Below are 110419 nucleotides of genomic sequence, written 5' to 3'. Positions count from 1 at the left end.
ATCGGGCGTATTAATGTCAGAACTGGCCATCGACGGATGATGATGGAACCCAAGATTAGCCAGTTTGCCCTGCTCCGGGTTACTGTATGCATCAACAACAGGGATTTGATAACGCACACCGTTAGCCATTTCCAGTGTGTACTCTCTGGTCACCACTTGATGGTCAATTGGGAGTTGGCCGCTCTTGTCCAGTACGCCTGATTTAACCAGCGATCCATCTGCAAAAAGGGAATATGGCATGCCAGCCCAGCTTATTTCAGGGGCATTAGGTGCCTGTGGAATATGTAAACGCAGCGATTGTTTTACATTTTCTTGCAGCGCCGGATATTCTGGATGGCTGGCATCCATATTGGCTGGTTCACTGTAAGCAAAGTCGGCGGCTTTAATATTGCAATCACCGTTGGTACCTAATTCAATCTTGTACGGGTCAAGGGTAATGTAGGATCCCCCTGCATTCAGAACGATTTTCTTCTTAGCAACAATATGAATTTCATCTTCTGTGCTGGTTATTTCCAGCCCCTGCCGTGCCAGTAATTGGAGTTGATCATTTTGCGCCTGAATAGTTACGGGGCCTTGGTTAGCGATAAGCTTAATACCTAATTTTCGGACAAACAGACTCATCCCCTGGCCAACCCCCACAAACAATCGTTTTACAATGCCAATATCAGTATCAGCACCAGCGCTGAACGTGAGATTTTGCCGCGCTGCCAGTTGCAAATGCTTACCGCTTGTTAAAGCAATCCCCTCTGGAGCACTCAACACCGCAACGGCCTCTTTCAATTCTTTAATTTGTTCGCGCATGAAAGAAAGCTGCGCCTCTATTTGTGCTGGTTCCGCTTTCGCGGACTGTGCATCTTTAGAGAGGGAGTCCATCTGTTCAGCAGACTGTTTAAGCCTCTCCATTGCCGCCTGCATTTCCAGTATTGGCCCTAGTGCCTTAGGCTGTTTATCTGCAGAGATAAACAATCCGGCCCCACCCCGCACCGCTATGTGCTTGTCCGTGCGAAGTTCAGCACCCTCTCCTCTTAGTTTTCCTGACGCATCTACGTTATGACCAAGATTGAGCTGCGTCTTGCCTCCATACTCAGTGCTGAGCTTGATATGCTCCTCACCACGCTTGTCCTCCATGCGCAGCTTGTTTAGCCCAGCCGTACGGATAATATTTCGGGTGCTGTTTTTCTCGGTGACGTGATCCACATGCCGTGAATCATGCAGCGCATGAGCAATATACGGCTGGTCCGGGTCTCCCTCACGAAACGCTATTGCCACCTCCGTCCCCTGTATCAGCGGGAAGTGGAAGCCGTACATATCTCCACCATAAGGTTTCGCGAGGCGAACGGGCATACTTTCCAGGCCGCGCTCTCTATCTTCCTCGTCCGCATCAAACACCACACGGTATAACCCGGATGCATCCTGCCAGGCATAGATGTCGTTGTCTTTCGCACTGGTCACGCGGGCCGTCATGGTGCCGCTGACTTTAGGACGAGCAAGCAGTGCGGGGCGCCAGCAAAGCGTCTCACTGTAAGGCACAGCATTCAGCGTGGCCTGGAAGGCCGAACGTCGGCTCGCACTGACATTGATTTGGGTGATTAAAACGGGACTCTGCAACTGTGCAGGCAGAGTGGGTATGCCTGTTTCGGTAACCGATAAAACGTGCCCGGGGCTGATAAATGCATCGTTGCAAATACCGGATATCAGCGTCTGCCGGGCGAGAAAACGTTCATGATCGAGACGGGCATAAAAGTTTGCGGTCTCGGTCTCTGGAGCAAACTTATCGCCGCTGTAGGGATGGCGGGGACGATAGTGATAAACCTCCCCGTATGAGATATTTTCACCATCACCCCGCGTCATATCGGCCTTTACTGACCGCAGCACGCGCTGTGCCTCACGGTGGTTGTAATCCTTTGCTATCACACCCGCTTCAACCACGCTATGGGTCAGATTCAGGTTCCAGACAGATTCCTGAGCGTTGTCTTCCAGGCCCGAGGGGCTGTTCAGCGGCAGCGACTTCTGATCGAAATAAGCGCTCTGCGCGTCACCAAAACGGATGACCTCAGTCTGCGTGTCAGGCTGAAGTGTGAAGTAATAGTAGATGCCGATTTCGGACAGCAGACGCTGAATAAACTTCAGGTCACTTTCCTGATACTGGTTAATCTGGTCTCTTCTGGGATAGTTATGCTTCAGGCTGAACTCATATTCCCACCCCTGAAAACCATGCTCATCCAATATCTGTCCAACGACTTCCGGCACAGATTTATTCACGAAGAAGCGATGTGAGCGGTATTGCTTATCCAGAAGCGCAAAGCGGGGTTCAATAATAATGAGATAACTGACCTGGTCGGCGGAACCCGTGAGACGGCGGAAGTCGGTGATAAAACCGTGAACAACCTTCTGCGATTCGGGTTCAAGCAGTGAGCCAGTTCCCATGGTCAGCGTTACCGACTTGCGCAGCATCTGCTCCGGCGAGATGTCTTTATCCGGGCTGGTGAAAAGCACGTCATAGTGATAATTCGCGCTCAGCGCTTCCGTACCGTTCAGACTTTCAACATCAATAACAGAATTACAGGCAGGAATTTGAAGAGAGTAGCGATTCAGGGTAGATGATAAAACCGATGATGCGCTAAGTAACATTTCACTTGGGGTCATTGTCATTCGCTCCGTGATGACGGATGGTTCAATCCCTTTCAGGAATGCGGGTTAGATAAGAATTCAGTTTATTGAGTTGAAACAGTCAGACATTTAATGAAACAAAAAGCTAATATCCCCGACCTATGTAATAGGTGATTTCGTTTCGCTGCAGAGGAACACTGATAATGCCCGTGTTGTAAGCTTTAAAAGCCACGGAAAAGTTCCTGATCGGTTTACGTTTGGTCTGAGTCGTCAGACCAAACTGAGCAACATAAACAATTTCTGAACTGTTGATAATGTCCTCAGTCAGGCAGAGAAGCAGACTGTTATCGGTTCTATATTCTGCTATTTCTGGCTGCTTAACAGAGTTCCGATTTCCTCTTTCAAAGAGGTGAAAATATGAAGATGAATAATTATCAGGTTTTAATACAGTGAAGCATATGCGTCCATCAACTTTGCTGACCAATGTTTTCTGAGAAGGTGTGAATTTATCGCCAATACATCCTGACAATACAAACACCATGAGTAAAGAACAGTTTTTTAATATCAAGGGCACACCTGAAAATAATTACCTTGTTCTTTATGCATTATATAAATTTGATAGGAGGGAGTATTTAAAATCAATCAAATTCTTCTGCCAAGATGATGCACAACCTCATCCTGTTGCAATGGAATATTCACAAAATTTCCATCTTTAAACTCCATCGTCGTGGAGAAAATCCTTAGATTCTGTCGATTCCCACTCTGTTTTACAACAAACCTGACAATAAACTTCCCCTTAGTTAAATCCATGGAAGTAAAATCGTTTAAGCATACATACTCATTATCGACTACCTCCACAGCATTCCTTCCCACAAACTCTCTATTTTCGCTTTGCCCCCGTTTAAAAATTGTTACGTTTCCCACTGTAACATCATCGGCGCGCTTGACTTTAAAACATACTTTATTTCTTTTACCTTCAACTTCAGCTACTTCAGAAAACGTAACCTTGTCTCCAACACAACCCGTTATGATAAAAGCAACAACTACAGGCAACCAATTTATTCTTGGGATAAAATCATCCTTCAACATAGAAAAACTCAGAGAACACATCTATACCTTTCATCGAGAAGAGGCTGGGTAAGTTCGTTTGCTAACGATATTTAAAATTCCGTTTTCCCGTCAACATAATCTCACTCAGAGATAAAGCCTGGGAAATAATATACGCTTTTTAATGGAAAATTATAGACCCGATTATTCTTCAACCTTATGGACGCTACTTTTCTAAAGGATGGAAGCGTTTCCAGCTTGGACAATAGACCATAATGAATAATATATTCTTTTTTTTCTGATGCAGGTAACCAAGATAATGGCATGCAACGTTTATTACTTACTGCTATTAGCTCGCTTCCATTAATTGTTTCCCTAAACCCTGAATCATCTTTGTTCATCACTGAAACCACACTGAAATAATACGCTTTATTTTGGGGGATATTTATACATAGCATATCATTAATAACGATCATGTCGGCATCGCGTTCAAATCCGACAGGATCTTCTCCCAAAGTACACCCGACTATAGCGAAGCAAGTGAATATGACGATGAAATATAATTTCATAGATTTCACCATGGAAAACCTCTTAATTTTTTCATATAAGCTAAACAGGCTTCACGCACACTCAACGCTCTAACAGATTTGACATGGTCATACAACCTTAACTCATTCCATCGGCCAAATCCCCACTCAGTAAGAATATAGTTATCAGCAATTATTTGAGCCTGTTGCTCCATCGAGTATTCACTCAATAGTCGGCCGTCAAGATCATAAGCATAAGTAGCTATAAAACTGAGCATACCGCGACAGATAACGCACATAGCCTGATTACTCATAAGACGAAGAAACGCCCTCTGTATGAAATTAGTGCGAGTCAATCCGTTGATAAACTGAACCGCTAATATCCCCGCCCCATGTAATAACTGATTTCGTTTTGCAGCAGCGGAACACTGACAAATCCCGTTTTTTCAGCTTTGAAAGCCACAGAGAATTTCCGAATCGGTTTACGTTTGGTCTGTGTCGTCAGACCAAACTGCGCAACATAAACAATTTCTGAATCGCTTGCTGTATCCTCAGCCAAGCAAAGAAGCAGGCTGTTATCGGTTTTGTATTCTGCTATTTCTGGGTACTTAACAGAGTTCCGATTTCCTCTTTCAAAGAGGTCAAAATATGAAAGTGTATAATCATCAGGTTTTAATACAGTGAAGCAGATGTGGTCAGCATCTATGCTGAGAGGAGCATTATCTGAAAGCGTGAACCTGTCTCCTAGACATCCTGCCAGGAGAAATACGATTACTAACAAAGCCAACCTGCAACTAATTATTCTCTGAGGTATATTCACCAAGGGAATCCTCTCAACGCATGTTTATATTTCTGCGAAATAAGAGACTCATCCAGGTTGCCGTCCAGCGTGACATAACTACGACGCCGGTACTCCATAAATGTATTATACCCCTCACTCGCCAGTAGAAAACTATCTGCAATAATTTGTGCCTGTTGCTCCATCGGATACTCACTCAGTAGTCGCCCATCCAGTTCATAGCGATAGCTCGCCAGCCAGCTTATGAGCCCCCTGCATATCACGCACATTCCCTTTTGGCGCTGCCATACATGGCTGAGCTCGTGAATAAAAGTATATCTATCGGCAAGGTCACTCTGAGCCGGGTCAGCAAAATCGTTCCGGTAAAGTGGCGGACGGTAATATATTTCGCCCTTTGGCGTCATGGCAACAGCTTCATTTTGCAAACCAAACGGGAGATAGCTGTCTTTGTGGATCCAGACCTTGTGATAATCAATTTTGTCCCTGAACACCTTCCTGGCAAGCATGATTTCCCCTGAACTCATCAACCGCAGGCTACCTTCTTTGGCTGCCGCGTCTCTTTCAGTTTTGTTCATGAATGAAATTCTCAAAAGTCATCAGGACACCATCCTCTTCATCCCAGTCCAGACTGAGACTATTAGGCAACTTCCCGCTGGCCTGATACTGCAAAAGCTGCTGGCTCAACACCGGTAGAATCTGCTGGTTGAGCAGGCTGTCGACGTTGCGTGCGCCGGTGTCCGGCAGCAGGCATGCAGAGGTCAGAGCATCGTACAGCGCGTCCGAAATCTCCGTGCGCAGGCCGTAGTGGCGCTGTAGCCGCTGGCTGACCTGGCCGAACTTCATTTCGACGATGGTGCGCATCGCCTCAGCAGCCAGTGGGCGGTAAATCACCGTCTGGAAGCGCGCCAGCAGCGCGGGCTGGAAATGGTCGCGGATAACCGGGCGCAGCAGTTCCTGCAGGTCAGCTTCACTGGCGTCCGGTTGTTCATCCAGCTTCTGCATCAGCGCGTCGCTGCCGAGGTTAGAAGTCATCAGGATAACGGTGTTGCGGAAGTCAATTTCCCGCCCCTCGCCGTCGCGCATAAAGCCCAGATCGAACACCTGATAGAACAGGTTAATCACGTCGCGGTGCGCCTTCTCCACCTCGTCAAGCAGCACCACGCTGTACGGGCGTTTGCGCACCGCTTCGGTCAGCACGCCGCCCTGCCCGTAGCCCACGTAGCCCGGCGGTGAGCCTTTGAGCTGGCTAACCGTGTGCGCCTCCTGATACTCGGAGAGGTTGATGGTAATCAGCGACTTTTCGCCGCCGTACAGGACGTCGGCCAGCGCCAGCGCGGTTTCAGTTTTGCCGGTGCCGCTGGTGCCGATCAGCAGGAACACACCTTGTGGCCCGTTCTCGGCGGTAAGGCCGGTTTTCGACGCGCGCAGGCGCTGTGCAATGGCGTTCAGCGCCACCGGCTGGCCGACCACGCGCGCTCCGAGCGCCTTCTCCAGTGTCAGCAGCTCCGTCTGCTCGTCCTTCATCAATGAGGAGATCGGCACTCCGGTCCAGTCGGCAATCACCCCCGCCACCGTGCGTGCGTCCACGTCCAGCGTCATCAGCGGCTCGCCCTGCTGCAGCGTGTGCAGGGCGGACTGAAGTTCAGCGCGGCGCGCCTGCTGAGTGGCATCCTGCCGGCTGGCCAGCAGCGTCTGCGTCAGCTCGCGCTCGGCCACCCAGCTCAGCTCCAGCTGTTCGAGACGTTCGTCAGCGCGGGCCAGCTCTCGCAGAATGTCATGCATGCGCGTTTCCTGAACGCTGCCGCCTAGCGCTTCATCATCCAGGATAGCGCGCTTCTCAATATTCAGCGCATCCGTACGGGCACGCAACTGCGTGATGGCTTCCGGCACCGCGTCCTGGCTCATCCGCACACGGGCGCTCGCGGTATCGAGCAGGTCCACCGCCTTATCCGGCAGTTGGCGGCCGGTCAGGTAGCGGCGGGACAGCGTGACGGCGGCACGCACTGCGGAATCGGTGATATGAACGCCATGGTGTTGAGCGTAACGCGACTTCAGGCCACGCAGCATCAGGCAGGCGGTCTCGTCGTCCGGCTCATCGACTTTCACCATCTGGAAGCGGCGCTCCAATGCGGCGTCCTTTTCGAAGTACTGCTTGTACTCGCTCCAGGTCGTAGCGGCGATGGTGCGCAGTTCGCCGCGTGCCAGCGCGGGCTTTAGCAGGTTAGCCGCATCCGCGCCGCCCGCCTGATTGCCTGCGCCTATAATCGTGTGGGCTTCATCGATGAACAGCAGCACCGGCTGCTCAGCCTGCTGCACCTCCTTAATGATGTTCTTCAGGCGCTGCTCAAACTCGCCCTTCACGCCCGCGCCCGCCTGCAGCATGCCGAGGTCAAGGGTGCGCACGCTGACCGTACTTAGGCTGACTGGCACGTTGCCTTCCGCAATGCGCAGCGCCAGCCCCTCGACCAGTGCAGTTTTGCCCACGCCCGGCTCGCCCACCATAATCGGGTTGTTCTTGCGGCGGCGCGAGAGGATGTCCACCATCTGGCGGATTTCATTATCGCGCCCGTACACCGGGTCAATTTTCCCGTCTCGCGCGTCGGCAGTGACGTCGCGGGTGAAACGAGACAGCGCTTCAGAGCCGGCAGCAGGCGTAGCGCCCACCAGCGCAGATGGCTCGCCCTCCTCTGCGCTCAGGCTCCGCAGAGGTTCGTCCGCCTGTAGCGCATCGGGCCGCTCGTCAGACTGCGCGTCCAGCAGCGGACGCAACGCCGTCATCTGGCGCTGGCTCAGGGTGAGGAGGGGCCAGAGTGCGTCACAGCGAGTCAGCGAGTGGTTGCCAACAATGGCTGTCAGCAGGTGCACGCTACGAATGCGATACTCACCATCCACTGAGGCAGCCAGCCAGGCTTCTTTCAGCAGGTGGTGCAGACGGGACGAAAGCTCCGGGCGGCTACGCACCAGGCGAGGCTGACCGTCCAGGAAGCCCAGCAGCCCCTGCCAGACGCCGTCCATGTCCCATTCATAGCGACGCGCCATCACCGTGATGTCGCCCTCTCCCTGCTCCAGCAGCTTCAGCAACCAGTGCTCGGGGAAAATTTCCACGTGTGCGCGGGTCTGGCACAGCGAGGCGGCAGCCTCCAGCGCGCGGGCGCAGAAGGGGTTAAGGCGGCGCAGCAGCGCTGCAGACTGGTGTTCCATAGGTGTTCTCTCCATTTCAGGCACGCTACCGCCCCTGGCCGTTAACCGAGGCCCATAAGGTCTGAGGTATCTGTACATCAGTGTGTTTTTCAGGGCTGCACCCGCACGCAGGCGCACACCTGAAAAGCGGACGGCGAACCGTCCGCACGGGCTTACGCGGTGGCGCGTTCGTTCCAGGAATCGGAATGAATGATGTTGCCGTCCTTGTAGGTCCAGGTGATTTTTTCGTAGCGCAGCTCAATCATCTCCAGATGGTTGTGCTTCTCTTTGGAAGGATCCTTGATGTCGTGCATGACAGGATTCACCTTCACCACCTTCACGTTCTCAAGCTTGGTGTTGAAGTACTCGACTTCCTGGCCTGCGTCGCTGATGCGATACCATTTGAACTCCGCCGACTTCAGGGTCTGACCGGTGGTCACCGCCTTGTAGAGGTATGGGCTGGACGAGTCGATTTCTTTGGTGAACAGGAACGGCGTGTGGATGCGGGTGCCGGTCAGCTTGCCGGTGTTGTTGTCGGTCGGGATGTACAGGTTATGTTCCTGCGCCACCACCTCGATGCTGCCATCACGGTCCTGCACATCTACTGAACCCTTGATGTCCGCGCCGCCGTCGTCCTTCAGCCACAGATAAACCGGAATTGCCATGTTGTTACTCCTTTTCAGACTGAGAATGGCCATCATCCTGTGATGACCGGGTTTGTACGTCCGGCACGCGGCAGGCGTCCGCCTGCGGCACCAGACTGATTTCGACCCGGCGGTTGAGCGCACGCCCTTCCGCCGAATCGTTTGTTGCAAGCGGGCGGCTCTGGCCGTAGCCCTGCACCGCGAAGCAGCTCTCCGGCACATCGCCGGTATCACGCATCCAGTCACGCACCGCTCCGGCGCGCTTCAGCGAGAGCATCTGATTGCTCTGCGGATTGCCGGTGCTGTCGGTATGGCCGGCGACTACAATCAGCCAGCCGGGCCGGGCTTTGATATCCACCAGCGAGCTGACCAGCAGCTTTGTCGAGTCAGGCTTCAGCGCAGACTTTCCAGAGTCAAACAGCGACAGACTGTCGAGCCGCACCGTCTGTGGGCCCTGCATCACCTGCTGAATGACCGGTGCAGGCGCGGGCGGCGGTGCCCAGCGGTGAATGGCCGAGTTGACCGGCGCAATGAGCCGCATCCCCTGATAAAGCCCCACGCCATACCGCAGTGGCTCACCGCTGCGCTGCCAGGCATCCAGCTGCATGCGGTCACGGATAAGCTCTTCGCGTGCAAGCGTTTTAGCCGCAACAGCGCCCTGCGGCAGGCTGCGCCACAGGACAAGGTGATCGGCTACGCTGCGCACGAAGCGCTGGTTATGAATAAAGGAAGCAAGCATGGCCAGCGCCAGAAACAGGCCGAAAGCCAGGCCCGCCAGGCGCGCCGTGCGCAGCCAGCGGCTGATACCCTGCTGCAGTGGGATACCGGACAGCAGCCCATCCGGCATCGGCAGTGCAAGCTGGGATGTGCTGTTTTCAGGCAACAGCGTGGTCAGTTGAGTGGCATGCTGCTGCCACAAGTTGCCCGGTAGCGACGGCACCGGCGTCAGACAGACGCCGATCTGGCAGGGGATCGCTGTGTGCGAACCCGCGAACTGCCCCACATACCACTGCATCAGACTTTGCAGTCTGAGCGCGTGATGAAAATGAAGGGGATCCCGGCTGACCCACTCCGCCAGCGAAAGGCGGGCGTCATTTTCAGGATGAAACTGAAACTGCGGATGGTCTGGCGTAAGGCTGAACCAGTGCGTGCGCTCATCCACAGACGAACCCCATATCACCGTCCACAGTGGCGGCAACCCTTTGAGCACGCGTCGGCACTGTAAAAAGGCCCGCAGCCACCCACTCTGCTGTTGCGTCAATACGTCAGCGGAGGTGTGCTGCCCGGGGATGATCGCCAGCATCACTGAAAGCTGAGGTAACAATGCCGGATACTGCTGTGCCAGCCGTTCTGCCAGCGCGGGCAGTTCAGCTGGTTGGCGCACGTTCAGGTACCACCCTGCCGGGTCTCGCGATGGGTCAGATCACTAAACAGCGGCGATGTATCCCCCGTCACCAGAATCACCGGCCCACGATAGGTTTCAGGCGGCATGTTGGCTTCATTCACCGTTCGGTCATCAGCGACATTGCGCTGCAGACGCCATAGAATAAAACCGGCCACTAAAAGCACCAGCACACAGAGCGCCACCGTGTTCAGCGGCTTCAGTCCCCAAAAACCCACCAGCAGCAGGATCGCGAGCACGGCTGCCAGCAGCGTCAGGCCCTGACGTGAATCGGGTCGGACCATTACTGTGCACCTGCTATGCGCGACACCATCTCTGCCAGAGTTGACTCCAGTAAGAACCAGAGCCCGCCGAGCAGCACCACTGCCGCCACCCAGCTCAGCCAGTAAAAGCGGCGTCCGGTGCGCAAACCTGCTGGGCGTACCACCAGCGGCGCATCTTCCGGCAGCGCAAAAGGCGGCACGCGGGCAGCCAGCGCATTCACAACGTCTTCACGACGTTCATCATCCTGCGCGCGGTAATGTCCGACGAACCCCAGCTGCAGGGTGCGGTAGAAGCAGGTCAGCACGGTGACGTCTGGTGCAGGTTCGTTCAATACGGTGCGGATGCGATCCCAAGCGCTTCACCGCCGTTCAGTGAGCCAAAGAAGCGCACCTGCAGCGGGTCACGGGTCCAGCGCAGCCAGCCATCGTCCTGAGTTTCTCTGTTCAGCACGGCCTCATCCAGCAGCACGCTGAAGGCATACAGCATGTGGTCACGGCTGGCGTCGCTGAATCCGGCCTCTGTCAGCGCCTCGCGGGCTGACTTCACCCAGCCCGCCGCCCGGCGGTAAAGCGCGTCACCGTTTTCAATTTGCTGTCCGCAGCGCAGCTGGCTCACCATCAGCCAGCCCTGAAAAAACAGTCGCTCTGTCAGTGTGTTGGGATTATTCATGAGCGCAGCACCGCGTAGAGTTCCAGTTTCAGCTCACCGAGAGATTCCGGCGTGTAGAAGGTGCAGCCACCGGAGGCCAGCATTGCCCGGGCCGCATCCGTTGAGAGATCCAGCGCGAAGTATTGATTTTCCAGGCGTAACGGGATGGCCGCAGGGACATGTGGCAGCGGGCGGATTGCCATGCCGCTCAGCGCGATATTCACCACCTCAGAAACATCGTCGTGGCTGCCTGCCTTGCACAGCAGCGGGAAGCGCGCCTGAAGTTCGTGATTCGGCAGAGAGGAGCGCACGGAAAGGTAGAAATCCGCCCCTTCGCGCAGGCGCGCATCGTGAAGTTTGCCCTTCCACAGCACGCCTTGTTTTTCCAGGTCGATGGCAATCACGCGGGAAGGCAGGCTCGCCTCCAGCAGCGTATCTAGCAACGTGAAAAGCGGCGGGAAAACTTGCTCTGGCATGTTGTGTCGGTAGGCCGGGATATCGTCCGGCGCGTTCTCCAGGGAAAACGTCAGCAGACTGCCCGCAAGGCGCACCAGCTCTCGATAAAGCAGTTCAGGATGGCGCGACGGTGACTGGTACAGCTCGGTCAGCACCGGCTCAGCGCTGTTAAGCGCATTGAGCAGCCAGAACAGGGAAACGTCTGACACGGCAAAATCCGCCATGCGTTCGTTACTCTCGCGGCGCAGCTGCATCAGACGCTGACGGCGCGCCTGCAGGCGATGAAGCAGATCACCCAGCGCCGCGACCAGCACCGGGCTCGCAGCCAGTGACAGCATAGGTGGAATAAACGTGCCGTCGCGCATCCACTGCCCCTGCGCGTTGCGAACCAGACGGGCAACCGGGCAGGTCAGATACGCCGCGTTTTCCTGATGCGCCAACCGCAGGCGCAGTGCAAAGCGCTGAACCGCAATCTCTGTCAGCTCGTGACCTGCCAGCTCCTGCACGCGCTCACGGGTGGCGACCCAGCGGCGCGGACGCTCGCTGTCCGCACCGTTTTCCAGATTACCGCCGTTGGCGTTAATAAGCGGCAGCGCCAGGACCACCTCTACGCTGTCCCGGTCCGTCACATCATTTAACTCACAGACAGGTGGCAGTGTGTCAGCCAGACGGGTATCAACCAGTGAGCCATCCGCAAAGCGGACAGCCATGCGCGTCGCATTCAGCTTTGACAGCGCCAGCGCGCCATCATCGAACTCTGCGCAAAGCACACCCCAGGGGTGTGCCAGCGTCATGCCAGCAACGGTACCTGTCAGGTGCGCGTCCCACATTGCCTGCTGCTGAAACTGTTGCGGCGTCAGAAACGCGCCGTCTTCCCATAACGGACGGTAAATTTTCATTCCGGATAGCCGCCTTACGCTTTCGCTTTTGGCATCTGCGATACCAGCGACAGATTCACGTCCATGCCTTCCACCTGGAAATGCGGTACTGCGAACAGCTTCACGCGGAAGAAGCCTGGGTTGTCTTCGATATCTTCCACCAGCACTTTTGCATCGCGCAGCGGATGGGAAGCCTGCAACTCATCGCCCGGATCGGTCATCTCCGTCACCAAACCACGTACCCAGGTGTTTAATTCCAGCTCCAGCAGACGGCGATCTTTGGTGGTGCCAATATTTTCACGCTGAATCAGCTTCAGATAATGCGCGATGCGTGACAGCAGGAAGATGTAAGGCAGGCGCGCGTTAATGCGGCTGTTAGCGGTGGCATCGGCGGTGTCATACAGCGCCGGTTTCTGCGTAGAGTTTGCCGAGAAGAAGCAGGCATAATCACGGTTTTTGTAGTAGGAAAGCGGAATGAAGCCCAGGTTAGCGAACTCAAATTCGCGCGTTTCAGGGATCATCACTTCTGAGGGAATTTTCACCTGATTACCGGTGCCGAGATCATACAGATGAATAGGCAAATCCTGCACCGCACCACCCGCCTGAGGGCCACGGATCTGCACACACCAGCCGTTATTGATAAAGCTTTTCACCATGTTGGCGGCGAAGGCGAACGTGGCATTGGTCCAGAGATACTTATCGTGATCCGGGCCTCTCACTTCTTCGACATAGTTGAAGCTGCGAACGGGCACGGTGTCCGGTCCATACGGCAGACGTCCCAGTACGCGCGGCATGGTCAGGCCGATGTAGCGTGAATCATCGGTGTCGCGGAAGGATTTCCACTTAATGTATTCCGCACGATCGAAGTAGTTGCCGATGTCTTTGATGGCCGCCACTTCTTCCATGGTTTCTTTGAGGAAGAATGCCGGCCCTGCCGAACCGATAAACGGCATATGGGCCGATGCAGCAACTTTCGAGATATTACGCAGCAGCGCCATATCCTGCGCAGAGGCATCGAATTCATAGGCGGAGATCACCGCGCCAATCGGTTCGCCGCCCGGCGTGTCGTATTCGGCTACGTAGGTCTGCAGGTACAGACCACTTTGAATGATTTCCGGCGCATCTTCGAAGTCCTGACGCAGGTCTTCCTTCGACACATCAAGGAGTTCCAGTTTAACGTTCTGACGGAAGTCGGTCTTATCCACCAGCGATTTCAATCCACGCCAGACCGATTCCACCTTCTGGAACTCGTCATGATGCATCACCGCATCCAGCTGACGGCTGATTTGATAATCCAGCTCAGCGATATGGTGATCGAGCAATGTTTTATCCAGCTTTTCGACTTTCTCTCCACTGATTTTCAAGCGGTTAAGAAACACCTGCATCGCCGCCGTTACGCGCTCATCGGCAGTCGCGTCTGACATCGCCTGATTGTCTTGCCAGACATTCAGATCGCTCAGTGAGGTGACGGGATGGAGATTAATTTTATCGAACAGCGAGGCATAGACGCCTTCCGCAGCGGCGTTTTCAAGTACGGTGGTTTCACCGGCAGACAGGGTTTCATTCTGAACTGACATCAGCATTCTCTCTTATTTAATCCGTTAAAAGGGTTCAGCCGTTATCGCTGGCGAGCGCAGAAAGTTCCGAGCGCAATTCGTCGCTCAGGGCCGGATCTTTCAGGATGATTTCCAGCTCTTTGCGGAAGGTGACGTTGTCGAGCAGATTGGATTTGAGATCACGCAACAGATTGCGCATCGCGAGCATCGCTTTGAGCTGCGGGATCTGGCGAGCGACCTGTTCCGGTTCGAAATCTTTGATGTTGTTGAAGGTGAGATTGATAGCCTGTTCACTGCCATCAGCAGCTAACGTATCCGCCACAGTCAGGCGTACGGAAGGGGAAAAATCGGCGAGCACGCTGTCAAAGTTGTTTTTATTGACGTTGACCTTTTCACGCTCGCAGAGCACGCGGTCTTCCTGGCCATTGCTGAAATCACCGGTGACCAGCAGCTTGAGCGGCAGCTCCATTTTGCGTGCGGCACCCCCGGTGTGAACATCAAGTTTGATGTTAACGCGCGCCTTGGGTATTTCATTTTGATAAGAATTACTCATTATTCACTCCTGTAAGATAAGCGCGGAAAGCACGCTTTAAGCACACTTTCCTTGTGTGATTCGGCGCGAATATAGCGTAGGAGCGTTTGATATAGCAACAGCTCAAATCGATCTTTGTGATCTGATTTATATAGGAAATTTCTTATATTTGACTTTAAGTCATTGAAGTTATTCTGTGATTACAGCCAGGAGTACTCCTAAAATGATTTTATTTTTGCGAGGCAGTGCGGGTTTTTATATTAGGATTAATCGTAAGAAACATCTTAATATCTAATAAATTACACGATGAAACTTTCCATCTGAAAATGTCGTTAAGGGGGGAATTTAGTCATAAAAAAACCCGCTGGATGCGGGTTTGAAGGGAGTCAGCTATTTCGCTGCAGGTGGCTGGTTACAAAGGTTCGACAGCGTTCTGATAGTGGATCGCCGAAGACCTGCTGTGGTGGGCCAGATTCTTCAATTTTTCCCTGATGCAGGAATACTGCTTTGTTCGACACGTCACGCGCGAAACCCATTTCGTGCGTGACGATAATCATGGTTCGCCCCTCTTCTGCCAGACTGCGGATGACACGTAACACTTCACCCACCAGTTCCGGATCGAGTGCGGAAGTGGGTTCGTCAAACAGGATGGCTTTTGGCTGCTGCGCCAGCGCACGCGCGATGGCCACACGCTGTTGCTGACCGCCCGAAAGCTGCGATGGCCAGGCATTGCGCTTTTCATACAACCCAACTTTATGCAGCAAGGCTTCGGCTTCTTCGAGCACTTCCTGGTGGCTGCGCTTCTGCACATGCACTGGCGCTTCAATAATGTTCTGCAACACCGTTTTATGCGGCCAGAGGTTGAAACTCTGGAACACAAAGCCCAATTGCATGCGCATCAATTTGATGCGGCGCTGTTGCTCACGGCTGAGTCTCTCGTGAGGGTTATCAATGGTCACGACTTCATCACCCACAGCAATTTCACCACCCTGCGGTACTTCCAGAAACGGAATGCAGCGCAGTAATGTACTTTTGCCCGAGCCGCTGGCACCAATCAGCGAAATCACATCGCCGTCCTGCGCCGTCAGGCTGATATCATGCAGCACTTCATGCCCGCTATAACTTTTTCTGAGATGGCTCAGGGCGATAGTGGGTTTGCTCATTGACGTGCTCCAACGTGATAAGGGGACAAACGACGCTCCAGCAGCGCCACGGCTTTACTTACCACCACTGTCAGCAGCAGGTAAATAATTGCTGCGCTGATAAACACTTCCAGCGCACGGAACGTCTCCGACACGATGGAATCAGCGATACCGGTCATTTCCATCAAACTGATAGTGCTGACCAGAGAAGTCGATTTGATCATTGAAATGATCTCATTACTGTAAGCGGGCAATGCCTGACGCACCGCCAACGGCAACGTAATCCGACGTAGCGTCGTGAAGCGCGACATGCCGCTGACTTTGGCCGCTTCCAGCGATTGAACGCTCACTGCGTTAAGGCCACCACGGAGAATCTCCGAGGTGTAAGCCGCGTCGTTCAGCACCAGTGCAATTAACCCGCACCAGTAGGGATCACGCAGCAGAGGCCACAGCACACTCTCGCGCACCGCCGGTAAACTCCCCAGTCCGTAATAGATCATAAAAATCTGAATTAACAACGGCGTGCCGCGAAACAGCCAGACGTAAAAGCGGGCAAAAACGCTACCAAAACGATTCTGACGCAGCAGATTGAGTATCAGAGCCAGTACACCACCACCCAACAGTGATAATACGGCCAGATTGAGTGTCAGCGGCAAGCCGCGCAGCAACGCGGCAAGCGTATGCTGTAAGAACGTGAAATCCATCGTGGCTCCTTACAACCGCGCGCGTTGTTGCCCGCGCATGGCCACTTTTTCCACATAGCGGAAAACAAAATCGGAACAGGTGGTGATGATCAAATAGATCACCGCACCGGCGCTGTAGAAGAAAAACGGCATTTGCGTGGAGTTTGAGGCAGTGGAAATCTGGTTCATGGTTTCCACCAGGCCGGTAACCGACACCAGTGCCGATTCCTTGATCACCGATTGCCACTGATTGCCCATACCCGGCAGTGCGGTGCGCAACGCCTGCGGCACAATCATGCGACGAAACAGCATCAACCGTCCCATACCGGTTACCGTTGCCGCTTCCAGCGTGCCTTTCGGGATGGCATAAAACGCGCCACGGAACACGCCGCTTTGATACGCACCGGAGATCAGACCGATGGCAATAGCGCCAGCGACGAAGCCGTTGACATCAAACGGCCCCTGCAATCCCAATGCTTCTCCCACAAAGGAAACCACCTGGCGACCACCGAAATAAAACAGGTAGATCACCAGCAGTTCAGGTACGCCGCGAAACAGCGTGATGTAACCGTTCGCGAGGCGCTGTTGCCAGCGCGCGCCGCCAATCTGCATCCAACACAGCACACTGCCGAGCACTGCGCCCAGCAGCCATGCACACAATGAAACGGTGACGGTCACCGTGGCGGCGTCAAGCAACACACCGCCCCAGCCTTCATCACCAAAACCTAACAGTTGCCAGTCAATAGTCATAAGCGCTTAGCATTACTCCGCGGGCGCGACGTTTTCGCCGAACCATTTCTCTGACAGCTGCTTCAGCGTGCCATCTTTGATCATCGAAATTAGCGCGGTATCCAGCGCAGCTTTCAATTCTGGGTTGTTCTTCTGAATGGCAATGGCAGAACCCTGTCCTAACACACCACCCGAGAAGCCATAACCCGTGCTGTTGACGGTATCAGTGTGTTTTTTCACATAGGCATTCAAGTTGGTACGTGACGCCATCACCGCATCAACGCGACCGTTAAGCAGATCGGCGAAGGTTTCTGGACCCGCCTGATAAGTACGGATAGTGGCGACATCAGCCAGGTATTTATTAAGGAAATCAGCCTGAATGGTGGCGACTTGCACAGCGATGGTTTTACCTTTGAATTTCGCTTTCAGCGCATCAATCGCTTTGGTCATGCCTGCCTCATCGCCCGCCAGTACCACTTCACCGTTGCCTGGCAAGGTATCAACCGCGCTGCCTTTCAAGGTGACGAAACCCGATACGCTCACGGTGTATTGATGGGTGAAATCCACTACCTCTTCACGCTTAGGCGTGACGGTCACCGCATCGATCACCGCATCATATTTGCCATCGACCAGGCCAGGAATCATGCCAGACCATTTCTGCGCCACGATTTCATATTTAAAGCCCGCGCGTTTCGCCAGTTCAGCCACCATATCCGGCTCATAGCCAACAATCTTGCCGCTCGGCGTGGACTGGTTAAATGGAGGATAAGCCGCTTCGGTAGCGAATTTCAGTGTGCCAAAATCTTTTGCCTGCACCAGTGCAGAAGCAGCCAGCAGCAACATGCCAGCGGAAGCGGTAAACAGCCCTTTACGCATCATCATAAAACCTCAGATTTCATTATTTTAGGAGAGTAAATCGATGGCCAATCGGGCTAATGCCTGAGTGCCTGCATGAATACTGCGCTCGTCGGGTTGGTAATCCGAATTATGCAGATGGTCGTCACGGCCCGGCGCGCCGGATCCAATGTGGATCTGGCAGCCCGGTGCGCGTTCAGTAAACAGTGAGAAATCTTCCGCACCAAAGCTGGCGCTGGATTTAGCCACAATCGGTTTACCAAACTGGTGTGAGAGAATGGGTTCCAGCGCATCAATCAGCGCATCATCATTCATCAGCGGGGGCACGCCACGTTGATAATTCACTTCAATGCGGGTGTTTAGCGATAAGGCCACGCCGGCACAGATACGTTTAAATGCATTTTCGATATGCGCGCGGGCTTCAGGCGATTTAGCACGCACGGTACCCTGAATTAAACAGCTGTCGGAAATAATGTTGTGTGTTGAACCGCCGTGAATATGGCCAATGGTCAGCACAGCAGAATTAGCGGGATCAAGTTCGCGTGAGATGATGGTCTGCAACTGGCTGATGAGATTCACGGCCGCAATAATAGGATCGGTGCCCATATGAGGGCGCGCGGCATGGGTCGATTTACCGTGCACGACCACGTCAAATTCGTCGCTGGATGCAGTGCTCGCCCCGCGTGTCAGGGCAATTTCCCCTGCTGCCAGTTCCGGTTTGTTATGCAACGTAATCGCCAGATCCACCCCCTCCGCGACACCATCAGCGATCATCGCTTCGGCACCGCTTTCAGGCGTCTCTTCTGCCGGCTGGAAAATCAGCCGTGCGGTGCCCCGCAACTGGGTGCGATAGTGCAACAGAATCGCCGAAACACCCAGCAACGTTGCCGTATGGATGTCATGTCCACAAGCGTGCATTTTACCCGGATAAATACTGCTAAACGGCAGTCCTGTCTGTTCATGAATCGGCAGAGCGTCCATATCGGCGCGCAGCAAAACCGTTTTTCCCGGATGATCGCCCACAATATCGACCACCACACCGGTTCTGCCCACACCTGTTTTTGGCTCAAGGCCGAGGCGCAGCAACTCCTGCTCGACAATATTGGCGGTGCGAAGGGTATCGAAACCAAGTTCGGGATGCGCATGAATATCACGGCGGATGGCAATCAGGTGCGCTTCCAAGTTTTCACTTCTAGCGCTGATGTCCCTGGCTAAAACATCTTTAAGGTCGGTCATGATGGCAATGATCTTTTCAGGCGAGCGCCTGGCCTTTATGGCATTTTTATGAAGATTGACCTCGTATTTATTCACAGCCTTTAGCGGATTGCAACGCGCAATGCGCAGGGTTACTTGCTGAAATATCGTGATATTTTGCTAATCCACTGCGTTTGCAGGATAAATGCCCATGATTGCATCTTCAGTCAGTTATAACATTCATGATCTTCCCAGGATCATCAGTTTTACTGATTTTGGCATTGAACAAAAACCGTCCCTTTTTTCATTGATTTATGGCTGTTTTTACTTGTTTCAGCAACCACGCCCGCACTGCTGCGACAGCTGGATGTTCGCGCGGGCGTCGTGGTGACACCAGATACCAGCCCGCATCAACAGTCATTGATTGTGGAAAAGCGGGCACCAGACGACCGCTGGCAAGATCGTTTTGTACAAAATGCGGGCTGGTGAGGGCGATGCCCTGCCCGTTGTTCGCCGCCTCTAACGCCAGCGCGGTCTGGTTAAAACGCGAATGATGCTGATGATGTAGCGTGCTATGCGGGAAGACCAAAGCGAGAAAGGCAGGCCAAAGATGGTGCCCGTCATGCAGCATGACATAGCGCTGGCAGTGACTTTGATCCTGTGGATCGCCCAACTCAGCCAATAAATCCGGACTGACCACTGCCATGACACTTTGGCTGAACAGCAGCGTGGCATCCAGCCCAGCGCCAAACGGCGGGCGACCATAGCGCACCGCCACATCAACGCCTTCATGATGAAACTGCACCAGTCTTTCCGATGCCAGAACGCGAAGATCAATATCCGGCCATGCGGCGGTGAATGCGGGTAAGCGCGGCAACATCCAGCGGCTGGCAAAAGTCGGCGTGACGCTTAAGGTCAAACGATCCGGCTCGGGTCGCAAGGCACGTGTGGCCTCATCAATCAACTCAAACGCCTGGCGAACACTCACCGCATAGCCTGCACCCGCTCCGGTTAGCGCTAACGTCCGCGGCAGCCGTTCGAACAATTTCAGCCCGAGGCTACTTTCCAGTCCACGAATTTGCTGAGCCACCGCGCCCTGAGTCACGCCCAGCTCTTCAGCGGCGAGGCGAAAATTGAGATGACGCGTTACTGCTTCAAATACCTTCAGCGCATTGAGTGGCGGCAGCGTGGGAAATCCCTGACTCATCCTGTAGTTTTCCTATCGTCAATTGCGAATCAGACTGACTCTCTGCAGCTGAATTTAAACCCTATACTGCATTAAATCGACTTCGGAGATAAAAAGGATCTGGATTATGACAGTAGAAAAAGTAGCAGTGATTGTGGCAGGCGGCAGTGGTATGGGTGCCGCAGCAGCGGAAAAACTGGCAGCGGATGGCTATCACGTTGCGATCCTTTCCTCTTCTGGCAAAGGGGAAGCCTTAGCTGAGCGTTTAGGCGGATTGGGTATCACCGGATCAAACCAGTCAGTGGATGACTTACAAAAACTGGTTGAATCCACGATGGAACGCTGGGGTCGTGTTGATGTGCTGGTCAACAGTGCCGGTCATGGGCCGCGCGCGCCGATTCTGGAACTGAGTGATAATGACTGGCAGGTCGGTATGGAAACTTATTTCCTGAATGTGGTGCGTGCCGCGCGACTGGTCACCCCGATTATGCAAAAACAGGGCGGTGGCAGCATTATCAACATCTCATCCGCCTGGACTTTCGAGCCAACGGACATGTTCCCGACTTCAGCAGTGTTCCGCGCCGGTCTTGCCTCATTCACCAAAATTTTCGCCGACACCTACGCAGCGGATAATATTCGCATCAATAATGTGTTACCGGGCTGGATCGACAGCTTGCCTAAAAACGATGCTCGCCAGGATAGCGTACCGCTCAAGCGCTACGGCACCGCAGAAGAAGTCGCCGCCACCATCGCGTTTCTCGCCTCACCCGGCGCGGCTTACATCACCGCTCAGAATATTCGTGTTGATGGGGGAGTCACCCACAGCGTGTAAAATCGTAGTCCCCAGCCGCGTGAAATCCTATTCTGCGCGGCTGCAGGCCCCTCTCCCGCTTTTTTCCCTCGCATAAACAAGACTGGTCTCGTCGATCGCTGTTTAAGAAATAGTCAGAATGTTCCTATCCGCTGCCAGACCTTTCTGAACGCAGCCACTCAATATCCGATTAAACATTCTGACCCGAGGTTTCTATGCAAACGATTTTAGGTGCACGCATCAATGCGCTTTTCAATCCTGAACGCCACCAGATTTGGCAGTGGATGCTGGCAGGCTGTGCGTTATTTTGGATTGTGGCGGTGATTGCCGTGATGGCATTCGTTAAGTGAATGTGCCTGTAGTTGCCCGGTTAATTGCCCAGGCGACAGCGTGGCATGCGATGAAGCGCCATCGACAGATTGATCTGCAGCCAGAAGCGATTGTGAAAGCGCTCAGTTGGGCCATCAACCAGCCTGGCGAAATCGACGCTAACGAAATAACCGTGCGCCCTACTGCCAGTGGGCATGGAGGGAAAATATCTCTGGCGATTTCAGGCTGAAATTCTCAAAAAACGCTGCGGCGTTTCACCCATTAACCGACGAAACATGGAGATAAAAGCACTCGGGCTTTGGTAGCCGAGTTGGTTAGCAGTGCGCAATACCGTCTGACCTTGCGCCAATTGCACCAATGCTTCGGATAAGCGTAGCTGCTGGCGCCATTGCGTAAAGGTGATGCCAGTTTGCTCGCGGAACAAGCGCGCCAGCGTGCGCGAACTGGCACCCACCCGATGCCCCCACTCTTCCAGCGTATCGCCACTGGCAGGCGTTGCCAGTAACTGCTGGCAAATGTTCAACAGACGACGATCGCTCGGCAATGGCAGATTACACACCAATCCATCCGGCGCACGGCGGATCTCATCCAACAAAAGTGGCGAGATCAGCTCCATGCGCCCCATTTCTGGCTCTGGCTGCAACTCGATCTCAACCATTTTTTGCATTAACACCTGCAATAACGGCGAAATCACCATGCTGCGAGCCTGCGGCCAAAACGCGCGTGCCAATTTGGGATCGAGGTACAGGCTTGAGCTACGAATGTCGCTCAGCGCCGTCAGAGCATGGGGCAATGTCCCCGGCAGCCATAGCGCACGCCCGGGCGTCAAAGTCCAGGAGGCACTTTGCGTTTGCACCCGCATCACCCCTTGCAAGCAAAGCACCAGTTGCGCCACTTCATGCGCGTGCCAACGCTCCTCACGACCAGCCTGATAATGCATTTCGCGCGTGGCGAGTAATGGCAGTGCTGGCGTCATTTCCGCCGCAAGTGGTTTCTGCAACACCCTTTCACCCAATCCCGTTAAATTGCCGATTGATGTCTGCTCTGCGCTATTTGCGATTAAGAAGGTGCAAACCCGCCAGCAGGACGCTATCAAATAAGATAGTAATGATTATCATTTGTATCACTATTTGAGTCCATTGGAACATATCGGGGAAAATAAATGCCAGGTCATCGCACCTTTCAGCGCAAGCCACTGAGCGCATTGCTGCTGATGTTAATCAGCAGCGCGCCTGGCTGGGCGGCTGAGAATAATAATTCGAATAATACGCTTACCGTGACGGCGAGCAGCGTCGACAACAACGGCACTGATGCCGATAGCTGGAATCAGGTGGCGACGAAAGCAGATGCGGTGACGAAGAGCACGCGACCGATTATCGAAACACCGCAAAGTATCTCGGTGATCACCGAAGCGCAAATGGCTTCACAGGCAGCATTGAATGTGCCACAAGCACTGCGTTACAACGCGGGAATTGGTGCCGAAGGCGGCGGTGCGGATTACCGTTTTGACGACATCTATATCCGTGGTTTTGCCGCTGATGAATACCTGGATGGCCTGCGCCTGCCAACGGTAACTTACTGGTCGCGTCCGAATTACGACACATTCCTGCTGGATCGCGTTGAAGTGGTCAAAGGTCCAAGTTCAGTGACATTCGGCCAGGCGAGCCCAGGTGGCGTGATTAACCTGATAAGCAAGCGGCCGACCGCCGAACCGATCCACCAGATTTTTGTCACGACCGGCAGCCATAATCTGTTCGAAACCGGACTCGATCTCTCAGGCGCACTGGATAACGACGAACACTGGCTGGGACGCATCACCGGCACCTGGTCGCGTAATGACACGCAAGTCGATTACACCAAATACAAGCATTACGATATCGCACCCGCGCTGACCTGGCAGCCTAACGACGATACGCGCCTGACGTTGCTCGGCCAGTTCCGCAAAGATCCCTACACCGGTTTTTACAACCAGCTGCCGCTGGAAGGCAGCCTGATCAAGCTGGCGCAGGGTAACTACTCTGACAAATTCTACGGCGGCCAGCCCGGCTTTGATTACTATCGTCGTGAGCAGGCCAGTATTGGCTATGACTTTATGCACAAATTCGATGACGTCTGGAGCGTGCATCAAAACCTGCGCTACCTGCACACCAGCAGCGATTATCAGATGGTCTATCCGACCGCGACCATCACCGATGGATCGGCCACCGTAAGCCGCGACAGTATGCGGGTGATCGAGTCGTTCAATGCCTTTGATGTGGATACCAATCTGCAAGGCAATCTGGATACTGGCGCCATCAATCACGCGCTGACGCTCGGTGTCGATTTTGTGCATGACGATTTGCGACAGAACAGCGGTTATGGCAGCGCTTCCGATATCAGCTACCTCAATCCGGATTACAGTACGCCGGTGGAATCGCCGTCGATCGATTATCACAGCCGCTCGTTCATGACTCAGCAGGGCATTTACCTGCAAGACAGCATGAAGTGGAATAACTGGGTACTAAATCTGGGCGGTCGTTATGACAAAGCGCAAACCCGCAGCCAGAACTGGGTCAGCGGCACGCGCACTGAGCTGAATGATTACGCCACCACCGGCCGTGCAGGATTGCTGTATCACTTTGATAACGGCATTGCGCCTTACATCAGCTACGGCACGTCATTCCAGCCACAGGCGGGCACCTCCTTTGGCGGCGATCCGTTTAAGCCGACCAAAGGCAAACAGTCGGAGCTGGGGATTAAGTATCAGCCAACCGGCTTCAATGCGCTGTTCAGTGCGGCCCTCTACGATCTGCGCCAAACCAACGTGCTGACCGCCGATCCGGACCACGCGAACTACTCGGTGCAAACCGGCGAGATTCGTTCGCAAGGATTAGAGCTGGAAGCGAAAGCGAATATCACCTCACGCTGGCTGGTCAACGCCTCCTATGCATTGACCAATCCAAAAGTGCTGTCAGCCAATGATGATACGCAAGGTAAGCAGCCGGTGGCGATTGCCCGCCAGACTGCCGCGCTCTGGACCGAATACGCGCTTCCGGGCGTATTGGATGGCCTGACGATTGGCGGCGGCGGTCGGTACGTGGGTACCAGCTATGCCACTAGCGACAACAGCCTGAAAGTACCGGCTGCGATGATCTACGACGCGATGATGCGCTATCGCTGGAAGGATTGGCAGCTTGGTCTGAATCTGCAAAACCTGACCGATAAACAGTACATCAGCAACTGTAACGATCTGGGCTGTCACTTTGCTTACGCCGACAATTGATCGCCACGGTAAGTTATCAGTGGTAATCCGTCGTCGAACACTGATCAAGGGCGCGCTGGCAGGCGCGGCCCTTTTTTCGTTTCCGCTGCGGGCTAAAACGACGCCGCGCTGGGTGATCCTCGATTGGGGAATCACCGAAATGGCTCTGCTGTTGGGCATCACGCCGGTGGGCGTTGCCGCGCCCGATTGGTATCGCCGCCTGTTTAGCCAGCCTCCGCTCCCCGAACAGGTCGCCGACGTGGGTTTGCTGTTCCAACCCAATTACGAAACCCTGTTTGAACTGCGACCAGACGCGTTACTGGTCACGCCCGCGCACCGTATGGCCGAAGCACAACTCTCCCGTATTGCCCCGTTATCCTATTTTTCGACAAGTGGCCCCTATCCGTGGCAGCAGGCACAGCAGAATCTGTATGCGCTGGCACAGTTGGCTGACATCCGCCCACGTGCTGACGAAGTGATAACAGGTTTACTGCAACGCCTGGAGCGCGCACGACAGCAAGCCATTCGCTTTAAAGACAAACCAATCTATTTGCTGCATCCACTGGATACCCTGAATGTGCTGGCCTTGGGCGCGGGCAGTCTGTTTTTTGACGTGCTGGGATTGCTTGACCTGCCCCACCACACGCCGTTTGCGGTGGGCGCGCAAGGTTATGCCACGCTGGAACTGGAGCAGCTCACGCAGTTGCCGCCCGGTTGGCTGGTGCTGCTTCCTTCCTGGCCGGAGATTGACCTCAACCCGGTGCTGCAGTCTCCGTTGTGGCATACGCTGACGCGGCCGGATGGACATCGGCTGCTGGTGTTACCAGATGGACTTTCGACGGAAGGGGGCGTGCTCACCGCCGTGCGTTTCGCCGAAGCGCTGGTAAACGCATTTAATGAGGCAAATCCATGAGCCGCCATCCTGCCTCTTTGACACTTTTGCTTTTCACGTTAGCGCTGATGCTTTGCCTTGAGCAGCTGACGCAGCAACTGTCGTGGCGCGATGCCTGGCAAGCACTGCACAGCACCGCAATGCCCTCGCTGGCGCAACAAGTCTTCACACTGATGTGGTTGCCGCGTCAGGGCATGGCGATATTATGCGGCCTGGCATTGGGCTTTACCGGAGTGGTGATGCAACAGGCGTTGCGCAATCCGTTAGCTGAGCCGATGACGCTGGGCATTGCTTCCGGCGCAACCTTAGCCCTTTCCCTCACTACCTTAATGGTACCGGCATGGCTGCTGGTGGGTCGTGAATGGATTGCGCTAAGCGGCGCGATCGTCGCTTTTGTGCTGGTGTTTCTGCTCAGTTTACGTCAGGGATTGACTCCGCTGGCGTTAACGCTGGCAGGTATGCTGGTGAATCTGTATTGCGGCGCGGCCAATCTGCTGCTGTCGATCATCTATGATCGCTCGCTGTCCGCCGTGTTTATCTGGGGTGGCGGCTCGCTGGCACAAGAGAACGCGGATGCATTATGGTGGCTATTGCCGCGCTTGCTGATCGCTGCGTTTCCCGTGCTGCTGATTTTGCGCCCTTTGCGCCTGCTAGCATTGGATGAACGCGTTACCCGCTCAATCGGCTTACCCGCCGGGTGGGTGCGTGGCATTGCGATATTTTCTGCGTTATTGATCAGCAGCCTGGTGATCAGTGTGGTGGGCGTCATCGGTTTTATCGCGCTCGCTGCGCCACATCTGGCGGCCCTAGCTGGTGCAAAAAGCCTGCGCCAGAAGCTTCTCTGGTCACCGCTGCTGGCCGCCGGTTTGCTGTGGCTGACCGATCAGTGGGTCAGTCGTCTCAATGGCATACAAGGTTGTTGATCCTACGGGCATGATGACTGCATTGGCAGGCGCGCCGCTACTACTGTGGTTTTGCCGCGCCTGCGCCATCTCTTCCAGCCTGATGTTAACGAGCCTCAGCCTTCACCTTTTCCAACGCGACGTTTTACACGTCTGCCGGTGCTTGCTCTGTTTATTGTGATGCTGGTCGTTGCGCTCGCCTTTGCTCATGGTGTTACTGGCTGGCGCTGGAATTCCTTCACTGAGATCCAGGTGATGTTGCCATTTCGCCTGCCACGTCTGCTGGCCGCTATTGCCGCCGGTGTGTTGCTGGCGGCTGCGGGCGTTATTTTGCAACGCATCAGCCGCAATCCGATGGCCAGCCCGGAATTGCTCGGCATCGGTGCCGGCGCCTCACTCGGCATTACCGTGCAACTGTTAATCTGGCCGATGGCAGGTATGTCGGTGATGATCGCCAGTAGTGCGGCAGGTGCGCTGATCACACTGGGGATAACGTTGTGGCAGGCGCGCCACTATGCCCTCAATCCACAACGCATGCTGCTGAGCGGGCTAGCCATTACCGCACTGTTCCAGTCCGTTGCCGCGATTGTCATCAGTAATAACGGTATGCCCGCGGCCATGCTGCGCCAGCTGATGACCGGATCCACCTATTACGTCAGCACGCCTATCGCCGTGGTGGCTTTCACACTGGCGCTGCTACTGCTGGCGCTCACTCCTCTGCTGCGGCGAGCGATGTTGCTATTGCCACTGCAGGGAATTCCCTCCTCGCTTGGCCTGAACGTCACTCAATCCCGGTTATTGCTGATGCTGCTGGCCGCGGGGATGACCGGCGTTGCCACCTTAATTGTTGGGCCACTGTCGTTTATCGGCTTACTTGGCCCGCAATTGGCCCGCCAACTGGGAGCACGCAAGCCTATGGAACAGATGCTGTTCGCTGCCGTGATCGCGGCCATTTTGATGATGCTGGCTGACTGGGCCGGCAGTAATTTGCTCTATCCACGGCAGATCCTGCGGGTCTGATGGCAACGCTGATGGGTGGCCCTTGGCTGGCGCTGCTGCTGTATCGGCCGTTGAATAGCTCAAACTCATAGGAGATGAGGTGCCAATTTATCTGATGTTACTGCGCACCACTGGTGCACTGTTTTTGTCGCGCTGACTTGCAGCGTGATCGGAGGCTTGAGCAACGCGGCGCTGCTGGCATTGATCAATCAGGGATTGAGCGCCACGGATGCGCAGCGCTGGCATCTGGCGTGGCAGTTTGCTCTGCTGGCGCTGTTGATGCTCGGCACGCGCACCTTGAGTCAGACCTTGTTTATGGCCATGGGTCAGCGCAGCAAAGCCGAGTTGCGCCGCAGGCTGGTTCAGCAGGTGGCAGATGCCGGTTATGCCGACCTCGAACAGCATGGCATGCCGCGAGCCCTCAGCATTTTGACGCAGGACCTCGACCAGGTGGTGGTGTTCTTTATTGCCTTGCCGGGGTTTGTCATGTCTCTGGCGGTGATCATCGGCTGCATGGTCTATCTCGGTTATCTGTCACTGACCGTGATGGTGATTGCGCTTGTCACGGTGCTGATAGGTTCACTCGGTTATAGCGGGGTGCATCGCCGCGCTTTAAAGTTGATGCGTCAGTCGCGCCAGCGTGAAGAGGCGTTAACCGGTGAGGTGGGCGCGCTGTTCAGCGGTGCGAAAGAATTGCGCTTGCACGCACCACGTAAGCACGCTTTTCTGCATAACAAACTTTTCAGCACCATCGAACAGGTGCGCGTAGAGCGTACGCGCGGTTATGTACTGTATGCACTGGCCAACATTTGGGCCAGCGTGTTCTTTTTTACTTTTATCGGCGTGGTAATGTTTTTACTCGCCAACATGCTGGATCTGCACGGTACGGTGATGTCAGGTTTCGCGATGGTCTTTCTTTATATGATCGTGCCGATTGAGACAGCGCTCGCCGCCCTGCCCGGCTTGACACTAACGCAGGTTGCGCTCAAACGCATTCAAGCCATGCAGCAACAGCTGCCACCCGAGCGCACAGCATTTGACACGCCGCCGCTCAGTTTTCATCAGCTGGAACTGTGCAACGTCACCTATCAGCATGAGGCTTTTCAACTCGGACCTGTTTCATTGCAGTTCCGACCCGGTGAACTGGTGTATCTGACGGGCGGAAACGGCAGCGGCAAAACCACGCTGGCGCGATTGCTAACCGGCTTATATCAGGCGGATAGCGGCCAACTGCTGCTTGACGGTGAAGAGATCAACGAGACAAACCGCGCCCGTTATCGCCAGCTGTTCTCAGCTGTATTTAATGACTTTCATTTGTTTGAGGATTTGCAGGGTATCGACAGCACACGCTGGAATGACGAGGCAAACGCCCTGCTGGATGCTTTGCAATTAACCCGTAAAGTGACACTGGTGGAGGGCGCATTCTCAACGCTTGCACTCTCCACCGGACAGCGCAAGCGACTCGCGTTGCTGGTGGCGTGGCTCGAAGACCGACCGTTTTATCTGTTTGATGAATGGGCGGCCGATCAGGATCCCGCGTTTCGCGAGGTGTTTTACCACCAATTGCTCCCCGCACTGAAAGCGCGAGGCAAAACCGTTCTGGTGATCACCCATGACGACCGCTATTTCCACCTCGCCGATCGCTGCTTAAAGCTGGAGCTGGGGCAGTTAGTTAGCGCTTAAGCCTGGCAGCGGCAGCTTCTGTGGCCGCGCGGCGGCGAGCAATAAAGTCATGCATCTGATGTTGCGCCTGTGCCAATCGTTCCGGCGAGGCGCTGCGTGGTGAACCTGAATGAAACGGCGGCGCGGGATCGTACTCCATCTGCAGCTGAATGTTTTCTGCTACGTCACGGCCAAACAGTTCTTCTGCCACGGTGAGCGCGAAATCGATACCCGACGTGACACCCGCGCCGGTTATCCGATTACGATCGCGCACCACTCGTTCAGCCACCGGCGTTGCGCCCAACAGGCTGAGCTGATCCAGCGATCCCCAATGCGAAGTGGCACGATATCCCTGCAACAATCCAGCGGCCCCCAGCACCAGTGAACCGGTACAGACCGATGTCACCCATTGGGCTTGTTCGGCTTTTTGCCGCACAAAATTCAGTGTTTCTTCATCCTCCATCAGCGCGATTTGTCCCGGGCCACCGGGAATGCAAATCAGGTCGAGGGGTGGGCACTCGGAAAAAGTTGTGGTCGGTACGATGGCTAAACCGCGGTCGGACATCACCGGTTGCCGGTCTTTCCAGATGAGATAATTGTTCACGCCGGGCATGCGGGCAAACACTTCCCACGGGCCGGTGAGATCAAGTTGAGTGAGATGAGGAAACAGCAGCAGACCAATGTTGAACGGCGAAGAGACGGCCATGATAGGCTCCGATTAGGGGTCAGAACGGTATCATGGCCAATTTTCGGGATGCCACGCAACAAGCCTTTACAGCCAGCCCGCCTTTTTCAGCCGGGACCACATCAACCCACAGATCATCAGCGTGACGGCCAGCACAATCGGATAGCCAAAGTGGGTTTTCAATTCAGGCATATCAGAGAAGTTCATGCCATACATACTGAAAACGATGGTAGGCACAATCAGCACCGCACCCCAACCGGCGAGTTTTTTATTCACTTCGCTCTGCTGTACCGACACCAGCGCCAGATTAACCTGCATCGCGCTGGTCAACATCTCGCGCATGTCTTCGGCATCGATCATCACGTGATGGGCGTGATCCTGCACGTCTCGCAGATAGGCACGCAGGTTTTTTGGAATGATGTCCTCATGAAAACGCGCCAGCTGGGCGCAGATTTCAGTGACCGGCATGGCGGCATTGCGCAGCGCCAACAGCTCACGTCGCAGATGATAAACATTCTCCAGCGTTTGGCTGTCAAAGCGCGTGGTAAACATACCGTCTTCCAAATCGCCAATGCGTTCGCTGAGTGACTCGGTGATTTTACTATAGGTATCGACTATAAAATCGAGGATGCAGTAAAACGCATAACCCGGCCCCTGGCATAACATGGTGTGGTTTTTTTCTGCCTTGGCGCGAATGCCCGCATAGCCCTCTGATGAACCGTGACGAACGGTGATCAGGAAATTTTTTCCGAGGAAAAAGTGAGTTTCACCAAAGCTGATGCGCTGTAGATCGTCCAGATGCGCGGTCTTCACCACGATAAATACGGATTCACCATACTGCTCAATTTTTGGACGCTGATGTGCCACCAGCGCGTCCTCAATGGCCAACTCATGCAGACCGAATTCCTCTTGAAGCGTTTGCATAAAAGCGGGTTCAGGTTGATTCAATCCTAACCAGATAAAGGCCTTATCTTCTTTCAGTACTTCACTGATGTCAGCGACATCGACATGCTCTTCACGTTTGCCGTGGCGATAGGCCACACAATTAATCACCATTTTGGCGCTGTCCATGTTGTTTTCACTCTTCTAATCATAGCGCCAGCATCATTTCGATGCAGGGGAGATCGGCCTTGGCTAGGGCGGAGGGATACAAAGCCTCGCGCACGGTGCTAAAACCGTGGCGCAGATAAAAACCACTGGCGTTGGGTGTGGCCGCCAATGTCAGTTGTTTAAAACCACGTTGGCGCGCATCAGCAACGATCGCCGTCATAATGGCGCTGGCGTAGCCTTTGCCGTTGCAGGTTGGCAGGGTGAAAATGGCCTCGACACTGGCGTTTTTTAGATCAAGGAAACCCGTGGCCGCTGCGCCGTATTCAGGATCGTCGATGACAAAGAACGGATTGCCCTTAATCGCTTCAAAGTAACCCGACGGCAAAGCATCGGGCGTCCATGCGGTAATCACGTCAGGGGGATAAACCGACTGGCAACCGTGGCGAATCGCGAGATTGCGAATACGCCACAAGTCGGCAGCTTCATGGGGCGAGCTAAACGCGGTGTCATAGATTCTTCTCTGTGCGATAAGTCCAATGCCACACAGTAGCAAAACCTATTCGCCGCGTTTGTTAATTTTGGCTCAGGGTACGCCGAAAAAACGTAACAATGCGGTCATCGCTGCCGCACCGATAATCACCAGAATCAACGGCGCACGGCGCCACGCAAGGAACACCGCGAACAGCACGCCGACAATACGCGCCACGCCTGCAAAATGGCTGCCTTCAAACAGTGCGGTGGTGACTGCAACTGCTAACAGCAATACCGTGGCCGCATCCGAGAGCATGTTGCGCACCGATTCCGACATCTGAATGCGGCTTCCGAGGCGGTAACCGGCAAAGCGCATCGCATATGTGCCGACGGCGAGAACAGCGATGCCGGCGATCACGAGGTTAGTCTGCATTTTTACGCTCCCGCCAGCTCAACAAGCCCAGCAATGAGAACAAGACCGGTATGCCCGCAGGCACAAACGGCGTGGCGATCACTGATAACACGGTGCCAAGTGTGGCAGGAATGCGCGTGCGTCGTTGGCGCAGTGCAGGGAAAATAAGCGCAATCAGGATCGCGGGAAATACGGCATCCAGACCGATCGCGGAGACATCCGGAATAAAACGGCCGATAAACGCTCCGCACACCACGCTAAGTGGCCAGACGGTAAAAATGCCCAATCCACAAACCCAATAAGCAGCGCACCGCTGGGCGTGTTGCTTTTGGGAAATGCCAAATACCACGCTTTCGTCATTCATAATGTGGCAACCCAACAGGCTGCGACCACCCTGCCCGACCAGGTCTTTTACCGCGATGCCAAAGGGTAAGTGACGGGCATTCACCAGCAAACCGGCGGCCGCAGCGGTCAGCGGACTACCACCCCCGCCACAATCCCGATAAACAGAAATTCCGAGGCGCCTGCCAGTACCAGCGTCGACAGCGCGATTGGCACCCATAGCGGGAAGCCATCCGACGCCGCCAGCGAGCCGTACGACAGCCCGACGATACCATCAGCCAGACAGACCAATAAAATCGCTTTTAACACACTGCGATTAAGCGGTATTGCACCCAGACGCATCACAATTTTCTCTCATATCGAACAGGAAAGCCGTTATAATGAACGCACCTGATTTGTTTTACAAGACGAACAAATCGTTCGATATAAAGAACGGGAGTAACTGTGACGCCACCGATTGCTATTATCTCTGCTGGCTTAGTCCGCGAACGTCAGCGTGCCGGACTTTCGCTGACAGAAGTCGCCCGCCGCGCCGGTATCGCTAAATCCACGCTATCTCAGCTGGAAGCAGGCAACGGCAATCCCAGCCTTGAGACGTTATGGTCACTGTGCGTGGCGCTGAATATTCCCTTTGCACGTCTGATGGAGCCGGAAGTGAAGCGACTGCAGGTGATCCGTCGTGGCGAAGGCATGATGGTGTCGGCTGAACTGGCCGATTATCAGGCTGCACTGCTGGCAAGTTGCCCGCCCGGCGGTCGGCGCGATTTGTATCTGATAACCAGCCAACCGGGCGCACCGCGCGCTTCACATCCGCATCCGCCGGGGTCGGTTGAGCACATTATCATTGCGCGTGGACGCGCATTGGTCGGCCCAACTGATGCGCCGGTTGAACTGCATCCCGGTGACTACATTTGCTATCCCGCTGACGAACCGCACATCTTCCAGGCATTGGAAGCCGACACCATGGCCGTGCAGTTATCGGAGCAGAACTCGTCATAACAATTTCCTATATTCAAACCCGATGATCGGCGCGCCTGCCAGTGGCATGCTGTGTTTTTCGTTCGTCGATCATCAGGAACATATGGATATTATTCCCGCCCGTCCGCATCACGCAGCGGCCATTCAGAAAATCTATGCCTGGCATGTGCTTCACGGCACTGCCACCTTCGAAACCGAACCGCCAAGCGAAAGTGAAATGCTGAATCGCATCAAGGATGTGCAGCAGCGCGGAGGATTCTGGCTGGTGGCGCAAGAGGATGAACAGGTGTTGGGGTATTGCTATCTGGCGCCGTATCGTCCGCGCTATGCCTATCGTTTTACTCTGGAAGATTCAATTTATCTCGATAATGCGCAAACCGGCCGAGGCGTGGGTCGCGCACTGCTACAGAAAGCGATCGCTCTGGCTGAAGCGGCGGGGTTTCGTCAGATTATTGCCATCGTGGGTGATAGCGCCAATCAGGGCTCGCTGGGATTACACCGGGCACTCGGCTTTGAGCACACCGGCGTCATGAAGTCGGTAGGGTTTAAACATGGCCGCTGGCTCGATACCGTGGTGATGCAACGCTCACTGGGTGTCGGAGATAGCCAGCCGCCAGAACGTTAAACCTCCTGCATCGCGATGACCCGATGCGTGCCCTTTTCCAGCAGGTCGCGGTCATGACTCACCAGCAACACCGCGCACTGCTGCTCATGCGCCATCTCGGTAATGAGATGCAGAGTTTGTTGCTGCACCAGAGGGTCAAGTCGTGATGTAGGTTCATCGGCGAACAAAAACACCGGTTCAAGCAGCATCACGCGCAATAGGGAAAAACGCTGTAATTCACCGCCGGAAAGAGAGTCTGGACGGCGCGTCAGCAAGCTGGCATCCAGCGCCAGTTTCTCCATCAGTGCATCGCGTCGTTGCCGTACGATGTCATGACGTCGCAGCACGTCGTCAAGGCTTTGTGCCAGCGTGCGCGTTGGCGGGAACAGCGCCGAAGGGTCCTGATAAATCTTCTGATATTTCAGAGCGCTGGCCGCTGTGTGCCGGGTAATCCTGCCTTGCTGCGGTGTTAACAATCCCAGCAGCACATCACCAAAACTACTTTTCCCACTTCCGCTGGCGCCGTGTAACCCGACGATTTCTCCTGCATGCAAAATGAAGTTTTCCGGTACGCCCAGTTGTTTACCTCCGCGCTCCAGCTTTATCCCCGTTGCACTGATCGCTGGCTTGCTGTGTATCACTGTGGTCTGCCGCGCGGGCCAGGCAGCAGGATCGGCCGCCAAAAGTGATTGCGTGTAAGGCTGTTGGGAAGCGTTCAGCACGTACGCGGCACTGCCCTGCTCAATCATTTTGCCTTTGTGCATCACGATGATATCGCCAGCCAATTGACGGGCTAACGCGATGTCATGGGTGATGGTCAGCAATGCGCCACCCTCCGCCACCTCACGACGCAACAGCGTCGCCACTTCATCGCGCCGCGCCACATCCAGCCCTTTGGTAGGCTCATCGGCAATTAATATCGCCGCTCCACCCGCTCGCGCTGCGGCAAATGCAGCACGTTGCGCCATGCCGCCAGAGAGCTGCCAGGGAAATTTATCGACGGATGCCTGCAGCCCGAGTTGCACTAAATCCTCCTGAGCGGCAGCCTCGCTGCGTGTCGGCGTGTGTCCGCGCACATAGCAATACCCTTCCGCGACCTGGGATTGAATTTTCATGGTGGGATCGAGCGCCAGCCACGGCTCCTGCGGGAGCGAGGCCAGGGTATGTCCCCACAAGCCGCGCAGCGCAGCAAGGTCCTGCGGCAGTTGATAGCGTTGACCGTTGATCGTCAGGATGCCGCTTGCATACAGCGTATCCGGTAATATCCCCATAATGGCTTGCGCCAGCAGGCTTTTTCCCGATCCGGTTTCACCTAACAGAGTCAGCGGCTTACCGGGCTGCAAATCGAAATCAACCGGTTCCACTAGCGTATGGTTTTCCGTGCTTACCGTGATGCCAATGGCCTGAATTCCTTTCATACGCGATCCTTTTTCATCAACAGGTTGAGGCTAATCAGCAATAAAAACAGCGCAGCAACTGGCTGTAGCAGTAACCATGGAGCTTCCCAGGCGAATGGCAGCAGTTCAGTCATCATCAGACCCAATTCAGGTGTTGGCGGCCGAACGCCCACGCTGATAAACCCCAATGCTGACACCGCCATAATGGCGCTACTGAATGAAAACAGTGCAACGGTAAGCAACACCGGCGCGAGTGCAGGCCATAAATGTCGGCGAAAACGATAGTACGCCGAGAAGCCGAGCAGTTTTGATGCCTGCATACCCGGCGACTGCACCAGCGGACGCAGCGTAGCGCGTGTCACGCGGAAAAATTCCACCCACAGCACCAGCGAAATGCCGAGCCACAGCATCTGCGGAGAATCCGGCGCTATGGCTGCCAGCAGCAGAACCAGCAGCAATCCCGGTAACGCAAGGCACATATCGCCCAGCATGCCCAGCAGCCGATCCAGCGCACCGCCGTAGATCGCGCTGACTACGCCAGCCAGCACACCGGCACAAATCGCGCTGATGACACAAAGCGCAGCCAGCCCAAGTGACAGTCGCAGTGCGGCGCTCAGGCGCGGCAACATATCGCGGCCAAGGTGATCAAACCCCAACAGATGAGCCGGACTGGGGGCTTGCAGCATGTTGAGTAAGGCTTGCTGCAAAGGATCGCCGTGATGGAACAGCGGTAGCACAAAGGCATAGCTCAGTAATACCGCCAGCAGCAGTAGACCGATCTGGCGTGACGTGATGTTCATGCGCGCGTCCCTCGTGGATCAAGCAAATGACAGCCGGCATCCACCAGCATATTCAGCAGCACGAATAGCAGGCCGAGCGTCATCGCGCTGGCCTGGATCACCGGCACATCGCGCGCAAAGATCGCATGCACCAGCGCATGTCCGATACCCGGCCACGCGAACAGCGTTTCCACTACCACCACGCCTTCCACCAGCCAGACAAATTGCATGCCGAACCAGGTCAGCACCGGCGTTCCTAAATTGCGCAGACCATGACGGCGCAGCAAGGTGGCAGGTGTCAGACCCTTTTGCGCACCCCATTGGTAGTAACCGGCATTGATCACCTGACAGGTGGCTTCACGCACCACACGGACACCCACCGCCGTCAGAGACAGCGCTAAGGTCAACGCGGGCAGCAGGAAGTGGCGCAGTTCGCCGTGCCCGGCACTGGGCAGCCAATCAAGTTGCAGCGCAAATACCACAATCAGGATCATGCCGAGGGCAAAATGCGGTATCGATTTGAGCAGCGACGTCAGCCAAAACAGCAGTCGGTCCAGTTTGCCATCGGCATGGCAGCCTGCCCAGAGGCCGATTGGCAGCGTGAGCATCAACGCCAGCAGCAACGATCCTCCCGCTAACGCCAACGTCTGGCTGAGCTGCCAGCGCAATTCGTCCATTACCGGTTCGCCAGAAACCAGCGATCGACCAAAATTGAATTGCAGCAGATCGGTTAGCCAGTGCAGCAGCGCACCGCTTTGATCGAGCACACCGCCTAACTCCTGCTGAACCCGCGCCACAGCCTCAGCATCAACGCGATCATAACCGTAGCGACCACTGGCAATGCGCCACGCCATATCGCCGGGCAGTGCCTGCACCAGAAACCAGGTAAGCAACCCAACCGCCAGCACCACAAGCAGTGCCTGCATCAGTCGCCAGCAAAGTTGTTGAATCATTTTTGCTCCCACTTCATTTGACGCAGACCAAAGTGGCGCTCAAACGGATCAAGTGTCACTTGCTTTAACTGGCTATTGATCGCCGCAGATTGTTGATACCAGGCGATTGGGATCACCGGCAGATCCTGTTGCAGTGCGGTGGTAATTAATATCCGCGCCTGCGACCGCGCTGCGGCATCAGTGGATTGCGTTAAGGTGTGCAGTGCGGCACTGAATCCCGCTGGATGCCAGTTCATCGCGCCCCAGTCACCGCCTTTCTCGGCATAATCCTGCAGTAACGTGCCGGTTGGATCAGGTGTGAGTGCGAAGTTTCGCGAGAACAGCGCCATCTGCAGGCGGTTACTGTGGTGCTGCGCCGGGATCTCACTGGCGCTGGTGGAGTTGATCTTCACTTCAATGCCAATTTGTCGCAGCTGCTGCTGGATGATCATCGCCATCAACGGCAACTCAGGACGATCGGGGAAGGTCAGCAGCGTCAGGCTAAAGCGCTGGCCTTTGCGTACCAACACACCGTCTGCGCCCGCTTGCCATCCAGCGTCTTTCAAATGCTGCGCAGCGAGTGCTGGCTGATACTGCAGCGGCGGCAATGCTTCGTTGTGCCATTCACCCATATTCGGCGGGAACAGCTGGCTGGCGGCGCCAGAATAACGCAGCACCGCCATCGCCAGCGTGTTACGGTCAATCGCCAGACTGATCGCCTCGCGCACCGGCTGCTCGGTCAGTAAAGGATCGCCGAGATTAAGTTTCAGCATTACCGTGCGTGGCACGGGAATGGCGGGTAATTGCAACGTGGGTTTGCGCGCCAAACGCTGACGGCTGGCCGCATCAAGGTTGAACACATAATCAGCATCGCCGCTTTCAGCCAGCAACGCGCGGGTTTCTGCGCGACCGGAAGAGAGATAGCTGGCCGCGGCGATCTGCGGTTTTCACCCCAATATTCATCAAAGCGACGTACCGCCAGTGACTGCGGTGGCTGGAAAGCCGTCAGCATAAACGGGCCAGTGCCAATAATGCGTGTGATATTGCCTTGTGCGTCCCAGCTGGCCAGCGCCAAAATCTGTGAACGACTTTCTGCCAGCACCGAGAGCAGTGGCGTAAAAGGCTCATGCAGTGTGATAGTGACAACCAGCCCTTCTCCGCTGATCGCGTCTATCGGTGTTTTATCCAGTAAACCCGCTTTGCTTCGCGCCGTATTTAATGACTTCACCACGGCTGCGGCATCCAATAATGTTCCATCATGGAAGCGAACGTTGTTGCGTAGCGTTAATTGCCAGCGCAATCCGTCTTCAGATACTTGCCAGCTTTGTGCCAGCGCGGGGATTGGCTCTCCGCGCTCATTCACTTCCACCAGCGTTTCCACCACATCCATACGTAACAGAATATCGCCTGAGAGCGCGGGATCGGCCCCTTTGATTTCGAAGGGTGCGGCGATGCGCACTGTATTTTCGTGATGTTGTGCTGCTGTTGAGGCGTAAGAAGCCAGGCCGAGCGCCGTGGCGATCAGCAATTTTTTCATTGATTTCATTATGGTTTCCGAAAAATACCGCTACAAAATTCCCAAAGAAATTACGTTATAACATAACAATTCACATTTAAACACAGATTGCCTGCGTGGATAAATGCTTTGGTGCTGGCTTATAACCAATTGACACTGCGCGGCTCGGCCCGAGTGGTTTATGCTGGGGGAAGAAATTCACCCATAAGGAGAGGCCGTTATGCCAGAAATCGTTGTGTATGCTGCGGAAGGGCGTTCGCTTGAGCAGAAGAAAAAGTTATTGAAAGCCGTTACGGCTGCGGTGGCGGATTCGTTTGAAATTGATGCTAATTCGGTGACGGTTTCAATTGTTGAAACGCCAAAGCATCTGAAGTCTAAAGGCGGCGTGCCTTTTGATGAGCGCTGAGTAATCTGATGTGATCAACTTGGGCGGCCTGCTGGTCGCCTTATCTAAAGTGACAACGGCGATTATCCCTTCCCAACCCATTAAATAAGTGAGCACCTACTTACTCTATCAGGCTTATATGCTGGTGGTTTAACGTCATTTAAATACTGTTTTGTAACCTGATGTAGTTTGCAATGTTCACTGTAATCAGTAGAAGCAGGCTGCCAAAGTAACAATAAGGGCGCGTGCCAGGCGCCCTGAAAAACTTAGCGGCGATTCTTCCAAACCGTCTGGATATTGCAGAATTCATGCACACCAAAACTGGAGAGTTCACGGCCGTAACCGCTTTTCTTCACCCCACCGATTGCTACGCGAGGATCTGAGGCACCATTGCCGTTAATGAACACCGCACCCGTTTCCAGTTGCTCAGCCAGTTCATTTGCTACGGATTCATTGCCCGTCCAAACGGTGGCACTCAAACCGAACTCACTGTCATTAGCCAGCGCTAATGCATGTTTGGCATCACGTGCAACGGTAATGGCTGCGACAGGGCCGAAGATCTCTTGAGTGAACGCTGTCATCTCTGGCGTGACATCAGCGAGGATCGTCGGCGCGTAGTAGTTGCCCACGCCGTCGATCTTGTGGCCACCCAGCACCAGACGAGCGCCTTGTTTCAGGGTTTCCTGCACCTGGTTATCCAGTTCATCTCGCAGATCGTATCGCGCCATTGGACCGATGTAGGTTTCTTCACTCAATGGATCGCCCATTTTCAACGCCTGCACAGCCGCGCTGAAACGCGCCTCAAACGCTTCTGCGACGCTCTCTTCGATAATGAACCGTTTGGCTGCCATACACACCTGCCCGGTGTTCTGGTAGCGTCCTGCGACGGCTGAGGCCACTGCAGCATCCAGGTCAGCATCTGCCAGCACGATGAAAGGATCTGCGCCACCCAACTCCAGTACAGTTTTTTCAGGACTGCACCCGCTTGTGCTGCGATTGCCCCACCCGCTCGAACACTGCCTGTCACAGCGACAGCCGCGATACGAGGATCCTTGATCGCTGTTGAAACGCCGTCGTTATCGACGTTGATCACCGTGAAACCGCCTTTGGGAAGATCGGTAGCGTCAAACAACTCTCTCATCAAGTGAGCAGAGCCCATAACGCTAGGTGCGTGCTTCAACACATAAGTGTTTCCTGCCAGCAGCATGCTAACCGCACCACGCAGTACCTGCCAGTAAGGGAAGTTCCATGGCATGACGGCAAGGATCGCCCCGATCGGGCGGAAGGATTGCCATGCCTGCTGATTTTCCACCAGCGTTGGTTTGTCCGCGAGCATTGCAGGGCCGTGTTCAGCATACCAGTCGCAGAGATTGGCACATTTCAGGACTTCCGCCCGTGCCTGTGCGATAGGCTTGCCCATCTCCAGCGTGGCCATTCTCACCAGCTGATCCTGACGTTGGCGGATCTGTTCCGCTAACTGACGTAAAACCAGGATGCGCTTATCCATGCCTGTGGCACGCCATTGTGCAAAGGCTTCAGCACTCTGCTGAAGTGCGGTTTCGAGTTCTGCGTGAGTCTGCAATGGATAGGTTGCGATGATTTCACCGCTGGTGGGATTGCGTGAGATAACGTTGTCAGTCATGAGATGCCTTCGTCATAAGTGAATAGAGTCATGTTGCAACCTACCTTACGCTGGGCTCTGGTTGATGAAAAATGAATAATAGTGAGGAAGTTGTTCTCTTCTGAAGAAAATTTGAGGTGTATTCCGATGGCAGCTTACGATTAGACGCGGTTGGCGCAGTGATTTGGTGGAGCAGCGTATTTATACAGTTTCCGCTGCCGGGCACTGATTCTTCATAGGCTTATTCAGTTATACAGTGAATAGATCTCTATAAAAGATCATAGAGAGATCTTAAAGAGATCCTAAGAGATCCCCGATCGCCGCAAGCCGCACCACACAAGGCCTGAGAAGGTGATCACGTTCACTATAATCAGAAAAACACCCACTATAGTCAGTACATTATTCACTATAGACAGTAGAATGTTCACTATAAACAGTGTTAGTGTTCACTGTAATCAGAAATCGATCCTTTTCATCCACAGAATGAAGATCTCAGGCTATGGCAGATAAAGAGAGTGAAAACAAGGCGTTACTAGAACCTTTTCTGTCGGTGACGAAAAACAGTGGTGAAGTTATTCAGCTCCACCCCAATAAAAATAACACCGTACAACCGGTCGCTTTAATGCGCCTGGGTCTGTTCGTTCCGACATTGAAATCAACGGCACGCGGAAAATCGGGTGCAATGGCTTCAACGGATGCCACGAAAGAGCTTAAGAACCTTTCGTTGGTAAAATCGGAAGGCTATGAAAAGATCACCATTACCGGCGCAAGGCTGGATATGGACAATGATTTTAAAACCTGGGCTGGCATTATCCAGTCCTTCTCGCGTTATCCCTCAAAGGGCGACACCGTGACGCTGCCGTTTATCGATTTCGTGAAAATGTGCGGGATCCCTTCGGCAAACTCGTCAGCGGCCTTACGTAAGCGTTTAGATGCCTCTTTACGACGCATCGCGACTAACACGTTGTCCTTTGAAGGTAATGGCAAAGCGTATCATACCCACCTGGTGCAATCCGCGTATTACGATCGTGAAAAGGATCTGGTCCGTATTCAGGCCGATCCTAAGTTGTTCGAGCTGTATAACTTTGACCATAAAGTTTTACTGCAGCTGAGAGCCATTTCACGACTCAAGCGTAAGGAATCGGCGCAGGCGCTTTATACCTATCTTGAAAGCTTGCCCACCAACCCCGCGCCTATCTCGCTCGCTCGTTTGCGCATGCGTTTAAACCTGGGTTCGAAAACCACGACGCAGAACCACGTGGTCAGACGCGCGATGGAGCAGTTGAAAGAGATTGGTTACCTCGACTATTCAGAAGTGAAGCGTGGACGTTCTGTGTTCTTCATCATCCACAGCAGAACGCCGAAACTCGATGGCATCAGCAATCTTGAGAGCATCGATTCGCTGGATGACATTGAATTCGAGGACTGATTTTCCCGTTCACTGTAATCAGTATCGCCCCCATGGCAGTGTCACTTTATCGCTAAAAGTGACACTTGCCTCATCTGCCTCATTCACTGTAATCAGTTACCCGCCACGCATTCACTGTAATCAGCAACGTTCACTGTAAACAGTATTCAGACATTCAATACTTCCATATCCATTGGCTTTGCTCATAAATCTAACGAATTTCCGGGGACTTTAAAGATAGTAAGTACTCACCAGGTGGGTATTGAGTGCACCTTATTGCCTGTTCGAGCCCCAAATGCTGATTACAGTGAACATTAGCCATTGAGGTAACATCTACTGATTACAGTGAATACGGAAAGAAAGCTCGTTACTGATTACAGTGAACGTAAATATCTAACGCTATGAATTAATTAGAAAACATCCTGATCTGGTCATTTCATTCACTGTAATCAGTGCATTAACTGTACAGGTAACCAGTAAAAGTGACAGGGTTGGTCACCTTCACTGATTACAGTGAATGAATGCCCTGATTTTCGACCGCATTCGACGTCATGACGGTGCATCGACTGCCGGGATTAGCTGCCCGTTTTAACGCGTCACGCTGTCACTGATTATAGTGAACGTGTAGTTGCCCTCCCCTCTTCCGATACCTTTTCCAACTCGATCATGTCTGGCTCTTAGGATCGGTTCACTGATTACAGTGAACGTTGTCATTTGTCATGGCGAGCAACGGTCACTGATTACAGTGAATGTTTGGCAGAGTGAAGCCCGTTCTTCGGCCTGCTATAAGCCTCGACGTGAATCTTAGGGAACGTGATGACTCAAACCATCCCGGCACAAATCTGCTGATTACAGTGAATGATTCGTCGCGATGACATGCCCATTGGTTGGCTACGTTTCTGTTAATCACCACGCCTGAATGTCATCAATCTTCGTCAGTCTGCTGATTACAGTGAATGTTCCAGGGTGTCCAGCGATACCCGATTTACTGATTACAGTGAATGTTATCGCCTCACCGTTTCGGCCTAATCTAAACGTGAAAAAGTGAATTGCGATGAGATTTACTGAATACAGTGAACGTTGCCAGCCACTACTGATTTGGCTTACTGATTACAGTGAACGTTAACCGTGATACAAACCAGCTGCTGATTACAGTGAACGCTTCGGCAAGATGCTACGAGTGAAGTACTGATTACAGTGAATGTTTGAGTGGTTTTAGATCGCTCGAAGAACATTTGCTGATTACAGTGAATGTTAGAGGCAAGCTTCACTTCTCATCGTCTCAGTAGCAATCACCCAGGCGGGAATCAGGCATTCTGATTTCCTCCGGGTGTGGCCCATTCACGCATTGAGATAGCCCAGTGTAGGTCAACGCGCTTTACTGATTACAGTGAATGTTGTGCGCATTGTTACTGACTATAGTGAACCCTCTACTGATTACAGTGAACGTTTACTGCTTATAGTGAATGTTTTGCCGAATACAGTGAACGCATAAAAGGATTTCAGCCGTAATCCCCCTACCCTGATCTTGCTGCGTCATCAAGATTAATGCTGATTACAGTGAATCTTACAACCAAACTGGCAATGAGGCTTTGCTCACACTTTCGACGTTTAACCGACGCTGATTAAATCGTGATCACTGATTACAGTGAATGTTTGGACTAAGCCCCTATTACTCAAGGTGTTTTCACAACACTAAATGTTCCTCATCAGAAGAGATATATTTGCCACGTGTGCAGGATTTCGGTATAAAGTCATAAATCCTACATGTGTGGAGCAAGTATGGCTAACGATGAGAAGCAAGTTCTGAAAGTCGCACAACGTTCAGAAAAAATGCTGATGAGCCTGACCGATCAAATTCAGGCACAGAAAGAAGAGTTGAAAGAAAACACTTTCTATCAGGTTTACGCTAAAGCGGCGTTAGCCAAACTGCCAAAATTAACGCGTGCGAGCGTTGATTACGCTGTCAATGAGATGGAAGAGAACGGCTATCCCTTCGATAAACGTGCAGCGGGCAGCTCAACCAAATACGCGATGTCGATTCAAAACATCATTGATATCTATCATCATCGCGGCGTGCCGAAATATCGCGATCGTCATAAAGATGCCTTTACGCTGTTTGTCGGAAATCTTAAAGGCGGCGTTTCGAAAACCGTTTCTACAGTTTCGCTTGCCCACGCGCTTCGTGCACATCCTCACCTGCTGTTTGAAGACCTGCGCATTCTGGTTATTGATCTCGATCCGCAATCCTCCGCGACCATGTTCCTCAATCATCAACGTTCAGTGGGATTAGTCGAAGCCACCGCCGCGCAGGCGATGCTGCAAAATGTGGGTCGCGAAGAGTTAATTAATGAGTTTATCGTGCCATCCATCATTCCCGGTGTGGATGTCTTACCTGCTTCGATTGATGACGCCTTTATCGCTTCACGTTGGGAAGAGCTGTGTGCTGAGCATTTACCCACTCAGAACGTGCATGCCGTGTTGTATGACAACGTCGTCGCCAAATTGAAGAAAGACTATGACTTCATCTTTATCGACAGCGGCCCGCATCTGGATGCCTTCCTGAAGAATGCCATCGCGGCTTCCGATTTATTGATGACGCCAGTTCCCCCTGCGCAAGTTGATTTCCATTCAACGCTAAAGTACCTGACGCGTTTGCCGGAGCTGATTGGCATTATCGAAGAATCAGGCGCATCCTGCCGCTTGCAGGGAAATATTGGCTTTATGTCCAAGCTATCCAACAAAGCCGACCACAAGCTGTGTCACAGCCTCGCAAAAGAGATCTTTGGTGGTGACATGCTCGATGCCGCTTTACCGCGTCTGGATGGCTTTGAGCGCTGTGGAGAGTCGTTTGATACGGTGATCTCTGCTAACCCATCGACTTACGTGGGCAGCACCGAAGCGCTGAAAAATGCGCGTTCTGCCGCGGAAGACTTCGCGAAAGCCGTATTTGACCGTATCGAATTTATTCGCCTGAACTGAGGTTACTATGAGCGCAAAAAGAATCACGATTGGCCGAACCTTCAGCCAGACACCTTTGCAAACTGAGGATGCTTCAGAAGGTCATTCTCAAACGTTTATCCTGGCGACCGGCAAGCGTGCCTTGTTCACGCTGGAGCACATCACGGCGAAGGACATCGAAGAAAGAACCTATGTGGTGATGGAGACAAACGGCCGTGATCAATCAGGGCTAACGCCAGAATCACTGCGCGACATCATTCGCACCATCAAATTACAGCAATTCTTCCCTGCTATTGGCGTTCAGCGCGGCGATCGCATTGAGATTCTTGACGGTTCTCGCCGTCGCGCAGCTGCCCTGCACTGTAAAACGGGTCTGGACGTGCTGGTGACTGACGTGGCTATCTCTGCCGAAGAAGCGCGTCGTCTTGCTCAGGATATCCAGACTGCACGCGAACATAATCTTCGCGAAGTTGGAATGCGTTTGCTGTCGTTGAAAGAAGGCGGATTGTCACAAAAGGACATCGCGCAGAGCGAAGGTCTTTCTCAGGCTAAAGTTACGCGCGCTTTACAGGCTGCGAGTGTGCCACTGGAGTTAGTGACGCTGTTCCCCAACCACTCTGAATTAACCTATCCAGATTATAAAACGCTATTGCAAGCCTATGAGAAGTTGCAGGAGATTGGGCAGTCGGTAGAAGCATTGATCGATACAATCGGCATGGATGTGGATACCGTTTGTGCTCGCGATGGACTGGCGGAGGATGAAGTCAAGAATGGCATTCTGCGTTTAGTTCGCAATGGTAGCCAGACACTGATTCAATCGCCTGTAAAAGATAAATCTGTTGCGACTCCGTTATGGGCGTTTGCTGATAAAGATCGTTATGCGCGTAAGAAAACGCGTGGCCGTATGTTCAGCTATGAATTCAATCGTCAGTCGAAAGAGTTGCAGGATGAGTTGGATCGCGTGATAAACGAGACGCTCAACAAGTATCTCAATCAGTAAGTGAAATGCCGCCTCCGGGCGGTTTTTTTTGGTTTAACTTCAGCCTTTCGCCAGAGCGATTTCATCGCTAACTGTATGAAATATAACTTCTCAGCGTTGAAATTTCAGGCTGAAATCGCCACTGATTTCACCCCTCCATGATTCAAGATTACATGACTGAACAGGTTTTATACGGTAAGAGTGGAGGCAATTTAACCAGCTGAGTGAGAAATCGACTCACCCATGTAACCGCGAGGAAATGAAGCATGGATAGAAAGAAATTTCATCGCCTCGCCAGCTGGATTTCATGCTTAAAGTTATGATTCGTATGGGGTTTTAAAATGAATTTCAGGCTGAAATCGCCGTGAAATCATGATGATTCCTCTCTGGCTAAATAGCACTAACTCAATTTAGCCAGATGATATTCAACGATTTATCCACAGAAAAGGTGGATAACTTTCACCATGGGTTTATGCCGATAACGATAAGGGCGTCGAGGATTGCCAAACGGCCTCTCGCACTCGAACTGGTTTGTTTATTAGGCCTAACGCATAGAAACGATCGGCGATAGTTTGCTGCTCTTTAATTACCTCAAACACCATGGCACGTGTTTTATGGCTGCGTCGACTTAACGCGCGCTCCACTGCCGACAACTCCAACCCCAACTCCTGAGCGAGCAAATTAGCGGCTTCATGCAGATGGCTATCAATGAATATCCCGGTTTGCTGCAATCTTTCTACCAGCTGCTGGACAACATCATCGTGCTGCTCAACATAAGCACGCCGCGCCAGATAGAACTGGTGATTGCGCACACGTCCTTCGCCGTTAGCAACCACACGCAAGTCAGGATTGGATTCTGCTGCACTAAGCAAAGGGTCCCACATCATCCACGCATCGACAGCAAGATAATCACTGGCGGTGAGCGGATATTTAGGCGGTGCATACACCACCTTAAGCTCGTCGAGAGCAATACCTGCCTCTTCCAGCAATTGCAGCAGTAGCCAGTGAACGTTAGAGCCTTTGTTGACCGAAACCCGCTTGCCACGAAGATCGGCAACGCTGTGAATATCGCTGTCTCGCGGCACAACGATGCCCACGCTGCTGGGTGCTGGAGGTTCCCACGCGATGTAGGTGACAGCATTACCGCTGGCTTGAGCGAAAATTGGCGGGACTTCACCGGTGGTGCCGAAATCGATCTCGTTATTTTGCAATGCGTAGAGCAGTTGAGGCCCGGCTGGAAACTCACTCCACAGCACGCTGACGCCCTGCTGTGCAAAGCATTGTTCAAGGCTTTGACGCGCTTTAAGTACGCCGAGATTACCAAACTTTTGATAGCCAATACGCAGTTCACGCTCCTGACTGTGCGTCGAACCCGATCCCACCACAGCATGGCTGGCAGTTTTGCGCCGGCCTTTGATCATACCTTGATGAGCAAGATGAGTACGTAATGTATGGCGGCTGATACCCAGCAGCGTAGCGGCTTGTGTTTGATTCTGCTCAGTGAGTTCGAGCGCATTAGTAATCAGACTGCTGATGACGCGGTCAAAAAGTTGATGGGGTTCGCTTGAGAGTTGCTGGCGCAGAAAGCTATCCAGCGTTGAGTCCACACTCGAACTAAACCCTTGTTCATTGTAAACAGCCAGCCGCAACTGGGCAGGCGTCAGCGTTTCTTCTCGGCTCAGGAGTACCGCATTGTGCAGGGTGTTTTCTAATTCACGAATATTGCCCGGCCAGCTGTACTCCAGCAATGCTTCCAGCGCATCAGGTGACAGGCGGCGTGCGGGTCTTCCTAAGCGCCGCGCATAAAGCGAAAGGAAATGTTGGGCCAGCAGCGGGATATCATCGCGGCGTTGGCGCAGCGGCGGCAGTGGTACTACGGCGATGTTAAGACGGTAGAACAGATCTTCCCTAAAACGTCGCTCGCGTATCGCCTGCGCTAAATCGACATGCGTAGCAGCAATGACGCGCACATCCACTTTGATCGGCTTGCGCGATCCCACTCGCGTAATCTCACGTTCCTGCAACACCCGCAGCAACTTGACCTGCAATGACAGGCTCAACTCACCAATCTCATCCAGCAACAGCGTGCCGCCCTGCGCGGATTCAAACCAGCCGGGATGGGCCTGTGTCGCGCCGGTGAATGCCCCTTTCTCATGACCAAAGAGTTCAGCTTCGGCAAGGCTTTCGGTCAGTGCACCGCAGTTCACTGCCAGAAAAGGTCCGTGGCGCCGTTGGCTATGATGATGCAAATATCGCGCAACCACCTCTTTGCCGGTCCCTGTTTCGCCAACAATTAATACCGTGGCATCGGTAGGCGCAAACTTATCGAGTAATGATTGAAATGCCAGTGAAGCGGGGTCGACTAAACGCGGCGAGTCAGTATGACTGCTGGTGGAGAGCATAGTTTGATATCCATGAAGAAGCATCATCACACGCTAAACATTGTTGTTCACTGTGAACAGCAGGAAAAAAGCATAAGCAGTTGCATATGCAGCAATAGCTGCGGAATGAAAGTTGCCAATGCAACAATGCCAAATTCCTCTTAAACGCTAAGCTGCTGAAATAACGCCGTAATCGCCAGATTCAAAGCTGGCACGCTTTTCGCTAATAGCCATATAACTAAATAAGCAGTCTGAAATGACCATTTTTTAATAAAGTTATATAGGAAAAGCATAATGGCCGATTCCGCAAACAATAATATCAATGTCTTCTGGTTCCTCCCGACGCACGGTGACGGTCGCTATCTCGGCACCACCGAAGGCGGTCGTCCGGTTGATTTAGCCTACTTACAGCAGGTGGCTTTAGCTGCCGACAATCTCGGTTTCTACGGCGTGCTGATTCCCACCGGAAAAAGCTGTGAAGATTCGTGGCTGGTTGCCTCTGCGCTGGCGCCCATCACCAAACGACTGCGTTACCTGGTTGCCGTGCGCCCTGGATTGCAGCCACCGACGCTCGCCGCGCGCATGGCGACAACCTTAGATCGTCTTTCTGACGGACGTTTACTGATCAACGTGGTGACTGGCGGTGACCCGGTTGAAAACAAAGGGGATGGCATCTTCCTCAATCACAGTGAACGCTACGAAGTGACCAAAGAGTTTCTCGATGTGTACAGCCGTTTAATGCGCGGAGAGAAGGTTGACTATGAAGGGCAACATATTCACGTTGAAGGCGCTGAAGTGTTGTTCCCTCCGGTGCAGGAAAATGGCCCACCGCTCTATTTCGGTGGATCGTCTGATGCAGCCATCGATGTCGCCGCTGAGCAAATCGATACTTATCTGACGTGGGGAGAACCGCCGGAGCAGGTTGCGGAAAAACTCGCGGTAGTGCGCGAACGCGCCGCTGCTCGTGGACGTAAACTGGAATACGGCATCCGCCTGCATGTCATCGTGCGTGAGACCGAACAGGAAGCGAAAGCTGCAGCGGAGAAACTTATCGGGCATCTGGATGAAGACACCATTGCGCAGGCGCAGAAGATCTTTGCACGGATGGACTCAGCAGGCCAGGCGCGCATGAGCGCGCTGCACAAAGGTTCACGCGATAATCTCTATATCGCGCCAAACTTATGGGCAGGCGTGGGTCTGGTGCGCGGCGGAGCAGGAACCGCCTTGGTGGGCAGCCCTGAGCAGGTTGCGGAGCGCATTCGGGAATATCAGGCATTGGGTGTGACCAACTTCATCCTGTCAGGATATCCGCACCTGGAAGAGGCGCATCGTGTGGCAGAATTACTGCTGCCGCTGTTACCGCTGGCAAACGGTCAGCAGCAGCGTGCGCGCACCATTAACACCGGGCCGTTTGGCGAAACCATTGGTGGCGATAAGCGTCCTACGAAACAGACGAGCGCCAGCTAATGCAGGAGAGGGCGATGGCACGATCACACATCATTATTGTGGGTGGCGGATTTAGTGGTACCGCGCTAGCGATTCATCTCGCGCGTCAATCGTCCTCGCCGTTACTGATTACAGTGGTCGAACCGCGTGAGAAGCTGGGCGGCGGCGTCGCGTATTCCACACAGGAGCCAGCGCATCGCATCAATGTTCCGGCATCACGCATGCAACTGAGCGGGGATGAACAGGGCGCCTTTGATCGCTGGTATCGTCAGCAGCCAGAATGTTCACTGGATTCAGTAGCCCATTGCGCGGATGGCTCTGTCTATCCACAGCGCGGTCTGTTTGGTCGCTATCTGGCTGAGCAGTTTGCCCTCGCTGCAGAACAGCATCCGCAAGTTCAGCTACGGCACGTTCAGGCTAGCGCCGCGGCCTGGGAAGGGCAACAGCTGTTACTCAGCAATGGCGAGATGTTGCAGGGCGATGTGCTGGCGTTAGCCATCAGTCACCCGCCACCGTCATTGCCGCGCGCGTTGCAGCCCTTCGCGCAGCATCCGGCGCTGATTGCCAATCCGTGGCAGCCCGGCGTGCTGGATGCGATTGAACCTGACGCTGCCGTGGCCATCATGGGAACGGGTCTGAGTATGGCGGATGTGGTCGCCTCTTTAGGCACCCGCCACCATCAAGGCCCATTAACCGCTTTCTCACGCCGTGGGCAGCTCTCACGTGCCAATCTCACGGGTGAGTGGCCTGAATGGACGTTAGCGCCTCAGAACGCCCCTGGGGTGCGTCTGTGGCTGCATCACATCCGCGATGAGGTTGCCCGTGCGGCACTGCAACAATTACCCTGGCAGCGCGTGCTGGATGACGTACGCGCACAGGGTCAAACCATCTGGCAATCGTTGCCGCTGCGCGAGCAGCAGCGCTTTGTGCGTCATCTGCGTTCGTGGTGGGATGTGCATCGTTATCGCATCGCGCCGCAGGTGTCTGCGGAAATCACCAGACGGCAGCAGCAGGGCAGTTTGCAGGTGCTGGCAGCCAGACTGCACGCCATTACCGCACAGGGCCATCAGCTAGTAATCATCCTGCGCACGCGCCAGGGAGAAACGGAAACCCGTCTGCTCGATCACCTGATTGTCACGACGGGGCCAGGACACGATGCCCTGACGCAAAGCCAGCCGCTATTGCGTTCGCTGAGTGAACAAGGCCTGATTCGTGGCGACTCGCTCGGTTTTGGTCTTGACGTGGACCTGGAATCCCACGCACTTGACTCGCAAGGCCAGCCCAACGCTCGCCTGTTAGTGGTCGGTCCCGCCGCGCGTGCGCGTTTCGGTGAGTTGATGGGTCTGCCACAGGTTGCCGATCACGCCGCTGCCGTTGCTCAGCAAATTCTCAAGGAACTGCATATCGCTCACGACGAGCGATGTCGCCCTTACGCTTCTTAATCTCTCAAACATCCTAAAAACACACTAACGAACGCCGGGTCGTCGCACGATCACGGCCTCGCTATGGAGATTGCTATGCCATCGCAACGTGAAATTCGCTTGAATGCCTTTGATATGAACTGTGTCGGACACCAGTCACCCGGTCTGTGGGCTCATCCACGTGACCGTTCCTGGCAATACAAAGACCTCGAATATTGGGTTGATCTGGCACGCCTGCTGGAACGCGGCAAGTTTGACGGCCTGTTTATTGCGGACGTGCTAGGGATTTACGATGTGCTGAACGGTAACGGCGATGCCGCGATTCGTCAGGCGACGCAGGTGCCGGTCAACGATCCGCTGGCGTTGATCACCCCGATGGCGCTGGTGACCGAGCATCTTGGCTTTGGTCTCACCGCATCGCTCTCGTTTGAACATCCTTATCCGTTTGCACGTCGTTTATCGACGCTCGATCACCTGACTAAAGGGCGCATTGGCTGGAACATCGTGACCTCTTACCTGGAAAGTGGCGCGCGCAATATTGGCCATCAGGCGCAGAGCGATCACGACAGCCGCTACGACTACGCCGATGAATATTTGCAGGTAGTGTATAAGCTACTGGAAGGCAGCTGGGAACAGGATGCCGTGTTGCGCGATCGTGAGCGACGCATCTTCAGCGACCCACGCAAAATCCATCCGATTAATCATCAGGGCACCTTCTTCAACGTTCCGGGTATTCACCTGTGCGAGCCGTCACCGCAACGAACGCCGGTGCTGTATCAGGCGGGCGCATCGAGCCGTGGTAAACAGTTTGCAGCCGAGCATGCGGAATGCGTGTTTGTTGCGGCACCGTCAAAAGTACTGCTAAAGAAAACCGTTGCGGATATTCGTCGCCGTGCAGAAGAGGCGGGACGCGATCCGCGCAGCATCCTGATTTTCAATCTGCAAACGGTCATCGTCGGCGAAACCGATGCCGCGGCGCAGGCGAAGTGGAAAGAGTATCAAAGCTACGTCAGCTACGAAGGGGCACTGGCGCTGGTCTCAGGCTGGACCGGTATCGACTTCGGTCAATATCAGCCGGATCAAGTGCTGAAGTATCTGCACACCAACGCGATTCAATCGGCAGTGGAAACCTTCTCTACCGCCGATCCCGATCGTCAATGGACGGTAAAAGCGCTGGCGGATTGGGTCGGTATTGGTGGTTTTGGTCCACTGATTGTGGGTAGTGCAGAAACCGTAGCCGACGAACTGCAAAGCTGGGTTGAGGATACCGATGTAGATGGCTTCAACCTCGCCTACGCATTGACGCATGAAACCTTTGAGGATGTGGTTGAACTGCTGATCCCTGAGCTGCAAAAGCGCGGCGTCTACAAGAAGGAGTATGCCAGCGGCACGCTGCGCGAGAAGTTATTTAACGCCGGACCACAGTTAACCGCACCGCATCCAGGCGTTGGCTATCGGGTGAAAAGTACGGTATTGCCGGAGGTCATATGATTGAAATTGACCAGCTAAGTAAGCACTACCGCACCGCTGACGGGCGCGTCACCGAGGTGCTGAAAGCCATCAACTTACAGGTCCCGCAGGCCAATATCACGGCAGTTGTCGGGCCAAGCGGCGCGGGAAAATCCACGCTGGCAAAATGTATGAGCCTGCTGGAACAGCCTAACGCAGGCAGTATTCGCGTGAACGGCAGCGATCTCTCGCGACTGAAGGGCGAAGCATTGCGTCGTGCACGTCGTTCGATTGGTACCGTGTTTCAATCCTCGGCATTGCTGCAACGTAAAAGTGCCTGGGAGAACATCGCGCTGCCTTTGCGCTATCTCGGCGTGGTAGAGCGGGACATTGCCGCGCGGGTAGGTGAATTGCTGGAGAGTGTCGGCCTGAGCCATAAAGCCAATGCATTTCCCGGCCAACTTTCGGGCGGCCAGCGCCAACGCATTGGCATTGCCCGTGCACTGGCGCTGCGCCCTTCAGTGCTGCTAGCCGATGAAGCCACATCTGGTCTCGATCCTGAAGCCACCTTAACGGTGCTGGATTTACTGAAAAAACTGCGTGACGACTACAAGCTGGCGATTGTGCTGATCACCCACGAGATGGATGCAGTACGACAGGCGGCGGATGCGGTGGCAGAAATTCGCGACGGGGAAATTGTGCAGTATGGGGTGGTGAAACAATTACTGGCGCAGCCGGATTCGGTGTTGGGTCAGCGCCTGTTTCCTCTGGCGTCACAGCCGGGCGTGGCGGAACTGATATTACAACTCAGTTATCGCACTGACGTTCCGGTAGCCAGTGACTGGATCTCACGCCTTAGCGTGCAGTATGGCCTGCACATCGATCTGCTTGGGGCACACGTTGAGCAGGTCAACGGCATTCAGGCCGGGCGTTTGCAGGTGGGAATTCATTTCCAGCACGAACGCGTGCCGCTGGCGCGATTACTGGCGCAGCTTGAACAGTTTGGTTTGGTCGCCAGCGTTTCCGGCAGTGTGCATCCGTTAAGGGAGGCGGTATGAGCGTCTCAGTCATCAGTCAGGATACGCCATGGCTGGAAATCCCAACGTTGATGCTACCCGCGCTGGGCGAAACGGCGTTGATGGTCGGCATCGTGATGCTGTTCGTGGTGACGTTTGGCGGCGTGGTGGGTGTCGTGCTGTTCAACACCTCAACGCGGGGATTGTTTCCGCATCGTGGCGTTAATCGGGTACTGAGCTGGATCGTGAACATGGGGCGTTCATTGCCGTTTCTGGTATTGATGGCCGCGATTATCCCGTTCACTTTCTGGCTCACTGGCACCACCATCGGTATTCCCGCTGCCGTGGTGCCAATGATTACAGCAGGCATTCCGTTTTTTGGTCGCTTAGTGGATAACGCGCTGCGTGAACTGCCAGGCGAAGTCACTGCGGTGGGTTTGGTGTGCGGCGGTTCGCGCTGGCAGATCATCCGCTCGGCACAGCTCAGTGAAGCGCTTCCGGCCATCGTGGCGGCCATTACCCTCAATCTGATTTCCATGATCGAGTACTCCGCCATCGCCGGAACCATCGGCGCTGGCGGCATCGGCTATTTAGCCGTGGTCTACGGCTATCAGCGTTTCGATAACCACATCATGATCGCCACCATTGTGGTGCTGATCGCGTTAATTCAAACCCTTCAATTTCTCGGTGACCGATTGGTCACGGTATTACGCCATCCTCAGGGGACATCGCTATGACAACACAAGAATTTGAACTTCGTAAAACCCGGCGCTGGCCGTGGCTGCTACTGATTGTAGTGGTCATTGTGCTGGCGGCGGCTGCCTGGTTCTGGCGTAGCCAACAGCCACAGGCCGTGGTTTTTGGCACCACATTACAGATTCACTTTGAACCGGCGATGGCGGGTGAGCAGAAGTTAATTGAGTATGTCGGCGAGCACATCGCACCAGATTATGGCCTGAAGCTGGAAGCCGTGGGCGTGCAGGATCCGGTACAGGCAGACCGCGCAGTCGCTGATGGACAGTATGCCGCCACGGTGTATCAGCACCAGTGGTGGCTCAAGCAGGTAGTGGATGCGAACGGTTTCAAACTGACCTCGGCGCTGCCGCTCTTCCAGTGGGCGTTTGGTGTTTATTCCGATCGCTATAAATCCATCGCCGATCTGCCGCAGGGCGCAACTATTGTGGTGCCGGACGACGGCGCTAATCAGGGGCAGGCTCTGTGGCTGCTGGCGCGACAGGGCTTGATCACCCTCGATCCTAATGTTGAACCGCGCACGGCCAAACTGAAGAATATCGTCGGCAATCCGCATGGCTTTGTATTCAAAGAACTCGATTTGTTGACCATGCCACGCGCGCTGAACTCGGTGGATGCGGCCATCGGCTACGTTTCGCAATTTGATGCCGGAAAAGTGACCCGCGATAAGGGCATTCTGTTCCCACCGGCGCCACGCACTTTTGCATCGCAATTGGTGATTGGCACGCCATATCTGGAGCAGGAAAACATCACCAAACTCAAGCAGGCATTCTCCGATCCTCGCGTGCAGCAGTGGTTAAAAACCACCGATGACCCGTTAGTGAAAGGGGTGTTAGTGCCGGTTTCTGCTGACTAATTTCCACGATTTAACCGGTCACCCGGACGCGCAAAACGCGTCTGGGTTTCTGCGTTTGCTTTTTATTTATGTTATTGTTTTATAAAAATTTAATATCACTAATTGTTGTTTTGGTCCTGAGCGATTAGCGCTTATAACATCCTCACCTGCACGATAAAAAACAATATGAGGCGTTATGAGTTCCGTTCCTTTAGAAAACACCTTACCGGTGTCTGAACCGGTACGTTCGGTCAGTGATGTGGCAAGGCTGATCAACACCCGCAGTGACAAAAACAATTATGCGCGCATGATTGTGTTCCTCGCGCTCGGCGGCGTCTTTCTTGATGCCTACGATCTCACCACGCTCTCCTACGGGATTGACGATGTGGTACGCGAGTTCCAGATTTCACCGTTCATCACCGGGCTGGTAACCTCCTCAATCATGGTGGGCACCATTGTGGGCAATTTGATTGGGGGCTGGCTCACCGACAAATATGGTCGCTACTCAGTGTTTATGGCGGACATGCTGTTCTTCGTGGTATCCGCTATCGCAGCAGGATTAGCGCCCAACGTTTGGGTGTTGATAGGCGCGCGCTTCCTGATGGGGATTGGCGTAGGCATCGACTTGCCGGTGGCAATGTCTTACCTGGCGGAGTTTTCGAAATTCGCCGGCAAAGGCAACAAAGCCGCGCGACTCGCTGCATGGTGCCCAATGTGGTACGCCGCATCTACGGTGTGCTTCCTGCTGATCTTCGGTCTCTACTTCCTATTGCCTAAAGATCACCTCGATTGGTTGTGGCGCGCATCGCTGCTGTTCGGTGCCGTTCCCGCATTGTTGATCATCGCGGTGCGCAGCAAGTTCATGAACGAATCGCCGTTATGGGCGGCTAATCAGGGCGATCTGAAATCCGCAGTGCGTATTTTGCGAGACTCTTACGGCATTCATGCGCATGAGGCGGAACCCGAAGCACCTCCCGCAGAAGCGGCACCGAAAGTGAGTTTCCGCGTGTTGTTCCAGAAACCCTGGCGTGAACGCACCATCGTGGCAGGCGTGATGAACATCTGTATCTCGTTTGAATACACCGCGATCGCTTTCTTCCTGCCCTCGATCCTCGCGCAGTTCCTCGGTGCCGGGGTGTTTGAAACTATCTCCGCGTCGTTGGGCCTGAATGCGCTGTTTGCCTTTACCGGTGGATTGTTGGGTATGCGTCTGGCGTGGAAATATCCGTCGCGTCACGTTGCCATCGCCGGCTTTGCTTTGCAGTTCTTTGCGTTGATTGCCCTGGCGATGATTGGTCATCCCGAAGCCATCGCAGGGATTGTGTTTGCGATACTGATGCTGGGCTTGTGGTTGTTTGCAGAAGGTTTCGGACCGGGCGCGCAGTTGATGGTCTATCCGGCACTGTCTTATCCAACCTCTATTCGCGCAACGGGCGTTGGTTTCAGCCGCGCGCTTTCCGGTGTGGGCAGTGCATTAGCGCTGTTTATTCTGCCGATTCTGCAGGCCGCGCTGGGCACCAATATGTTCTGGGTGGTGTCGCTTGCTGCCATTATCCCGATCTTCTTCCTGCTTGCGGTGCGCCATGAACCGACGCGCCACGACATCGACGATCTTTCTCATCAGGAGTGATTATGAGCCAACTTTCTACAGGCACCGATTATGCTGCGCTGGCCGCGCACTTCCGCCCGCTGTTTGACCGCATTGCGGAAGGCGCAGTGGAACGCGAACGTAGTCGCACGTTGCCCCATGAAGCGATAACCTGGTTAAAAGAAGCGGGCTTTGGCACCGTACGTATCCCAAAAGAGCAGGGCGGATGGGGTGCATCGCTGCCGCAGTTGTTCCAACTGCTGACAGAACTGGCGGAAGCTGATTCCAACCTGCCGCAGGCGCTGCGTGCGCACTTCGCATTTGTGGAAGACCGCCTCAACCAGCCAGACAGCGCAGAGCGTGCTCGCTGGTTCCGCCGCTTTATCGATGGCGAGCTGGTAGGCAGCGGCTGGACGGAAATTGGCACGGTGAAGCTCGGTGATGTGATCACTCGCGTCACGCCAGCCACAAATGGCTGGACGCTCAGCGGCGAGAAGTTTTACAGCACCGGCACTTTATACGCCGACTGGATCGATGTTTATGCCCGGCGCAACGACAATCAGGGCGATGTCATCGCTCTGGTAAGTACTCACCAACCTGGTGTGACGCGTGAGGACGACTGGGATGGGTTTGGACAGCGCTTAACCGGCAGCGGCACCACGCGGTTCGACAACGCGCACGTCGAGCAGGAACACGTTTTCGATTTTGCTACGCGTTTCCGTTATCAAACCGCGTTCTATCAACACGTGCTGTTAGCAACGCTGGCAGGTATTGGACGTGCGGTGGCGCGAGATGGCGCACGGGCGGTGGCCGCGCGCCATCGTATTTACAGCCACGGCAACGGCGATGCATCGCGTCAGGATGCACAAGTGCTACAGGTGATTGGCGAAATTACCAGCCTGGCGTTTGCGGTGGAAGCCACGGTGATCCGCGCAACACATTCACTGCAATCAGCGTATGAAGCGCACTTAAGCAGCGACGAAGCGCAACTTCTGGCAGTGAATGCGCTGGCAGAAGCTGAAGCGGGCCAGGCGCAGGTGATTGCCAGCGAACTGGTGCCGCGTGCCGCGACTGAGTTGTTTAACGCGCTTGGCGCATCGGATACGCGTATCAGCAAAGCGCTGGATCGCCACTGGCGCAATGCCCGTACCGTGTCGTCGCACAATCCAGTGATTTATAAAGCACGCGATATTGGTGGCTGGAAGGTCAGCGGCACGCCGCCGACCGGGATTTGGCAGATTGGGCGCGGGGAAGGTTAAACGAAACAATGATAAGGGCGCTCTCTGGAGCGCCCGATTGACATTACTTCTTATCCAGCGACCAGGTCGCACTGCGCACATCCACTTTCACCGGCAGCAGCCCGACGCGGGTAAAGGTATCCGCCAGCGCCTGCTGTTCATCAAACACCTTTGGCGTCATGCGCGTGGCACCATACGGCAGGCGTTTCAATGTCGTCTGCCAAATCGCTTTATCCAATCCAGTCGATTTCGACAAAATCGCGGCGGCCTCACCCTGATTGGCATTTGCCCACTCGCTCAACTTACTCAATTCATCCACGACTTGCTTAGCGGTGTCGGGATGACCCTCAGCGAAGGGACGGCTGGCAAGATAGAAGGTGTAATGCGGCACCAGGCCTTCTGCGTTGCGGATTTCACGCGCATCAGCATTGGCTTCGACTTCGGCAAGGAACGGATCCCAAATCACCCACGCATCAATCGCGCCTTTCTGGAAGGCAGCTCGCGCATCCGCTGGCGGCAGGTAAACGGGTTTCACATCTTTATAATTCAGGCCCGCATCTTCCAGCGCTTTCACCAGCAAGTAGTTCACGTCAGATCCCTTGTTCAGACCCACACGCTTGCCTTTCAGATCTGCCACACTCTTAATCGATGAATCTTTAGGTACCACGATCGCTTCAGTTTTGGGGTTAGCAGGGGAGTGACCGAGGTAAATCAAGTCCGCTTTGGCGGCCTGTGCGAAGGCGGGCGGTGCATCGCCGGTGGCGGCCAAATCAATGCTGCCCACGTTTAACCCTTCCAGCATCTGCGGGCCTGCGGGGAATTCGACCCATCGGATGTTGATCCCTTCCTTCTTGAAGGTTTCATCCAGCGTGCCGCGGTATTTCAACAGCGCGAAAATGTTGGCTTTCTGATAGCCAATGGTCACGGTTTCTGGATTGGCAGCGAAAGCGTGCGCAGAAAGCAGGCCAAAGCTCAGGGCTAACGCGCTGAGAGCAGGAATTTTTGTTTGCATGATGAGTCCTTAAGGGTTTTTTCTCACCATAGCAAAGCGCTTATATAACCAATAAATAACTAATTTCGATCGCTTATAACCTAATTTTTGTGATCGCGATCATTTACTGTAATCAGTGTGTCATTTCAATTTGCATAGATGCCCAGATAATTAGCACGGTAATAATTTGTATAACAAATCAAAATGTCATATCGATATGCTTCTGTCAGGATAGGCACTTACGTTGCCTGCTACGGGTTTCATTCGCTCTATGAAGTGGTTTTCACAAAGCGCAGTGTTGTTTTCTGCCAAAACTTGTCTTGCCGCCTTTCTGGCTTTTTATATCGCTCTGGAACTCAATCTCGATAAACCGGCCTGGTCACTGACTACAGTGTACGTTGCCTCACAGCTCTATTCGGGATCGACCGTGTCGAAATCAGTGTTTCGCTTCTTCGGCACCGTGTTGGGCGGGCTGTTTACACTGCTGATTTATCCCATCACGGTAGAATCACCGATGTTGTTCAGCCTGTGTATTTCGCTGTGGGTTGCCGTGTGCCTTTACCTGTCACTGCATGACCGCACGCCGAAAAGCTATGTGTTTATGCTGGCGGGCTACAGCGCGGCCATCATGGGTTTTCCAGACGTGACGTCACCGACGGCTATCACCTACACGGTAATCTCGCGTATCGAAGAGATCACCGTGGCAATCATTTGTAGCAGCCTGGTACACCGTTTGATCTTGCCGGTTTCGATGCGGAGCCTGCTGGAGCAAAGCGTCAGCCAGTGGTATCAAAACGCGCGCAAGCTGTGTAGCGAACTGGTCACGGCGATGCCTGCTGAAAAATCGATCGAGCGCGAAGATATTCTGGTCCAAATGGCTAACTATCCGCTTAGCGTGGAAACCCTGATTACGCACTGCGTCTATGAGGGTGATGCGGCGCGGCGCTTAGTGCGCCTGGTTAGCGTGCAGTATCAACATCTTTCCTACCTGATTCCGACGCTCACGGCGATTGAGTCACGCCTTAACCTGTTGGCGCAACAGGAGGTCCGTTTTCCAGAATACATTGCTGAGGCGTTCCAGCAGTTTTTGTTATGGCTGAATGGCGATGATCAGGTTCAGGTTCACGATGTCCTGACCGTCGCGCAAGCGCAGTTAAAACAGGCCTGGCAAGAAGGGCTCCTCAACAGTGAGGAGAGCATTTTGCTCATCGGTTTGCTGGAGCGCCTGCTCAATTTGTTCGCATTGCCAATGCCTACCACAGCGTCAGTGAACGCGTGAGTGAGTGGACACCTACTGTGAAGCCGGGGAAAACCGTGCGCGCTCACAAACACGTGGATAAAGGTTTGCTGCTGCTCTCGTGTTTCACTGCGTTCTTCGCGACGTTTGCCACTTGCCTGTTCTGGATAGGCAGCGGCTGGAAGGATGGCTCGACGGCCCCGATGATGGCGGCGGTGCTCTGCTCATTCTTTGCCGGACTCGACAGCCCGATTGCGCCGATGAAACTGTTCCTCAAAGGCGTGCTGATCTCGATGGTAATCAGCCTGCTCTACGTCACGGTGCTGATACCGCAGGCGGTCACATTCGAGGCGATGATTATTTGTCTTGCGCCTGGCTTATTCGCGCTAGGTTTGGTGATTGCAAATCCCGCCACCAACCTGATTGGCTTGATTGTCGCGACGCAAATTCCGGGTCTGATTGGCATGAGTCACCATTTCAAACCAGATCTTCTTCTTATAGTGAACGCCATGATCTCGACGCTGGTGGGGATTGTCATCGCTCTGGTGCTGACGTTGCTGATCCGCAACAAGCGTCCGTCCTGGACTGCGAAGCGTGCGGTGCGCAAAGGGATCCGCGATCTGCTGCAGTTTATCGCTGCGCTGCGCCTCAATACGGTAACGATGACGGCACGCCAACAGTTCGTGGCGCGCACGCTCGACAGAGTTAACATCATCCTGCCGCGTAAGCGCGTCGATCCTTCACCAGACCTGGTTTCCGGCGGCAATCTGATAGCCGAAGCGTGGCTGGGTGCCAACTGCTACGACTACTACACGCGGCATAAAGCGTTGCTCACCGCTAACGGCATTGAGAGTGCGGCGATGTTTCATGAACTAAGCGTGTTCCTCAAGCAAAGACTTAAATCTCTGCAAACTCAGCCGCATCCGGCGTTGCTCCTCGAGCTTAATCGCCTGTTACTGAGATTAGAGGCGCGCACGCAGCAGGAGCAGGCGCTGTTTGCGCCGATGTTCCATTTGTTCAACATCCGCTTATCGTTGTTTCCTTCAGCGCGTTGGCCGGAAATCCCGTACAGTGCTGAACAGGCTTGATAAAGGATAATCGCAGATGAAAATGATTGGCTTGATCGGTGGAATGAGTTGGGAATCGACGGCGCTGTACTACCGTATTATCAATCAACAGGTGAAGCAGCAGTTGGGCGGATTGCACTCCGCGCGCAGCCTGATGTACAGCGTGGATTTTCAGGAAATCGAGAAACTGCAGGTGGCCGGTGAGTGGCAGCAGGCGGGCGAGATTCTGGCACAAGCCGCACGCAGTCTGGAGCAGGGCGGGGCAGACTTTATTGTGCTGTGCACTAACACCATGCACAAAGTCGCGCATCAGATTACCGATGCCGTCGATATCCCCCTGCTGCATATTGCGGATGCCACCGCGCAACGCATCCAACAAGCGGGCGTGAAAAAAAGTGGGCCTGCTGGCTACGGCGTTCACTATGGAGCAGGAATTCTATAAAGGACGTCTGGCGCAATCCGGCATTGAGGTGTTGGTGCCGGATGCGTCAGGGCGAAAAACCGTGCACGATATCATTTATCAGGAACTGTGCCTCGGCGTTATTCGTGAGGCATCGCGGGCTCGCTATCGCGAAATCATTGCAGAGCTGGTGGCCCAGGGAGCAGAGGCGATTATTCTGGGATGTACCGAAATCACCCTGTTGGTGAATGCGGAAGATGCCAGCGTGCCGCTGTTTGATACCACGCTGATCCATGCAGAAGACGCGGTAAATTTGGCTTTGGCGATAAATTAACTAGCCTGCTAATTATAATTTATGTTATTATCTGTTCATTGAAGGCACAGCGTCTGACCCCACATGGTCGTACAGGGATGTGCCAGAACAGGCTGCCAGAATTGGCAGCCTTTTTTGTGGTCAGAATGCTGTTTCCAGTGAATCTGTGACGCAATAATCGTCATCCACCAGCGGCAAATAACGCCATTTATCGAAGGCGGTACAAGGATGAGAAATGCCGCATCCCACCCAATCACCCGGTTGCAGCGGTTCATCTTCAGGCAGTAGCAGGTACGCATGCTGATCGTTAACGTCGCTGATGCGCAGATGCGTTGCCGCGCGAGGCTCGCTGCCGTCTGCATTGCGGATCCACAACGGATTCGGTAGATCCTGATCGAACGGCACATCGCGTCGGCCAAAATCCACGAATGCCAGCCCCGGTTCAGGACGTGACAACACCCGGCCCCAAATCTCTAGCGCCGCATCAAAATGGTGGCAGGCGCCGGGCTGCGCGAACGGGGCGATGCGTGCATACAAGCCGCTGTCATGCGCCATGTAGGCACCGGAGCGAATCAACGGCGTCATCGGCAGCGGCAGGTTAGCGGCGGTGAAACATGCCGTCACCACGTCAAACCAGGCACCGCCGCCAGCGCTCAGGATAATGTGATCGTCGCTGAACAGCTGTTTCTCTGCCAGCAAAGCAGCGGTATCAATCATCATCTGGCAGTAATCCTTAACGCGCTGAATCCCAGCCTCGTCACGACCCGCGCCGAGCGCGCCCTCATAACCGGCCACGCCCACCAGCTTTAGTGCTGGGCTGGCATGGACGGCATGCGCAATATCCAGCGCTTGCGGCAATGAACGGCATCCGGTACGGCCGCCACTCACTGACATTTCCAGCAGCACGGAAATCTGCGTATCGCCGAGATGCTGTTCCAGCAATTTGACGCCTTGCAGTGAATCGACGTAGCACAGGAAACCGTGATCCGGGTGCTGCTGCTGCCATTGCCCAATCCAGCGAATGCCCGCCGGATCGACCAGTTCATTGGCCAGGAACACATTGCGGATACCAAACTGCCGTAGCGCGCGCACGTGTGCCGGGGTGGCAGCGCCCAGCCCCCACGCACCGCCATCAGTGATGGCGCGCCGCAGAACCGCCGGTGACATCGAGGTTTTACCGTGCGCCGCAAGCAGCACACCGTTCTCGCGGCAAAACGCAGCCAGCTGGCGCAGATTATTCTCCAGCGCCGACTGCTTCATGATCATCAGCGGCGAAAACACCTCGTCACTGCTGAACACGGCGGTGCCCTGAGCGAGGGGCGTATTCCCGGTACCCGCAACCGACTTGAAACGCGGTGCAGATTGCGGCGCATCCAGTAAACCGTCTGCCTGCAGTGGAAAGCGAATCGACATACTTACTCCTTAATGCTCTAGCACGCGCGCTAAAAATTGCTGAGTGCGCGGGTTCTGTGGATTGACGAAGATTTGCTCCGGTGAGCCCTGTTCTGCAATAACGCCCTGATCCATAAACACCACGCGGTCGGCGGTTTTACGCGCAAAGCCCATTTCGTGAGTCACCACCACCATGGTCATGCCTTCGCGAGCCAGACTGCGCATCACTTCCATCACTTCACCCACCAGTTCTGGATCGAGCGCAGAGGTGGCTTCATCGAAGAACATGATTTTCGGCTCCACCGCCAGTGCACGCGCAATGGCAACGCGCTGCTGCTGGCCGCCAGAGAGCTGAGCGGGATAGTAATGCGCACGTTCAGCGAGACCCACACGCGTCAGTGCTGCCATACCGCGTTTGTTAGCTTCCGCTTCAGACAGCTTTTGCGCCTTAATCAGCGCCAGCGTGACGTTGCCCAGCGCGGTTTTATGCGGGAACAGGTTGAACTGCTGGAACACCATGCCGACATGACCACAAATTTCACTGCTGCGTTTACGATCATGCAGCGGCACTTTGTTTACCCAGATTTCACCGCCATCGGCGGTTTCTAATCCGCTCATAATGCGCAGCACGGTACTTTTTCCCGAACCAGACGCACCAATCAACACCAGCACCTCGCCGGGTGACACTTCCAGACTGATCTCTTTCAGCACCTGCGTCGGGCCAAACGATTTTGAAATGCGGCTCAGCGTAATCGCGGATTGGCTCATAATATTTGGCTCCTGGTTTGATGATGTTGAACCCAACGAGAAAGCGGGAAGCAGATGGCGAAGTAGAGCAGGGCAACCAGACCGTAGATCACCACCGGTTGTCCGATACGATCGACAATCGCCTGGCCCTGATGCATCAGTTCAGACATGCCGATCATGCTGACGATCGAGGTGTCTTTGATTAAGGAAAGATACTGTCCAACCAACGGTGGCAACACGATGCCGCGGGTTTGCGGCAGCACCACGCTGATAAAGGTTTGACGCCTGGAGAGGCCGAGGATCCACGACACTTCCCACTGTCCTTTGGGCACCGCTTCAATTCCGGCGCGGAACACTTCGGCGATGTAGGCACCTTGATAGATGCTCAGGCCGAGGATCCCGGCTGCGAACAGGTTAATCTCATAACCGAAGTAAGCGACGCCGAAGTAAATGAACATCAAAGTGATCAACACTGGCGTGCCGCGAAACAGTTCGGTATACAGCACGGCAATCTGTTTCGCGACCGGCAACCGACTGGTACGCAGCACCGCTGCCAGCAAACCCAGCAACGTACTGCCAATGATGGCGGCGATGGACAGCAACAGCGTGATCCCCAATCCTTTTAGCAGGATGGGGAAAGAGCTGATGATTAATTCGCTCATAGCGCATTCTCCCGTTTCACTGGATTAGTCAGCCATTTTTTGCCCACCACCAGGCGGACTTTTTTACCGGGGTCACCAGCGGCGGGTGGAACATGCGCCGTCCTGCCACTGTGCCGAGCCAGGAAAACAGATTGCTCAGCACCAAATACACCAGCGCCACTACGCTAAAGGTCTGGATATAGAGCAGGGTGCGGGCGTTGATCACCGTGGCGGTGCCGGTTAACTCTGGCAGGGCAATCGCCGACAGCAACGAGGTGCCGAGCAGCAGCTGGATCAGGTTATTGATGATTGCAGGCCACACTGCGCGTGCTGCCTGCGGTAACACCACGCTGAGGAAGATCTGCCGACGCGGGATGCCAAGAATATACGCGGCTTCCAGCTGGCCCTTTGGCACCGATTGAATTCCAGCGCGAAAGGTTTCAGACAGGTAAGCGCCCACATTGACGCCCAATGCCAGCACGCCAGCGGTGAAGGCGCTCATGGTGATACCGAGCGAAGGCAAGCCAAAGAAAATGATGAAAATCTGCAGCAGCACCGGCGTATTGCGGATGAACTCAACATAGCAGTGACTGATCCAGCGCAGCGGCGCGACAGGCGAGGATTTTGCCAATGCCGATAACAACCCTAAAGTGACCGCCAGCACAAAGGCCAGCAGCGTCACCTGTAAGGTCAGCCATGCGGCCTCAAGAAACGTATCGGCGTAGCGCCACAGGGTGAGCCATTGATAGTTCATGGTTTGACTCCTTCAAACGGCGCGACATTGATTGCCGCGCCGTAGATCAATCAATATTGCGGATTCAGCGGATAGCGCGGCTTATCGCCAAACCATTTTTGATAAAGCTGAGCGTTTTCACCCGAGGCGTTAATTTCAAACAGGAACTCATTCAAATAATTGGTCCACACCTGGTCGCCCTGTTTCACGCCGAAAGCGTTATATTCCAGCGGCACCAACGCTTCGTTGGTCACGGTCAGGGTTGGGTCCAGCTTGGCCTGATAGGCGAGGAAGTTGTTATCCTCGATCATCGCATCGGCCTGGCCTTGCTTCACGGCGAGGATCGCCGCTTGCGATGAATCGTATTCCTGAATTTTCACGTCAATGCCGAGGTTGCGCACTTCATCACCGTTGGTGGAGCCTTTCACGGTGGCGATGGTTTTGCCTGCCATATCATGAGCAGACTGGATGCCGCTATTTTTACGCACCAGCATCGCTTCACTGGCCACCACATACGGGTTGGTGAAACCGATCTCTTTAGCGCGTTCCAGATTGCGGGTGAAGTTACAGAACACCACATCGACTTTGTTAGTTTGCAGGTTGGGAATACGGTTGGCGCTGGTGGTATTGACCATTTCCAGCTTCACGCCCATCTCTTTAGCCAGTGCTTTCGCCAGATCGACGTCATATCCATCCGGATTGCCGTCTTTGTCATAAAAACCAAAGGGTGCGAAGCTTAGGCAGTCACCGACACGCAATGTGCCGCGTTGCAACACGTTCTGCAGTGCGGATTGGGGAGCGGCGCCAGCCTCTTTTTTCTCTTCAGTTGGTGTACAGCCTGCAACAGCCAGTAATACCAGCGCAGCGGCGACCGCCCTGGCGCTGAATGTCAGCGATGTAGTATTCATTTTTATGCTCTCTTTAAAATTTACACGAGTCGGCACTGAGCCGATATTTCACAGCAAAATGAAAAGCATCAATTAATAACAGGCTGCCCTGGTGTTGGCGAAGAAAGCCATTTTCAGCCTGTTTTAACCGTAATCGTTATTTACGGTCGGCGCGGAAGCATTTGAAATCCACTTCCACTTTGCAGTCGACCACTAAATCTTGCACGCTACAAATACGTGCGGGTGGGTTACCACTGAATATCTCACTGAAAACTTTATTAAAGGAACTGAAATAACGTGCATCGGTTAACACTGCGGTGACGTGCACCACATCCTCCACGCGATAGCCTGCCTCACGCATAATGTCTAGACAGTTATCGAAGGCCAGCTGCGTCTGTTCGATGATGCCGCCTTCCACTACCTCACCGTCGCGCATTGGCGTCTGGCCGGAGATATACAGCCACCCATCGGCCTCTACTGCACGGGCGAAAGGCAACTTCTGCCCGCCGGTGCCGGTTCCGCCTTCAATGCCATAACGTTTAATCGCCATGCAAAATGCCTCATTTCAAGGGTTATCATACTGTCCGGTATACCAGACTTGAATCTGCAATACCGGATAGGGCAAGATTTGCACAGTGGATTTGCTTTTGCAATATGTGCATGGCTATTTAATTTTTTATGATGTCGTCGGGATCGCAAAATAAACGCCAGCGAATGATTGTGTTTAATGAGAGTGTGGCCATTGTCGATGTTTTAATATCTGGATAAATATTCTTTGCGCCAAAATGAGGCACCAAAATAGATCGTCGAAATATAACGGGTGTGAGTATTATTTATTTTTACGGGGATGGGTAATTGTCCGGTTGGGGTGTATGATGCTTTTCTTTTTTAGCGTATTCCATTCGTAACGATGCAACAGGGGAGTAGCGTATGCCGGATGAAAAACCTTCACGGGCACGCGGTGTTGACCGGGTTATTGATATTTTTCGTCAATTGCATACTGCCCGCCAGCCGATGGCGATGCGAGATTTGATCGATGCCACTGGCGCCCCGCGTTCCAGCGTGTATGAGCTGGTGAGCCTGTTAAGTGAAGCCGGGCTGGTGGAGTTAGATGCAGACGGTGCTGTGTTCTTTGGTCGTGAAATGCACTATTACGGTGCGGATTATATGGCACACAATGACCTGATACGCCGTGCTCATCAGCTGATGGTGGAGATCGTGGCGCGCCATGGCGAAACGGTGCAGCTCTGCATGCTGGAAGGCAACAAATACACGGTGGTGCTGTCCGAAAGCAACGCGCATCCGTTCAAAATCACCTCGGATATCGGTGTGCGGGTGCCGATTACCTGGACGGCTACCGGTCGCCTGCTGCTAAGCAACTGGTCGGACAGCGCAATCCTCGATCTGATCCCGGAAGAAGATTATCGACTTGCCAGCGGCCAGACTCTTGATAAGCAGGCGTTTCTGGATGAGATCCATCATGCTGGCAAGTTGGGCTATTGCATGACGGAAGGCCTCTCTGAAAGCTTCACCTGCTGCATGGCGGCTCCGATCCGCTCGCGCAGTGGTCAGGCTGTCGCCGCCATCTGTTTTATGGTGAGCCGTGATACGCCGCAGGAACGCCGGCAAATGCTTTTGCAGGAGCTGATTACGACTGGGCAGAAGCTGTCCGATTTCACCTGAATCCCATTTCCCTGCTGCGGCGTATTGCACGCTGCCAGCGGGGAACGGACAATCCTTCCGCCTTCCGCCTTCCGCCATTCAACCTTTATCACTCAGCATTAATTTCCGGTTACAGCCCATTGTCCTGACGTTTATTTTCGCCCCTTAAGGTTGTGTTAAGGTAATTGATAATAATAACTATTCTTTTTACCAAGGAGTTTTGGGATGAAAACGCGCCTGCTACTGGCAATGGGATTACTGGCTTCAACGGCGGCTTCGGCCACCACTTACCCGCTGACTGTCACCGACATGGATGGTCACACGCAAACCATTAATAAAGAACCGCAACACATCATCCTGCAGGATGGTCGCGATATTTTGACGCTGGCGCTGCTGGATCGTGATGACCCGTTCAAGCGCGTGGTGGCGTGGAATAACTTGCCGAAAAACAGGACACCCAAACCTGGGATCTGCTGAAAGGCAAATGGCCGGAAGCGACCAAGATTGTCGATATGGGCTTCAGCGATCAAGGGCAGGTTAACCTGGAAAGCGTGCTGGCACAGAAACCCGATTTGATGATTGCCCAGCTGCGCGCCAAACCTGCGCTTCAGCAATCCGGTGTGCTAAATACCTTAACTAATCTGCACATTCCAGTGGTGTTCGTGGATTACGAACTGCACCCGGCGCAGAACACCGCGCCTAGCGTGACGCTGCTGGGCAAAGTGTTGAACCGCGAAACGCAGGCTAAAGCCTACACCGATTTCTATCAGCAGAAGTTTGACCGCCTCACTCAAGGCGTCGCCGAGGTGAAAAACAAACCGACGGTCTTTATTGAGCCGATTGCCGGTAACAGCGATAACTGCTGCTTCACCCACAGCCACAATGGCTGGGGCGGATTAGTGGAAGCGGTAGGCGGGAAGAATATCGGTTCTGAGTTATTGCCGGGCAACGTGGGCTTTATCGCTCTGGAAAAAATTATTGCGATGAAACCGGATGTCTACATCATGACCGGTTCGAAACGTCCTAACACCAACGTGCTGCCATTTGGTTACGGCGTGCAGCCTAAAGAGGTGAACGCGACCTTCCAGACGCTGCTACAGCGTACCGGCCTGGCGCAGATTGAGCCGGTGAAAAAGGGTCGTGTCTATGGCGTTTATCATCATTTTTATAACCATCCGTACAACATCGTGGGGATGGAAATTTTGGCAAAAGACCTGTATCAACAACAGTTTGCCGACCTCACCCCGAATGCTGATTTCCGCACCATCGTGAAAACCTTCACCAAGCTGCCGGACCAGGCAATCGATCTGAGCTATCCCGACAATAAGTAACGCTGTCTAACGGGCCGCTATGGCCCGTTAATGCTTCCGCGCCCGGCAACATTTTTCTTCGACGCAATGACAATGGTGAGTGTTATGTTATAACATAACAACTATAACGTTGGCTGTGGCATGTCACCGCACCAACATTTGTCAGGTTGAAGGAGTTGCAATGTCATCACTATCCCCGAATTTTAAAAAGTTGCCGGTTACTGTCCTCTCCGGCTTTCTCGGCGCAGGCAAAACTACACTGCTTAACCATATTCTCAACAACCGCGAAGGTCGCCGTGTGGCGGTGATCGTCAACGATATGTCGGAAGTGAATATCGATGCCGCCCTGGTGCGTGAGGGCGGGGCGGAGTTGTCGCGCACCGATGAGAAGCTGGTGGAGATGAGCAACGGCTGCATCTGCTGCACGCTGCGTGAAGATCTGCTGCTGGAGGTGGATCGCCTCGCAAAAGATGGCCGTTTCGATAACCTGGTGATCGAATCCACGGGTATTTCCGAGCCGCTTCCGGTGGCGGAAACCTTCACCTTTGCCGATGAAGACGGTCAGAGCCTGTCGGAAGTCGCTGCCCTTGACACCATGGTCACGGTGGTGGACGGCTTTAATTTCCTGCGCGATTACGAATCCAACGAAAGCATTCAATCGCGTGGTGAATCATTGGGTGAAGAAGATCAACGCACGGTAGTTGATCTGCTGGTGGATCAAATTGAGTTCTGCGATGTGCTGATTCTGAACAAAACCGATCTGATTGATGAAGCGGAAAAAGCGCGCTTGCTGGCGATCCTGCATTCACTCAATCCACGTGCGCGTATCGTCACCTCTGAATTTGGCAAAGTTGCGCTGAATGAAGTATTGAACACCGGGCTATTCGATTTCGATGCAGCCTCGCAAGCGCCTGGCTGGTTACAGGAGCTTCGCGGATCGCACACACCCGAAACCGAAGAGTACGGCATTCGCAACTTCGTGTTCCGCGCGCGTCGCCCGTTTCATCCGACGCGCTTTGCCAGCGTCATCGAGGGTGATTTACAAGGTGTGGTACGGTCTAAAGGCTTCTTCTGGCTCGCCAGTCGTCCACGCTATGCCGGTTCCTGGTCACAGGCCGGTGGTGTGACGCGTCAGGGCTTAGCCGGTATGTGGTGGGCAAGTGCCCCGAAAGAACGCTGGCCGGAAGATCCGGAAACGCTGGAATACATCATGCAGAATTGGGTCGAAGGCACTGGCGATGCGCGTCAGGAAATCGTGTTTATTGGTATTGAGATGGATGAAGCCCGTCTGCGCAGCCAGTTGGAAAATGCGCTGCTGACTGATGAAGAGATGGCGCAGGGGCCGGAAAACTGGGCCGAATATCCGGACCCGTATGAACCCTGGTTTCACTGATGGCAGGCCATAAATCTTCTTGTGCGTTGATGCATAAAGATTAAACCCGGGCATACAAGTGAGACTTTTAACCCGGCACACAGGTAACACCTTAGACCGGCCACACAGGTAACAGTGATAAGTGCGCGCCCTGCGGTACTCATCCGGGTACTCGTAGGGTGGCCATTTATGCCGACAAAAAAAGCAGCGGCAGCAAGAGGCAACGATGCAAAAAATCCCCCTCACCATCCTCAATGGTTTTCTGGGTGCAGGCAAAACGACGCTATTAAAAAGCCTGCTGATTCAGGCTCACAAACAGCAACTCGCAGTCTGCGTCATCGTCAATGACATGAGCGAACTGGACGTTGACGGCGTACTTATCGCCAATACCGAGATCGTCAATGCCAGCAAACACAACTTCATCACGCTTTCCGCTGATAACATCAGCAGCCGAAGCGGCATTGAAAAACTTCATGCTGCGCTGACACCGCTGATCATTACGCATCGTCCCGATCTGATCCTCTTGGAAACGTCAGGTAGCAGCCATCCACTGCCGTTGATACGCTACTTCCGCGATCATCCTGACGTGCAACTCAACGGGTTTCTATCGTTAGTGGACAGCGTGATGCTGAACGACGATTACCAGCAAGGGGAAACCCTCATCACCCGTTTCCAGGCCAACCTACAGCGCGGCGAGCGGCGCATCGAGAATCTGCTGGCAGAACAAATCATGTTTTGCAGCCATCTGCTGCTCACCAAAAATGATCGGTTGCCGTCTTCCAGCATTACCCGCATTGCACAGGCCATTCATCCGCTCAATCCCTATGTGGCAGTGATGGCGGTATCGCGGGGAAACCTGTCTCTGAGTGAATTAATGGCGATGCCGTCCTACGATTTCGGGCGGATCGCGCAGTTAATCGAAGAATTAGCCGATGAGGTAGATGCCACTGATCCCGGTGCGTGGCACATGACTTCCGAAGTGATTCACGACGACCGTCCATTCCATCCGCAGCGATTGTGGGATACCTGCCACCACTTTATGGGCGCCGGCATCTATCGAAGTAAAGGCTTTTTCTGGTTGCCGACGCGGGATGACCTGGCACTGTTGTGGAATCAGGCCACCGGCAGCATCAGTCTGGAATTTATCAGTTACTGGAAAGCGGGAATTCTGAATCATCGTGATAGTCCGCTCACGGCAGAGGAGCGCGCGGCGGTCGAACAGGCAGTGGCAAAAATGCCGGGGCGATTCGGCGATCGGCGCTGCAGTTTAACGGTGATTGGTGAGCCGGATGAAGTGAAAGCCTTCAGCGCCGCCCTGAAACGCTGCTTTCTCAATGAAGAGGAGATTGCATGGTGGCAAAGCGGCGGTGAATTTGCCGATCCCTGGCCGCAGCGTGTCGCGCGTGTAACGGCCTGAATTAGCCAGCTAACGCACGCATTTGCGTACAAAACGGACACTGGCAGCCGGATACGGGCTTTAGCAGCGCCGCATGCACTTCCGCCGTCGCGAGAGGCTGCGTCAAATCGACGTTTGCCACTGCGGTATCCGGTTTCAATGCCAGTTTTAACGTATCAATCTTTGCCTGAAAGGCACCCGCTTTCGCCGATGCCAGCGCGATAAGCAGTAGAGGAACAGTGGTCTTCATCGCAGCAACCTCAATGAATGATTTTGAAATGTGACGATATAACATTAACACAGGGCTGTTAAGGAATTTCAACATGACCAAACCCACAGCAGCGGAGCAGCAGAACCTTCTCAGTATGCCGCCCGAAGCGTATATGAATGCTCACCAAAGTGATTTCTTTTTGCGCTTATTACGTGTTGAGCGCCAGGAATTGCTGGAACACATCGACTACCTGAAAACGCAACTGCAACGCAGCGAACAGCAAGGTGACGAAGCGGATAAAGCGATCCGCGAAGAGGAGTTGCGCTTATTGTTCCGCCAGATTGATCGCGAAAGCCGTCTGCTACCAAAAATTGATGCCGCCATGCAGCGCATTCACAAAGGCGAATATGGCTATTGCCGCGAGACGGGCGATCCGATTGGCCTCGCACGTTTGCTGTTGCGCCCTACGGCGGAACTCTCAATTGATGCGAAGATTAAGCAAGAGCGGGTCGAAGCCCAGTACCGAAAATGATAGTCACCCAGAGCGCAGGCTCTGGGTACTGATTACTGTGAACGTCCCAACCACATCGACACCTCAACGCCATCGCTAAACGGCAGTGACAGATAACCACGCCCGCTGTGCACGTGTTCGAGATATTCCGGGCTGAAATCGGCATCATCGGCGACGATCAGCGCGCCGGGGCGCAAATGCGGTTCGACCAGTGCCAGGATTTCGGGATAAATGGCTTTCGCGCCATCCAGCACCAGCATATCAATGGCAGCAGGAAGATCGCGGCTCAACGTTTGCAATGCGTCGCCCACGCGCACTTCAATCAAATCACTCACGCCCGCATCGGCAAAATGATTACGCGCCAGCGCGACTTTTCCCGGTTCAAACTCGCTGGTGATGATCTTTCCGCCGCCGTTATCGCGTAATGCTGCCGCGAGATGCAGCGTCGAAATCCCGAAAGAAGTGCCAAACTCCACTATCGACTGCGCCTTGCTGCTGCGTGCCAGCATGTACAGCAACTTGCCGGTTTCACGCGATACCGCCAATGGCACATCTTTCAGGTGGCCATAGAGTTCAAGGTAATCGGTTTTGCTCTGCAGCAGACGGCTTTGCTCTTCGTCAGACATCACACGAAAAGCTTCGTTAGTCGGATGCGCCATATTGTCGGCCAGTTCGAACAGGTAGTTGAGCAGCGGCGCCAACGGCGCGGAAGTTAAGGTGTTCATGATGATTCTCCGTGGATTAATCTGAGCGAACAGAATACGATGAATCATTCGCATTTCACTATTCGTGTTCGGGAGTGACAGGTGGCTGAAAATCGTAACGCTAAGATTTCAGAGAGAAAAAGGCCGCAGCAAGCACGCTCCAGCGAGCTGGTTTCAGCGATTTTGCAGGCCGCTACTCAGGTTTTAGAGCAGGAGGGCGCCACGCGATTCACCACCGCACGCGTGGCGGAACGCGCCGGTGTGAGTGTTGGATCGCTATATCAATATTTTCCCAACAAAGCGGCTATTCTCTTTCGGCTGCAAAGCGAAGAATGGCAGCGTACCGGCGATCTATTGGGATCGATCCTGCGCGATCGGACCGTGCCCGCGCTTGAACGTCTGCATCAGCTCACGCACGCTTTTTTGCATTCGGAATGTGAAGAGGCGGCAATGCGCACCGCACTCAATGACGCTGCGCCGTTGTACCGTGATGCACCGGAAGTGGCGGCTGCGCGGGCAGCAGGAGAGAACGTGGTGAATGAGTTCCTGTGTGAATTATTGCCGCAGCTGGATGATAAAAAACGACTGCGTGCCGCTGACTTAATCAACAGTACCCTGGGGAATGTGGGCAAGCATTTTTCAGAAACGCCGCGCTCTGAGATGGAAATTCAGGACTACGCTGAGGATATGGCTGAGATGTTCAGTGCCTGGATCAGGGAAAAAGGGGCGGATTTGCAGTAAAACATGGCACTGGAAATCTCTGAAAGCGGTTATCAATCTCATCATTACCATTCTCATTATTCCACACCGCGAGTAAGCTTAATGAAAACCTTTTCACAGCCGGATGGAATGCTGGTTAATCGATACGGGAGAGCAAAATGGCAGTAAAAATGATTGCGGTGGATATGGATGGGACTTTTCTTGATGACAACAAGCAGTACAACGCGCAGCGTTTCGCTCGCCAGTACGCATTGTTGAAAGAAAAGGGCGTTCGTTTTGTGGTCGCCAGTGGCAATCAATATTACCAGTTACAACGCTATTTCCCGGAAATCAAAGATGAAATCGCGTTTGTTGCTGAGAATGGCGCCTGGGTTTCAGACAGCAATGAAGAAATCTTCTGTGGTGAATTAGCGCCGGAGCGTGTCCATCAAATCCTCGACATTCTGGCAAAAGAACCTGACATCAGTGCCGTAGTATGCGGACGAAATGGCGCTTACGTTCATACCTCAATGCCCGAAGAAGTGATCGCGATGCTCGCGAATCACTATCATCGTCTGGAAAAGCGCGACAACCTCTACGATATCGATGACACCATCTTTAAGTTCTCGCTCAATCTGGCGCATGAAGGGGTTGATGCCCTGATGGATCGCCTGCACAAAGAACTGGGGGCGATTGAAAACATCATGCATCCGGTCTCCAGCGGTTTTGGCTTTGTCGATCTGATCATCCCAGGCTGCCACAAAGCGCACGGTATTGCGCTGCTGCAGGAAAAATGGGGCATCGACGATTGCGAAGTGCTGGCGATTGGTGACAGCGCTAACGACCTCGAAATGCTGCGCCAGGCCTGCTATAGCTTCGCGATGGCCAACGCCGCTGAAGCCGTTACGGCGGTGTCGCGGTATAAAACCGACAGCAACAACGACGAAGGTGCGCTCAACGTCATTGCCCGTTTGCTGGCGCGTGAAGAGCCGTTTAGTTAAATCACACCAACAAAGCGGCAGGTTTATCACGCCTCTATGCAGCGAGAGCTGCAATCTTAGATGCGAGATAGATTTTGCCGCTATGTTTATCAGTTAGATTCCGCGCCTGGCTAACCTCTTCTCCATACTCTTGACCATTACTGGTAAAAGTAATGCGCTGCTTAGCACCAGTATCAGGAACATGACCGGCAGCGGCGATGCCTCTTCGAAAGTCATGGCAGAAAGAAAAAAGGCGAGAGTGGTGCTCAGTGACATCAGCGCCGTTTGCACAGTCAGGAAGCCAGCACGACTTGCCTTATCGGGAAACTTTGCGGTCACACAAGACACCACCACTAATCGCCCATAAGCCCCACCCAGAAATAGCCCAATAAAAAGTCCACTGACGTGTAGACCTGAAACGGGTAGCAGTATGCTGACCAGCAATATCAAGGTTGAGACAATAGCTAATGTGTAGCCGGATAAGTAGGCCAATAGTTTTCCGGTGAGTTTAGTTGCCATCAAGCCAGCGAGGCCACCAATGAAAAACAGAGTGGGCAGAGAAGCGGTGAGAGCCTGCATGTGTTGGGTCAGCATTGGCACCAAAGCAGGGATGATCAGCATAGGTGTAAATTGCGCGACAGCGTTTCCGCTAGCAAAAAACAACCACTCTGGCGTCAGTGTCAACGACGCTTTATTCACACCATTGCTTTCGACATCAGGAATAAATCGGACAATCAGCAGTAAACATAGCAGACACAGCAAGCCAATAAGTCTTGGTGCACTACTCCAACCAAGATGGGTGCTTAAAAACAGCATCGCCGGCATGCCTGCAATGCTCACTACAGAGAAAGAGGCGATGACGGTGGCAATCATCCGCGCTTGTAACGCCGCTGGCGCGAGGCTGATTAACAAGCTCATTCCTACGCCCATTGTTGTTCCTCCCGCTAATCCCGCCATAAATCGCAGAAGCAAGAGCAAGGTATAACTGCTCGTGAATGTGATCAGTACCGTCAGAACACCCAACAGCGCCATATTCCAAAGTAAAAATCGTTTGGCGCTCACGAGGTCAATCCATTTCCAAACACATAAGCCGGATATCACTGAAGCAAGGGTGTAAGTGCCAGTAACATACCCTGCATAAGTGACAGGCACTGAAAATTGAGAAGCCATATAGACGAACAATGGATTGAACATCATGTACTCAAGTGCATTTGTGAACTGTACAAACGCGATGATGAAAGCGATGCGTATCACGGCAGATGAGCCCGATACAGTGTGAGAGAGGTTCAAAGTTTTCTCCATCTGGTTAGTGGAGGCTTAGTCTATTGCCCGTGCATCACTATGATTAGCGAGATAAAGTAGAATGATTAATTATCAAAAATGGGATGATCGATGCGCAGCAAAATCGATTTAAATGTTTTGAGGGTATTCGTTACCGTTGCAGAGAAGGGCAGTTTTATCGGCGGTGCGCGTGCTTTGAATATGCCTGCATCGAATGTGAGTCGCCAAATTTCCCTGATGGAAGAACGGTTAGGGATGCGACTCTTGCAACGAAGTACGCGTCAAATGAAGCTTACCGAGGCAGGTCAGCTGTTTTTTGACAGCATGCGTCCCCTGCTGGACTCGGTGAATGAGGTGGAAGCCAGGCTAAGCCACGCACAAACTGAGCCAGAAGGGCTGCTACGCGTGTGTTTACCGAATGGAGTAGGGCCGGTAATTTTCGGCAATCTTTTGGCTGACTTTGCACTGCGATATCCCAGAATTGAACTCCATTGTACTACCAGTTTGCAGGGAGCAGAGGCACTGTGGGATGACTGTGATGTCGTGATTGATATCAGTCGCGGCACGCGCGCCAGCAGTGATGTCATTGCTCGACCGCTGGCCTCATTGCCCTGCCTCATTGTTGCGGCACCCACATTGCTGCAAAGGTACACAAGGCCGACACACACCGAGCAATTGCTGGCTCTGCCCTGCATCACGACTGTCAGCGCTCTTCAGGGGCAAGCGTGGCAATTTCTTACCACTGGAAAAGGGTTTCGACATATCAATGTGCCGAGCCCCTTCCGCGTCGATAGTGGAGAGATGGCGATGCAAGCTGCACTGAAAGGCATCGGGTTTGCCATCCTTTCAGCGCAGGCTTGTGAACCTTACATTCGTGATGGGCAGCTGGAAGTGATTGAACTTGAACTCGCTCCTGCCCCTCTTGAGATTGCGCTGCTCTATCAGGAGCGTAGTTTTCTGCCAGCACGAAGCCGCGCGTTTATTGATTTCCTGCAAGAGATGGTGCGGAATCAACGCGAAAAATAACCCACCTCACGCATATCCTGTAGCAATCCGGGGCCGGTGGGCTGCCAGTTAAAGGTTTGACGCGTCCATTCACTGGAAGCGGGGTTATCGATTGAAGCAAAGAACGCCATCCAGCCCAGCCACTCTTTCGCCTCTTCCAGCGTAAGGCTTTTGACCGGCAGTGATAAACCTGCGCCAATGGTTTCGGCGATCTGACGGAACGCGATGCCTTCCTCCTGAATCGCGTGCAAAATCGTCCCCGCTTCGGCGTGTTCGGCAGCGAGGCAGAACAACTCGGCGGCATCATCCCGGTGCACCGCAGGCCAGCGATTCGCGCCATCACCGATGTACACTGCCGCGCCTTTCTCTTTCGCCATATTGATGATCATCGGCACAAAGCCGTGATCGCCCGCGCCGTGCACCGTGGGCGGTAAACGCACCAGCGAAACACGAACACCCTGATTGGCCAATGCCAGTGCGGCGATGTTGGAATCGGAGCGTGGATGACCGCCCGAGACCGGTTGGGTCTGTTCCATCGCGAGACGTCCCGGCGACACCAGCGCTGTGCCGGTGGTCACCACCAGCGGACGATTGGATCCGGCCAGCACCTCGCCCATCGCCAGAATCGCCTGTTGATCGATTGCCGCGGCATGATCCATGCGGCTGAAATCATGGATATAACCCGCGTGGATCACGCCATCACTCTGCTCAACGGCACTGCGCAGGCTGGCAATATCTTCTAAATCCCCACGCATTACCTGCACACCTTGCTGGTGCAGTTTCTCTGCCGATGCATCGCTGCGCGCCAGTCCTGATACCGTCACACCGCGAGCCTGCAGCTTTTTCACAATGGCGGAACCAATAAAGCCGCTCGCCCCGGTCACAAAAATTCGCATATTCGTGCTCCTATTTCTGGCTGTTGAAGCACTATGATAAGTCTCTGCGGCGCGACGAAAAGTCGTGAGCTTATACAGGTATATGCACTAACAGGATAATGCTATGAACTTGCAAGACGACAACCTGCTCGGCAACTATCTGCGCGAACGACGCCAGCGTCTGGATGCGAGCAAACTTGGCTATCCGCTGTTGCGCCGTCGTACTCCGGGATTGCGTCGCGAAGAGGTGGCGGTGCGCGCCTGCGTCAGCACCACCTGGTATACCTGGCTGGAGCAGGGCAGAGGCGGCGCACCTTCAGAAGACGTGCTGGAACGTTTGTCCAAAGCGCTAGAGCTGAGTGCCGCCGAGCGCGATCACCTATTTCTGCTGGCGCAGAATCGTTTGCCTGGCGTCACCTGGCAGGCGGGCGTGGATGTCTCGCCTTCATTGCAGCGCGTGCTCGACAGCATGACGCACACGCCTGCACTGGTGAAAACCGCTGAATGGCAAGTGGTGGCGTGGAATCGTGCTGCGACAAAAGTCTTTGTGGATTACGCCCAGCTGCCGCCGGAACAGCGCAATATCCTGTTGATGATGTTCAGCAACGAAGAGATGAAAAAACGCCTGCCGGATTGGCATCAGGTCACACGCGGGATGGTGGCGAATTTCCGCGCTGACGTAGCGCGTACTGGCGCCAGTGAACATGTGCGTGCGCTGGTGGAAGAACTCAGCGAGATGAGCGAAACCTTCCGTCAGCTGTGGCAGTCACAGGAAGTGAGCCAGCACGGCGAAGGGATTAAACAGCTGTGGCTGCCGGACGAAGGTGTGCTGGAGCTGGAATACAGCACCTTCGCCGTCGAGGGAAAACCGGGCTTGAGTCTGGTGGTGTTTAATCCACGCTTGCCGCGGGATCGGGAGACGGTGGCGCGTCTGATGTCGCGTCCGTAGCCGCGCGCAAGTTAGCCTCCATCGCATCCAGTGCTGCCTGATTATCCAGTCCCCATTGATACATCTGTTCAATCGGGGCAGCGAAGGTTTGTCCCAGCGGTGTTAAACGATAATCCACTTTGGGCGGGATAACGTCATACACGTGGCGAGCGATCAACCCGCGCTGTTCCAGCTCTTTCAATGTCTGAAAAAGCATCTTCTTCGAAATCCCCTGCAAACTGCGCTGCAACTCGCCGGTGCGCGCGCGCAGTCCCGGCCAGTGATAAAGCGCGTGCAGCACCATGCTGCTCCACTTTAGCGAGAACAGATCCATCAAGCGACGCGGCGGTGAATCCGCATAAAAAACCAGTTTACCGTCAACCCAGGCTGGCATCGGTTCTACTCCTCTATGGTCACCAAATGGTGACTACTATCATTTATGCACCACGTTGACTATAGTCTGCCGCCTTCAACTTAATAACGCCAGCACCTTGCGGAGGCATCATGAAAATCAACGCATTAGTCGCTCACGACGCGGCAAAACCTCTAGTACCCAGCCAGATCGCGCTGCGTCCACTGCAACCGCAGGACGTGAAAATCGATATTCTGTATTGCGGTGTGTGCCACTCGGATCTCCACATGGCGCGTAACGAATGGGCGGTCAGTCGTTATCCTCTGGTGCCGGGCCACGAAATCGTTGGTCGCGTGCGGGAAACCGGCGCAGCGGTCACACACTTCAAGGTCGGTGATGTGGTGGGCGTTGGCGTGATGGTCGATTCCTGCCGTGAATGCCATTTCTGCCAGCAGCAGGAAGAGCAGTACTGCGAAGCCGGCTTTACCGCGACCTATAACGGTATCGACAAACACACCGGTGACAGCACCTGGGGTGGCTACGCGCAGAATGTGGTGGTCGATCAGCATTTTGTGGTGTCAGTGCCGCAGAACTTGCCGCTGGCAGGCGTTGCACCGTTGCTGTGTGCGGGGGTGACGGTTTGGTCGCCGCTGCGCCACTTCAAAGTGCAGGCCGGTGATAAAGTCGGTGTGGTCGGTTTAGGTGGCTTAGGCCATATGGCGGTAAAACTGGCGAGCGCGATGGGTGCAGAAGTGACGCTGTTTACCACCTCACCGGAAAAAGGCACCGATGCACTTCGTCTTGGGGCCAGCCGCGTGGTGGTTTCGCGCGATGCCGATCAGATGGCGGCAGCGCAAACTTCTCTCGACTTCATCATCGACTGCGTATCCGCGCCTCACGATCTCGATCCTTACCTCGCCACGCTCAAAACCAATGGCCGTTTGGTGTTGGTGGGCATTCCGGAGCAACCGCATCAGGCACCTGACGTCACGCCGATGGTCTTCCGTCGCTTGAGCATCAGCGGCTCCTCGATAGGCAGCATTCAGGAAACTCAGGAGATGCTGGACTTCTGCGGCGAGCACAACATCACGGCAGATATCGAATTGATTGCGGGTGAAGCCGTCGAAGATGCGTTCGCGCGTATGCTGAAGGGCGATGTGAAGTATCGCTTTGTGATTGATATGGCGGCGACCCGCTGGTAAAAAAAGTTGGCGATTTCAGGCTGAAATCGCCAGCTTAAAATTACTTCAGTTGCATCCCCACGCGCAGCGAGAAGCGCTCCACCAGCTGCGCCGCGCTAAGATTGTCGTGATGCGATAACCCAGCCGCGACAATTTCCAGCATATTTTCGCCACAGGCAATATTAAGTGGATCGATAGAAATAATGCTGCCCGCTGCGTGCTGATGTGGCTGGGTAGTCACGCGGCTTTTCCACACGATAAAATGCTGTTCTCCCATCAGGCTATACGCACCTGGCCACGGATAAGCGACGCCGCGAATCAGAGCATGAATCTCATCGGCAGACTGATGCCAGTGAATCTTCCCATCCTCAGGCTTTCGTTGTCCCGGTTCGCTGGCGAGACTTTCATCTTGCACGCGTTCAATCAGACTCCCCGCCCGCAGTGCACGCAGCCAATGGGGCAACTGTTCGCGCGTGGTGCGCACCAGTTTGCGATGCAATGAAAGCGCATCATCTTCATCAGTGATGGCGACACGGCTTTGCGCCAGAATTGGCCCGCCGTCTGGCACGTTGTTAATGCGATGCAGCGTTACCCCGGTTTCGCGCTCATTGCGGATAATCACCCAATTGAGATGCGCACGTCCGCGATAGGCGGGCAGTAGAGAAGCGTGCACGTTAAACGCGCCTTTTTTGGCGGTGGCAATTAATGTAGGGGAGAGTGCTTGTCGATGCGACAGTGTGAAAATCGCATCCGGTTGCAGCGATGAGACTTTGGCAATCCATTCAGGTGTATTGATATCGTCGGGGCAGAACACCGGGATCTGTTGTTGCTGAGCCAGCGCTTCAACCGAGTCGAAGAAGCTGTTTTCCTGATCGGCACCCGCATGGGTGAACACACACACCACTTCGAATCCCACTTCCAGCAAACTCTCCAGCGCCGCGCATCCCATCTCGTGATACGCACATAAAACGACTTTCATTCTTCCGCCTGTAACACTGATTAACGTCTGCTGCCAAGCATAGCAGCGGAAGATTATGCCTGGCTTAAACCGCGCAGTTGATCACTGTTAAATCGTCGAAGGTTTGTTTTTGCTCCTGACTCACCGCTGCATCATTAGTCACTAACAAGGCTGCGGACTGCGAGATGACTTATCCGCTCTCTGAAGTGCTTATTTCATGGCGTTGGGAATTGCCCAATCTGCTGGAACAGCGCCATCCAGTCTTCCATATGCCAGGTGGTCGTGACGCGTTCACCGTTCAGTAAATGGAACTCATGCAGGCGCACGTTAATAGGACGACCAGTTGGCGCGATACCCAAAAACTCGCCCTGATGTGTCCCGGTGATTTCAGCACGCACAGCGGCTTTGCCCGGTTCCTGCAACATGTCATGCACGATGATATTGATATCCGGGAAAGCGGTGATAAAACTGGCCAGCACCGGTTTAAAACCCTCAGGGCCGGGGCCTTGGCCCGGTGCTAAAGGGATATCATTCCAATCTTGTGTGACCGCCAAATCCAGCAGATCCGGATTCTTGTCACTGAACGCACGATATAGATTCTCAATTGCTGCACGCTCGGTTTGCAGGCGTTGATTCAGTTGTTGTGTCACAGACATAGCGGAATCCTTCTTTAATGAGTTAGCGGTGCATCTCACCGACTTGTGCAGTATTCCCGAAGCTGCGACTATCAATCCAACAAATGATTGGTATAGAGAAATATACAAAATATGAATTTCGATGGTTTCGATCTCAATCTGCTGGTGGCATTTAACGCCTTAATGCTGGAGCGCAACGTGACGAAAGCGGCGGCACTGGCGGGCGTGAGCCAACCCGCCATGAGTGCTGCGCTGGCTCGATTGCGACGCGTTTTTGATGATCCTTTGTTTATCCGCAGTGCGGAGGGGTTACTACCCACCGTAAAAGCACAGGAAATGGCGATACCGGTGGCCGATGCGTTAGGGCAGGTGCGTCATCTAATGAAGCCGCCGGAAGTGTTTGATCCCAATGATAAACAACGTAGCTTTACGCTGGGCCTCACCGAATACCCGCTGCACGTGTTGTTGCCCGCGCTGACCCAAAAGCTGGCGACGCTGGCACCGAACTGCACCATCCATGTGCGTTACTTTATTGATCGTGATGAGGTGGTTGCGCTACTGGATGCGGGGAAAATTGATATTGCGGTTGGCGTACCGCCGACCAAAGCCGAGAACCGGATTCTTTCGCAACCGCTGCTGCGCGATGGCTTTGTCACGCTGGTGGCAAGCGATCACCCCATCGCGCGTGAAGACATGAACATGCAGGCATTTCTGGCAATGCCACACCTCCTTGTCTCCCCGGAGGGCAACCGTTATGGACTGGTGGATCAAAAACTGCGGGAGCAAGGGTTGGCGCGCAACATCAGCCTGACGTTACCCACGATGTTTACCGTGCCTGATTTACTGCCCGGCACAAATTATGTGGCGACGGTGCTCAGCCGCGTCGCCACCACCTACACGCGTCAGGACCGATTCGTCATCTTTGAACCGCCGCTTGAGCTGCCTTCAATCCCCTTTGATTTGCTATGGCACCGCCGAACGCAGGACAGCGCCGCTCATCAGTGGCTAAGACAGATAATCAAACAAGTGGGCGACACACTTTGAACCGCATTGACAGATCCCTTGCCGCATGCGCTTAAACCTGCCAATTTAAGTCCACAATAAAAATGACGTTTGCGCATTGCGGCTTCAGGCCGCTCGTCGCTGATTAGCATCCAACATCAGGTCAGGAGTCAGAGTCATGCTAGGCATCATCCGCGTCTTAACCCATCCAGATCAGCACTTTGTCGAAGAGCATGGTCGGCTGATTCATCAGGAATATGGCATCAACTCCATCAGCCGGGCGATTCCCGATCAGGACAAAGGCATTTTCGATGATGCCAGTGAAGCGCTGGCGGTGCCTAAGATTGTGGTGCTCGGAAAGCAACTGGAAGCCGACGGCTGCAACGCGCTGTTTCTTAGCTGCGCCGCCGATCCTGGCCTTGCGGCATTGCGTGATGCCGTATCGATTCCGGTGATCAGCGCCGGTTCGGCATCGGCGAGTATTGCGCGCATGCTCAAACGTCCTGTGGCCGTGATGGGCATTGGTGCGGCGGCTCCTGCCCCTTTCCGTTATTTGCTAGGTGAATCCGTACGATACGCGCGTCCGGAAGGGGTGCTGAACACCACAGACTTGTTAAGTGCAGAAGGGCGCGCCAGTGCGCTGGCCTGCGCCGATGCACTCTATCGCGAAGGCGTTGAAGTGATCGCCTTCTCCTGCACCGGTTTTTCAACGATTGCGCTAGGTGAAAGCATTCGTCAGCAGCTGGGGAAAGTGTCGGTGGATGCGGTGAGCGCCGCAGGCCTGTTTATCAGCCAGTTAGCCCCGCAGTCCGCGCGATAACCTGCTCACGCCGCTGCCCGGCGGCGCATAACATCCTGTAATCTCTTTTTTGTGACCTCGACAATAAACAAATCCCGCTTCGCTCCGATAACTCCCTTAGCAGAACTTACAAAAACAACATTCGCAGGAGAGGGAACATGGGGCTGGTATCCCGTTTACGTAATGTACGCATCACCCGAAAATTGTCAGCAGGATTTGGCATTGTGTTGCTGTTAGTGGCGTTAGCCACCGGCATCAGCGTGCAGCGCTTCAACGCTATTCATGACATCTATCAGAAAACTAACCTGATTTATGACATCAACATTGAAGTGTTTCAGGCCAAAATAAACCGCCTCAAATACCTTTATGGTGACGACAAATCGGGCAAAGTGATGGCCGATTATGTGACCCATGCGCAGCAGCTCAATAGCGAAGCCAAAAAACTCTCCTGGACAGACCAGGCACACGGCCTGGTGAACGAACTGGATACTCATCTCGCCAGCTTCCAAAACAGCATCGGTGCGATGACGCAAGCCACTCAGCAACTGAATAGCCAGCGTGCCCAGCTTGATTCACTCAGCCAGCAGGATATGACTGCGCGTTACACCCAGTTGATCCGCACACCGGTGACCAATCCTGAACTGACCAACCAGATTTACGAGCAGCTGTTTGCCATCAGCAACGTGCGCGAAGAAGCCTGGGCGCTGCGATTCAATGTGTCGGATGCCTTACGTAATACATTGCAAACACATTTCCAGCAGGCTGAGCAGGGCATGAAAGCGCTACTGGCTCAGTTGCCACCAGAACAGCAGAGCGGCTTTACCGCGTTGTGGCAGGATACGGAACGTTTTAAAGATCTAAGTCTGCAAGCTGCCGATACCTATGGTCAGCTGCGAACCGCAGAAGACACGGTCAAAGTGGCGGGCGACAAGAGCAGCGCGGCGATCAAAAAGATCATCACCATAGTGAAAGCGCGTAATGATGAACTGGCGAACGGTTCAGCCACACTTTCCCTGCTGATTGGTGGATTTGCCATTCTGTTTGGCGTGCTGGTGGCGTGGTACATCATTCGTCAAATTACCCGTCCGGTGTTCCATAATCTGGAACTGGCGGAGCGCATCGCCAGCGGCGATCTTAGCTCGCATTTTGCCACTGACCGACACGATGAACTCGGCAAGCTGACCTCGGCGATGGGACGCATGAACGAGCGGTTACGCAGCATGATTGGCGATGTGCTTAGCAGCGTCAGCAGCGTATCGCAGGCGGCGAGTGCAATTAATCAGGGCAACCTTGATTTGTCCTCCCGCACCGAGCAACAGGCGGCAGCGGTTGTTGAAACCGCTGCCAGCATGGAACAACTGACGGCCACAGTGAAAAATAACGCTGCCAACGCACGTCAGGCCAGCCAGATTGCGGCGGAAGCCTCGAATAACGCCAACCGTGGCGGGATAGCGGTGCGTGATGTGGTAAGCACCATGGGTGAAATCTCGGACAGCTCGAAGAAAATCGCCGACATAACCGCCGTCATTAACAGCATTGCTTTCCAGACCAACATCCTGGCACTGAACGCCGCAGTAGAAGCCGCGCGTGCGGGTGAGCAGGGGCGCGGTTTTGCGGTGGTCGCGAGCGAAGTGCGTAATCTGGCTCAACGCAGTGCCGGTGCAGCCAAGGATATTGAACGCTTGATCAGTGAATCGGTCAGCCGCATCAGTAATGGGCATCAGCAAGTGGCGCGCGCCGGAGAAACCATGGACCAAATTCTCGGCAGCATTGCCCGCGTGAATGAGATCATGGAAGAGATTTCAGCGGCATCGGATGAGCAAAGCCGTGGCATCGAACAAATTGCCCGTGCGGTGGGTGAGCTGGATACCACCACCCAGCAAAACGCTACGCTGGTCAGCGCATCTTCGCACTCAGCCAATTCGCTGGAAGAACAAGCGATGATGCTGGAACGACTGGTCGCGCAGTTCCGCTTGCAGGGCGCGGGGCGTAAGTTTGTTCAAAGATGGGGCGGCCTGATGGCCGCCCTGGATTGTACCTTACTCAGTGCGCACGGAAGTGGCATCAAACCTGAGGTTGGCGCCTAACCAGAATCAGCGTCAGGCTAAATGACAATATCAGCGAGATGAGCACACCGGTAATGGCATAGGGGAACCAGGGACCAATGTACGCCGGCAAGCTAAAAATGCTGGAAAGGATGTAGCCAAACAACCTCACTCCAAAGAATGCGATAAATGCCGAGGCTATGCTGCTGGCGATGGTCGCAGCAATAAAAGCTCGCTTCTCACGCGTCAACACGCCAAACAATGCAGGTTCGGTAATGCCGAGCAGCGCAGAAATCGCGGCGGAAAGCGTCACTGTGCGGTCATCACGATGGCGATTCTGAAACCAAATCGCAAAGGTCGCCCCCGCAATAGCCATGTTAGCCATACACATCATCGGCATCAGCATGTCATAACCGTGTTCACTGAAGTTCTGTAATGTAATCGGCGTCATGGCGTGATGCATCCCGGTCAGGATTGCTACCGGGCGAATAGCGCCGACAATCAAACCGGCTAGCACTGAGGAGGTGTCAAACAGCCCTTGAATACACCACGCTAATCCTTTCCCTAACCAGATACCCATCGGGCCAATCACCACTAACGCAATGAGCGCGGTGATGAACAGTGTCAATGTTGGGGTGAAAACAGTTCTCAGTACCTGCGGCATGATGCGATCGACCGCACGGTGGATATAACTCAATACCAGCACTGAGAAGATCACCGGTATGACGCTTGAAGCGTAGTTAAACACCGAAACAGGCAAAATACCGGCAAACCAATAAGCCTGCACGGCACCGGGAGCACCACTTGCCAGCTGTTTTGCCGCATCAATTAAACTGGGATACATCAAACACGCCACGACAGCCACGGCCAGATATTCATTGGTCTTAAACATTTTTGCGGCGGAAACGGCGAGGAAAAAAGGCAGAAACCAGAACACGCCACTGGCTATCAGATCGATCACCATCACCGTATCGCTTTTCGCTGATAGCAGATTCATGGCAATAAAACCGGCCAACAGACCTTTGATCATCCCTGCACCCGCAATGGCTGGCACGATGGGACCAAACACGCCAGAGACGGTATCCATAAACAGCGAGACAAGCCCTTTTTGCGCTTTGACAGGCTGCTCACGTTGAGGTGCAGCGGCTACATCACCACTGATTTGTTGATACCATTGGTCCACCTGCGGGCCGATGATGACCTGAAATTGCTCGCTTTGAAGCTGAGCACCCAGCACACCTGGCAACTGGGCAATGGTTTGTTGGTTGATCTTCGCATCATCCACTAAATCAAAACGCAGGCGGGTCATACAGTGCCAAACTTTATTTATATTTTCACGACCGCCAACGGCATGAATTAGCGTATCAATTATGGTTGGGTTACTCATTTTCCCGCTCCTTCTCGGCCCAGATATGGGCAAGGTGATTGCGGTGGAAAGTCTACGGGAAGGTGATGCAAGTAAACAAACCAATAAAAAGTGATGCCACTCACAAAATCAATTCGTACGAGGCCTTATTTACCCACAAGAGATAAATTGGTCAGGTTTTATTGCTTTTTAATCCCCCCCTTCAGACCGAAATAAAAGGCTGGAAATGAGAGTGAAAGCGCGGAAATAATAGTCGCAGAATTCGCTATTTACTCAGCCGTCAGGAGCGACCATGACACCCACCGTGATCACTAACCTAGAATGTTTTATCACCCGCCCAGACCGACACAATTTAGTGTTGGTTAAAGTCACCACAGACAAGAATATTGTGGGCTATGGCTGTGCGACCTTTCAACAGCGCCCGCTGGCGGTGAAGACCATGGTGGATGAATATCTCAAACCATTATTAATTGGCCGAGACGGCAACCATATTGAAGATCTCTGGCAGATGATGCAGGTTAACGCTTACTGGCGAAATGGTCCGGTGATGAATAACGCCATTGCGGGCGTAGATATGGCCCTTTGGGATATTAAGGCTCAATTAGCGAAAATGCCGCTCTATCAACTATTTGGTGGCAAATCGAAAGATGCTATTCCAGTCTACAGCCATGCGGCGGGGGAGAGCATGGATGAACTGTTCCCACAGGTGGATGCGCTGCTAGAGCAAGGTTACCGCTACATTCGCTGCCAGCTAGGTTTTTATGGTGGTACACCACAGGATCTGCATCAAACGCGCGAGCCCACGCCTGGCGCTTATTACGATCAGGATGAATATATAGCGAACACCATCGCCATGTTCAAAGCGTTACGTGAAAAATACGGTCAGCGTTTTCACATCCTGCATGATGTGCACGAACGGCTGTTCCCGCAGCAGGCGATCCAACTGGCGAAAGCGCTGGAGCCCTATCAGCCATGGTTTTTGGAAGATATTGTGTCACCGCAACAGAGTGGCTGGTTGGCGCAAATCCGTGCCCACAGCAGCGTGCCGCTGGCGCTGGGAGAGTTATTTAACAATCCTGCTGAGTGGCATGATCTGATTGTTAATCGACAAATCGATTTTATCCGCTGCCATGTGTCACAAATTGGCGGCATTACCCCTGCACTTAAACTGGCCGTGTTATGCCAGGCATTTGGTGTGCGTCTGGCATGGCATGGACCGCCAGATATGACCCCTGTAGGCGTTGCCGTTAATACGCACCTCAATATCCATCTTCATAATGCGGCGATTCAGGAATTTATTCCGCCACAACAAAACACGCTGGCGGTGTTTCCGAATGCGTTACAGGCAGAGGGCGGTTATATGTATCCTGTTAATCGTCCCGGCATTGGCATTCAGGTCGATGAAGCGGCGCTGGCACAATTTCCCGTGGTCTATCGCGCCCACGAGTGGACGCAGAGTCGGCTGCCAAATGGCGCCATCCACACACCTTAATCTCCACTGCGAAAGCGCAGATTATCGGCGTTGAACGGCGTAACGTAGGTGCATTCGTAGTGGATATCGATCACTTCGCTCTGCACCCACACTTCCCCCCCCCGTTAAGATCCCGCGATTGGTGATTTTCATTGCAGCGGTGCCACGCTTACAACCGAGTTGTGCCGCCTGCACTTTATCCACGTTCACGGCCTGATAATGCGTCAGGAAGTGTGAAGGGATAAAGCCTTTAGCCACGACATAGCGTTGCAAAGAGCTTTCAATCACACGTTGGTTAAGATCGGGAAAACGCGCCAGTGGCAAGCATGAGGTCTCAATTTGCGTACAGCGTTCCTCGACATAACGCAGTCGGCAGAAATACCACAGCCAGGCAGTGTCATCGATACCAAATACCTGTTGCTGTTCTTTATCAGGCAACCGCTTATGCAAATTGAGCAGCTGGTAGCGCATCTGGTCAAAACGTTTTTCAGTAATCGAGTTATAAACAAGCGGATTGCTTCGGGCATTTTCGCTGATATAAATCCCTGAACCCTGCACAATATGAATGATGCCAATACTCACCAGCTTCTTTAATGCTTCGCGGATCGTATAGCGTGATACGCCATACTCTTCTGCCAGCTCGCGCTCCGCTGGCAGTTTATGCAAAGGCTCGCTGGCAGTCTGGTAGATCTTGCTCAGCAGATCCTGCGTAATAAATTCCCTTTTCTTCATGGTTATAACGGCCTGCGATGATCGTCTTTATTCAACGTTAACAGCGCCACGAAACTCACCAGTGCCGTGCCCATCACATACCACGCCGGAATATCGGCATTGCCCGTCTGCTTCATCAGTCCGGTAATAATCAGCCCCGCACAGCCGGAAAACAGCGCATTTGATAGCGAGTAAGCCAACCCGAGTCCGGTATAGCGCACGCGCGTCGGGAACATCTCCGCCAGCATCGCGGGACCCGGACCTGCGAGCATGCCGACTAATGCACCGGCCACAAACACCACCGCCGCTTTAATCAGCATCCCGTTTTGCGGATCCTGCAATACTTTCAGCAGCGGGAAGGCCAGCACCAGTAACAGGAAGGTCGCCACCAGCATCACCGCGCGACGGCCAACCCGATCGCTGATAATGCCTGCGGGCAGGATGGTGGCCGCGAAACCGAGGTTAGAGATGACAGCAATCAGCAGCGCCTGGTTGAAGCCGGTGTGCAGCGCGGCTTGCAGATAGGTCGGCATAATCACCAGATAGGTATAGCCCGCCGCTGACCACACCATCAGTCGTCCAATGCCCAGCACAATGGCGCGCACGGTGGCGCTGAGCGGTGCGCTTTCTGCCTTATCTGTTTTGCCTGTTCAAACTGCGGTGACTCTTCCAGTCCCGAACGTAACCACAGTGCAACCGCCCCGAGCGGCAACGCCAGCAGGAATGGGATGCGCCAGCCCCAGTCACTCATCGCTGCGTCACCGATGAGCAATGGCAAAACTGCCACGCCGGCCAGTAATCCAAATGCCACGGTCAGAGACTGCCAGGCGCCGTAAAATCCGCGTTTTCCCGGCGGCGCAAATTCCGTCATCAGCGATACCGCACCGCCATATTCGCCTCCGGCAAACAACCCCTGCAGGATACGCAACGCAGTGATCAGCAACGGTGCAGCAATGCCGATCGATGCGTAGACCGGCACCAATCCAATCGCGACGGTGGCGAGCGTCATCAACACCAATACAGCAACCAGTATCGGTTTACGCCCATAGCGGTCGCCCAGCCTGCCAAACAATATTGCGCCAAGCGGGCGGAAAAAGAAGGCGATGGCAAAAGCCGCGTAGGTGAGAATCAAACTGGTGATGGCGCTTTCGCCCTCCAACTGGAAGAAGTTTTTAGCAATCAGCGTGGCCATAAAACCGTAAACGGCAAATTCATACCATTCAATGAAATTGCCGACAGAACCGGCGATGAGCACGCGTTTATGTGCCGCAGAAAGGGGGACCGCTGAAGACATCAGGTATTCCTTTTATCGGATAGGCTTTAAACATCCTGCGTTTAAGCCAAAGCAGTGACAACTCATATTGGCAGCGAAGTACTAAAAACCACTGTCAGTTCATAGTTTTAATCGGCAAGGGAAGTTTTTAGGCATCAGGCTGTCGGACTTTTCGGCAGAGTGGGGTCTTTTTGCACTATTGTCTCACTGCAAGGTAAATATTCTTAAAATATTACGACGCGCTCCGCCTTTTTCCCGTTAAACTGCAATTCTTGTCGATCTGATACTTCCCCGTGAATGAATTATTACTCACCTGATGATAGCCACCTGAAGCGGCGTTCGGAGCGCTTCATCCGTCGTATGTTTATCATGCGCCAGCTCGGCACGATTTTATGTTTCTTCCCGATCCTTTCTGTTTTGATGGAACGGATCGCGGAGTAGGGTTCTGCGCCCTGTTGTTTGTTAATGCGTTTATCTGGCCGTGGCTGGCGTGTCGTCGCGCTTTGCGTGCCGAAGATCCGACTGGCACCGAACGAAATAACCTCACCCTGGATGCGGCATTTGGCGGGATATGGGTGGCACTAATGGCGCTGAGTCCCATGCCGTCTTTTGTGATCATGGCGGTGCTGGCGTCAGATCGCTACGCAGCAGGAGGTGCAGCGCAGTTAATTGCTGCTATGCAGGCTTTCCTCTGTGCCTTTGTGATGGTCTGGCTGGTGGATGGTGCGGACGTTCATCTCGCATTCAGTGCGCAAACCGTCTGGCTGACGTTGCCGCTGGCAACCTGCTACATGCTGGTCTTAAGCGTCACCTCGTACAATCTAACCTGGCAACTGCGCAAGCGAAATCGCGAGCTGGAACGTATCGCGCTGATGGATCCTGGCCTGGAAATTCCCAACCGCCGTTTGTTTGAGAGACGTCTTGAGAGTGAATTCCTCAGCACCCGCCGTGGAGACAGCGCCGGTTATCTACTGCTGATGGATCTCGATTACTTCAAATCAGTGAATGATACCTGGGGTCATGAAGCAGGGGATTTTTTGCTGGCGGAGATTTCAGCGCTGTTGCGTAATCACGTGGGTTTGCAGGACATCCCGGCGCGATTTGGCGGCGATGAGCTGGGCGTGATTGTGCATCATGCGAACGATGAATCAGTGGTTGCCCTGGCCGATCGTCTCAAAGAGAAAATCGCGCAGGTACGCTTGCCGGCGTCAGCAGAATTTCGTTGTTCAGTAAGTATTGGTATTGCGTCAGCATCGAATGCCGAGTCGTTACGCCACTGGCTGCGCCACGCAGACGAAGCATTGTATGAAGTGAAACGCGCCGGACGTAATGGTGTGCGGCTGTGGCAGCCTCCTCAGCCGCCACTGGCCGGCGTAGCGTAATCAGGCAAACGTCGGTTCGCAATTCACCGGGAAGTTGAGTGAATTAGCCACGTAACAGGCGTTATGTGCCTGATGATGTAATTCACGCGCGCGGTCCGCATCAGCCGGATCGCGCAGCGTAATGTGGGGTTTCAACGTTATATTCGTGAAACGACCGCGCGCACCTTCCACCATAGTGCCTTCCGCTGCATCTTCATACGTTTCCACCACAATGCCCGCGTCGGCGCACAGATGCAGATACCACAGTTTGTGGCAGGCAGATGCTGAAGCTAACAGCAGTTCTTCAGGATTCCAGCGCGTGGCATCGCCACGAAATGCCGGATCGGCGCTCAGTGCCACGGTGTTTTTGCCGTCGGCCAGCATCTCGCTGTTACGGTCGTAAGCCGTGTAAGAAGAGGTGCCCGTGCCGCGATTGCCGGTCCAGCGAACCGTGACCTGATAATGGTGTTCCCGTGCCATAGCTGAAGTTCCTTTCATGAGTTAAGCGGCGGTCAGTTTACTGCGTTTGCTGTCGCTGCATGAATGCTTTCCTCAGGACCCGCGCGTTAAATCCTCGATATCCAACGTTTCCGTCTGACAAATCGAAATCAAGCTGGCAGCAGCATCGCTGAGTCGCACAAACGTATGGCGCATGGTGCTGTCGATATAGGCACTGTCGCCCTGCGCCAGTCGTAATGGCGCATACAGTTGCGTATGCAGCATCACTTCCCCCGACAGCACATAAATAAACTCCTCACCTGCATGCTGTGACCAGGCTTCGGGCGGCGGCAGTTCGCGGGTTTCTATCCCCATCACCACCGGAATCATCCCCTTTACCAACAATTCCGCCGCGTGAACTTCATAGCGGAAATAGGGATTGGTGAACGACAAACCTTTGCCTGCCAGGGTATAGGTGCGACGGCCCTGAATCGCCGTGGCTGCAACGGATTGTGCGGGCAGGTCATCGGCAAATAACTCCGCCAGCGAGTAATCAAATGCACTGGCAATTTTGGCGATGGTGTCGAACGAAGCCGATACCTGACCTTTCTCAATCTTCGAGAGTGTGGAGATCGATACGCCACTTAACTCGGCAACTTGCTCCAGCGTCAGTTCACGGACCTGACGTATCGTCTTGATGCGTAACCCAAAATCTTGCTCACCGGTTAAGGCGGCCCCCAGCCCGGAGGCTTCATGCTGTCGGGTGGATTTCATCGGAGATCCTCCTCCACTGAGTCAACTGGAAAATCAATTTCTCACATATGATAAAAATTTTCACATAAGAAAATTGTATTGGTCTAAATGTGAGCAGAGTAGCAGTTTAAAAGAAAACTTCTGGGAGCTGCTATGAACATAACCACCATCGCCAGCGTCACTCTGCCCGCGTTTTACGATAAAACCCGCAACCTCAACAATCTGCTGAGTTGGATGGAACATGCGGCACAGGAGGGCGCCGATCTGGTGGTGTTCCCTGAGCAGGTTTTGCAAGGTTATCTACCGGATACGCTCAACTGGAACGGTGAAGCAGTGGCCTGGCAAATGGCGCAAGCCGAAGTGGTGCCAAAGGGTGAGAGCGTGCAGGCAATGCAGAAGCTCGCCACGCAACTGGGCTTGCACGTGGTTTTTGGCATGACCGAACGCCATCCCGAACGTGCCGAAGTACTATTTAACAGCGCGGTGCTATTGGGGCCAGACGGTTTGGTCGGTGTGTATCGCAAAGTGCATCAGCCAGGCGATGAGAAGCATGTTTACTATCCTGGCAGCGACTTCCCGGTGTTCAGTACGCCGATTGGCCGTATTGGTATGTTGATTTGCTACGACAAAGTCTTCCCCGAAAGCACCCGTGAACTGGCGCTGAAAGGCGCTGACATCATGATCATGCCCACCGCGTGGGGTTACGCCGGTGATGGCAGCGCAGGCGATGCCGATCCGATGGTCGATAGCTACACGCTGTTTGGCCGTGTGCGCGCACTGGAAAATCAGTGCTGGATGATCGAATCCAATCTGTGCGGCCAGCACGGCAATCTGCACTATCACGGCCACAGCCGCATTATCGATCCGCTGGGCAATATCATTGCCGACAGCGGCACCACCGAAGGGATGGCGATCGCCAGCGTGGAAGTGCAGCCCGCCATTATGCGCGCACGCAGCAGCGACTATCTCGGCTATCACTTCCTGAAAGATTACGTTCCGGTGCAGGCACCGCCTTCGCCGCTGACGGTTCACAATCGCCACGCGCGACCTTTGGGGGAAAACCATGAGTAAGGTTCTGGAAGCCGCAGGCATTCATAAAAGTTACCCAACATCGGAGGGAGAGGTGACGGTGCTGCGCAACCTCAACTTCCACGCCAATCGCGACGAGTTCGTCTCATTTGTGGGCCCCAGCGGCTGCGGCAAATCAACGTTATTCAACATCATTACCGGTCTGTTGATGCCGGACAGCGGCAGCATTCTGCTGAAGAATCGAGAAACCACCGGCACGCCTTCGCCGGAACTGGGCTACGTGCTGCAGAAGGATCTGCTGTTCCCGTGGCGCACGGTGATCGACAACGTCATCCTCGGGCTGGAAGTACGAGGCACGCCCAAAGCGCTGGCGCGAGCCAAAGCCCGTGAACTGTTCGAACTCTACAAAATGACCGGGTACGAGCAGAAGTATCCGTCGCAACTTTCCGGCGGCATGAGGCAGCGCGTCGCCCTGATGCGCACCATGGTCACCAATCCAGAAATCATCCTGATGGATGAGGCCTACAAAGCGCTGGATTACCCACTGAAAATCTCGCTCGAAAGTGAGTTGCTGAGCGTGGTTAAAGAGCAGCACAAGACGGTGATCTTTATTACGCACGATATCGAAGAGGCGGTCACGCTGTCGGATCGGGTGTACGTCATGAAAGCGCGACCGGGCGAAATTGTGCAGGAGATCGAGGTCGATCTCGGTACGGACAGCCTGTCGATTCCCGAGCGTCGTTTGTCGCCGCGCTTCAATGAGTATTACGAGCACATCTGGCGCAGCATCGGCATCCAGCCTGAGCCGGTTAATTAATGAGAGGATGACATGACAATGAACTCAGTGTCGACGCGCCCAACGGTCAGTGCGACCGCGAACCGCAGCACGCGCGAAACCTTCTTCCGCTCGGCCAACGCGCGACGTTACACGCTGCTGTTTTTGCAGGTGGCAATTGTGGTGATGCTGCTCGGCGGTTGGGAGCTGGGGGTGCGCAGCGGCAGCATCAATGCGTTTCTATTCTCCAGCCCTTCACAGGTGTGGGATGTGCTGGTGCAGCGCTTCCAGACGGGTGAAATGCTGACCGATATCCGCGTCACCGCCGTCGAGACGCTGGTGGGCTTTGCCGTCGGTGCCATCGGCGGTTCGATTCTAGGTTTGCTGCTGTGGTACTCGCGCTTTATCTCCGACCTGGCAGCGCCCTTCATTGCCGCGATTGGCTCGATTCCGGTGTTGGCGATCGCGCCGATGACCATCATTTGGTTCGGCACTGAAATGCTCTCCAAAGTGGTGATCGTAGCGTTCTCCTGCGTGGTGGTGTCGCTCACGACTTCGTATAAAGGCGCGATGCGTACCGATCCTGACCTGATCAACTTATTGCGATCCTTCAACGCCGGGCGCGGCACCATCTTTTTCAAGCTAGTGGTGCCTTCGGCGATGCTGTGGGTGTTGTCAGGTTTACGCCTCAACGTCGGTTTTGCGCTGGTAGGCGCGATTGTCGGCGAATACATCTCTTCCGATAGCGGCGTGGGTCACATGATCCTGCTCGGCAGTTCCAACTTCGGTATGAACATTGTGCTGGCTGGCATCGTGCTGGTCATGCTGATGATGCTGTGTTTTAACGCGCTGGTGGCTTTTCTTGAACGCCTCATTCTCTCCTGGGACAGGAAATAATCATGAAACAATTCCGTTTAGCTACGATCTTTGCCGCAGTCTCTTTGGCTTCATTAGTGAGTGCTCACGCGGCCGAAACGCCAGTGCGCATCAACCAGGCGTTTCAGTCGCTGCTTTATTTACCGCTGTATGTGGCGCAGGAGCAGGGCTTTTTCAAACAGCAGGGCGTAAGCGTCAAAATCAGCACCGGTGGCGGCGGGGCGCAATCGTGGTCGGCGGTGATTGGCGGCTCAGCGGATTTCTCGATTCAGGATCCAGTATTTGTACCGAAAACCCGTGAAAACGGCGGTCAGGGCGTCGTGGTCGCGGGCGTGCAGAATGCGCCGACCATCTTTATTTTCGGCAAAGAGGCCGCTTCGTTACAGGACAACCTGTCGCTGTTAGCGGGTAAGCGCGTGGTCACCAGCCCGCAACCTGATACCACCTGGGCGTTTATGAGCTATCTGATCAAACAGAACAACCTCAAAGACGTGAAGCTGGTGCATGTGGCGATTGGGAATGAGATTCCTGCTGTGGCAGCCGGTCGCGCGGATTATGCACTGGCGGCCGAACCGCAAACCACGATGGCCGAAATGCAGAATGGTCTGCACGTGGTTTATTCGTTCTCGGCGGCGCAGTCCTGGTATCCGTTTGCCTTCTCCAGCCTGACGACCACCCAGCAATACATCGATAAAAATCCACAGGCGGCGCAGGCGGTGGTCACCGCGTTTGAACAGGCCTCGCGTTTTATCTACAAGCACCCGGCTGAGTCGGTGACCATTGCGCGTAAATACTTCCCGGCGCTGCCCGAAGAGGTGGTGAAAACGGCGGTGCAGCGCGAAATCGATGCCAAAGGCTATCCGGAGAACGTGCTGGTGTCGCAAAAGCCTGGGACAACAACATGAACATTTCGCTGTATGCCAAAAACATCAAAGCCTATCCCTCTGAAGCCACGTCTTATCAGAACAACGTGAACACCGTGCTGGCCACCAAAGCCAAAGAAGCGGTGGATGCGATGGGCGATAAATAAACGATATCGATATCCCCACGGGCGCGCTGTTGTGCGCCCAGCATTGAAAGAGGATCTGTTATGGATGCACTCACATTACGTCTGGCCTTGATTCAGCGCCACTGCGCCGCGGACGCGGTTGAACTGGAACATCTGCTCACCGATTGTGAAGCGCGTGCGGCTGGCGTCAGCGCCTTTGCAGCACAGCACTTCGCACCGACGTTACTGCCCGCGAATGCGTGGGTTTCGGCATTACATCCGCCGCTGGAGTTGCCGCATGAGTGAGTTAATTGATGCTTCAATGCTGACGCTGGCACAGCAGTTACGCACGCGGCAAACCAGCGTGCCTGAGCTGGTTGAAGCTTGCCTGGCCCGCGAAGAAATCACGCGCGATCTCAACGCCTTCAACGAGGTTTATCTCTCGCAAGTGCGACAAACCGCTAAAGCCAGCCAGCGCTTACTCGAGCAGGGCTACGATCTTGGTCCGCTTCACGGCATGCCGATAGCCATCAAAGCCAATATCGATCTGGCAGGCGAAGAGATGCATGCGGGCAGTCAGATTCTCAGCGGTAATATCGCGCAGCGCGATGCGGTGGTGGTGCAGCGTCTGAAGCAGGCGGGCGCGCTGATCATTGGCAGTACTAACATGCATGAGTTTGCCTGGGGCGGCACCACTAACAATCCGCATTACGGCGCCAGCAGTAATCCCTGGGATGACACGCGTATTCCGGCGGGTTCCAGTGGCGGTTCTGGCGTGGCCGCAGCGGTGCGCAGTGCCCTGGCGACGCTTGGCACCGATACCGGCGGTTCGATTCGCTTACCGGCTTCAATGAACGGCATCACCGGCTTACGTCCCGGCGTCGGGCGGCTCTCCACTGAAGGTATTTTCCCGCTTGCTACCAGCCTCGATACCGTTGGCCCGCTGGCGCGCTATGCCGAAGAGTGTGAAATACTGTTTAACGTGCTCGATGGGAGATCTCAGCCGCTTACTGCACTGCCGGAACTGGCGGGATTACGCATCGGCCTGTTACCGGATGTGCATCAGCAGGTTCAGCCAGATGTTGCTACGGCTTATGATCAAATGGTGCAGTGGTTTAGCGCGGCGGGCGCGCGTTGCCAGACGCTGAGTTTTACCGGGCTCGATCAGGCCGTCAATGCGCTGGTGCTGATCAATCTCGCCGAGCCGGCTTCGTTGCATGCTCCGTGGCTGGCAGATCGCGCGAACGAATACGGCGCCGACGTGCGCAAGCTGTTGCAGGCAGGACTGAGCATCACGGCCGTGGAGTATCTGCAGGCACAGCGCTTCCGCACCGGATTGCGCATGCAGCTGTTACAACATTTCCATCAGGTGGATGTGATTTTGGTCCCGACGTTACCGTTCACGGCACCGCATAAAGGGCTGGAAGCGATACAAATGGGTGATCGCGAAGAGAGCGTCTTGACCGGCAACATGCGCTACAACGCGCTGGCGAGTTTGTCGGCGCTGCCGGCGATCAGCCAGCCTGCCGGATTTGACTGCGACGGCATGCCGATTGGTATGCAGCTTATTGGTCGTGATGGAGCAGAGCGACAGCTGCTGGCATTCGCACGTCGCTTCCAGCAGGATCACGACTTTCATCTGCACACGCCGACGCGACTGCGCGCGTGAAAGCGGTCTCGCTGCGCGATGTGCTGATTCTGCTTTTGGTGGTAAACGGCTGGGCATTCAACGTTATCGCCATGAAGTTTGGCCTGATGGAGCTGCCGCCGTTGTTTATGCTAACGCTGCGCTTTGTGCTGGTGGCAGCCATATTGCTGCCGTTCCATCGCATTACTCCGCGTCAGTTGCCCGGCATGCTGCTGCTGGCGTTCACCTTTGGCTTTGTGCATTTCGGTTTGATGGTGATTGGCATGCAAACTGCCGATGCCGGAACCACCGCGGTGTTTATTCAGATGGGCACACCGATTGCCATGTTGCTCGCCGCCATCTGGCTGAAAGAGCGGCTCAGCTATCGACAAATCGCCGGCGTGGTGGTGGCTTTTATCGGCGTGATTATCCTCGCCGGCAGCCCGGCGCTAACGCACTGGCAAGGCATGATGTGGTTGTTAATCAGCGCCTGCGGCTGGGCGTGCAGTACAGTGCTGATTAAACGCTTACCGCCGATAGCACCGCTGGCCATGACCGGTTGGCTGTCACTGTTTGCAATTCCGCTGGTGGGCGTCAGCTCGCTGCTCACTGAACAGCACCAGCTGTCGTTACTCTGGTCAGCCGGCTGGCGCGGCTGGCTGGGCGTGCTCTACAGCGCGCTGGGCTCGTCAATCTTTGCCTATTCGCTGTGGTACGGCCTGCTGAAACGCTATCCCGCCAGCCAGATTTTGCCGTGGTCGCTGCTTAGCCCGGCGCTGGCACTGTTAATGGGGGTGGCGATCCTGCATGAAACGCTGGATCACAGCAAAGTGATCGGCACATCGCTGATCGTCGGCGGGATTTTATTGGCGGTGGTGCGGGGAGCTGTATGGCGCAGGCGGGTGATCGCGTAGACGCCGGTACTTTGGTTGAAACATCATTCTTAACGAAGAAACCGTTCCTCAAGCGATGCTTCCAATGTCAGCATTGCCTGCTCTGCATGTTCCATATGCAAGCGCATAACTTTCTCCACTTCAGCGGCGTCCTTGCGGCGCAATGCCTCGATTAACTGATATTGGAAATCGATGCCTTTACGTCGCTCGACGGGTTCAGGGCGTTGGTAGATGTCTTTGCAAACGGCTAAATCTTTGAGTAAGCGTTGTAAGAAGCGACAAATAAATGCCAGCAGCACGTTATCAGAATAGCTGGCGACCACGGCGTGAAAATCCAGTTCTGCCATACGCTGTGCCCAGCGTTCACTGTCATCGGCGGGTTCATGATCGTAAAGGGCGATAAGCTGGTGCAGTTGCTCAAAACCTTGCGCATCCATATTTTCAATCGCACTTACCGCGACTAATGGCTCTAGCGTTTTTCGCAGCGTGTAAATATTGGCGATTGACAGCTCGCGGGTGAACAGGTAATTAGACAGCAAACTCATCGCGTGCGCTTCGCTCATTGGCTCGATAAAGGCACCTCCGCCCGGCCCGGTGCGGGTGCGGATCAAACCCTGAACTTCTAGCGATTTCAATGCTTCACGGACGGTGCTTTTGCCTGCTGCAAAACGCGTGGCGAGATCCTTTTCCTGCGGTAAGCGATCGCCAGGTTGCAGATTGTCCCGCACGATTGCATCTTTGATGGCATCAACGATTTCATCGGTACGTTTACGGCGGATTGGTTCGGCAACCTCGGATAAATCACTTTTCATTTTCATACCTTAAAGGCGCGGCGCACTGGCCAATAGGCTCTGCGTGTAGTCATTAACGGGAGCACGAAATAGAACATCACTTGCCGCGCATTCTACCAAATCTCCGCGATACATGACGGCCACTCTGTCGGAGATGGCTTCCACCACTGCCAGATCATGACTGATGAATAAATAGGAGAGGGCAAACTGCTGCTTGAGCTGCTGCAACAGCAATAGTACCTGTGCCTGTACGGACACATCTAACGCACTGACGGGCTCATCCAATACCAGAATTTGTGCTTCCGCAGCCAATGCTCGCGCGATAGCCAGCCGTTGCGCCTGACCACCGGAAAACTCATGTGGATAACCGTGTAGTGCATCGGCCGGCATATTTACTGCTTCAAGCAGCTCAAGCTTGCGACGTTGTCTGTCGACCGCAGCGTAACCGCATAGGTGTTTTAACGGCGCATCAAGCATCTCAGCAATGGTATGGCGAGGGTTTAACGATGCCTGAGGATCCTGAAATACATATTGGATCAAACGTCCGGGCGCTTTGCGACAGCTCCCTTGAGGTTGCGGTTCCCCCATGACTTTAATTGTAGCGCGGCAAAATATTTTGCACTGTTTTGGAAACTATTTTGCACAGCTTGGGCGGAGTTTGAGAGTGCAAAATAGCTTCCAAATCGGATAAAAAACATTCTAAATCTCTACCTCTCGTTTCTCTCTTTAAAGTCCAATGGACTCGCCTTTCAGGTCGAGTTAGTGTGCGTCGCAGCACATGCTTGTGTGATTTTTCACCATTCAGAAGGAATTTATTGTGAATTTTTCACGTATCCGGCAGACCATGACGGACGACGCCTGCGACATAGTTTCAGCATTAAGCCAGGCACCAGCGCTGTCGCTTCAGGCCATCCTCTTTATTACTAAAGGCAGAGAGTACGCCACCCGCTTTACGCTTGAGCAGATGGCGACATTAGACGTTGCCACCGAGATTAACGGCCTGTGGCGGCTTACAGAGACATTTAAGGCATCGTCTTATCAGGCGACGGCTTAAAATTAGCGATAATAAGCTCAGCGGCTCTAAAGCCGTTATTACCGCCAACTGAGTAAGTCGTTTCAACGCTCATCATTTCAAGCCCGTTAAACACCCGGCGCATGTCTGGGTGGTCATTGACTGAAATTATTACGTAACCTTTGGTCGTTCTGGCCAGCGCAGCCATCTGTTCGTACTGCTCTGTGCCGAACGGTACGCCATAACCTTGTGTTTGCCAGTATGGCGGATCGAGATAGAACAGCGTGCCGGTACGATCATACCTGCGCATGCACTCCTGCCAGTCCAGGTGTTCTATGGCCACCCGGTGCAACCTTAACCAGGCTTCAGATAGGGTTTCTTCCATACGCAGGATATTAAGCCGTGATGGACTGGTCGCACTTGTCCCAAATGTGCGGCCCTTAACCTTTGAGCCGAACGATAGTTTTTGCAGATAGTAGAAACGCGCGGCGCGCTGTATATCGGTTAATGTCTCAGGTGGCGTGTCCTTCAGCCATTTAAACATCTCACGGCTGGTTAAAGCCCATTTAAACTGCTTTATAAATTCTTCCAGGTGGTTCTGGATGACACGATAAAGATTAACGATATCGCCGTTGATATCGTTTAGCACCTCCGCTTTTGACTGCTCTTTCATAAAGAATAAAGCTGCGCCACCGCAGAACGGCTCGACATAACATTTGTGAGCCGGAAATAGCGGGAGAAGATGCTTAGCCAGTTTGCGTTTTCCACCCACCCACGGGATGATACTTGTTTTCATCTATAGCCTCTTTTGATCTTTTAAAACGATCAATTCCCTTTGATAGATCGACGGAAGCAATCATAAAGATGGTGTGAGGGTGCTGGCAGTTACAGGGGTGAGGCGGCAATTACATGACTTTTATTCACTTAACCTCGCAGTGAACCGCTGTAATTCACTGCATCGGTATTAAAATCGTCTCAACTCCTGCATAAGTTTCGCCACTCCGTAAACTTTTATGATTTCTCACATTCGGTGACCCTGTACTTATATTGAGCAGGGGTGCAAAATAACGTCTAATTCTTGCAACGTCTTAAGACATGGAGTGGAGCATGATTCCAGCACTTTCCTCTCTGCCACTGTTAACTCTGAGTTCAGCTATGTTACAGCGCGAGCAAATGGTTTCAGCAACCCGCACGCTTCTGGAGCCTACTCAGGCTTTAGCCAGCCATCAGGCGTCTTTATCCAGGCCGGTCACTCCCTCAATGGCTATGGACCTTATTTCAGGTTCTAAATCAGTTCTTGATGACCTTGAGCGTTGCTGTAGCAGGTGGCTAACTGAGCTTGCCTCTATCCAAGATGATGAAGGCGACCCGGCTTTACAGGGAGATGACTCAGTTTCTGCAGACGAAATCAAACAGCGCATTCAGGCGCATGAGCTTGAAGTTGCTGACATCAATAACCAGCTGGTTATGTTCAGGTTGGCATATCTTGAGGTTGACGTTTCTCCTGAGTGGCAGGCTTATGCAGGTGCTTATAAAACTCTGGGCCGTCAGATATTGCGCGGGCTTGCGCTGATGAGGCGCATTCAGCTGGATATGATTCAGCTTCTTAAGCAGCATTTAGCGCCTGACCCTATTATTCACCACAACACTTTAACTGCAGAGCAGGTGAAGCAGGTTGTAAATCACTCTCACGCATTTTGGGGCATTAAGCCGACTGACAAATGGAACTGATTTAGCATGATCAAAGTGTCTATAGCCCAACGCAATGGTGTCCAGGCAATATCACCGGCTGGTCTGATTTACGTTCGCGCACTTGCATCCTGGTTAAATGGTTATGGTTTATCCCCCTGGCTCGGACGTGATGCAGACTTCTCGCGCAATCGACGAGCTTATGATGAAGGTATGCGCCATTGCCATATACGGCTTATTGAATTAGAGAAGCCATGGAATGAGAAACAGCAGCAGTATCAACGGACCAGCGATAACTTCCTCATATATGCAAGACACTGGATGTTCAGCGATTACTGCCAGGCGCTTGCCATCATTTCTCCTGACGCACATGCATCAATTGATCGCCACCTGCCTAAATTCTGCGATTACGTCGAAAAGCATTTTTCAACAATGACTGAGAGTGATCTCCGGGGGCTGTCATATGTCACTGGATTTTGATTGCAAATCGCTGTTAACAACTGGCGGTGGAGGTGACGGTTTGGAACCAGCGATTTTAGAACACATCAAGATCTCACTAAATGAAATCAGAACGGACCTGCGTGATTTTCAGAAACAATCGTAATCTGCTTTTATCGTATTTTCGGCGCGATAATTGCCGCTGCTCTGGGGCTTACTACGATAATAGCCAAAGGCTTTCAGTGGCTCTGATAAATGAAACGATGGTGATAGCATAGTGTTTGATCTCCATCGTTCTTGCCCTGCATTTTTATATACTATTAACTAAATAAATGCGCCAGTATCGCTGGCGCATTGTTATTACAGAATATTAAACAGCTTCTGCTGGTTGTTTTGCGTTGGCCGCGTCCTGGCCATTATCGATACTGTGCTTGTACTGCAGATTATCCACATAAGTCTGGATCTGACTTTCTACTCCCGATTTATCTGCATCGATGACGGCATCGGCAAGCTTCTCAGCGATACTGTTAGCCTGTTCGGCGAAGGCAGACTGAATCCTGTCGAAGTTATCACCGCAGGCAGTGCGCACCGATGCTTCATTATGCAGGGTCAGGTGATTAACAAAGTCCGTTGCTGCCGCCGTGGCATCTTCTCTGGTCGGGCCGGTATAAACAGATGCCAGAATAATCTGCACGACTTCTTTACTGCGCAGTTGAGTCATTGCTGCTTTCTGAATATTGCCGGTGATATTGATTTCGCTCATGTCATTTACCTTTCGTTGTGTCGGGATAAAAAAATGCCTCAGCCATGCAAAGAATTTCATGGTGGTTTATTGCCTTATTCAGGCCAGGATGAGGGGATGTCAAATTTAATTGATTTAAATCAAATTTAATGCATCCCGATATTTCGCTGTTTAAAGTGTGTTTAGTCGAAAGCTGTAATAGTAGTCGCCGATGGAATGCGACCATCTCCGTGTAATCTGTTGAATCAAACCCTAATCGGTTTTCGATTACGCCCTCTGGTTGGGGGCGTTCTTTTTTACCGATAAGTGTTTGTGAATACACTTCCTCCAGTTGTATTGAGACGACTCATTATCTTTCCGCAGATAACCTGTCTCAGCAGTCACTGCGTTTTCTGGCTCAGCAGTGACTGCTTCTTTATGGCCTGACGGGCCACACAATGGCCTGATATCCAGCCTTATCCTTAATATCCGAAAAATTCAGCGACTCAAGCTTATCCATGTAATCCAGCCAGGTATTCAGCTTTTGTTTCTGCTCATCAGTCAGCGATCTTCCCGCAAGCAGCCTGGTCTGCCACAGTATGATGGTGCTGTTAGCCCCCGATATTAACTCCAGACGACGCCCTTCAGCTTCCTCTGCCCAGGTCTTGTCGGGTTTATCTAAGGGTTTAATACTTCCGCCCCTGTAAACCCACTGACCAAGACACAATTTTTCACCCGCCTCGTCTCCGTCTTTTTCTTCAACCTCTGAAACGGAAAGGCCAGCAGGAAACAGCATTGAGGCATCCAAAGATGCGGACCTGATGATGCCCTCAGCATCATAAGCAATTTTAAGAGTGTCGCTGCTGAACTCTTTTAAAAGGGTATACCAGTCTCTGTCCTTTTCGTCCCTTAAATATATAACTCCCTTAACCTCCGGAAATAATTCTTTTTCCGGCACGTAGCGCGTGAAATTATTAAATGTCTTAAACGCATTATCCATCTGTTATATTCCTCCTACGGCCACCCACGAACCATTTATGAGAATCTGAATCTGTCTCAGGCAGAACTGAAGATTGATGGCATAGTTGGCTGTGGAATGGACCCCTGACAGGACCTGGCCTGAGCCGCCCCAGTCCAACTGACCGTTTCCGATTGTTCCGGTCCATATCGCGCCTCCCAGACGAACGGACTGCACGCGGTTAACCTGGGCATCATTAGCTTTATTCCAGGCATCATCAGCATGATTTGTGATGTTGCGAAGCGCTCCGTTGAGATTGGTTGCACTCCAGTACCCTCTGAAAATACTCTGATCGCCTGCCGCCTCAACGATGTCGCCATTTTCCTGAAAGTGATGTCCACGCCCGCCCCAGGTCAGAGTGACATTTGAATTGACGGTCATTCCGCTGGAGACAAACAGCTCGCCCGTCTGAGCATTTATGCGGATCGGCCGCGAGTCATCCCACGCGCCATCGGGATCTTCCGCTTTTGTCTTGAGGATATAAAAATCGTTGCCGTCAAACCGAAGAAAAAAGGCGCGTTTATTCGCTATGATCCGGTAGCTGTCGGCGCTGGTCGTGCTGAGCTCTCCTGACATCTCACCGCCTGTAAGTGGCACCGCGCCTGTGTCAGAAGCACTGATTTCATCCTTTAAAGCCAGCGCGCCAAGCCCGAGATTCTTTCTGGCCTTATCGGAACTATCAAGGTCTCCAAGATTCCGGGCTTTCTGAAGTGCTCCGCTAACCCGGGTATCATCTGAAGCGAGAAACAATGCTTCCAGCGCGGAAAGCAGCTGATCCTTTTTAGCATCGGCAGGTTTAATGCCCGCAGCGGTCAGTAAAGCGATGATTTCCTGCTGCAGGCTGCGCGTCGCATCCTGCGTTTCATTCATATAGTCCGGCGTAACGACGGTGGCCAGCTCCCCCGTCTGGGGGTCGCGGCTGTGGAACCGGCCGTCAGTGGTGTTGATGGGGTCAATCAGGGGTTTCATGTAAGACTGTCCTCTGAGTATTTAAACAGACACTCGGTGTGCGCGGGCTTCAGGCGCTGAAAAATCTTGTCAAGCCCCGGGTCCCCGGACTCTTCGAGCCGGTCACCCACCGCAGACTCACCCACCCGGAAGTACCAGACGCGTTCGGGCGTCCCGGTGACATTGACTGTCCAGCGCCACATCGGATCCTCAGGTTCACCGATGGTAATGTCATATCCCAGCGCCTTTGCCAGAGCGGTAAAGTACTGACGGCTCAGGCCGCCGGTCTCTGCCAGGGCCGCCATGACGCTCGCGCGGCGCTGCTGAAGCGTGTCGCTTTCATCCGGCATCAGGTCATACACCCGCTCCCAGTCCGTCAGCAGGTGGGTGGCGCTCTCCGGGTCGATTGCGGTGAGCAGCCCTGCAATGACCGCGTCGAGCACGGCCAGCAGCTTAGCCTCTGCGCTGAGTTCGCCGCTAATCTGCTCGCCCGACGGCTCATACGTCACTGCCGGGAGCAGCAGGCTGAGCAGCTGCTGGTAGTCTGCGCGGTTCATGAGGAAGCCATCAGTTGCGTGATGGTCACCTTACCCAGCCGCACCCATTCCACGGTGGTCTCATCCACCACGGGGAGGGTGTTGTTCACGGGCGCGGTAAGGTCATAGTCCAGCACGCCTTCGGTGTCAGCGATAAGCGCGCCAATCTGCGTTTTAATCGCCTCCTGACCCGGGATAAGTGCGCTGAACCACGCAGACTGACTGGAGGTGATGGCCCGGGTCACCGCATCGAGCGAAGTTGCGTCGCTGATGCCCACCGCAGCGGCGATGTCCACGACCTTTTCGGTCGGAGCCATCACCCGGCAGTCTCTGGCGGTGACGGGGCGGACGCTGTCAATATAGGCCTGTACCGCACTGATAGTGGCGGCAGACGGCAGCCCGTTAGCGGCGGTGATAACCACGTCCACCGTGCCCAGGCCGCGCCGGAGCGGGAAAACATAAGCCCGACTGACGCCCTCCACCGACTCTGCCCAGACCTTATAGTCGTGGGCATTACCACCCGCAGGTGGCTGCCGCATCACGTCCAGCAGGCGGGTCAGCAGTTCGTCATCCGTTTCGGTATCGGTCGCGCCGGTCATGCTGACGACCGTGACGGTGCTGTCAATACCGGCAGGCGCGGAGACCAGCGTTCCGGTGGCCCCGGCGCTGAGGTTTCCCGCCGTCCCGGCGGTCATCGCGCGCGCCGCCACGGTCAGGCTGCCCGCATCATCCACCTGACCGGATTCGGTAGTCTGATAAAGGGTGCCGTTCCCTTTCACGCGAAACTGCAGCCCGCTGGCGACGTCCGTTTTTGCCGCCCCGCTCAGGATGATACCGCCCGCTGCAGCGGTAGCCTGCTTGCGCGTGAGGTTTCGGGTCCGTGCGTGCATCACCAGAAAGTCCGTGTCCGCCGTATCCGGGAAGGCCTGACGCAGCTCCCAGCCCGCATACTGATAGACACCCCAGATAACGGAGCTGATGGCGTTCGCGCGCACCGCGTGGTCGCTGTCCTGGGTAATGTCCGCATCAGGCAGCTGGTTAACCAGCTCATCAAGATACTGCTGCGCGATGTCGGCCTGTGCCGGGATGGTCAGGGGCATGTCATCAGCTCACTCTTACCGGATGTTCAAAGGTGGCCACCACGCCGGAGGCCGAAATGAGACGGACAGAAAGCCTGAGCCAGCCGGGACGGTAGCGCGTGGCCGAGACGGTAACCCGCTGCGCGCGAGCGTCGGCAATCAGCGGCTGCAGCGCCTGATAGGCATACTGCTCAGCCAGGGCGCGCGTCTCCTCCGTGTCCTTACGGGGCAGCAGATGCAGCTTCGAACCCAGCGCGGGGGAAAAAGCGTAACTTCCTGCGGGGTTTTGAGGCGCATCTGGGCGGCATTTTCCAGGCCGGTGGTGCGCTCACCGTTATAATCGCCCGTTGCCGGATCAAGCATTCTGTCCATGGCGGGCAGGTTATCGCGCGCGGGAAGCAGGAAGGAGTGACAGGGGTGAGACGGGAAAGCCCCGCGAGTACGCAGGGCCGCTTGAACGTGAGGGGGTCAGCCCGCTTTCATCGGCCCGGAGTCGCCGTCAGGCGTAGGGTGAATGTGCGGGCCAACCCCGACGCCGTTGATTGTAACGCTGACCGAACTGAGCGTCCCGGAGGTGTGATCGATGCTGCCCGCGAACGACGCCACCGCGCCGTTGCCGTCGCCGTTGCCATTAGAAATACTCATGCCGCCGCTGCCGGTGAGCAGACCTTTGACGGTGGCGCGCTTCGTGGCCGTCAGTTCGGGAGTGTCAAATATCGCCGATTCGCTGGCGTTCACCCGCCACGTTTTACAGTCTGCAGTGAACGCGTCGCATTCCGCATGAATCGCTTTGCCGTTCTTCAGGGTAATGCTGGCCCCGTCGCTGTTGTAGATGGCCACCTCGCCGGGGTTCAGGGCCTGAATGCGGTATTCACTGTGCTCTGTGGCCACCACAATGCCGTGACTGGTGAGTCCGCCCAGCGGAATGACGATGGCCATCGCGCCCTCGGGTGGCACGGAGGTAAGACCATAATGCTGAAACACCTCCACCTCCTGCAGCGTCTCGCCCGCCAGCCCCTCAAGCTGCGCGGTCATCACGCCGCCGGTGCTGGTGAGGCGCGACAGCGCCGCCCGGAACGGCAGACGAATGGCGGCGAGCGCTGACGCGATGCGCCGGTTAAGGGTGCCGATAATGTCCATTACGGAATTTCCTCCCAGGTATGATAGGTGGCGGCCTGCGACTTTCCTTTCTTTTTGTGACGGGAACGGGGGTACGCATCCGGTATCCAGACGCCGTCTTCTTTCAGCGTGAGCGTGGTGGTGAGCGGCACGCCGCGCCCCCCGCGCACCTCCCGGCCCATGATGAAGTAAATGGCGTCAATATTATGAATGGCACTTTTCACCGCCACGCGCTGGCCGGGCATCCATGTAATGCCCCCCGGGGTGCGCACGCCCCGCACCACGGCGGTGATGGTCAGCGCTTTGAGGCGGGAGTCGGTCAGGAGCTTGCGCGCGCGGGCAGCGGCTTCTTCGTCGGTGTCGGTATCCCCCAAAACTTCAATGTGCGGGCGGTAAAGCGTAAAGCTGCTGTCTCTCACGGTGCCCTTATGGTTGCGGACGCCGTTGTGTCCGGTCGTGGCGTGCCCCTGCGCCAGCACGGTGACCTCAGAATAGCGCCCCGCGATGCTGGTGTGTTTCGTCAGGTCCAGCAGATTGCCGGTGCCGTTGCGGCTCATAACCAGCGAAGCCACCGGCGCGGCGCTGTAGTCCGGCCCCCCGAGGACCAGCGTGCCGTCCGGTGCAAACCATGGCCACAAACCGCTGACCTCGCAGACCTTCATCAGCGCACTCCAGGCGGTCTCACCCGGGTCGACGGCGAATTTTTTGGGGGCAGCAGGCGTGACGGCCCGGATGTCGATGCGCGAGATGCCGAGCGGCCGCACCACCTTTTCAACAACCTCCGCAAGCGTCATCTCCTGCCGGGTGAACACCGGCGCGCTGCAGTCAACCAGCACGGCGGCTTCATCGCGGCCCGTGAGCGTGAGAATGTGCTGGCCGCGCAGCACGGCGTGATTGATGTCGTCAATCAGCCCCGTCATCAGCACGTCCCGACCCGCGCTCAGCACGGCGCGCGCGCTTCGCACACCTCTGCAGGCAGCGACGCGCTGCGGATGCCGAGGTTGAGCTGCCACTGGCCAGCGGGCGTCAGAAAGTCTGCAGCCACCGAGAAACGCATCCAGTCACTGTGGGATTTACCTCCGACCGTCAGGGTCAGGCGCTCGTCTGTAACGGTAAGAGCGGGCCGGGCGGCCTTGTCATTGCGCGCTGGCATAAAGGATTATCCCGGGCCGGAGGTCGTTGGGATTGGCCAGCGACGGATTAAGTCGCAGCAGTTCGTCCGCGCGGCTGATGTCACCGTACCAGTCAAAGGCCAGCAGATGGAGGTTGGTGCTGCGGGTGACCTCGCGGGTAATCAGCGGCGGACGCTGCTGGATAAGCGCGGCAGCCTGCTGCAGCAGGGTGTATGCCAGCTGCTGCAGTCCGGAAATAATCTCG

The 110419-nt window shown here is 54.1% G+C and carries 104 protein-coding genes and 13 pseudogenes; 50 read left to right on the top strand and 67 right to left on the bottom strand.

The window, feature by feature from the left end:
• The 21 genes and pseudogenes from HA45_RS18710 to HA45_RS18620 all read right to left on the bottom strand — a co-directional run.
• Nucleotides 1-2646, bottom strand: a 2646-nt coding sequence (locus tag HA45_RS18710; RefSeq protein WP_436405009.1) for a type VI secretion system Vgr family protein, incomplete at its 3' end; no start/stop codon positions are given.
• Between the two features lie 109 nt (nucleotides 2647-2755).
• A complete protein-coding gene (locus HA45_RS29150) occupies nucleotides 2756-3151 on the bottom strand; it encodes a putative T6SS immunity periplasmic lipoprotein (protein WP_366557356.1) in 396 nt (131 codons plus the stop codon).
• Nucleotides 3152-3252: 101 nt separating this feature from the next.
• Complete coding sequence (locus HA45_RS18705) at nucleotides 3253-3699, bottom strand: putative T6SS immunity periplasmic lipoprotein (protein ID WP_100700387.1); 447 nt, start codon at nucleotides 3697-3699, stop codon at nucleotides 3253-3255.
• A gap of 101 nt (nucleotides 3700-3800) precedes the next feature.
• On the bottom strand, nucleotides 3801-4226 hold the full coding sequence (locus HA45_RS18700; protein WP_100700386.1) for a putative T6SS immunity periplasmic lipoprotein: 426 nt from the start codon (nucleotides 4224-4226) through the stop codon (nucleotides 3801-3803).
• 5 nt (nucleotides 4227-4231) lie between these two features.
• On the bottom strand, nucleotides 4232-4498 hold the full coding sequence (locus HA45_RS18695) for a hypothetical protein (RefSeq protein ID WP_128598994.1): 267 nt from the start codon (nucleotides 4496-4498) through the stop codon (nucleotides 4232-4234).
• Between the two features lie 62 nt (nucleotides 4499-4560).
• Entirely contained in the window at nucleotides 4561-4965 is a 405-nt protein-coding gene (locus HA45_RS18690) for a putative T6SS immunity periplasmic lipoprotein (protein ID WP_128598993.1), read from the bottom strand.
• Between the two features lie 35 nt (nucleotides 4966-5000).
• Nucleotides 5001-5558 carry an ImmA/IrrE family metallo-endopeptidase gene (locus tag HA45_RS18685; RefSeq protein ID WP_100700384.1) on the bottom strand — a complete coding sequence of 186 codons (558 nt, stop codon included), beginning with the start codon at nucleotides 5556-5558 and terminating at the stop codon, nucleotides 5001-5003.
• The gene (tssH, locus tag HA45_RS18680; protein WP_420849030.1) at nucleotides 5545-8199 is read right to left on the bottom strand and encodes a type VI secretion system ATPase TssH; all 2655 of its coding nucleotides are present in this window, start codon (nucleotides 8197-8199) and stop codon (nucleotides 5545-5547) included. The genes HA45_RS18685 and tssH overlap by 14 nt, the downstream gene beginning before the upstream one ends.
• A gap of 137 nt (nucleotides 8200-8336) precedes the next feature.
• Nucleotides 8337-8828: a type VI secretion system effector Hcp gene (gene hcp, locus HA45_RS18675; protein ID WP_100700382.1), complete on the bottom strand. Its 492-nt coding sequence runs from the start codon at nucleotides 8826-8828 to the stop codon at nucleotides 8337-8339.
• Between the two features lie 4 nt (nucleotides 8829-8832).
• Nucleotides 8833-10191: an OmpA family protein gene (locus tag HA45_RS18670; protein ID WP_366557354.1), complete on the bottom strand. Its 1359-nt coding sequence runs from the start codon at nucleotides 10189-10191 to the stop codon at nucleotides 8833-8835.
• A gap of 2 nt (nucleotides 10192-10193) precedes the next feature.
• A complete protein-coding gene (locus HA45_RS29145; protein ID WP_366557353.1) occupies nucleotides 10194-10493 on the bottom strand; it encodes a hypothetical protein in 300 nt (99 codons plus the stop codon).
• Nucleotides 10493-11142, bottom strand: a pseudogene (gene tssL / locus HA45_RS18665) (type VI secretion system protein TssL, short form). The gene HA45_RS29145 and the pseudogene tssL overlap by 1 nt, the downstream one beginning before the upstream one ends.
• Nucleotides 11139-12476, bottom strand: a complete 1338-nt coding sequence (gene tssK / locus HA45_RS18660) for a type VI secretion system baseplate subunit TssK (RefSeq protein WP_100700381.1) — start codon at nucleotides 12474-12476, stop codon at nucleotides 11139-11141. Before tssK ends, tssL begins: the two are co-directional and overlap by 4 nt.
• Before the next feature lie 14 nt (nucleotides 12477-12490).
• Entirely contained in the window at nucleotides 12491-14038 is a 1548-nt protein-coding gene (tssC, locus tag HA45_RS18655; protein WP_100700380.1) for a type VI secretion system contractile sheath large subunit, read from the bottom strand.
• A 28-nt stretch (nucleotides 14039-14066) separates the two neighbouring features.
• Nucleotides 14067-14564: a type VI secretion system contractile sheath small subunit gene (gene tssB / locus HA45_RS18650; RefSeq protein WP_100700379.1), complete on the bottom strand. Its 498-nt coding sequence runs from the start codon at nucleotides 14562-14564 to the stop codon at nucleotides 14067-14069.
• Nucleotides 14565-14929: 365 nt separating this feature from the next.
• Complete coding sequence (locus HA45_RS18645; protein ID WP_100700378.1) at nucleotides 14930-15706, bottom strand: ABC transporter ATP-binding protein; 777 nt, start codon at nucleotides 15704-15706, stop codon at nucleotides 14930-14932.
• Nucleotides 15703-16389, bottom strand: a complete 687-nt coding sequence (locus HA45_RS18640; RefSeq protein ID WP_100700377.1) for an ABC transporter permease — start codon at nucleotides 16387-16389, stop codon at nucleotides 15703-15705. Before HA45_RS18640 ends, HA45_RS18645 begins: the two co-directional genes overlap by 4 nt.
• Before the next feature lie 9 nt (nucleotides 16390-16398).
• A complete protein-coding gene (locus HA45_RS18635) occupies nucleotides 16399-17118 on the bottom strand; it encodes an ABC transporter permease (RefSeq protein ID WP_100700376.1) in 720 nt (239 codons plus the stop codon).
• Between the two features lie 12 nt (nucleotides 17119-17130).
• Complete coding sequence (locus HA45_RS18630) at nucleotides 17131-17979, bottom strand: transporter substrate-binding domain-containing protein (protein WP_240629180.1); 849 nt, start codon at nucleotides 17977-17979, stop codon at nucleotides 17131-17133.
• A 21-nt stretch (nucleotides 17980-18000) separates the two neighbouring features.
• Nucleotides 18001-19188 carry a M20 metallopeptidase family protein gene (locus HA45_RS18625; RefSeq protein WP_100700375.1) on the bottom strand — a complete coding sequence of 396 codons (1188 nt, stop codon included), beginning with the start codon at nucleotides 19186-19188 and terminating at the stop codon, nucleotides 18001-18003.
• 262 nt (nucleotides 19189-19450) lie between these two features.
• Complete coding sequence (locus HA45_RS18620; RefSeq protein ID WP_128598992.1) at nucleotides 19451-20353, bottom strand: LysR substrate-binding domain-containing protein; 903 nt, start codon at nucleotides 20351-20353, stop codon at nucleotides 19451-19453.
• A 106-nt stretch (nucleotides 20354-20459) separates the two neighbouring features.
• On the opposite strand from HA45_RS18620, the gene HA45_RS18615 reads away from it, so the two are divergent.
• The 3 genes from HA45_RS18615 to HA45_RS18610 all read left to right on the top strand — a co-directional run bounded on the left by HA45_RS18615 (nucleotide 20460) and on the right by HA45_RS18610 (nucleotide 21702).
• A complete protein-coding gene (locus HA45_RS18615; protein ID WP_100700373.1) occupies nucleotides 20460-21164 on the top strand; it encodes an SDR family oxidoreductase in 705 nt (234 codons plus the stop codon).
• A 194-nt stretch (nucleotides 21165-21358) separates the two neighbouring features.
• The gene (locus HA45_RS28700) at nucleotides 21359-21493 is read left to right on the top strand and encodes a hypothetical protein (protein WP_276308749.1); all 135 of its coding nucleotides are present in this window, start codon (nucleotides 21359-21361) and stop codon (nucleotides 21491-21493) included.
• Nucleotides 21490-21702 (top strand): hypothetical protein, encoded by a 213-nt coding sequence (locus HA45_RS18610; RefSeq protein ID WP_100700372.1) that lies wholly within the window; start codon nucleotides 21490-21492, stop codon nucleotides 21700-21702. The genes HA45_RS28700 and HA45_RS18610 overlap by 4 nt, the downstream gene beginning before the upstream one ends.
• Here HA45_RS18610 and HA45_RS18605 read toward each other — a convergent pair.
• Nucleotides 21694-22476: an AraC family transcriptional regulator gene (locus HA45_RS18605; protein ID WP_240629179.1), complete on the bottom strand. Its 783-nt coding sequence runs from the start codon at nucleotides 22474-22476 to the stop codon at nucleotides 21694-21696. The two genes, HA45_RS18610 and HA45_RS18605, sit on opposite strands and share 9 nt — an antisense overlap.
• A 159-nt stretch (nucleotides 22477-22635) precedes the next feature.
• Here HA45_RS18605 and HA45_RS18600 point away from each other — a divergent pair, with 159 nt between their 5' ends.
• The 5 genes from HA45_RS18600 to HA45_RS18580 all read left to right on the top strand — a co-directional run bounded on the left by HA45_RS18600 (nucleotide 22636) and on the right by HA45_RS18580 (nucleotide 29190).
• Complete coding sequence (locus HA45_RS18600; RefSeq protein WP_244563475.1) at nucleotides 22636-24735, top strand: TonB-dependent siderophore receptor; 2100 nt, start codon at nucleotides 22636-22638, stop codon at nucleotides 24733-24735.
• Between the two features lie 19 nt (nucleotides 24736-24754).
• On the top strand, nucleotides 24755-25627 hold the full coding sequence (locus HA45_RS18595; protein WP_100700370.1) for an ABC transporter substrate-binding protein: 873 nt from the start codon (nucleotides 24755-24757) through the stop codon (nucleotides 25625-25627).
• Complete coding sequence (locus HA45_RS18590) at nucleotides 25624-26529, top strand: iron chelate uptake ABC transporter family permease subunit (RefSeq protein WP_128598991.1); 906 nt, start codon at nucleotides 25624-25626, stop codon at nucleotides 26527-26529. Before HA45_RS18595 ends, HA45_RS18590 begins: the two co-directional genes overlap by 4 nt.
• A gap of 138 nt (nucleotides 26530-26667) precedes the next feature.
• Nucleotides 26668-27528, top strand: a complete 861-nt coding sequence (locus HA45_RS18585; protein WP_128598990.1) for an iron chelate uptake ABC transporter family permease subunit — start codon at nucleotides 26668-26670, stop codon at nucleotides 27526-27528.
• Nucleotides 27529-27684: 156 nt separating this feature from the next.
• Nucleotides 27685-29190, top strand: coding sequence for a cyclic peptide export ABC transporter (locus tag HA45_RS18580; RefSeq protein WP_244563474.1), 1506 nt, complete (start codon nucleotides 27685-27687; stop codon nucleotides 29188-29190).
• Here HA45_RS18580 and HA45_RS18575 read toward each other — a convergent pair.
• From HA45_RS18575 to HA45_RS28290, 6 genes and pseudogenes are all read right to left on the bottom strand, one after another.
• Nucleotides 29180-29875 (bottom strand): DJ-1/PfpI family protein, encoded by a 696-nt coding sequence (locus HA45_RS18575; RefSeq protein ID WP_100700367.1) that lies wholly within the window; start codon nucleotides 29873-29875, stop codon nucleotides 29180-29182. The genes HA45_RS18580 and HA45_RS18575 overlap by 11 nt on opposite strands.
• A 66-nt stretch (nucleotides 29876-29941) precedes the next feature.
• Nucleotides 29942-30910 carry a magnesium/cobalt transporter CorA gene (gene corA / locus HA45_RS18570; RefSeq protein ID WP_100700395.1) on the bottom strand — a complete coding sequence of 323 codons (969 nt, stop codon included), beginning with the start codon at nucleotides 30908-30910 and terminating at the stop codon, nucleotides 29942-29944.
• A gap of 34 nt (nucleotides 30911-30944) precedes the next feature.
• On the bottom strand, nucleotides 30945-31376 hold the full coding sequence (locus HA45_RS18565; RefSeq protein ID WP_244563473.1) for a GNAT family N-acetyltransferase: 432 nt from the start codon (nucleotides 31374-31376) through the stop codon (nucleotides 30945-30947).
• A gap of 111 nt (nucleotides 31377-31487) precedes the next feature.
• Nucleotides 31488-31808, bottom strand: a complete 321-nt coding sequence (locus HA45_RS18560; protein ID WP_100700365.1) for an AzlD domain-containing protein — start codon at nucleotides 31806-31808, stop codon at nucleotides 31488-31490.
• A pseudogene (locus HA45_RS18555) lies at nucleotides 31798-32357 on the bottom strand (AzlC family ABC transporter permease); the annotation flags it as partial. The gene HA45_RS18560 and the pseudogene HA45_RS18555, both read right to left, overlap by 11 nt.
• A complete protein-coding gene (locus HA45_RS28290) occupies nucleotides 32259-32471 on the bottom strand; it encodes an AzlC family ABC transporter permease (protein ID WP_244563472.1) in 213 nt (70 codons plus the stop codon). The gene HA45_RS28290 and the pseudogene HA45_RS18555, both read right to left, overlap by 99 nt.
• A gap of 102 nt (nucleotides 32472-32573) precedes the next feature.
• Between HA45_RS28290 and HA45_RS18550 the strand changes: the two genes are divergently transcribed.
• Both HA45_RS18550 and HA45_RS18545 read left to right on the top strand, forming a co-directional pair.
• A complete protein-coding gene (locus HA45_RS18550; RefSeq protein ID WP_100700363.1) occupies nucleotides 32574-33128 on the top strand; it encodes a helix-turn-helix domain-containing protein in 555 nt (184 codons plus the stop codon).
• A gap of 82 nt (nucleotides 33129-33210) precedes the next feature.
• Nucleotides 33211-33732 carry a GNAT family N-acetyltransferase gene (locus HA45_RS18545; protein WP_100700394.1) on the top strand — a complete coding sequence of 174 codons (522 nt, stop codon included), beginning with the start codon at nucleotides 33211-33213 and terminating at the stop codon, nucleotides 33730-33732.
• Here HA45_RS18545 and HA45_RS18540 read toward each other — a convergent pair.
• From HA45_RS18540 to HA45_RS29350, 4 genes and pseudogenes are all read right to left on the bottom strand, one after another.
• Nucleotides 33729-35129 (bottom strand): ABC transporter ATP-binding protein, encoded by a 1401-nt coding sequence (locus tag HA45_RS18540; RefSeq protein WP_100700362.1) that lies wholly within the window; start codon nucleotides 35127-35129, stop codon nucleotides 33729-33731. The genes HA45_RS18545 and HA45_RS18540 overlap by 4 nt on opposite strands.
• A complete protein-coding gene (locus tag HA45_RS18535) occupies nucleotides 35126-35908 on the bottom strand; it encodes an ABC transporter permease (RefSeq protein ID WP_100700361.1) in 783 nt (260 codons plus the stop codon). The genes HA45_RS18540 and HA45_RS18535 overlap by 4 nt, the downstream gene beginning before the upstream one ends.
• Complete coding sequence (locus HA45_RS18530) at nucleotides 35905-36840, bottom strand: ABC transporter permease (RefSeq protein ID WP_100700360.1); 936 nt, start codon at nucleotides 36838-36840, stop codon at nucleotides 35905-35907. The genes HA45_RS18535 and HA45_RS18530 overlap by 4 nt, the downstream gene beginning before the upstream one ends.
• Nucleotides 36837-38365 (bottom strand): annotated as a pseudogene (locus HA45_RS29350) (ABC transporter substrate-binding protein). The gene HA45_RS18530 and the pseudogene HA45_RS29350 overlap by 4 nt, the downstream one beginning before the upstream one ends.
• Before the next feature lie 190 nt (nucleotides 38366-38555).
• Here HA45_RS29350 and HA45_RS18520 point away from each other — a divergent pair.
• Entirely contained in the window at nucleotides 38556-38741 is a 186-nt protein-coding gene (locus tag HA45_RS18520) for a tautomerase family protein (protein WP_100700358.1), read from the top strand.
• A gap of 245 nt (nucleotides 38742-38986) precedes the next feature.
• Here the strand turns inward: HA45_RS18520 and HA45_RS18515 are convergent.
• Nucleotides 38987-40362: pseudogene (locus tag HA45_RS18515) on the bottom strand (aldehyde dehydrogenase family protein).
• Between the two features lie 478 nt (nucleotides 40363-40840).
• Between HA45_RS18515 and HA45_RS18510 the strand changes: the two are divergent.
• The 3 genes from HA45_RS18510 (at nucleotide 40841) to HA45_RS18500 (ending at nucleotide 45710) form a co-directional block, all read left to right on the top strand.
• Nucleotides 40841-41770: a RepB family plasmid replication initiator protein gene (locus tag HA45_RS18510; protein ID WP_100700356.1), complete on the top strand. Its 930-nt coding sequence runs from the start codon at nucleotides 40841-40843 to the stop codon at nucleotides 41768-41770.
• A gap of 1761 nt (nucleotides 41771-43531) precedes the next feature.
• Complete coding sequence (locus HA45_RS18505) at nucleotides 43532-44731, top strand: AAA family ATPase (protein ID WP_100700355.1); 1200 nt, start codon at nucleotides 43532-43534, stop codon at nucleotides 44729-44731.
• Between the two features lie 7 nt (nucleotides 44732-44738).
• Complete coding sequence (locus HA45_RS18500) at nucleotides 44739-45710, top strand: ParB family protein (protein ID WP_100700354.1); 972 nt, start codon at nucleotides 44739-44741, stop codon at nucleotides 45708-45710.
• Nucleotides 45711-46159: 449 nt separating this feature from the next.
• Here HA45_RS18500 and HA45_RS18495 read toward each other — a convergent pair whose 3' ends face one another.
• Nucleotides 46160-48091, bottom strand: a complete 1932-nt coding sequence (locus HA45_RS18495) for a sigma-54-dependent Fis family transcriptional regulator (protein ID WP_100700353.1) — start codon at nucleotides 48089-48091, stop codon at nucleotides 46160-46162.
• A gap of 273 nt (nucleotides 48092-48364) precedes the next feature.
• Between HA45_RS18495 and ssuD the strand changes: the two genes are divergently transcribed.
• From ssuD to HA45_RS18455, 8 genes are all read left to right on the top strand, one after another.
• Nucleotides 48365-49537, top strand: a complete 1173-nt coding sequence (gene ssuD / locus HA45_RS18490; RefSeq protein WP_100700352.1) for an FMNH2-dependent alkanesulfonate monooxygenase — start codon at nucleotides 48365-48367, stop codon at nucleotides 49535-49537.
• 14 nt (nucleotides 49538-49551) lie between these two features.
• Nucleotides 49552-50958: an FAD/NAD(P)-binding protein gene (locus tag HA45_RS18485; RefSeq protein WP_100700351.1), complete on the top strand. Its 1407-nt coding sequence runs from the start codon at nucleotides 49552-49554 to the stop codon at nucleotides 50956-50958.
• A gap of 75 nt (nucleotides 50959-51033) precedes the next feature.
• Entirely contained in the window at nucleotides 51034-52428 is a 1395-nt protein-coding gene (locus HA45_RS18480) for an LLM class flavin-dependent oxidoreductase (protein WP_100700350.1), read from the top strand.
• Nucleotides 52425-53444 carry a methionine ABC transporter ATP-binding protein gene (locus tag HA45_RS18475; protein ID WP_100700349.1) on the top strand — a complete coding sequence of 340 codons (1020 nt, stop codon included), beginning with the start codon at nucleotides 52425-52427 and terminating at the stop codon, nucleotides 53442-53444. Before HA45_RS18480 ends, HA45_RS18475 begins: the two co-directional genes overlap by 4 nt.
• On the top strand, nucleotides 53441-54139 hold the full coding sequence (locus tag HA45_RS18470) for a methionine ABC transporter permease (protein WP_100700348.1): 699 nt from the start codon (nucleotides 53441-53443) through the stop codon (nucleotides 54137-54139). Before HA45_RS18475 ends, HA45_RS18470 begins: the two co-directional genes overlap by 4 nt.
• Nucleotides 54136-55011 (top strand): MetQ/NlpA family ABC transporter substrate-binding protein, encoded by an 876-nt coding sequence (locus tag HA45_RS18465; RefSeq protein WP_100700347.1) that lies wholly within the window; start codon nucleotides 54136-54138, stop codon nucleotides 55009-55011. The genes HA45_RS18470 and HA45_RS18465 overlap by 4 nt, the downstream gene beginning before the upstream one ends.
• A gap of 175 nt (nucleotides 55012-55186) precedes the next feature.
• The gene (locus HA45_RS18460) at nucleotides 55187-56620 is read left to right on the top strand and encodes an MFS transporter (RefSeq protein ID WP_100700346.1); all 1434 of its coding nucleotides are present in this window, start codon (nucleotides 55187-55189) and stop codon (nucleotides 56618-56620) included.
• Between the two features lie 2 nt (nucleotides 56621-56622).
• On the top strand, nucleotides 56623-57837 hold the full coding sequence (locus HA45_RS18455; protein WP_100700345.1) for an acyl-CoA dehydrogenase family protein: 1215 nt from the start codon (nucleotides 56623-56625) through the stop codon (nucleotides 57835-57837).
• Between the two features lie 43 nt (nucleotides 57838-57880).
• Here the strand turns inward: HA45_RS18455 and HA45_RS18450 are convergent, their stop codons facing one another.
• Nucleotides 57881-58828, bottom strand: a complete 948-nt coding sequence (locus HA45_RS18450) for a sulfonate ABC transporter substrate-binding protein (protein WP_100700344.1) — start codon at nucleotides 58826-58828, stop codon at nucleotides 57881-57883.
• Between the two features lie 250 nt (nucleotides 58829-59078).
• Here HA45_RS18450 and HA45_RS18445 point away from each other — a divergent pair.
• Nucleotides 59079-61132 (top strand): annotated as a pseudogene (locus HA45_RS18445) (FUSC family protein).
• Between the two features lie 16 nt (nucleotides 61133-61148).
• Nucleotides 61149-61845 (top strand): annotated as a pseudogene (locus HA45_RS18440) (aspartate/glutamate racemase family protein).
• Nucleotides 61846-61965: 120 nt separating this feature from the next.
• Here HA45_RS18440 and HA45_RS18435 read toward each other — a convergent pair.
• The 6 genes and pseudogenes from HA45_RS18435 to HA45_RS18410 all read right to left on the bottom strand — a co-directional run bounded on the left by HA45_RS18435 (nucleotide 61966) and on the right by HA45_RS18410 (nucleotide 66774).
• A complete protein-coding gene (locus tag HA45_RS18435; RefSeq protein ID WP_100700341.1) occupies nucleotides 61966-63237 on the bottom strand; it encodes an alanine racemase in 1272 nt (423 codons plus the stop codon).
• Nucleotides 63238-63246: 9 nt separating this feature from the next.
• Nucleotides 63247-63984 carry an amino acid ABC transporter ATP-binding protein gene (locus HA45_RS18430; protein ID WP_100700340.1) on the bottom strand — a complete coding sequence of 246 codons (738 nt, stop codon included), beginning with the start codon at nucleotides 63982-63984 and terminating at the stop codon, nucleotides 63247-63249.
• Nucleotides 63981-64625 carry an amino acid ABC transporter permease gene (locus tag HA45_RS18425; RefSeq protein WP_100700339.1) on the bottom strand — a complete coding sequence of 215 codons (645 nt, stop codon included), beginning with the start codon at nucleotides 64623-64625 and terminating at the stop codon, nucleotides 63981-63983. Before HA45_RS18425 ends, HA45_RS18430 begins: the two co-directional genes overlap by 4 nt.
• Nucleotides 64622-65358 (bottom strand): annotated as a pseudogene (locus HA45_RS18420) (amino acid ABC transporter permease). Before HA45_RS18420 ends, HA45_RS18425 begins: the two are co-directional and overlap by 4 nt.
• Before the next feature lie 50 nt (nucleotides 65359-65408).
• Nucleotides 65409-66245, bottom strand: a complete 837-nt coding sequence (locus tag HA45_RS18415) for an ABC transporter substrate-binding protein (RefSeq protein WP_100700337.1) — start codon at nucleotides 66243-66245, stop codon at nucleotides 65409-65411.
• A gap of 136 nt (nucleotides 66246-66381) precedes the next feature.
• Nucleotides 66382-66774: a RidA family protein gene (locus HA45_RS18410; RefSeq protein ID WP_100700336.1), complete on the bottom strand. Its 393-nt coding sequence runs from the start codon at nucleotides 66772-66774 to the stop codon at nucleotides 66382-66384.
• Between the two features lie 380 nt (nucleotides 66775-67154).
• Between HA45_RS18410 and HA45_RS18405 the strand changes: the two genes are divergently transcribed.
• The 4 genes and pseudogenes from HA45_RS18405 to HA45_RS18390 all read left to right on the top strand — a co-directional run bounded on the left by HA45_RS18405 (nucleotide 67155) and on the right by HA45_RS18390 (nucleotide 71985).
• A complete protein-coding gene (locus HA45_RS18405; RefSeq protein WP_100700335.1) occupies nucleotides 67155-67907 on the top strand; it encodes an IclR family transcriptional regulator in 753 nt (250 codons plus the stop codon).
• A 204-nt stretch (nucleotides 67908-68111) separates the two neighbouring features.
• Nucleotides 68112-69217: pseudogene (locus HA45_RS18400) on the top strand (ABC transporter substrate-binding protein).
• A 160-nt stretch (nucleotides 69218-69377) separates the two neighbouring features.
• A complete protein-coding gene (gene zigA / locus HA45_RS18395; protein WP_100700333.1) occupies nucleotides 69378-70589 on the top strand; it encodes a zinc metallochaperone GTPase ZigA in 1212 nt (403 codons plus the stop codon).
• A gap of 205 nt (nucleotides 70590-70794) precedes the next feature.
• Entirely contained in the window at nucleotides 70795-71985 is a 1191-nt protein-coding gene (locus tag HA45_RS18390) for a CobW family GTP-binding protein (protein ID WP_100700332.1), read from the top strand.
• 1 nt (nucleotide 71986) lies between these two features.
• Here the strand turns inward: HA45_RS18390 and HA45_RS18385 are convergent, their stop codons facing one another.
• Nucleotides 71987-72214: a hypothetical protein gene (locus tag HA45_RS18385; protein WP_128598987.1), complete on the bottom strand. Its 228-nt coding sequence runs from the start codon at nucleotides 72212-72214 to the stop codon at nucleotides 71987-71989.
• Between the two features lie 73 nt (nucleotides 72215-72287).
• Here HA45_RS18385 and dksA point away from each other — a divergent pair, with 73 nt between their 5' ends.
• Nucleotides 72288-72707: an RNA polymerase-binding protein DksA gene (dksA, locus tag HA45_RS18380; protein WP_100700330.1), complete on the top strand. Its 420-nt coding sequence runs from the start codon at nucleotides 72288-72290 to the stop codon at nucleotides 72705-72707.
• A 32-nt stretch (nucleotides 72708-72739) separates the two neighbouring features.
• On the opposite strand, the gene HA45_RS18375 is transcribed toward dksA, so the two are convergent.
• On the bottom strand, nucleotides 72740-73411 hold the full coding sequence (locus tag HA45_RS18375; RefSeq protein WP_100700329.1) for an O-methyltransferase: 672 nt from the start codon (nucleotides 73409-73411) through the stop codon (nucleotides 72740-72742).
• Nucleotides 73412-73492: 81 nt separating this feature from the next.
• On the opposite strand from HA45_RS18375, the gene HA45_RS18370 reads away from it, so the two are divergent.
• Nucleotides 73493-74131 carry a TetR/AcrR family transcriptional regulator gene (locus HA45_RS18370; protein ID WP_100700328.1) on the top strand — a complete coding sequence of 213 codons (639 nt, stop codon included), beginning with the start codon at nucleotides 73493-73495 and terminating at the stop codon, nucleotides 74129-74131.
• 137 nt (nucleotides 74132-74268) lie between these two features.
• Nucleotides 74269-75090 carry a Cof-type HAD-IIB family hydrolase gene (locus tag HA45_RS18365; RefSeq protein ID WP_100700327.1) on the top strand — a complete coding sequence of 274 codons (822 nt, stop codon included), beginning with the start codon at nucleotides 74269-74271 and terminating at the stop codon, nucleotides 75088-75090.
• Between the two features lie 93 nt (nucleotides 75091-75183).
• Here HA45_RS18365 and HA45_RS18360 read toward each other — a convergent pair whose 3' ends face one another.
• Entirely contained in the window at nucleotides 75184-76359 is a 1176-nt protein-coding gene (locus HA45_RS18360; RefSeq protein ID WP_240629178.1) for an MFS transporter, read from the bottom strand.
• A 102-nt stretch (nucleotides 76360-76461) separates the two neighbouring features.
• Between HA45_RS18360 and HA45_RS18355 the strand changes: the two genes are divergently transcribed.
• A complete protein-coding gene (locus HA45_RS18355; RefSeq protein WP_100700325.1) occupies nucleotides 76462-77376 on the top strand; it encodes a LysR family transcriptional regulator in 915 nt (304 codons plus the stop codon).
• Here the strand turns inward: HA45_RS18355 and HA45_RS18350 are convergent.
• The gene (locus tag HA45_RS18350) at nucleotides 77361-78251 is read right to left on the bottom strand and encodes an SDR family oxidoreductase (RefSeq protein ID WP_100700324.1); all 891 of its coding nucleotides are present in this window, start codon (nucleotides 78249-78251) and stop codon (nucleotides 77361-77363) included. The two genes, HA45_RS18355 and HA45_RS18350, sit on opposite strands and share 16 nt — an antisense overlap.
• A gap of 103 nt (nucleotides 78252-78354) precedes the next feature.
• Here HA45_RS18350 and HA45_RS18345 point away from each other — a divergent pair, with 103 nt between their 5' ends.
• On the top strand, nucleotides 78355-79179 hold the full coding sequence (locus tag HA45_RS18345) for a helix-turn-helix transcriptional regulator (protein WP_100700323.1): 825 nt from the start codon (nucleotides 78355-78357) through the stop codon (nucleotides 79177-79179).
• Here HA45_RS18345 and HA45_RS18340 read toward each other — a convergent pair.
• A complete protein-coding gene (locus tag HA45_RS18340) occupies nucleotides 79121-79552 on the bottom strand; it encodes a winged helix-turn-helix transcriptional regulator (RefSeq protein ID WP_100700322.1) in 432 nt (143 codons plus the stop codon). The two genes, HA45_RS18345 and HA45_RS18340, sit on opposite strands and share 59 nt — an antisense overlap.
• Nucleotides 79553-79662: 110 nt before the next feature.
• Between HA45_RS18340 and HA45_RS18335 the strand changes: the two genes are divergently transcribed.
• Nucleotides 79663-80712: an NAD(P)-dependent alcohol dehydrogenase gene (locus HA45_RS18335; RefSeq protein ID WP_100700321.1), complete on the top strand. Its 1050-nt coding sequence runs from the start codon at nucleotides 79663-79665 to the stop codon at nucleotides 80710-80712.
• A 40-nt stretch (nucleotides 80713-80752) separates the two neighbouring features.
• On the opposite strand, the gene HA45_RS18330 is transcribed toward HA45_RS18335, so the two are convergent.
• Entirely contained in the window at nucleotides 80753-81670 is a 918-nt protein-coding gene (locus HA45_RS18330) for a formyltransferase family protein (RefSeq protein ID WP_100700320.1), read from the bottom strand.
• 194 nt (nucleotides 81671-81864) lie between these two features.
• Nucleotides 81865-82305: an ester cyclase gene (locus HA45_RS18325; protein WP_100700319.1), complete on the bottom strand. Its 441-nt coding sequence runs from the start codon at nucleotides 82303-82305 to the stop codon at nucleotides 81865-81867.
• A gap of 111 nt (nucleotides 82306-82416) precedes the next feature.
• Between HA45_RS18325 and HA45_RS18320 the strand changes: the two genes are divergently transcribed.
• The 3 genes from HA45_RS18320 to HA45_RS18310 all read left to right on the top strand — a co-directional run bounded on the left by HA45_RS18320 (nucleotide 82417) and on the right by HA45_RS18310 (nucleotide 86172).
• The gene (locus HA45_RS18320) at nucleotides 82417-83328 is read left to right on the top strand and encodes a LysR family transcriptional regulator (protein WP_100700318.1); all 912 of its coding nucleotides are present in this window, start codon (nucleotides 82417-82419) and stop codon (nucleotides 83326-83328) included.
• 136 nt (nucleotides 83329-83464) lie between these two features.
• Nucleotides 83465-84106: an aspartate/glutamate racemase family protein gene (locus HA45_RS18315; RefSeq protein WP_100700317.1), complete on the top strand. Its 642-nt coding sequence runs from the start codon at nucleotides 83465-83467 to the stop codon at nucleotides 84104-84106.
• Between the two features lie 137 nt (nucleotides 84107-84243).
• Complete coding sequence (locus tag HA45_RS18310; protein WP_244563471.1) at nucleotides 84244-86172, top strand: methyl-accepting chemotaxis protein; 1929 nt, start codon at nucleotides 84244-84246, stop codon at nucleotides 86170-86172.
• On the opposite strand, the gene HA45_RS18305 is transcribed toward HA45_RS18310, so the two are convergent.
• On the bottom strand, nucleotides 86150-87517 hold the full coding sequence (locus HA45_RS18305) for a PTS transporter subunit EIIC (protein WP_100700315.1): 1368 nt from the start codon (nucleotides 87515-87517) through the stop codon (nucleotides 86150-86152). The two genes, HA45_RS18310 and HA45_RS18305, sit on opposite strands and share 23 nt — an antisense overlap.
• A gap of 271 nt (nucleotides 87518-87788) precedes the next feature.
• On the opposite strand from HA45_RS18305, the gene HA45_RS18300 reads away from it, so the two are divergent.
• Complete coding sequence (locus tag HA45_RS18300; RefSeq protein ID WP_100700314.1) at nucleotides 87789-88988, top strand: enolase C-terminal domain-like protein; 1200 nt, start codon at nucleotides 87789-87791, stop codon at nucleotides 88986-88988.
• Here HA45_RS18300 and HA45_RS18295 read toward each other — a convergent pair.
• Both HA45_RS18295 and HA45_RS18290 read right to left on the bottom strand, forming a co-directional pair.
• Nucleotides 88985-89699: pseudogene (locus tag HA45_RS18295) on the bottom strand (GntR family transcriptional regulator). The gene HA45_RS18300 and the pseudogene HA45_RS18295 sit on opposite strands and share 4 nt — an antisense overlap.
• A gap of 2 nt (nucleotides 89700-89701) precedes the next feature.
• Nucleotides 89702-90972: pseudogene (locus HA45_RS18290) on the bottom strand (MFS transporter).
• A gap of 276 nt (nucleotides 90973-91248) precedes the next feature.
• Between HA45_RS18290 and HA45_RS18285 the strand changes: the two are divergent.
• Nucleotides 91249-92333: pseudogene (locus HA45_RS18285) on the top strand (diguanylate cyclase).
• On the opposite strand, the gene HA45_RS18280 reads toward HA45_RS18285, so the two are convergent.
• Complete coding sequence (locus HA45_RS18280) at nucleotides 92334-92792, bottom strand: OsmC family protein (RefSeq protein WP_100700311.1); 459 nt, start codon at nucleotides 92790-92792, stop codon at nucleotides 92334-92336.
• A gap of 72 nt (nucleotides 92793-92864) precedes the next feature.
• A complete protein-coding gene (locus tag HA45_RS18275; protein WP_100700310.1) occupies nucleotides 92865-93524 on the bottom strand; it encodes a helix-turn-helix domain-containing protein in 660 nt (219 codons plus the stop codon).
• Between the two features lie 132 nt (nucleotides 93525-93656).
• Between HA45_RS18275 and HA45_RS18270 the strand changes: the two genes are divergently transcribed.
• From HA45_RS18270 to HA45_RS18240, 8 genes are read left to right on the top strand one after another with little or no spacing between them, the layout of a single operon-like run.
• Entirely contained in the window at nucleotides 93657-94574 is a 918-nt protein-coding gene (locus HA45_RS18270; protein ID WP_100700309.1) for a carbon-nitrogen hydrolase family protein, read from the top strand.
• Entirely contained in the window at nucleotides 94567-95349 is a 783-nt protein-coding gene (locus tag HA45_RS18265; RefSeq protein WP_100700308.1) for an ABC transporter ATP-binding protein, read from the top strand. The genes HA45_RS18270 and HA45_RS18265 overlap by 8 nt, the downstream gene beginning before the upstream one ends.
• A gap of 12 nt (nucleotides 95350-95361) precedes the next feature.
• Entirely contained in the window at nucleotides 95362-96204 is an 843-nt protein-coding gene (locus HA45_RS18260; RefSeq protein ID WP_100700307.1) for an ABC transporter permease, read from the top strand.
• A gap of 2 nt (nucleotides 96205-96206) precedes the next feature.
• A complete protein-coding gene (locus HA45_RS18255) occupies nucleotides 96207-97088 on the top strand; it encodes an ABC transporter substrate-binding protein (protein ID WP_244563470.1) in 882 nt (293 codons plus the stop codon).
• The gene (locus HA45_RS28685; RefSeq protein WP_280174518.1) at nucleotides 97085-97213 is read left to right on the top strand and encodes a hypothetical protein; all 129 of its coding nucleotides are present in this window, start codon (nucleotides 97085-97087) and stop codon (nucleotides 97211-97213) included. Before HA45_RS18255 ends, HA45_RS28685 begins: the two co-directional genes overlap by 4 nt.
• Before the next feature lie 60 nt (nucleotides 97214-97273).
• Entirely contained in the window at nucleotides 97274-97477 is a 204-nt protein-coding gene (locus HA45_RS18250; protein WP_100700305.1) for a hypothetical protein, read from the top strand.
• Entirely contained in the window at nucleotides 97470-98840 is a 1371-nt protein-coding gene (locus tag HA45_RS18245) for an amidase (protein ID WP_100700304.1), read from the top strand. The genes HA45_RS18250 and HA45_RS18245 overlap by 8 nt, the downstream gene beginning before the upstream one ends.
• Nucleotides 98837-99712: a DMT family transporter gene (locus HA45_RS18240; RefSeq protein WP_100700303.1), complete on the top strand. Its 876-nt coding sequence runs from the start codon at nucleotides 98837-98839 to the stop codon at nucleotides 99710-99712. The genes HA45_RS18245 and HA45_RS18240 overlap by 4 nt, the downstream gene beginning before the upstream one ends.
• A 29-nt stretch (nucleotides 99713-99741) precedes the next feature.
• On the opposite strand, the gene HA45_RS18235 is transcribed toward HA45_RS18240, so the two are convergent.
• The gene (locus tag HA45_RS18235; RefSeq protein ID WP_100700302.1) at nucleotides 99742-100503 is read right to left on the bottom strand and encodes a FadR/GntR family transcriptional regulator; all 762 of its coding nucleotides are present in this window, start codon (nucleotides 100501-100503) and stop codon (nucleotides 99742-99744) included.
• A 9-nt stretch (nucleotides 100504-100512) separates the two neighbouring features.
• A pseudogene (locus HA45_RS18230) lies at nucleotides 100513-101082 on the bottom strand (ATP-binding cassette domain-containing protein); the annotation flags it as partial.
• A gap of 217 nt (nucleotides 101083-101299) precedes the next feature.
• Here HA45_RS18230 and HA45_RS18225 point away from each other — a divergent pair.
• Nucleotides 101300-101536 (top strand): hypothetical protein, encoded by a 237-nt coding sequence (locus HA45_RS18225; RefSeq protein ID WP_100700301.1) that lies wholly within the window; start codon nucleotides 101300-101302, stop codon nucleotides 101534-101536.
• Here HA45_RS18225 and HA45_RS18220 read toward each other — a convergent pair.
• Entirely contained in the window at nucleotides 101505-102290 is a 786-nt protein-coding gene (locus tag HA45_RS18220) for a DNA adenine methylase (RefSeq protein WP_100700300.1), read from the bottom strand. The two genes, HA45_RS18225 and HA45_RS18220, sit on opposite strands and share 32 nt — an antisense overlap.
• Before the next feature lie 311 nt (nucleotides 102291-102601).
• On the opposite strand from HA45_RS18220, the gene HA45_RS18215 reads away from it, so the two are divergent.
• A complete protein-coding gene (locus HA45_RS18215) occupies nucleotides 102602-103225 on the top strand; it encodes a hypothetical protein (protein WP_100700299.1) in 624 nt (207 codons plus the stop codon).
• Nucleotides 103226-103231: 6 nt separating this feature from the next.
• Nucleotides 103232-103663, top strand: a complete 432-nt coding sequence (locus HA45_RS18210; protein WP_100700298.1) for a type II toxin-antitoxin system YafO family toxin — start codon at nucleotides 103232-103234, stop codon at nucleotides 103661-103663.
• A 328-nt stretch (nucleotides 103664-103991) separates the two neighbouring features.
• On the opposite strand, the gene HA45_RS18205 is transcribed toward HA45_RS18210, so the two are convergent.
• The 11 genes and pseudogenes from HA45_RS18205 to HA45_RS27325 all read right to left on the bottom strand — a co-directional run.
• On the bottom strand, nucleotides 103992-104384 hold the full coding sequence (locus HA45_RS18205; protein ID WP_100700297.1) for a hypothetical protein: 393 nt from the start codon (nucleotides 104382-104384) through the stop codon (nucleotides 103992-103994).
• 1 nt (nucleotide 104385) lies between these two features.
• Nucleotides 104386-104685, bottom strand: coding sequence for a hypothetical protein (locus HA45_RS27665; protein ID WP_128598986.1), 300 nt, complete (start codon nucleotides 104683-104685; stop codon nucleotides 104386-104388).
• A gap of 93 nt (nucleotides 104686-104778) precedes the next feature.
• Nucleotides 104779-105342, bottom strand: coding sequence for a tail fiber assembly protein (locus tag HA45_RS18195; RefSeq protein ID WP_100700296.1), 564 nt, complete (start codon nucleotides 105340-105342; stop codon nucleotides 104779-104781).
• A 3-nt stretch (nucleotides 105343-105345) separates the two neighbouring features.
• Entirely contained in the window at nucleotides 105346-106329 is a 984-nt protein-coding gene (locus HA45_RS18190; protein WP_100700295.1) for a phage tail fiber protein, read from the bottom strand.
• On the bottom strand, nucleotides 106326-106865 hold the full coding sequence (locus HA45_RS18185) for a YmfQ family protein (protein ID WP_100700294.1): 540 nt from the start codon (nucleotides 106863-106865) through the stop codon (nucleotides 106326-106328). The genes HA45_RS18190 and HA45_RS18185 overlap by 4 nt, the downstream gene beginning before the upstream one ends.
• Nucleotides 106862-107944 carry a baseplate J/gp47 family protein gene (locus HA45_RS18180; RefSeq protein WP_100700293.1) on the bottom strand — a complete coding sequence of 361 codons (1083 nt, stop codon included), beginning with the start codon at nucleotides 107942-107944 and terminating at the stop codon, nucleotides 106862-106864. Before HA45_RS18180 ends, HA45_RS18185 begins: the two co-directional genes overlap by 4 nt.
• Nucleotides 107945-107948: 4 nt before the next feature.
• Entirely contained in the window at nucleotides 107949-108155 is a 207-nt protein-coding gene (locus tag HA45_RS28285; RefSeq protein ID WP_366557355.1) for a phage GP46 family protein, read from the bottom strand.
• A 236-nt stretch (nucleotides 108156-108391) separates the two neighbouring features.
• Complete coding sequence (locus HA45_RS18170) at nucleotides 108392-109063, bottom strand: phage baseplate assembly protein V (protein ID WP_100700291.1); 672 nt, start codon at nucleotides 109061-109063, stop codon at nucleotides 108392-108394.
• Nucleotides 109063-109962 (bottom strand): phage tail protein, encoded by a 900-nt coding sequence (locus HA45_RS18165; protein ID WP_244563469.1) that lies wholly within the window; start codon nucleotides 109960-109962, stop codon nucleotides 109063-109065. Before HA45_RS18165 ends, HA45_RS18170 begins: the two co-directional genes overlap by 1 nt.
• 20 nt (nucleotides 109963-109982) lie before the next feature.
• Complete coding sequence (locus HA45_RS29130) at nucleotides 109983-110087, bottom strand: hypothetical protein (protein WP_366557352.1); 105 nt, start codon at nucleotides 110085-110087, stop codon at nucleotides 109983-109985.
• A 91-nt stretch (nucleotides 110088-110178) separates the two neighbouring features.
• Nucleotides 110179-110419, bottom strand: a pseudogene (locus tag HA45_RS27325) (DNA circularization protein); the annotation flags it as partial.

Origin of the sequence: Pantoea rodasii, assembly GCF_002095465.1 — a bacterium.
GTDB classification, from domain to species: domain Bacteria; phylum Pseudomonadota; class Gammaproteobacteria; order Enterobacterales; family Enterobacteriaceae; genus Pantoea; species Pantoea rodasii.
Note: the sequence above shows the minus strand (reverse complement) of the source record. Positions and strands in the feature narration are given on the sequence as shown.

Bases quoted from the DNA above. Each gene is read 5' to 3' on its own strand.
- HA45_RS29150 (WP_366557356.1), bottom strand. From the start codon at position 3,151: ATGGTGTTTGTATTGTCAGGATGTATTGGCGATAAATTCACACCTTCT.
- HA45_RS18705 (WP_100700387.1), bottom strand. From the start codon at position 3,699: ATGTTGAAGGATGATTTTATCCCAAGAATAAATTGGTTGCCTGTAGTT.
- HA45_RS18700 (WP_100700386.1), bottom strand. From the start codon at position 4,226: ATGAAATTATATTTCATCGTCATATTCACTTGCTTCGCTATAGTCGGG.
- HA45_RS18695 (WP_128598994.1), bottom strand. From the start codon at position 4,498: ATGAGTAATCAGGCTATGTGCGTTATCTGTCGCGGTATGCTCAGTTTT.
- HA45_RS18685 (WP_100700384.1), bottom strand. From the start codon at position 5,558: ATGAACAAAACTGAAAGAGACGCGGCAGCCAAAGAAGGTAGCCTGCGG.
- tssH (WP_420849030.1), bottom strand. From the start codon at position 8,199: ATGGAGAGAACACCTATGGAACACCAGTCTGCAGCGCTGCTGCGCCGC.
- hcp (WP_100700382.1), bottom strand. From the start codon at position 8,828: ATGGCAATTCCGGTTTATCTGTGGCTGAAGGACGACGGCGGCGCGGAC.
- HA45_RS29145 (WP_366557353.1), bottom strand. From the start codon at position 10,493: ATGGTCCGACCCGATTCACGTCAGGGCCTGACGCTGCTGGCAGCCGTG.
- tssK (WP_100700381.1), bottom strand. From the start codon at position 12,476: ATGAAAATTTACCGTCCGTTATGGGAAGACGGCGCGTTTCTGACGCCG.
- tssC (WP_100700380.1), bottom strand. From the start codon at position 14,038: ATGCTGATGTCAGTTCAGAATGAAACCCTGTCTGCCGGTGAAACCACC.
- tssB (WP_100700379.1), bottom strand. From the start codon at position 14,564: ATGAGTAATTCTTATCAAAATGAAATACCCAAGGCGCGCGTTAACATC.
- HA45_RS18645 (WP_100700378.1), bottom strand. From the start codon at position 15,706: ATGAGCAAACCCACTATCGCCCTGAGCCATCTCAGAAAAAGTTATAGC.
- HA45_RS18640 (WP_100700377.1), bottom strand. From the start codon at position 16,389: ATGGATTTCACGTTCTTACAGCATACGCTTGCCGCGTTGCTGCGCGGC.
- HA45_RS18635 (WP_100700376.1), bottom strand. From the start codon at position 17,118: ATGACTATTGACTGGCAACTGTTAGGTTTTGGTGATGAAGGCTGGGGC.
- HA45_RS18630 (WP_240629180.1), bottom strand. From the start codon at position 17,979: ATGATGATGCGTAAAGGGCTGTTTACCGCTTCCGCTGGCATGTTGCTG.
- HA45_RS18625 (WP_100700375.1), bottom strand. From the start codon at position 19,188: ATGACCGACCTTAAAGATGTTTTAGCCAGGGACATCAGCGCTAGAAGT.
- HA45_RS18620 (WP_128598992.1), bottom strand. From the start codon at position 20,353: ATGAGTCAGGGATTTCCCACGCTGCCGCCACTCAATGCGCTGAAGGTA.
- HA45_RS18615 (WP_100700373.1), top strand. From the start codon at position 20,460: ATGACAGTAGAAAAAGTAGCAGTGATTGTGGCAGGCGGCAGTGGTATG.
- HA45_RS28700 (WP_276308749.1), top strand. From the start codon at position 21,359: ATGCAAACGATTTTAGGTGCACGCATCAATGCGCTTTTCAATCCTGAA.
- HA45_RS18600 (WP_244563475.1), top strand. From the start codon at position 22,636: ATGCCAGGTCATCGCACCTTTCAGCGCAAGCCACTGAGCGCATTGCTG.
- HA45_RS18590 (WP_128598991.1), top strand. From the start codon at position 25,624: ATGAGCCGCCATCCTGCCTCTTTGACACTTTTGCTTTTCACGTTAGCG.
- HA45_RS18575 (WP_100700367.1), bottom strand. From the start codon at position 29,875: ATGGCCGTCTCTTCGCCGTTCAACATTGGTCTGCTGCTGTTTCCTCAT.
- corA (WP_100700395.1), bottom strand. From the start codon at position 30,910: ATGGTGATTAATTGTGTGGCCTATCGCCACGGCAAACGTGAAGAGCAT.
- HA45_RS18560 (WP_100700365.1), bottom strand. From the start codon at position 31,808: ATGCAGACTAACCTCGTGATCGCCGGCATCGCTGTTCTCGCCGTCGGC.
- HA45_RS28290 (WP_244563472.1), bottom strand. From the start codon at position 32,471: ATGCGTCTGGGTGCAATACCGCTTAATCGCAGTGTGTTAAAAGCGATT.
- HA45_RS18545 (WP_100700394.1), top strand. From the start codon at position 33,211: ATGGATATTATTCCCGCCCGTCCGCATCACGCAGCGGCCATTCAGAAA.
- HA45_RS18540 (WP_100700362.1), bottom strand. From the start codon at position 35,129: ATGAAAGGAATTCAGGCCATTGGCATCACGGTAAGCACGGAAAACCAT.
- HA45_RS18535 (WP_100700361.1), bottom strand. From the start codon at position 35,908: ATGAACATCACGTCACGCCAGATCGGTCTACTGCTGCTGGCGGTATTA.
- HA45_RS18530 (WP_100700360.1), bottom strand. From the start codon at position 36,840: ATGATTCAACAACTTTGCTGGCGACTGATGCAGGCACTGCTTGTGGTG.
- HA45_RS18520 (WP_100700358.1), top strand. From the start codon at position 38,556: ATGCCAGAAATCGTTGTGTATGCTGCGGAAGGGCGTTCGCTTGAGCAG.
- HA45_RS18510 (WP_100700356.1), top strand. From the start codon at position 40,841: ATGGCAGATAAAGAGAGTGAAAACAAGGCGTTACTAGAACCTTTTCTG.
- HA45_RS18505 (WP_100700355.1), top strand. From the start codon at position 43,532: ATGGCTAACGATGAGAAGCAAGTTCTGAAAGTCGCACAACGTTCAGAA.
- HA45_RS18500 (WP_100700354.1), top strand. From the start codon at position 44,739: ATGAGCGCAAAAAGAATCACGATTGGCCGAACCTTCAGCCAGACACCT.
- HA45_RS18495 (WP_100700353.1), bottom strand. From the start codon at position 48,091: ATGCTCTCCACCAGCAGTCATACTGACTCGCCGCGTTTAGTCGACCCC.
- ssuD (WP_100700352.1), top strand. From the start codon at position 48,365: ATGGCCGATTCCGCAAACAATAATATCAATGTCTTCTGGTTCCTCCCG.
- HA45_RS18485 (WP_100700351.1), top strand. From the start codon at position 49,552: ATGGCACGATCACACATCATTATTGTGGGTGGCGGATTTAGTGGTACC.
- HA45_RS18480 (WP_100700350.1), top strand. From the start codon at position 51,034: ATGCCATCGCAACGTGAAATTCGCTTGAATGCCTTTGATATGAACTGT.
- HA45_RS18475 (WP_100700349.1), top strand. From the start codon at position 52,425: ATGATTGAAATTGACCAGCTAAGTAAGCACTACCGCACCGCTGACGGG.
- HA45_RS18470 (WP_100700348.1), top strand. From the start codon at position 53,441: ATGAGCGTCTCAGTCATCAGTCAGGATACGCCATGGCTGGAAATCCCA.
- HA45_RS18465 (WP_100700347.1), top strand. From the start codon at position 54,136: ATGACAACACAAGAATTTGAACTTCGTAAAACCCGGCGCTGGCCGTGG.
- HA45_RS18460 (WP_100700346.1), top strand. From the start codon at position 55,187: ATGAGTTCCGTTCCTTTAGAAAACACCTTACCGGTGTCTGAACCGGTA.
- HA45_RS18455 (WP_100700345.1), top strand. From the start codon at position 56,623: ATGAGCCAACTTTCTACAGGCACCGATTATGCTGCGCTGGCCGCGCAC.
- HA45_RS18450 (WP_100700344.1), bottom strand. From the start codon at position 58,828: ATGCAAACAAAAATTCCTGCTCTCAGCGCGTTAGCCCTGAGCTTTGGC.
- HA45_RS18435 (WP_100700341.1), bottom strand. From the start codon at position 63,237: ATGTCGATTCGCTTTCCACTGCAGGCAGACGGTTTACTGGATGCGCCG.
- HA45_RS18430 (WP_100700340.1), bottom strand. From the start codon at position 63,984: ATGAGCCAATCCGCGATTACGCTGAGCCGCATTTCAAAATCGTTTGGC.
- HA45_RS18425 (WP_100700339.1), bottom strand. From the start codon at position 64,625: ATGAGCGAATTAATCATCAGCTCTTTCCCCATCCTGCTAAAAGGATTG.
- HA45_RS18415 (WP_100700337.1), bottom strand. From the start codon at position 66,245: ATGAATACTACATCGCTGACATTCAGCGCCAGGGCGGTCGCCGCTGCG.
- HA45_RS18410 (WP_100700336.1), bottom strand. From the start codon at position 66,774: ATGGCGATTAAACGTTATGGCATTGAAGGCGGAACCGGCACCGGCGGG.
- HA45_RS18405 (WP_100700335.1), top strand. From the start codon at position 67,155: ATGCCGGATGAAAAACCTTCACGGGCACGCGGTGTTGACCGGGTTATT.
- zigA (WP_100700333.1), top strand. From the start codon at position 69,378: ATGTCATCACTATCCCCGAATTTTAAAAAGTTGCCGGTTACTGTCCTC.
- HA45_RS18390 (WP_100700332.1), top strand. From the start codon at position 70,795: ATGCAAAAAATCCCCCTCACCATCCTCAATGGTTTTCTGGGTGCAGGC.
- HA45_RS18385 (WP_128598987.1), bottom strand. From the start codon at position 72,214: ATGAAGACCACTGTTCCTCTACTGCTTATCGCGCTGGCATCGGCGAAA.
- dksA (WP_100700330.1), top strand. From the start codon at position 72,288: ATGACCAAACCCACAGCAGCGGAGCAGCAGAACCTTCTCAGTATGCCG.
- HA45_RS18375 (WP_100700329.1), bottom strand. From the start codon at position 73,411: ATGAACACCTTAACTTCCGCGCCGTTGGCGCCGCTGCTCAACTACCTG.
- HA45_RS18365 (WP_100700327.1), top strand. From the start codon at position 74,269: ATGGCAGTAAAAATGATTGCGGTGGATATGGATGGGACTTTTCTTGAT.
- HA45_RS18355 (WP_100700325.1), top strand. From the start codon at position 76,462: ATGCGCAGCAAAATCGATTTAAATGTTTTGAGGGTATTCGTTACCGTT.
- HA45_RS18350 (WP_100700324.1), bottom strand. From the start codon at position 78,251: ATGCGAATTTTTGTGACCGGGGCGAGCGGCTTTATTGGTTCCGCCATT.
- HA45_RS18345 (WP_100700323.1), top strand. From the start codon at position 78,355: ATGAACTTGCAAGACGACAACCTGCTCGGCAACTATCTGCGCGAACGA.
- HA45_RS18340 (WP_100700322.1), bottom strand. From the start codon at position 79,552: ATGCCAGCCTGGGTTGACGGTAAACTGGTTTTTTATGCGGATTCACCG.
- HA45_RS18335 (WP_100700321.1), top strand. From the start codon at position 79,663: ATGAAAATCAACGCATTAGTCGCTCACGACGCGGCAAAACCTCTAGTA.
- HA45_RS18330 (WP_100700320.1), bottom strand. From the start codon at position 81,670: ATGAAAGTCGTTTTATGTGCGTATCACGAGATGGGATGCGCGGCGCTG.
- HA45_RS18325 (WP_100700319.1), bottom strand. From the start codon at position 82,305: ATGTCTGTGACACAACAACTGAATCAACGCCTGCAAACCGAGCGTGCA.
- HA45_RS18320 (WP_100700318.1), top strand. From the start codon at position 82,417: ATGAATTTCGATGGTTTCGATCTCAATCTGCTGGTGGCATTTAACGCC.
- HA45_RS18315 (WP_100700317.1), top strand. From the start codon at position 83,465: ATGCTAGGCATCATCCGCGTCTTAACCCATCCAGATCAGCACTTTGTC.
- HA45_RS18310 (WP_244563471.1), top strand. From the start codon at position 84,244: ATGGGGCTGGTATCCCGTTTACGTAATGTACGCATCACCCGAAAATTG.
- HA45_RS18305 (WP_100700315.1), bottom strand. From the start codon at position 87,517: ATGAGTAACCCAACCATAATTGATACGCTAATTCATGCCGTTGGCGGT.
- HA45_RS18300 (WP_100700314.1), top strand. From the start codon at position 87,789: ATGACACCCACCGTGATCACTAACCTAGAATGTTTTATCACCCGCCCA.
- HA45_RS18280 (WP_100700311.1), bottom strand. From the start codon at position 92,792: ATGGCACGGGAACACCATTATCAGGTCACGGTTCGCTGGACCGGCAAT.
- HA45_RS18275 (WP_100700310.1), bottom strand. From the start codon at position 93,524: ATGAAATCCACCCGACAGCATGAAGCCTCCGGGCTGGGGGCCGCCTTA.
- HA45_RS18270 (WP_100700309.1), top strand. From the start codon at position 93,657: ATGAACATAACCACCATCGCCAGCGTCACTCTGCCCGCGTTTTACGAT.
- HA45_RS18265 (WP_100700308.1), top strand. From the start codon at position 94,567: ATGAGTAAGGTTCTGGAAGCCGCAGGCATTCATAAAAGTTACCCAACA.
- HA45_RS18260 (WP_100700307.1), top strand. From the start codon at position 95,362: ATGACAATGAACTCAGTGTCGACGCGCCCAACGGTCAGTGCGACCGCG.
- HA45_RS18255 (WP_244563470.1), top strand. From the start codon at position 96,207: ATGAAACAATTCCGTTTAGCTACGATCTTTGCCGCAGTCTCTTTGGCT.
- HA45_RS28685 (WP_280174518.1), top strand. From the start codon at position 97,085: ATGAACATTTCGCTGTATGCCAAAAACATCAAAGCCTATCCCTCTGAA.
- HA45_RS18250 (WP_100700305.1), top strand. From the start codon at position 97,274: ATGGATGCACTCACATTACGTCTGGCCTTGATTCAGCGCCACTGCGCC.
- HA45_RS18245 (WP_100700304.1), top strand. From the start codon at position 97,470: ATGAGTGAGTTAATTGATGCTTCAATGCTGACGCTGGCACAGCAGTTA.
- HA45_RS18235 (WP_100700302.1), bottom strand. From the start codon at position 100,503: ATGAAAAGTGATTTATCCGAGGTTGCCGAACCAATCCGCCGTAAACGT.
- HA45_RS18220 (WP_100700300.1), bottom strand. From the start codon at position 102,290: ATGAAAACAAGTATCATCCCGTGGGTGGGTGGAAAACGCAAACTGGCT.
- HA45_RS18215 (WP_100700299.1), top strand. From the start codon at position 102,602: ATGATTCCAGCACTTTCCTCTCTGCCACTGTTAACTCTGAGTTCAGCT.
- HA45_RS18210 (WP_100700298.1), top strand. From the start codon at position 103,232: ATGATCAAAGTGTCTATAGCCCAACGCAATGGTGTCCAGGCAATATCA.
- HA45_RS18205 (WP_100700297.1), bottom strand. From the start codon at position 104,384: ATGAGCGAAATCAATATCACCGGCAATATTCAGAAAGCAGCAATGACT.
- HA45_RS18195 (WP_100700296.1), bottom strand. From the start codon at position 105,342: ATGGATAATGCGTTTAAGACATTTAATAATTTCACGCGCTACGTGCCG.
- HA45_RS18190 (WP_100700295.1), bottom strand. From the start codon at position 106,329: ATGAAACCCCTGATTGACCCCATCAACACCACTGACGGCCGGTTCCAC.
- HA45_RS18185 (WP_100700294.1), bottom strand. From the start codon at position 106,865: ATGAACCGCGCAGACTACCAGCAGCTGCTCAGCCTGCTGCTCCCGGCA.
- HA45_RS18180 (WP_100700293.1), bottom strand. From the start codon at position 107,944: ATGCCCCTGACCATCCCGGCACAGGCCGACATCGCGCAGCAGTATCTT.
- HA45_RS18170 (WP_100700291.1), bottom strand. From the start codon at position 109,063: ATGGACATTATCGGCACCCTTAACCGGCGCATCGCGTCAGCGCTCGCC.
- HA45_RS18165 (WP_244563469.1), bottom strand. From the start codon at position 109,962: ATGACGGGGCTGATTGACGACATCAATCACGCCGTGCTGCGCGGCCAG.